General features: G+C 62.9%; 94 protein-coding genes and 1 pseudogene. 37 read left to right on the forward strand and 58 right to left on the reverse strand.

The annotated features are described in order from the left end of the window. Window positions 1–130: 130 nt before the first annotated feature. Window positions 131–568, reverse strand: coding sequence for a type II toxin-antitoxin system YafO family toxin (locus BVH03_RS08305; RefSeq protein WP_075960722.1), 438 nt, complete (start codon window positions 566–568; stop codon window positions 131–133). Continuing rightward, a complete protein-coding gene (locus BVH03_RS08310) occupies window positions 569–1096 on the reverse strand; it encodes a hypothetical protein (RefSeq protein WP_143485920.1) in 528 nt (175 codons plus the stop codon). Window positions 1097–1373: 277 nt separating this feature from the next. On the opposite strand from BVH03_RS08310, the gene BVH03_RS08315 reads away from it, so the two are divergent. Beyond that, window positions 1374–1955: a hypothetical protein gene (locus tag BVH03_RS08315; protein ID WP_075960724.1), complete on the forward strand. Its 582-nt coding sequence runs from the start codon at window positions 1374–1376 to the stop codon at window positions 1953–1955. Between the two features lie 400 nt (window positions 1956–2355). On the opposite strand, the gene BVH03_RS08320 is transcribed toward BVH03_RS08315, so the two are convergent. The 27 genes from BVH03_RS08320 to BVH03_RS08445 form a co-directional block, all read right to left on the reverse strand. Then, window positions 2356–3144: a hypothetical protein gene (locus BVH03_RS08320; protein WP_075960725.1), complete on the reverse strand. Its 789-nt coding sequence runs from the start codon at window positions 3142–3144 to the stop codon at window positions 2356–2358. 12 nt (window positions 3145–3156) lie between these two features. Further along, complete coding sequence (locus BVH03_RS08325) at window positions 3157–3336, reverse strand: hypothetical protein (RefSeq protein WP_075960726.1); 180 nt, start codon at window positions 3334–3336, stop codon at window positions 3157–3159. 23 nt (window positions 3337–3359) lie between these two features. Further along, window positions 3360–3794: a hypothetical protein gene (locus BVH03_RS08330; protein WP_075960727.1), complete on the reverse strand. Its 435-nt coding sequence runs from the start codon at window positions 3792–3794 to the stop codon at window positions 3360–3362. After that, entirely contained in the window at window positions 3791–4405 is a 615-nt protein-coding gene (locus BVH03_RS08335) for a hypothetical protein (protein WP_075960728.1), read from the reverse strand. Before BVH03_RS08335 ends, BVH03_RS08330 begins: the two co-directional genes overlap by 4 nt. Next, entirely contained in the window at window positions 4405–4953 is a 549-nt protein-coding gene (locus tag BVH03_RS08340) for a hypothetical protein (RefSeq protein ID WP_075960729.1), read from the reverse strand. The genes BVH03_RS08335 and BVH03_RS08340 overlap by 1 nt, the downstream gene beginning before the upstream one ends. Beyond that, complete coding sequence (locus tag BVH03_RS08345) at window positions 4950–5258, reverse strand: head-tail connector protein (protein ID WP_075960730.1); 309 nt, start codon at window positions 5256–5258, stop codon at window positions 4950–4952. Before BVH03_RS08345 ends, BVH03_RS08340 begins: the two co-directional genes overlap by 4 nt. An 11-nt stretch (window positions 5259–5269) precedes the next feature. Continuing rightward, window positions 5270–5671, reverse strand: a complete 402-nt coding sequence (locus tag BVH03_RS08350) for a hypothetical protein (RefSeq protein WP_075960731.1) — start codon at window positions 5669–5671, stop codon at window positions 5270–5272. Between the two features lie 60 nt (window positions 5672–5731). After that, the gene (locus tag BVH03_RS08355) at window positions 5732–6928 is read right to left on the reverse strand and encodes a phage major capsid protein (protein ID WP_075960732.1); all 1197 of its coding nucleotides are present in this window, start codon (window positions 6926–6928) and stop codon (window positions 5732–5734) included. Next, entirely contained in the window at window positions 6925–7788 is an 864-nt protein-coding gene (locus BVH03_RS08360; protein WP_075960733.1) for a head maturation protease, ClpP-related, read from the reverse strand. Before BVH03_RS08360 ends, BVH03_RS08355 begins: the two co-directional genes overlap by 4 nt. A gap of 3 nt (window positions 7789–7791) precedes the next feature. After that, window positions 7792–9093: a phage portal protein gene (locus tag BVH03_RS08365; protein WP_075960734.1), complete on the reverse strand. Its 1302-nt coding sequence runs from the start codon at window positions 9091–9093 to the stop codon at window positions 7792–7794. Further along, window positions 9086–9247: a hypothetical protein gene (locus BVH03_RS26330; RefSeq protein ID WP_168175605.1), complete on the reverse strand. Its 162-nt coding sequence runs from the start codon at window positions 9245–9247 to the stop codon at window positions 9086–9088. The genes BVH03_RS08365 and BVH03_RS26330 overlap by 8 nt, the downstream gene beginning before the upstream one ends. Further along, window positions 9244–10971 carry a terminase large subunit gene (locus BVH03_RS08370; RefSeq protein WP_075960735.1) on the reverse strand — a complete coding sequence of 576 codons (1728 nt, stop codon included), beginning with the start codon at window positions 10969–10971 and terminating at the stop codon, window positions 9244–9246. The genes BVH03_RS26330 and BVH03_RS08370 overlap by 4 nt, the downstream gene beginning before the upstream one ends. Before the next feature lie 12 nt (window positions 10972–10983). Further along, window positions 10984–11457, reverse strand: coding sequence for a phage terminase small subunit P27 family (locus BVH03_RS08375; RefSeq protein WP_075960736.1), 474 nt, complete (start codon window positions 11455–11457; stop codon window positions 10984–10986). Window positions 11458–11567: 110 nt separating this feature from the next. After that, window positions 11568–11969, reverse strand: coding sequence for an HNH endonuclease (locus BVH03_RS08380; protein WP_075960737.1), 402 nt, complete (start codon window positions 11967–11969; stop codon window positions 11568–11570). A gap of 3 nt (window positions 11970–11972) precedes the next feature. Continuing rightward, window positions 11973–12323 (reverse strand): hypothetical protein, encoded by a 351-nt coding sequence (locus tag BVH03_RS08385; RefSeq protein WP_075960738.1) that lies wholly within the window; start codon window positions 12321–12323, stop codon window positions 11973–11975. After that, a complete protein-coding gene (locus tag BVH03_RS08390; protein WP_075960739.1) occupies window positions 12320–12652 on the reverse strand; it encodes a hypothetical protein in 333 nt (110 codons plus the stop codon). Before BVH03_RS08390 ends, BVH03_RS08385 begins: the two co-directional genes overlap by 4 nt. Before the next feature lie 135 nt (window positions 12653–12787). Then, a complete protein-coding gene (locus tag BVH03_RS08395) occupies window positions 12788–13342 on the reverse strand; it encodes a hypothetical protein (RefSeq protein WP_075960740.1) in 555 nt (184 codons plus the stop codon). Beyond that, window positions 13339–13788, reverse strand: coding sequence for a VRR-NUC domain-containing protein (locus tag BVH03_RS08400; protein WP_075960741.1), 450 nt, complete (start codon window positions 13786–13788; stop codon window positions 13339–13341). The genes BVH03_RS08395 and BVH03_RS08400 overlap by 4 nt, the downstream gene beginning before the upstream one ends. 2 nt (window positions 13789–13790) lie before the next feature. Continuing rightward, window positions 13791–14084 carry a hypothetical protein gene (locus BVH03_RS08405; protein ID WP_143485921.1) on the reverse strand — a complete coding sequence of 98 codons (294 nt, stop codon included), beginning with the start codon at window positions 14082–14084 and terminating at the stop codon, window positions 13791–13793. Further along, a complete protein-coding gene (locus BVH03_RS08410) occupies window positions 14081–14500 on the reverse strand; it encodes a twin-arginine translocation signal domain-containing protein (RefSeq protein WP_075960743.1) in 420 nt (139 codons plus the stop codon). Before BVH03_RS08410 ends, BVH03_RS08405 begins: the two co-directional genes overlap by 4 nt. A gap of 3 nt (window positions 14501–14503) precedes the next feature. Further along, the gene (locus BVH03_RS08415; protein WP_075960744.1) at window positions 14504–15535 is read right to left on the reverse strand and encodes a site-specific integrase; all 1032 of its coding nucleotides are present in this window, start codon (window positions 15533–15535) and stop codon (window positions 14504–14506) included. After that, a complete protein-coding gene (locus BVH03_RS08420; RefSeq protein WP_075960745.1) occupies window positions 15535–15732 on the reverse strand; it encodes a hypothetical protein in 198 nt (65 codons plus the stop codon). Before BVH03_RS08420 ends, BVH03_RS08415 begins: the two co-directional genes overlap by 1 nt. Continuing rightward, a complete protein-coding gene (locus BVH03_RS08425) occupies window positions 15729–15938 on the reverse strand; it encodes a hypothetical protein (RefSeq protein ID WP_075960746.1) in 210 nt (69 codons plus the stop codon). Before BVH03_RS08425 ends, BVH03_RS08420 begins: the two co-directional genes overlap by 4 nt. Before the next feature lie 180 nt (window positions 15939–16118). Then, window positions 16119–16277: a hypothetical protein gene (locus BVH03_RS26335; protein WP_168175606.1), complete on the reverse strand. Its 159-nt coding sequence runs from the start codon at window positions 16275–16277 to the stop codon at window positions 16119–16121. Continuing rightward, a complete protein-coding gene (locus BVH03_RS08435; RefSeq protein ID WP_075960748.1) occupies window positions 16274–17089 on the reverse strand; it encodes an ATP-binding protein in 816 nt (271 codons plus the stop codon). The genes BVH03_RS26335 and BVH03_RS08435 overlap by 4 nt, the downstream gene beginning before the upstream one ends. Continuing rightward, on the reverse strand, window positions 17079–17843 hold the full coding sequence (locus BVH03_RS26615) for a hypothetical protein (RefSeq protein WP_218189538.1): 765 nt from the start codon (window positions 17841–17843) through the stop codon (window positions 17079–17081). The genes BVH03_RS08435 and BVH03_RS26615 overlap by 11 nt, the downstream gene beginning before the upstream one ends. Before the next feature lie 229 nt (window positions 17844–18072). After that, entirely contained in the window at window positions 18073–18312 is a 240-nt protein-coding gene (locus tag BVH03_RS08445; RefSeq protein WP_075960749.1) for a hypothetical protein, read from the reverse strand. A gap of 79 nt (window positions 18313–18391) precedes the next feature. Here BVH03_RS08445 and BVH03_RS08450 point away from each other — a divergent pair, with 79 nt between their 5' ends. Then, window positions 18392–19162, forward strand: coding sequence for a S24 family peptidase (locus BVH03_RS08450; RefSeq protein ID WP_075960750.1), 771 nt, complete (start codon window positions 18392–18394; stop codon window positions 19160–19162). A gap of 3 nt (window positions 19163–19165) precedes the next feature. Here the strand turns inward: BVH03_RS08450 and BVH03_RS08455 are convergent, their stop codons facing one another. After that, entirely contained in the window at window positions 19166–19714 is a 549-nt protein-coding gene (locus tag BVH03_RS08455; RefSeq protein WP_083640017.1) for a DUF4124 domain-containing protein, read from the reverse strand. Window positions 19715–20414: 700 nt separating this feature from the next. Between BVH03_RS08455 and BVH03_RS08460 the strand changes: the two genes are divergently transcribed. The 22 genes and pseudogenes from BVH03_RS08460 to BVH03_RS08560 all read left to right on the forward strand — a co-directional run bounded on the left by BVH03_RS08460 (window position 20415) and on the right by BVH03_RS08560 (window position 34160). Beyond that, window positions 20415–20762 (forward strand): hypothetical protein, encoded by a 348-nt coding sequence (locus tag BVH03_RS08460; RefSeq protein WP_075960752.1) that lies wholly within the window; start codon window positions 20415–20417, stop codon window positions 20760–20762. A gap of 105 nt (window positions 20763–20867) precedes the next feature. After that, window positions 20868–21242 (forward strand): helix-turn-helix transcriptional regulator, encoded by a 375-nt coding sequence (locus BVH03_RS08465; protein WP_075960753.1) that lies wholly within the window; start codon window positions 20868–20870, stop codon window positions 21240–21242. A 15-nt stretch (window positions 21243–21257) separates the two neighbouring features. After that, window positions 21258–21617 carry a hypothetical protein gene (locus BVH03_RS08470; protein ID WP_075960754.1) on the forward strand — a complete coding sequence of 120 codons (360 nt, stop codon included), beginning with the start codon at window positions 21258–21260 and terminating at the stop codon, window positions 21615–21617. After that, on the forward strand, window positions 21614–22225 hold the full coding sequence (locus BVH03_RS08475; protein WP_075960755.1) for a 3'-5' exonuclease: 612 nt from the start codon (window positions 21614–21616) through the stop codon (window positions 22223–22225). Before BVH03_RS08470 ends, BVH03_RS08475 begins: the two co-directional genes overlap by 4 nt. Next, a complete protein-coding gene (locus BVH03_RS08480; RefSeq protein WP_075960756.1) occupies window positions 22222–22476 on the forward strand; it encodes a hypothetical protein in 255 nt (84 codons plus the stop codon). The genes BVH03_RS08475 and BVH03_RS08480 overlap by 4 nt, the downstream gene beginning before the upstream one ends. A gap of 2 nt (window positions 22477–22478) precedes the next feature. Beyond that, window positions 22479–22871, forward strand: coding sequence for a hypothetical protein (locus BVH03_RS08485; protein WP_075960757.1), 393 nt, complete (start codon window positions 22479–22481; stop codon window positions 22869–22871). A gap of 34 nt (window positions 22872–22905) precedes the next feature. Continuing rightward, window positions 22906–23484 (forward strand): hypothetical protein, encoded by a 579-nt coding sequence (locus tag BVH03_RS08490; RefSeq protein ID WP_075960758.1) that lies wholly within the window; start codon window positions 22906–22908, stop codon window positions 23482–23484. Next, window positions 23484–23822 carry a hypothetical protein gene (locus BVH03_RS08495; RefSeq protein ID WP_075960759.1) on the forward strand — a complete coding sequence of 113 codons (339 nt, stop codon included), beginning with the start codon at window positions 23484–23486 and terminating at the stop codon, window positions 23820–23822. The genes BVH03_RS08490 and BVH03_RS08495 overlap by 1 nt, the downstream gene beginning before the upstream one ends. A 96-nt stretch (window positions 23823–23918) precedes the next feature. Beyond that, window positions 23919–24518, forward strand: coding sequence for a DUF1566 domain-containing protein (locus BVH03_RS08500; RefSeq protein ID WP_075960760.1), 600 nt, complete (start codon window positions 23919–23921; stop codon window positions 24516–24518). Between the two features lie 66 nt (window positions 24519–24584). Then, window positions 24585–25196, forward strand: a complete 612-nt coding sequence (locus BVH03_RS08505) for a DUF1566 domain-containing protein (protein ID WP_075960761.1) — start codon at window positions 24585–24587, stop codon at window positions 25194–25196. A 52-nt stretch (window positions 25197–25248) separates the two neighbouring features. After that, window positions 25249–25605, forward strand: a complete 357-nt coding sequence (locus BVH03_RS08510; protein ID WP_073267496.1) for a four helix bundle protein — start codon at window positions 25249–25251, stop codon at window positions 25603–25605. 203 nt (window positions 25606–25808) lie between these two features. Further along, window positions 25809–26966, forward strand: a pseudogene (locus BVH03_RS08515) (RNA-directed DNA polymerase); the annotation flags it as partial. Window positions 26967–26993: 27 nt separating this feature from the next. Continuing rightward, window positions 26994–27845: a DNA adenine methylase gene (locus tag BVH03_RS25630; RefSeq protein ID WP_083640020.1), complete on the forward strand. Its 852-nt coding sequence runs from the start codon at window positions 26994–26996 to the stop codon at window positions 27843–27845. A gap of 17 nt (window positions 27846–27862) precedes the next feature. Continuing rightward, window positions 27863–28315 carry a hypothetical protein gene (locus BVH03_RS08525; protein ID WP_075960762.1) on the forward strand — a complete coding sequence of 151 codons (453 nt, stop codon included), beginning with the start codon at window positions 27863–27865 and terminating at the stop codon, window positions 28313–28315. Between the two features lie 85 nt (window positions 28316–28400). Further along, window positions 28401–28685, forward strand: a complete 285-nt coding sequence (locus tag BVH03_RS08530) for an Arc family DNA-binding protein (protein WP_075960763.1) — start codon at window positions 28401–28403, stop codon at window positions 28683–28685. Between the two features lie 82 nt (window positions 28686–28767). Then, window positions 28768–29118: a hypothetical protein gene (locus tag BVH03_RS08535; protein ID WP_075960764.1), complete on the forward strand. Its 351-nt coding sequence runs from the start codon at window positions 28768–28770 to the stop codon at window positions 29116–29118. Window positions 29119–29181: 63 nt separating this feature from the next. After that, complete coding sequence (locus BVH03_RS26775) at window positions 29182–29697, forward strand: hypothetical protein (RefSeq protein WP_075960765.1); 516 nt, start codon at window positions 29182–29184, stop codon at window positions 29695–29697. Between the two features lie 296 nt (window positions 29698–29993). Beyond that, the gene (locus tag BVH03_RS08545) at window positions 29994–30386 is read left to right on the forward strand and encodes a DUF1937 family protein (RefSeq protein WP_083640018.1); all 393 of its coding nucleotides are present in this window, start codon (window positions 29994–29996) and stop codon (window positions 30384–30386) included. A 9-nt stretch (window positions 30387–30395) separates the two neighbouring features. Next, entirely contained in the window at window positions 30396–31145 is a 750-nt protein-coding gene (locus tag BVH03_RS08550; protein ID WP_075960767.1) for a hypothetical protein, read from the forward strand. A 36-nt stretch (window positions 31146–31181) separates the two neighbouring features. Continuing rightward, complete coding sequence (locus tag BVH03_RS26780; protein ID WP_256574659.1) at window positions 31182–31517, forward strand: hypothetical protein; 336 nt, start codon at window positions 31182–31184, stop codon at window positions 31515–31517. After that, window positions 31418–32539 (forward strand): tyrosine-type recombinase/integrase, encoded by a 1122-nt coding sequence (locus BVH03_RS08555; protein WP_256574660.1) that lies wholly within the window; start codon window positions 31418–31420, stop codon window positions 32537–32539. The genes BVH03_RS26780 and BVH03_RS08555 overlap by 100 nt, the downstream gene beginning before the upstream one ends. 34 nt (window positions 32540–32573) lie before the next feature. Further along, entirely contained in the window at window positions 32574–34160 is a 1587-nt protein-coding gene (locus BVH03_RS08560) for an ABC-F family ATPase (RefSeq protein ID WP_075960769.1), read from the forward strand. 549 nt (window positions 34161–34709) lie between these two features. Here the strand turns inward: BVH03_RS08560 and htpG are convergent. Then, a complete protein-coding gene (htpG, locus tag BVH03_RS08565; RefSeq protein ID WP_075960805.1) occupies window positions 34710–36614 on the reverse strand; it encodes a molecular chaperone HtpG in 1905 nt (634 codons plus the stop codon). An 80-nt stretch (window positions 36615–36694) separates the two neighbouring features. Beyond that, the gene (locus tag BVH03_RS08570) at window positions 36695–37936 is read right to left on the reverse strand and encodes an MFS transporter (RefSeq protein WP_075960770.1); all 1242 of its coding nucleotides are present in this window, start codon (window positions 37934–37936) and stop codon (window positions 36695–36697) included. 243 nt (window positions 37937–38179) lie between these two features. Here BVH03_RS08570 and BVH03_RS08575 point away from each other — a divergent pair, with 243 nt between their 5' ends. Beyond that, entirely contained in the window at window positions 38180–38473 is a 294-nt protein-coding gene (locus BVH03_RS08575) for a hypothetical protein (RefSeq protein ID WP_075960771.1), read from the forward strand. A gap of 72 nt (window positions 38474–38545) precedes the next feature. Here the strand turns inward: BVH03_RS08575 and BVH03_RS08580 are convergent, their stop codons facing one another. The 12 genes from BVH03_RS08580 to sdhC form a co-directional block, all read right to left on the reverse strand. Next, window positions 38546–38938 carry an MAPEG family protein gene (locus tag BVH03_RS08580; RefSeq protein WP_075960772.1) on the reverse strand — a complete coding sequence of 131 codons (393 nt, stop codon included), beginning with the start codon at window positions 38936–38938 and terminating at the stop codon, window positions 38546–38548. Beyond that, complete coding sequence (locus BVH03_RS08585) at window positions 38935–39669, reverse strand: DUF599 domain-containing protein (RefSeq protein ID WP_075930115.1); 735 nt, start codon at window positions 39667–39669, stop codon at window positions 38935–38937. Before BVH03_RS08585 ends, BVH03_RS08580 begins: the two co-directional genes overlap by 4 nt. A 145-nt stretch (window positions 39670–39814) precedes the next feature. Beyond that, window positions 39815–41128: a branched-chain amino acid transport system II carrier protein gene (gene brnQ, locus BVH03_RS08590; RefSeq protein ID WP_075960773.1), complete on the reverse strand. Its 1314-nt coding sequence runs from the start codon at window positions 41126–41128 to the stop codon at window positions 39815–39817. 274 nt (window positions 41129–41402) lie between these two features. Further along, window positions 41403–42290 (reverse strand): succinate--CoA ligase subunit alpha, encoded by an 888-nt coding sequence (gene sucD, locus BVH03_RS08595; RefSeq protein WP_070887729.1) that lies wholly within the window; start codon window positions 42288–42290, stop codon window positions 41403–41405. Continuing rightward, complete coding sequence (sucC, locus tag BVH03_RS08600) at window positions 42290–43456, reverse strand: ADP-forming succinate--CoA ligase subunit beta (protein ID WP_075960774.1); 1167 nt, start codon at window positions 43454–43456, stop codon at window positions 42290–42292. Before sucC ends, sucD begins: the two co-directional genes overlap by 1 nt. Window positions 43457–43644: 188 nt before the next feature. Then, window positions 43645–45081: a dihydrolipoyl dehydrogenase gene (gene lpdA / locus BVH03_RS08605; protein WP_075960775.1), complete on the reverse strand. Its 1437-nt coding sequence runs from the start codon at window positions 45079–45081 to the stop codon at window positions 43645–43647. A gap of 86 nt (window positions 45082–45167) precedes the next feature. Then, window positions 45168–46394 carry a 2-oxoglutarate dehydrogenase complex dihydrolipoyllysine-residue succinyltransferase gene (gene odhB / locus BVH03_RS08610; protein ID WP_075960776.1) on the reverse strand — a complete coding sequence of 409 codons (1227 nt, stop codon included), beginning with the start codon at window positions 46392–46394 and terminating at the stop codon, window positions 45168–45170. A gap of 70 nt (window positions 46395–46464) precedes the next feature. Further along, a complete protein-coding gene (locus BVH03_RS08615; RefSeq protein WP_075960777.1) occupies window positions 46465–49296 on the reverse strand; it encodes a 2-oxoglutarate dehydrogenase E1 component in 2832 nt (943 codons plus the stop codon). 248 nt (window positions 49297–49544) lie between these two features. Continuing rightward, window positions 49545–50264 carry a succinate dehydrogenase iron-sulfur subunit gene (locus tag BVH03_RS08620; RefSeq protein ID WP_075960778.1) on the reverse strand — a complete coding sequence of 240 codons (720 nt, stop codon included), beginning with the start codon at window positions 50262–50264 and terminating at the stop codon, window positions 49545–49547. 11 nt (window positions 50265–50275) lie between these two features. Further along, entirely contained in the window at window positions 50276–52048 is a 1773-nt protein-coding gene (sdhA, locus tag BVH03_RS08625; protein WP_070887734.1) for a succinate dehydrogenase flavoprotein subunit, read from the reverse strand. A gap of 3 nt (window positions 52049–52051) precedes the next feature. Beyond that, complete coding sequence (sdhD, locus tag BVH03_RS08630; RefSeq protein ID WP_075960779.1) at window positions 52052–52420, reverse strand: succinate dehydrogenase, hydrophobic membrane anchor protein; 369 nt, start codon at window positions 52418–52420, stop codon at window positions 52052–52054. Further along, window positions 52414–52788, reverse strand: a complete 375-nt coding sequence (gene sdhC / locus BVH03_RS08635; RefSeq protein ID WP_042553720.1) for a succinate dehydrogenase, cytochrome b556 subunit — start codon at window positions 52786–52788, stop codon at window positions 52414–52416. The genes sdhD and sdhC overlap by 7 nt, the downstream gene beginning before the upstream one ends. Before the next feature lie 363 nt (window positions 52789–53151). Here sdhC and gltA point away from each other — a divergent pair, with 363 nt between their 5' ends. From gltA to BVH03_RS08670, 7 genes are all read left to right on the forward strand, one after another. Continuing rightward, complete coding sequence (gltA, locus tag BVH03_RS08640) at window positions 53152–54423, forward strand: citrate synthase (protein ID WP_075960780.1); 1272 nt, start codon at window positions 53152–53154, stop codon at window positions 54421–54423. 120 nt (window positions 54424–54543) lie between these two features. Beyond that, window positions 54544–54936 (forward strand): sulfurtransferase complex subunit TusD, encoded by a 393-nt coding sequence (gene tusD / locus BVH03_RS08645; protein WP_075960781.1) that lies wholly within the window; start codon window positions 54544–54546, stop codon window positions 54934–54936. Between the two features lies 1 nt (window position 54937). Continuing rightward, window positions 54938–55291 carry a sulfurtransferase complex subunit TusC gene (tusC, locus tag BVH03_RS08650; RefSeq protein WP_075960782.1) on the forward strand — a complete coding sequence of 118 codons (354 nt, stop codon included), beginning with the start codon at window positions 54938–54940 and terminating at the stop codon, window positions 55289–55291. Continuing rightward, window positions 55288–55587 (forward strand): sulfurtransferase complex subunit TusB, encoded by a 300-nt coding sequence (gene tusB / locus BVH03_RS08655; RefSeq protein WP_075960783.1) that lies wholly within the window; start codon window positions 55288–55290, stop codon window positions 55585–55587. The genes tusC and tusB overlap by 4 nt, the downstream gene beginning before the upstream one ends. Continuing rightward, window positions 55584–55919 (forward strand): TusE/DsrC/DsvC family sulfur relay protein, encoded by a 336-nt coding sequence (locus tag BVH03_RS08660; protein ID WP_075960784.1) that lies wholly within the window; start codon window positions 55584–55586, stop codon window positions 55917–55919. Before tusB ends, BVH03_RS08660 begins: the two co-directional genes overlap by 4 nt. After that, on the forward strand, window positions 55916–56911 hold the full coding sequence (locus tag BVH03_RS08665) for a glycosyl transferase family protein (protein WP_075960785.1): 996 nt from the start codon (window positions 55916–55918) through the stop codon (window positions 56909–56911). Before BVH03_RS08660 ends, BVH03_RS08665 begins: the two co-directional genes overlap by 4 nt. A gap of 218 nt (window positions 56912–57129) precedes the next feature. Then, window positions 57130–58131, forward strand: a complete 1002-nt coding sequence (locus BVH03_RS08670) for a glutathione S-transferase family protein (protein ID WP_075960786.1) — start codon at window positions 57130–57132, stop codon at window positions 58129–58131. 145 nt (window positions 58132–58276) lie between these two features. Here the strand turns inward: BVH03_RS08670 and BVH03_RS08675 are convergent, their stop codons facing one another. From BVH03_RS08675 to chvE, 11 genes are all read right to left on the reverse strand, one after another. Beyond that, window positions 58277–59740, reverse strand: a complete 1464-nt coding sequence (locus BVH03_RS08675; RefSeq protein WP_075960787.1) for an efflux transporter outer membrane subunit — start codon at window positions 59738–59740, stop codon at window positions 58277–58279. Further along, window positions 59737–62838, reverse strand: coding sequence for an efflux RND transporter permease subunit (locus tag BVH03_RS08680; protein WP_075960788.1), 3102 nt, complete (start codon window positions 62836–62838; stop codon window positions 59737–59739). The genes BVH03_RS08675 and BVH03_RS08680 overlap by 4 nt, the downstream gene beginning before the upstream one ends. Before the next feature lie 100 nt (window positions 62839–62938). Then, window positions 62939–66031: an MdtB/MuxB family multidrug efflux RND transporter permease subunit gene (locus tag BVH03_RS08685; protein WP_075960789.1), complete on the reverse strand. Its 3093-nt coding sequence runs from the start codon at window positions 66029–66031 to the stop codon at window positions 62939–62941. Then, window positions 66028–67242 carry an MdtA/MuxA family multidrug efflux RND transporter periplasmic adaptor subunit gene (locus tag BVH03_RS08690; RefSeq protein ID WP_075960790.1) on the reverse strand — a complete coding sequence of 405 codons (1215 nt, stop codon included), beginning with the start codon at window positions 67240–67242 and terminating at the stop codon, window positions 66028–66030. The genes BVH03_RS08685 and BVH03_RS08690 overlap by 4 nt, the downstream gene beginning before the upstream one ends. A 406-nt stretch (window positions 67243–67648) precedes the next feature. Further along, a complete protein-coding gene (locus BVH03_RS08695; protein ID WP_075960791.1) occupies window positions 67649–68536 on the reverse strand; it encodes an SMP-30/gluconolactonase/LRE family protein in 888 nt (295 codons plus the stop codon). Between the two features lie 2 nt (window positions 68537–68538). Continuing rightward, a complete protein-coding gene (locus BVH03_RS08700) occupies window positions 68539–69444 on the reverse strand; it encodes a 2-dehydro-3-deoxygalactonokinase (protein WP_075960792.1) in 906 nt (301 codons plus the stop codon). Between the two features lie 19 nt (window positions 69445–69463). Next, window positions 69464–71209, reverse strand: coding sequence for an L-arabinonate dehydratase (araD, locus tag BVH03_RS08705; RefSeq protein WP_075960793.1), 1746 nt, complete (start codon window positions 71207–71209; stop codon window positions 69464–69466). After that, window positions 71206–71988: an SDR family NAD(P)-dependent oxidoreductase gene (locus BVH03_RS08710; RefSeq protein ID WP_075960794.1), complete on the reverse strand. Its 783-nt coding sequence runs from the start codon at window positions 71986–71988 to the stop codon at window positions 71206–71208. The genes araD and BVH03_RS08710 overlap by 4 nt, the downstream gene beginning before the upstream one ends. 80 nt (window positions 71989–72068) lie before the next feature. Next, window positions 72069–73274 carry a multiple monosaccharide ABC transporter permease gene (gene mmsB, locus BVH03_RS08715; RefSeq protein WP_075960806.1) on the reverse strand — a complete coding sequence of 402 codons (1206 nt, stop codon included), beginning with the start codon at window positions 73272–73274 and terminating at the stop codon, window positions 72069–72071. 14 nt (window positions 73275–73288) lie between these two features. Then, window positions 73289–74815, reverse strand: a complete 1527-nt coding sequence (mmsA, locus tag BVH03_RS08720) for a multiple monosaccharide ABC transporter ATP-binding protein (RefSeq protein ID WP_075960795.1) — start codon at window positions 74813–74815, stop codon at window positions 73289–73291. A 108-nt stretch (window positions 74816–74923) separates the two neighbouring features. Further along, window positions 74924–75988: a multiple monosaccharide ABC transporter substrate-binding protein gene (gene chvE / locus BVH03_RS08725; protein WP_075960796.1), complete on the reverse strand. Its 1065-nt coding sequence runs from the start codon at window positions 75986–75988 to the stop codon at window positions 74924–74926. A gap of 231 nt (window positions 75989–76219) precedes the next feature. On the opposite strand from chvE, the gene BVH03_RS08730 reads away from it, so the two are divergent. Then, entirely contained in the window at window positions 76220–77149 is a 930-nt protein-coding gene (locus BVH03_RS08730) for a LysR family transcriptional regulator (RefSeq protein ID WP_075960797.1), read from the forward strand. 57 nt (window positions 77150–77206) lie between these two features. On the opposite strand, the gene tpx is transcribed toward BVH03_RS08730, so the two are convergent. The 3 genes from tpx to BVH03_RS08745 all read right to left on the reverse strand — a co-directional run bounded on the left by tpx (window position 77207) and on the right by BVH03_RS08745 (window position 83179). After that, on the reverse strand, window positions 77207–77707 hold the full coding sequence (gene tpx / locus BVH03_RS08735; RefSeq protein ID WP_075960798.1) for a thiol peroxidase: 501 nt from the start codon (window positions 77705–77707) through the stop codon (window positions 77207–77209). A 109-nt stretch (window positions 77708–77816) separates the two neighbouring features. Then, window positions 77817–81488, reverse strand: a complete 3672-nt coding sequence (locus BVH03_RS08740; RefSeq protein ID WP_075960799.1) for a translocation/assembly module TamB domain-containing protein — start codon at window positions 81486–81488, stop codon at window positions 77817–77819. Continuing rightward, on the reverse strand, window positions 81485–83179 hold the full coding sequence (locus tag BVH03_RS08745) for an autotransporter assembly complex family protein (protein WP_143485923.1): 1695 nt from the start codon (window positions 83177–83179) through the stop codon (window positions 81485–81487). The genes BVH03_RS08740 and BVH03_RS08745 overlap by 4 nt, the downstream gene beginning before the upstream one ends. A gap of 176 nt (window positions 83180–83355) precedes the next feature. On the opposite strand from BVH03_RS08745, the gene xthA reads away from it, so the two are divergent. The 4 genes from xthA (at window position 83356) to BVH03_RS08765 (ending at window position 86958) form a co-directional block, all read left to right on the forward strand. Beyond that, the gene (xthA, locus tag BVH03_RS08750) at window positions 83356–84168 is read left to right on the forward strand and encodes an exodeoxyribonuclease III (RefSeq protein WP_075960801.1); all 813 of its coding nucleotides are present in this window, start codon (window positions 83356–83358) and stop codon (window positions 84166–84168) included. Window positions 84169–84244: 76 nt separating this feature from the next. Next, the gene (locus BVH03_RS08755; protein ID WP_075960802.1) at window positions 84245–85624 is read left to right on the forward strand and encodes a substrate-binding domain-containing protein; all 1380 of its coding nucleotides are present in this window, start codon (window positions 84245–84247) and stop codon (window positions 85622–85624) included. Window positions 85625–85777: 153 nt separating this feature from the next. Beyond that, window positions 85778–86770 carry a TerC family protein gene (locus BVH03_RS08760; protein ID WP_075960803.1) on the forward strand — a complete coding sequence of 331 codons (993 nt, stop codon included), beginning with the start codon at window positions 85778–85780 and terminating at the stop codon, window positions 86768–86770. Then, window positions 86767–86958: a hypothetical protein gene (locus BVH03_RS08765; RefSeq protein ID WP_075960804.1), complete on the forward strand. Its 192-nt coding sequence runs from the start codon at window positions 86767–86769 to the stop codon at window positions 86956–86958. Before BVH03_RS08760 ends, BVH03_RS08765 begins: the two co-directional genes overlap by 4 nt. Window positions 86959–87141: the final 183 nt, after the last annotated feature.

Below are 87141 nucleotides of genomic sequence, written 5' to 3' on the forward strand. Positions count from 1 at the left end.
ACTGCTTTGCCCGCGACCTTCGCCCTGGATATAACCCATAAACGACAATGCCCCTATCAACCGATAGAGGCATTGTCTTCAACTCACCCTCGGACTGCTAGGTTTTCACACAGTCTGAACTGCGGGGCTTTTAATTTAGGTCTCTGAACTCCTTCGCCAAGCGAGCAAGGTAGCGCATGACCTTTTCCTCTCTGGCTCTACTGTGTGCGTCGGGATACAGGACACCCAAAAGGCAATATTTGTCTTCATCCAACTCGCCGCCCACATAGACCAGGGCCGCATCCTTATTAGGCGCACCCTTCCTACATTTGCGATCAAACTGCGGCAGGTTCGGCGGAAAGAAGTCAGGAGGTAGGCAGAGGTGTATGTGCATCAACCTTGCGTTGTAGGCCAACTGTGGCTGGGTGTACGGCACGTCGCAGCCAAAATAGCTTGGCAACACACCGTCGCCTTTGTAACGAAGGAAGTCGCCTAACAGGTCTTGCGCGAGGGTCGGAAAAAGCGTCAACGGCTTCGCGAAGAATTCGTCATACGTGGCAATGTGGAAGCCAACGGTGACGTTACCCACTTAAGCTTTCGCCAACCCAACAACTGCAGCCGTCGTATGCTCGGCAAGCATTTTCAGTCCGTCAGCGCTGGCATGGCCCGGAATGATGCTAGGAACATTCACTGCCTGCAGGATGATCATGTGCAGCATCGCAGCACTTGAGCGAAACTTCGCCATAGCTCGGCGAGCATCCATGTGCTGAGCCGCGAACTGCTCTGGAACCTCATAGCCCTTCATTATCACTTCTAGGCTACGAATTTTGTGCAGATATTCAGTAAAGTCCACAACCTGATCTGGCTGCACCCTTTCTTGAATTTCAGAGGCTGACAGACCTGCAGCCACTTTGACTGCCGAAAGAAACTCTTGCTCCTCTGCCTTGCATTTTTTGATCAGAGCGTGAATAGCTTCAGAAACAGCAACGTCCTCTTGAGACTGCTGGTGCGGGACATTTGAAAGCAGACCCTCAACAGGCGAAACCGTGCTGTAGCTGGCCATAACCCCAACCGCAGCCGCCATGATGGCGTGGTTGAGATCTTTCATTAAGCTCATTGAGCTGCTCCGATCAGGTGTATTCATGGTGACCCCGCGCTGCAAAACCGACAGCCGTGAATCCGAACGGCGCTATAGCATTCGCTACCGTTGACCCATTTTTGATCAAATTCGTTCGTTTCGTCAATGAAACATGGCATTCAACCATCATCGAAACGGACAGAAACCTCGGCCAAATGTCCGTTTTGCAATTGATTGCAAAATCGCCCGGCGACCACACCCTAGCAATTTTCGCGAAATTCGTTGAAGCTCCGGCCCTCAAAATCATGGAGGGATTATGGAGTTCCTGTCATCGCCAAGCGCCTTCTGGGCCTGGCTAGTAGGCATCGGGGCGGCGGAGGTCGCAAAGGTATTTCTGTATGTGCTCGCATATGGAGCGCTGCGCAATTGGCGAGTCATCCGCCAAAAAGTTGCTACCTACCTTCAGAAGTGGCGCCAGCGGTCATCAGCAAATGCAAAGGCTGCCGCGCCGACCAAGAAAACCCTGACAGCCGCTCAGCGCCTCAAGCGGCGGGATGAACGTGGCCCGATCCGACGTGCACTCCGTCGATACAAGCTTCGCGATTGCGGATGGATACGACGGTATCGCTTTGATGAAACCTGGATAAACCGCGAGGCCAACCGTGGTCACACGTGCTTCCTGATCATGCTGATGTGGTTCGGCTTCTGGGTTACGGCCATCGGCCTGAAGGAGGTGTTTCTTCTCAAAGAAGGGCCTCTAGCTTCAGCACCGAGCACTGCATTCATGGCTGCAATGCCCATGTATCTGTTCGAGCTCGCGTGGCTGCGATTCTCCGGACGAGCCGGACGGCTGATCACCTATCGAAACAAGGTGCGGATCTGGCGGTGGTGGCACTGACTTCTTTCACCAACCCCTGAACGCGTTGATGAAGTCAGCCACAAAACTGAGGCTGAAACAGAAAGCCACGAAGATCACCGCCCAGAGCATTTTCTTGAGCGGCTTCGATTGCTCAATGACTTTGAGGCACATAGGGATTGTCCTATAATCCAAACACGTTCTCCTCATGCTTGCTCATGGGGTTGAATAAAAAACCCCCGAAGGTGCCAGCCTGTCGGGGGTTTTGCTTTTTGGGCTGGCTGAAATCATTCAGCCAGAGATCGCGGGGCGATTCACTTCAACTCGTGCGCTTTACTCAACGCGCGGTCGAGGGCCTACCAGTGAGGGGTTTTGTTTTCCTCCTGTAGATAGGTCAATTGCTCTCTCCACGATATGTGACTTTAAACGCGAGCTGCTTTGCTCACGCCGCCTCGTCGGTGTTCTGCACTTCCATTTCCCAGATCGCGGCCTCGCCGGCGTCGAAGATGTTCGGATCGGCCAGCAGGCGGATGGACACGGGAATCACGCCGAACTCGGCGGCCTGGTTCAGGGGCATGCCGCCGTTGAGGCTGATGCGCGCGTAGAAGCAGGTGATGCGGCGTTTCTCGCCGTCGCCGGCTTCGTTGATCTGCTCGAACATCACGCGGAAGAACTTGCGGCCCTGGGTGAACGGCTTGATCACGTCCACGGTCGGGTAGCTGTAGTTCACCTCGATCGGCAGGCGCTTGAGGCCGCCGTCCGCCGGGGCGACGGTGGCGTTGATGGCGTCGGCCAGGGCGCCGCCGATCAACACGCGGATACCGCCCGGGGTGACGGAGTAGTCCACGCCGCGCACATACGGCGTCCCGCCGCCGACGGGCGTCACACTGGTGACCACCAGCGGGATGTTGGCCAGGCGGATGGTGCGGTCGACGTAGGCGTCGTGCTGCTCTTCTTCAGCGGTGCCAGCCGGCACGCGCTCGACGGAGCCGTACAGGGCCACGGCGGCTGCGGCCGGGCTGAAGCTCACGGCCTCGCCGGTGATGTTGATCGCGGTCACGGAGTTGACGCCGTCCAGCTCGGGCAGGCCGATACGGGTCGGGTCCTGGATGACGATTTCGGTCTGCTCAGGCTCGGCGGTCACGTTCTGCAGCTTGAACAGCTCTTCGAACACGAACGACGGGTACGGCGCGACGCCGCATGGGCCGCGGAAAAGTTGGGTGTAAAGCATGCTGGCGGCTCCTTACTGGGCGGCTTCTGCCGAGGCCTTGGCTTTGGTGGTCTTGGTAGTAGTGGGGGTTTCTGGCTTGGTGCCGCCCTCCTCGATTCGCCGGGCGCCGTCGGCGTCAGTGGTCTCGAACTGTTTACCGGGCGGCACCAGGCGGCCCTCGACGTACTGGGGCGTGATCGCCTTCAGTTTCATGTGCTTCTCCTGGCCTGGGGCCGTCAGTTGTAGGTCTGCGCGTACTGCACGCCGACGGTGATGGTGATGCTGTGGGTGGTTTCGCCGTTGCTGGCCCAGCGCGGAATGGCTTCGTCTTCGCCTTCCAAGAGGCCCGGGAACTTGCGGTCGGGCTGGTCTTGGCCGATGCCCAGGCAACGCAGGATGTCGACGTGCACGGCGTCGAGCTCTTCCTCGTCGCAGGCCTTGCTGAAGAACACCTCGATCTCGAAGCTGCGCGCGCGCAGCGCCTGGGTCACTGCCAGGTCGGTGCGTACGTCGCTGGCCCAGCGCACCAGGGCGTAGGGCAGCGGCGGTTTTTCGCTGGGCTTGTCTTGGGGGCCGTACACGGCCTTGAGGTCGGTGTGATAGCCGTTGGCCGGGCGTATCAGCTCGAGCTGATCGCGCAGCGCCTTGGTAACCTGGGCGGCCTTGTTCATGAGCCAGTGCCTCCGCCGTATCGGGCGATCTCTCGCCGCACGCGGCGTTCGAATTCTTGCCGCAGGAAGGTGTTCGTCCAGCGGATGGTTTCAGCGCCCGTCAGCTGCTGGAACCAGTAGGCCATTGAAGGGCCCATGGCGGTCTGCAGCTTGAGGTTGCGCCGGTAGTTCTTATTGGCGGTGCGCTTGTCACCGCGCGTGGCCAGGGGCTTCTGCCCGACGCTGGCCGGGTTGACGAAGCCGGCGGCGAGCTTCTTCCCGCGCAGGCCCATCACGTACACCCGGGCACGAGTCGGGCTTACCCACTCGAAGAGCCAGCGCCGGTAATCATCGACCCGCACGCCGGAGCTGGACGGGATGATGCGGCTGTTCATCCGCCCCTTGCGGGCGCGCTTGATGGTCAGTTTGCCGCGCACATCCGAACCGCCCAGGCGGGCGCCGAGAATGGATGACTTGAACACGCCGCCCATGCGCTTCACGTAGCGCTCGGTGCGCGTCTTCGTGGCCGTGGTGTTCAGTGCACCGCGCAGCACCGGGTCGATGCTGCGGTTGATCTGGGCCAGCCTGGCCCGGGCAAGCTCCTTGCCGACGAGCCGAACGCCCATATCCATCAGAGCGGCTCCAGCCAGATGTTGCGGACGATGCCGTCGTCCATGTCGTTGGGCAGCGCGGTAACCAGGTAGGTGACGCCGCGGGCGGTAAGCCTGTCGTCGGTGTGCACCCTGCCCGCCTCGATCAGCGCCACTTCGGCGCGGGTGCGGTAGTCGATCACCTGCCCGTTCTCGTCACGCCAGGGGCTTTGCATGTCGAGGAAAACCCGAACGCAGCGTGGTGGTCGACCGTCCCGCACCAGCTGGGCTGGCTCACCGATGAACTCGGTGGCGGTGATGGCCAGCTCGGCGCGGTCGCCGCGGTAGTCGCGGGCGCTGTCGATGTGGAACAGGCGGTGCTCGGTTCGCAGGTATCGGCCCTGGCGCAGGCGCTCATCCCACCAGGCGCGAATGGCGACCTTGGCGGGGTTGCGCAGGCCGGTGGGGTACGGCGGCTCGGCGCTTTCCTTGGTATCGATGCCGCACCACATCCAGTCGAGCTCACAGGCCTGGATGTCGGCGTTAAGCTCCAGCAGCGTGGCCGGTGTGTTGAGGCGCCCTGCTCTCATATGCCCAGCCCCACTCGGTAAAAGTGCAGCATGTTCTCGGCCTTGGGGATGGACGTGTAGCTGGTGCCCACCACGGACTGTTCGCGGTTGGTGTACAGCTCGGCGGCGATGATGAGGATGCCCAGGCGGACACTGTTGGGAACGTCCACGGGCTCGCCGGCTTCGTCCGCCCAGGGGATCGGGCGGTTGATGAACTGGCTGGCGTTATCGATGGCCGCGTCCAGTTTCATCTGCAAATCGGCATCCTCATGCCCGTGCCGGATCCGCAGGTGGGTTTTGAGGTCCGCGAGGGTCGGCATGGGCATGGGATGGTTCCTTACTCGGTGCTGTCGGTTTTGGCCTTGGCAGGCTGCTCGTCAGTGGCCAGGCCACGGGCGATCAGTGCATCGGCGTGGCGCTTGGGCACGCTGTAGCTTTTGCCGCCCCGGCGCTTGATCTCGCCGGCGTCCTGGTAGGAGCGCAGCGGCCAGACTTCGATGGTTTGCGGGTTGGCGTTGGCCTTGCCTGCTGCGCCTGTATCGGCTTGCTCAGCGGTGCCAGCGTTCTTTTTGCCCTGCTTGCCGGCAGCCTTGCCGACAGCCGGCTTGGCCGGAGCTGCAGCTGCGGCTGGGGCGGTGGCTGGGGGGGTGGCTTGGCCAGTGGCTGCAGGCGCTGCGCCATTGGCGCCATCACCAGCGCCGGCGGCGGCCTGGGTGTTGCTGTTCTCGGTACCTTCCACGGGAATGCCCTCGTGTTCGGCGCCCGACTCGGGCGCCTTGGGTTATCGACGGGGTGAGGATCAGCCGCCGGCGGCGCCGGTCAGCGGGCCGGTGACGAAGGCTTCGTCGCGGTACACGGCGAAGGCCAGGCGCTCTTCGGCGCGGATGGTCACCATGTTGTTCTCGAAGTCCTTGTCGTTCTCGGTGGAGACCAGGATCTCAATATCCATGCGGTCGAAGATCTGCGCACCGAGGCGGAACGCACCGGTGAGGAACTCGTCTTGCTGCATGGCTTGTGTGGAAACCACAGGGCGGTTCCACAGGCGTGCCGCGGTGCCTTCCTGCGGCTGGCCGACGATGTAACGGCCTTCGCCATCCTTGGTCAGCTCGATGGCGGCCCAGTCGATCGGGTTGAGCACGATGCCGTCCGCCGGGAACTCGGACAGCTCAGCCTGCAGCAACGCCAGGCGCAGGCGATCGATGCGCTGCTCGCCGGTGACGTCAATGCCACCCGGCGCGGCGTAAGCCTGGGCCAGGGTCATCAGGCCCTGCAGGTTGGCACCGGTGCCGTTACCGTAGAGGAGCTGGGATTCTTCCACCATCAGCAGGCCGTAACGAGCGCGGGCATCGATGTAGCTCTGCAGCGCGGCGGCATCGTCGAGGATCTGGCGGCTTGCTTTGAACAGGTGAGCCAGCGTGCGGACCGGCGCATTCTCCAGCGCGAAGGTGATGTCCGAGTACGGCTTGGCGCCGCCCTCGGCTACCGCTGCCGCATTGTTGATGAAGCCGGTTTCACGCACATACTCAATGGAGTTGCTGGTGGTGGTGCCCGGGGCGATCAAGTCACGGATGGTCAGGCGCCGCTCCGGCGGCATGATGATTTCCTGGCGGCGATCAGCCGGCACCAGGGAGCCGCCAGAGCTGCCAACCGAGGTGATCGCCGCACGCGGCACCGAGACGCGGCGCGAGCCACGGAACGACGAGTTAACGCCTTGCATCGCTTCGGCGCTGGTGACCAGCTCGCCGGCGGACTGCTGACGCTCGCCCTGGCCGCGATCGCTGTTGGCATTCACCAGCTTCTGCTCGGCCTCCAGCAGGCGGGCCTGCAGCTCGCCCTGTTTGCACAGCATCTCGTCGACCTTGGCGCGGGTTTCGGCCAGCATCTCGCCGCTCTTGGCGATTTCCTTCTGGCTGTTTTCGGCCTGGGCTTTGATCTGATCGCCGATCTGCTTCAGGCTGGCGCTCAGCTCGTTGTATTGCTTTTCGAAGTCGCTCATCGCGATTCTCCTTTGAGGGAATTGAGGATTGCGGACGCCTCTGACAGGGAGGCGGAAAGGTCAGGGGCGACAGCGCTTCGCTTATCGGTCGAGACAGCGCGCAGCGTGTCCCCGCCGGCAGCGCGAGGCGTGCCGGACTTGATATTGGCGAACAGTTCGCGGCGCTCGGAGCGCGGCATCCCCGTTTTGGCCAGGGCGATGTCCATGGCCTTGAGGGCATTGTTCTGCTGGGTTTCGGTGGTGGTGCGCTCGGTCACCTCGTCGGCGGCCAGCAAGCCCGTGGCCAGGCCCAGCTCGACGGCTCGCTTGCCGCGGATGAACGTTTCGTCGTCCATCATCTCGGCCATGCTCTCGACGGTCTGGCCGCTGGTTTCGGCGTAGAGGTCGGCCATGGCGGCGTCGAACTCCTGCATGTCGTCGGCAACGTCGCGCAGGTAGTGGCGGTTGCCCGCGAGGATGGTCCAGCAATTGTGGATCATCAGGAACGCGCTGCTGGCCACCTGGCGCTCTTCGCCGGCCAGGTAGATCACCGAGGCGGCACTGGCGGCCATGCCGAGCACCTTGGTGCTGACCTTGTGGCTGTGCTCGCGCAGGCGGTTGTAGATGGCGATGCCTTCGAACATGTCGCCGCCCGGCGAGTTGATGTAGACGGTCACATCCCGCTCGCCGATGGCTCGCAGCGCGGCGTCGATGCGCTTGAGCGTCACGCCTTCGCCGTACCAGTCTTCACCGATCACGCCGTAGATGGTGATGGTGTCGGAGGTGCTTTCCACCGCCGCCTGGATCGCGGGGTTCCATTTCTCGAGCGCGCGCGGGCTCAGCTCGCTGCGCAGGCCGCGAGACTGGATCTTCAGCTTCATGGGTTATTCCTTTGGCGGTTCGGCGTTGAGCCAGTTCTGCAGGGCGGCGCGGGCGGCCTGGCCGTCGCTGGTCTGCCCCAGGGCGTCGAGTGGTGCGAGGTTGGTTTGGGAGGTTAGTACATCTGCGTTACCGCCGCGGCGCGGCAGGTTCTCGCGGACACGGCAATCGTCACGGGTGTAGATGCCGTTCTGTACCATGGTCGAGTAAAACGAAGCGCGGGCCGCGCTATCGGCCCGCAGAAGGCCTTCCAGGGCAAACTCGGCGTAATGCGTCAATCGCTCTTCAGGTCGCAGCAGTTGCTTGAGCACTGCCTTCTCGATACGGCGCAGCCAGGTGCTGAGCGAGAACGTCAGGAAGCCGATCACTTGCTGCTCAAGGCCGGAGCCCCAACTGGTGTTTTTCTCGGTGTGGCCCACCATCCAGGGCGGCACCCGGAAGAATCGGCACACTTCCTCGACGCTCCAGCCGCGTGTTTCAAGCAGCTGGGCGTCGGCAGGGTTGATGCCGATCGCCTCCGGCGTGATGCCATCTTCCAGAACCGGCGACTCGCCGGCGTGCATCGCGCCGCTGACGGTTTTCACGTACTTGCGGAAATCCTCGCGCTGCTCTGGCTTGAGAACACGATTCACCTTGAATGCCACGGTCGGCATCATGCCGTTCTTGAAGGTGGCATTTGCTGCGTCGTCAGCGCTCATCGCGCCACCGATGATGTCGGCGCCGTAGCTGATCGGCGACAGGCCAATACGACCATCGAGCGAGAACGCCGGGATATGCAGCACTTCGCTGGCGTCGAGCTCACGCTCACCATCGTCGAAACGGTAGTAGTAGCGGATTCGACCGTCTTTGCAGACCAGGCGCATTCGGTGCGGCAGCAGGAAGGTCAACGCAATGATGCGGTTTCCGGCGCGATGAATCTGGGCGAAGGCGTTACCGCGCAGCAACATGGCCGCCAGCATTGCCTCCCAGAACTGGACCGGGCTCATGTGTTCGTTGGGCGAAATCGCCAGCACCGAGTACAGCGGGTGGCTGGTGTCTATCTGTCGGCTTCCATCCGGAAGGCGCCGGTAAAGACCGAGCGGCAGCGTGGCGATCGTCTCAGCGATCAACCGAATACAGGCCCATACAGCTGAAACGCGCATGGCACGGTCTACACTTACAGTACGACCGGAGCTGGCCTGCGCGCCGTTGAACGCGCCCCAGAAGCCACCATCGGTGAGCCGGATGGTTTTGCCGAGCCAGTCGCTGAGCCCGGCCGATGGCTTGGTTGCGGAGCTAGCTAGCGCCTGCAGCAGGCTTTTACTCATCGCTCAGCCCTCTGCGGATGAACCACGCGATGCTGAACATCGACGCAGCACCAGCAATCAGCGCCCAGCCGGTGCCCGCCAATAGCCAAACGCCCGCACACAACAAGCCGAAACCGGCGGCGCTGACCAGCAGGAAGACAATGAAGGCGTTCATGCGATGATGGGTTTCCGTATGGCGTCGAACCAGTCGTCGTCGCTGTTATCGGTGGTGGCCTGGGCCATGACGCGCCCTACTGCCATGATCAGCGCCACGGCGCCGTCGATCTTGTTGTCGTTGCCCTGCTTGATCGGCCGCACGACGTCGTCGTTGCCGGGCAGGTTCTTGCCGATCACGTTGCCCATGCACCAGGTCATGATGGGGTTTCCGTCATGGTGGAAGCGGCCACTCAGAATGGCGGCCTCCAGCTCCTTCATGGGCGTGGACATGTTGGTGTAGTTCTGGGTGATGACGACGGGTGTCAGCCCTTCGTCCTCGAGCTCATGCGACAGGCCCGTGGCGCCGTGGGGGTCGATGGGGCATTCCTTCACTGCGCTCAGGCGGCCTGCGTCCTTGGCCTCTTCAAGAATCTCGCGGTAGTCCACCTCGGCGCCGGCCGTCTCGATCAGGTCACCGGTGTTGACCCAGGCCTGGTAGCGCTCGGACATGCGCTGGTTTTCCACGCTGCGCACGGTGTCTTCCGGTACCCAGAAGCGCGGCGCCACGCAGTAGTAGTGGATTCGGTCATCGATCACGCGCCAGAACAGGCGCGCCATGCTGTTCATGTCGAGCTTGCGGGCAAGGTCGAAGCCCAGCACGCAGTCCTGACCCTCGAACTGCTCCAGGGTCAGGCTGGCATCGGCGCTGTTGCGCCAGGCTTCCATGTTGTAGAAGCCGGCCTTTGCCGACACCCAGATGTTGAGGTGCTTGGTCTTGAAGGTGTTGGTGAACCGCGCGGTGCGGATGGCCCGCTGCTGCTGGCTCTCCAGGTACTCGCGGAACACCGAAATGCCGAAATTGGGGTTGGCCTTGGCCAGCACCTTGGGGTCGGTCCAGTCGTCGCCTTCGTCGATAGTCCAGATCCAGCCGAACAGCTCGTCGTCCGGCACGTCGCCGGCGAGCATCTCGATCACCTGGCGGCGCAGGTCGTAGCACGGGCCTTCGATGTCAGAACCGGCGGTGGTGATCACGAACATCAGCGGCTGGCGACGGGCGCCCATGCCGGTGAGCATGGTCTCGTACAGCGCGGCGCTCTGGTGCTCGTGGTATTCGTCGACGATCGCGCAGCTCGGCGAGGCGCCGTCGCCCGGGTTGCCGATCAGCGGCTCGAACCGGCTGCCGTCCAGCGGGCGGTTCATGTTCGAGGCGTTGACCTCGATGCCGGCCGCCTCCATCAGCATGGGCGAGCGCTTGACCATCAGCCGCGCCGGGCGAAACACCTCCCAGGCCTGTTTCTCTGTCGTGGCGCCGGCGTAGACCTCGGCACCGAACTCGTCGTCAGAGGTGAACATGCCAATGCCCACGCCGGCGGCGACCACGCTCTTGCCGTTCTTCCTGGGCACTTCCCAGTAGCTGACGCGGAACCGGCGAAAGCCGGTGTGCTTGCGCACCCAGCCAAACGTCATGGCGAAGCCGAAAAGCTGCCAGGGCTCGAGCGTCACCAGCTGCCGCTTGAATGCCCACTCACCCTTGGTGTGCGGGAGCATCTGCATCAGCCGCAGCTTCTTCTCGGCCTTGGCCGGGTCGAAGCGGTACGGGAACCGGGCGCCCCGGCTCTTGGCCAGGTCGCAGAAGTGCCGCTCAACCGCTTCGTGCACGTACTTGCAGCACGGCACCTTGCCGGCAATGACACGCTTCCCCCACCGAATCGCGGATTCGACGTTGGGGTACTTCGTTGCCATGTGAGCCTGCGGTCAGACGAGATCTGCGAATGGGTTTGCGGCTTTCGCCTTCTTGCCGCCGATCAGGCGTGACCGGCTCGACGGGTCGAGGCCCAGCATCGCGCCGAAGGTGACCATCTGGGACATGGCCTCCTTGGCAGCAGTGAGAGCCGGATTCTTCATCGGGCTGCCCATCGCCGACTCAACAATCGGGCCGTGCTGAACGACCAGTTCTTGAGCGGAACGCCAGTTGGCGTATGCGGTACAGAACGCCTCGACGTTGTGTAGATCGGTAATGCACACGATGTGCTGCGCGAGCAGCTCGGGCACGACGGTCTGCCACATCTGGATGGCCAGCGGCTGCATCCAATCGGGCGGGTCTACGTGCGTTATCTCGGTGAACTTGGGTTCAGCTCTATTGAGCGCCCGCTTACCAGGATTGCCCGCCAGAGCCTTCTTGGCCGTGGGTTTCGGGCGCCGGCCGGATCGCCCTGCAACACCAGGCATGGGCCGAACTCCTGAATTTCATTTTTCGCGGGTATGAAAATTTGGTTCCCCCCGTCGTTCGGGCGGTCTGCAGCTCCAGACTTTTGACCCACCCCCACCCTGCTGACCGCTCAGCCCGCTGCTCGGGCCGCGCTTTCACCCACCAGGCCGATACGCTCGCCAATGCTGTTGTGGCATTCCCGACACAGCGCACGCAGGTTGTCCCAGTCCAGGCCGAGCTCGGGGTGTGTCTTGTATGGTTTGATGTGGTCGGTGATGTCGCTTGCGGCGTTGTCGCAGTGCTCGCACACCGGATGTTTCTTTCGGTAGTAGGCGCTCAGCTTCTTCCAGCGCTCAGTCTTGTAGAACGCGTCCGATTCATCACGCCGCTCGTTGTAGCGCTTGTGCACCGTGCGCTTGGCTGTCTGCCGCTTCTCGGCAGCCAGAGGAGCGTGCCGCGCGCAGTAGTAGTCACCGCGCACCAGCGTGCTGCAGCCTGGCCAGGCGCAGGGCTTTAGGGGGCGGACTGGCATGCCTCAGCGCTCCGTTGGAGGCTGTGAAGCTTCAGCTGCCTTCTCTACGGCCTGCTCGGCCTTCACAGCGGCGCGCTCAGCAGTCTTGGCAGCACGCTCAACCTTAGGGCCAAGCTGATCGGTCAGCAGCTTGTTTTCCGCCAGGAGCTCTCGTATACGCTTCACCCGATCAGCATCTTGCCGCTCGTGCGATTCGATGATCGCTTTGAGCGTCTTCTCATCGCTGTAGGCCTGGAACTGGCCGCCAGCCATAAAGCAGCTGATACCGATCACTACCAGCAGCAACCAGCTGCCGTGGTGATCCCACAAGCGCCGGCCTTTACCCATCCGGCGCTTCAGTTCTTCGTCACTCATGATTGGTCACTCCGCTGCAGCTGCTGCCGCAGGGCCTCGATCTCTCTGGTGAGGTAACTGATCTTCAGCTCCATCTGGGCATTGGCTGCTTTGATGTCACTGAACTCCCGGATCAGGGCGTAGATTTGCTGATTGGCTTGCTCGAGCTGAGACTCGGCTTCCTTTCGAAGGGCTCGCTCTTCGGCAAGCGCATTCATCAGCCGGTCGTTCTCCCGGCTCTCGCCGCGGCGCTCGGCCCAGGCTTTCGGGAAGTAGACGACGGCAGTTACCAAGGCCATGGCGACCCACCCAAGCCAGCCCGAAATAGTGGTGGGCAAGGCTTCGAACATGGGCTTGTCCCGGGCTGGGTGCAGAAACGAAAAGCCCCGCTCATTGGCGGGGCTTCTGTGTGACGATCCTTCATACGTAAGATCGGCAGGATGTGAAAAATAGTGATGGAGCGCTGGCGTTGTGTCAACAGGTATTTATGCGGCCTGCTGGTGCAGCACTCCCTCGGCCAGCAGGATCTCTTCGGCAGCCTTCAGAGCCTCGCCAACCATCTCCTCCAGCACCTTGTGGATGTTGCGCCGCCACTCGCGCCGGGTCGACTCCGGGCGGCCGTCCAGGTCCCATGTGTTCATGTCGTAGAACTCGGCGGGCAGGACGATGATGTCGGCAGAGCGCTTGCCCTCCACGCCGCGAAGCTTGGGGATAGCCCATACCGTCACGGCCTTCGCCTTGAACAGCTGCTTGGATGGAGACGCCACCACCGGTACCAACGCACTGATCGCCTGCACCTTCCGCCCCTTGTGCGTGCTGAACTTCGCCACCAGCGCGTTCCAGTGGCGCGGGATCAGCTGGCTGTGCAGCCGGGCGAACACCCAGCAGTCGGCCTGCATGCGATTCGACCCGGACACGCCCGAACCCACGCGCACTGTGTCCAGGTCAATCAGCTTCTGCCAGGCCTGCTTACTCGTGTTGTCGATGCACTCGGCCGCCAACGCCGACACCACCGCGCTCTGTACGCTTGGATAGATCATCGCCCTTCCCCCTCAACCATCACCACTGTCGGCGCGCTCGCCAGATACGCCTTGATCACCTTCATTGCCTCGCCCATACCCCGGCACACCACGCCCTTGTAGCCCTGCTGCTGGACGTCTTGCAGGAAGTCCCGCTGCGACTGGCTAACCACGGCGCTGTGCGGCGCCGCGGCCTTGAACTCGATGTACAGACCGAAGAACCCGCCCCGAGCCATTGGCAGCACGATGTCGCTCACGCCCGCCTTCACGCCTTGGGCCTTCAGCTTGGCGGCCACGGCCTTAACCCGATGCCCGCCGTTCGGCACGTGGTACGCCAGCGCGGCGGCGACAGGGTGGCGAAGCTGCAGCCAGCGGAACAGGGCGGCCTGCTCCATGCCCTCGTAGTCCACCGATGGCCGCCGGGCGGCTGGCTTGGTGAGCTGCCAATTCTTGATCGGTGCGGCCATGTTCAATCTCCCGAGTAGTGCGAGCCACCCAGGCCGCGCGTGTTGGCTTGCTGGTAGTGCTCGGCATCGCCGGCAATGGTCTTTCGCGCTGGTCGTGGCGCACCGTGCTCGGCGGCGGTCAGGGCCTGGCGCAGGTAGGCGATCGCCTGCTCTGGGCTCATCGCCTCGCCGCCGGTCAGCACCACGCCGGCGCCGTTGCATGCCACGCAGCAGTTCCGATGGAACACGCCGCGGTACTCGCCGGAGCCCTGGCATATCTCGCAGCGCTGGTGGTGCTGCACAACGGATCTCATCAAGCCGCCCTCGATGACACGAAATTCAGATGCTTGATGGCCTCAGCCATGGATTCACCGAATCGCTGAATGCGGATATAGGTGTGCACATTCGGATATTTCTTGTTGGCCGGGTCGTGCCAGAACTTGTACGGCGCCTCTCGATCCATGTTCGCCAGATCTGCGTCGTAGTAACGCTTGAGCTTCGCGTTCACCCCATAGCAGTTCGGGCGCACGTCGACCGGGTAGCCAACACCATCCCACGGATGCACCTCGACAACAGCGCAGCCGCCAATGAAGCCACCAGGGTGATGGCCTATGTAGCCCACTATCTCACCCTTCACCACGTACGGATCGCGACCCAACTGGAGCGCCGGCACAACCGCGCTGGCGGCAGCAGCAATACCGATCAGCTTGAGAAATGAACGTCTGGTAAGCATTTTTCACCCTCCCCACGTAGAAATACCGGAAACGACGCTATCGCCCGCCGCTTCTGGCTTGCAGTCATTTTTAAGAAGTGCAGGAACGGCCACTTTTTGGCCGTGCGCATCGGCAAATCCGCACTCATCGAGGCGGGCATGCCAGCGTTCCAAGGCCTCGCGACGGCGGTCCATTGCGTCGCGGGTCAGGTAGGTCTCGGTGGTCACGCCCAGGGCATGGTTGATCAGCAACTCACCCACCATGTGATCGACGCCGATGTCCGCCAGGCTGGAGCGCATCAGCTTGCGCAGGTCATGGCTCGTCCACTGCCGGCCGCTCACCTCACGCATCAGGGCATGGCCGCTGGTCAGCGCCATGCCGGCGCCACCGCGCACCGGGAACATCCATCCCATCTTCAAGCGTGCAGCAGGCACCGCCTCGCGATACCGGCGAAGCAGGCCGACCACCTGGCTGGTCAGCGGCAGTACATGCTCGCGGCGGCTCTTCGTGTTCGCCTCCGGGATCACCCACACCCGTTCATCCAGCGACACATGGCCCCAGCGCGCGGCCAGCGTCTCGGCGATGCGCGTGCCGTGGGCCAACATCATCAGCGGCAGCATGCCCTTGGCCGGGTCCGCGTTGAACACGCCCACCAGGTGCTGCACCAGCTCGGCCAGGTCGACCCGCGACAACGCTGCCGGCTTCGGCCGCAGCTTGCCCTTGTAGAAATCACGGAAGGTCGTGCCGGCCAGCGGGTTGTTGTCTATGCGCTTCTGCGTCTCGGCCATAGCGAACGCCTGGCGCAGCCCCTGCAGCGCCTTCTGCACCGTGCGCGGCGCCAGCTCCTGGTGCATCGGGAAAACCAGCTGGTCGTCCAGCGTCACCCGGTCCACCTTACGCAGCGCCACCTTGCCCACGCGCGGCAGCACGTGTTTTCGCATCAGGCAGGCCATGCTTGCCCGGTATTTCTCGCTGCGCGTGCGGTCACCCTCGATGCGCGACAGCCACCACTCGACCACATCGCCGAGGGTGCGGAAGCCAGCTTTCTTGGCCATTAGCCGCGCCCCTTAAAACGCCGATCAGCCCAAGACATCGCTGCAGCGGCCGAAAATGCGACTGGCAACATCGCCAGCACGAACTCAACAATTACTGGCAGTCCCAGGCGATTGATCAGCATCCACCATTCAACTATGGCGGCACCACACGCCATCGGCACGAAGGAGATCATCACCAGCAACAGATACTTCCTCATGGCTTCACCCGCGCGGCACGATCCGTCTCGATGGCCTCGGTTGCGCCGAATGCGGTCAGGCAGTACACGAAAGGCACACTCTGGCCCGGGCGAATCACCGCCACCCGGGCATGCTGGTAGCGGCAGCTGAACAGCACGTAGCCATCGGGCGTGCGGTAGCAGTGCTGGCGGTGAGGGACGATGCGGATGCGCAGGAGTTCAGCCATTGATCACCTCGTCACACTTGCGTAGCGCCCTGTCATGGAAAACCAGCCCCATGCATTTGCTTTTCAACGCCAGCCGCCGCGAATTGCCGTATCTGCTACCTCGGAACTGTTCCCAGGTTACGTACCATTGCTTCAGCATCGAGATGCTCACCTCTACTGCGTATTGCATTCGCTGATCACTCATCGCCTAGCCCCCAAAGCCCGCTTCAACCCACCGTCCTGCCGCACCAGCCGGTAATCATTCCCGCGCTGCACCCTGATCACCCGCTTACCCATCTGCTCCACCCGAAAGCCCACCAGCAGCAACTGCTGCAGGGCCTGGGCCTCCGCGGCGGTCATGCCCCACCCCCGCGGGCGCTCGGCCACTTGAACAGCGCCAGGCGGCCGTCGCCCTCACGCAGCCGGTCGACGCAACGGTCGCCCAGGGCACGGTGCAGGCCGTCCAGGTCTAGGTTGGAAATCACCAGGGTGGGTTTCTGCTGCTCGTACCGGCCGTTGATCACCGTGAACAACGTGGCCAGCTCAAACTCGGTCGCCTTCGTCGCCCCGGCCTCGTCGATCACCAGCAGGTGCGGCGCCACCAGTGCCTGGAAGGCATCGGCCTCGCTGTAAGAGGCCGCGTGGTCGTAGCTGCCCTTCACATACTGCAGAATCCCGGTCACCGTGCGGTACACGCCTAGCATCCCGTGGCGGGTCACCACCTCGTGCAAGATGGCGTTCGCCAGGTGCGTCTTGCCCGTGCCCACCGTGCCGAGAAGCATCAGGCAGCGGCCATCTTCGTAGTGCTTCGGGAAGTGGTGCGCATAGCCCCTGCAAATTCGCAACGCGTCCTTCTGCTCAGGCGTCTCCGCGCGGTAAGCATCAAACCGCTTGCCCTGGAAGCGCTTGGGAATCATCGCCTCACCCAGCCGGCGCTCCATCCGCTCACGCACAGCACGGGCGCGCTGCTCGCCCTGCTCCGCTTCGTCGGCCACGCGCCGCGCCTCCTCGGCACAAACCGGGCAACCGCTCGGCGCCGACGACTTGCTGCTGGTGATCGAGGCGTACGCCCCATGGCCCGGCTTGTCACAGCGCGCCAGCTCCTTCGCCACCACACCCAGGGTGCGCTCGAGCGGCGCGATTTCGAGGTTCACAGGCTGGTCAGAACGCATAGCTACCATCCTCCCGCCGGCTAGCGCCCGCGGTGTAATCGAGATCATCGAAATTGGTGTGCTTGCTGGCCGGGTGCTGGTGCACGCTGGCACTGGTCACCTTGTCCGGGAACAGGCCCTGCCAGCCGCCGGCGATCGAGCGGCGAATCACCTCGTCAGGGTTCGGGTGACCAGCGAGCTGCTCAGCCTGGGCCGTGCAGGTGGTCACCTTCAGCGGCTTGCCCTGCTCCTTGCGGCAGGCCACCCACTGCGCCCATACCGCTGGCGTCACGTTCGCCGGGCATGCGCTGAGCGGGTCGAACTTCGCTGGCTTTGTTTCCGGCTTCGGCGCTTCAGGGGGTAAGGGGGTATTGCTTTTAACTCTTCTCTTCTCTTCTCTAGTCGGCTTTTTGTCCGCATCGGAAGCGGACGCAGTGCGGACTTCGCGCTTACGGTCAGCGTCCTGTGCCCGGCGCTTGGCAGACGCCCCGTTATGGGCCTCAAAGCGCGGCAGATCTAGGCTGGAGTCGGCTTGCACCAGCCATCCAACGGCCAGCATCGCTGCCGAAAAGCCAGGCCAGGCGGCCAAGTCATCGAGAGAATCGAGCGAGTAGCCTTCGAGCGATCCGTCCGCCGAGTGCGCATCGAACAGACTCCAAACGGACAGTAATCCGCCTACGATCCGAAACCTGTCCGCATTCAAAGCGGACGCCATGCGGACAACCTTAGGGCTCGTCAGCAGGTCGGTGCGCATCTTGATCCAGTCACCGGCCATGGCTATCACCACGCGCCACGAAACACGCAACGCCAAAACGTGGCGCGCCACGCCCTGTGTTGCGGTAGAAAAGGGAAATGCCCATAATCAGGCCTCTGTTGTTGTGTTGCATGGAGCCCGGTCTAGCCACCGGGCTTTTTATTGCCCGCGATCCGGGCACTGTATAAATCCCCATCCCTTCCAGCCGTCTGCCGCCCTGGGCGGTGCGGCGGTAGGATGCGAATCGTGGTCAGGCGGCCCGCGGCTTAGGCCGAGCGTTATCACGCAGCCATTCAACGGCGAAGCCCTCGCCGCGCTGCGCAGCGGCATTCGCCAGCACCTGGGCGTAGTTCGTTTCACCGGTGTAATCAGTGCGCGGCAGGAACTCATTGGCCAGCCACTTATCAACAGCCTGCCGGCTGATGCCGCAGGCTTTCGCAGCACTCACTGGGCCGCCGGCAGCCGCAACCGCATCAGCAATGGCACTCATAACAACGCCCTCAATATCAACTTGCGGTTGATCTTAACATCAAATGACTGTTTATCAACTCACGTGTCACCATCAACCTATGGTTGATATCGAAAACATCCGCGAACAATTCGCCGCGCGCCTCAATGAGGCCCTGAATGACCACCCCGACCTGACGCGGGAGTCGCACGGGCGAAATATTGATTTGAAGAAAGGTCTCGAAGGCGTTGGCCTGGTAACCACCACACAAGCCACCAGTAAGTGGCTGCGTGGCGAATCCATGCCCAAGAAAGACAACATGCTCACGCTCGCCGAGTGGCTTGGCGTGCGGGCTGAGTGGCTCGAATACGGCGTGCTGCCCAAACGCCAGCAAGACGCTTGGGTATTGCGCGAGCAGGCGCACACCTATGGCTCAGCAACGGCAATGGATAGCAATATTCAGGGCGAGCGCATCGAGGTCAGGACAAGGAGTGTCCCAGTGGTAGGCAAGGCAATGCTTGGAGTTGAGGGCTACTTCGAAGCGCTCGACTACCCGACCGGCCACGGTGAGGGCGTGCTGAACGTCACCAGCCGCGACGAAAACGCATACGGCTTGCGGGTTGTGGGCCACAGCATGGCGCCGCGCATCAAGCATAACGAGTTCGTATTGATCGAGCCCAATCACTCCTTCGGCCCTGGTGATGAGGTGCTGGTTAAGACAGTGGCTGGCCAATCCATGATCAAGGCGTATGCCTATCTCAAGGATGGCCAGTATCGCTTCGAAAGCATCAATGCCGAGTACGCACCTGTGATCCTGGATGAACAGCAGGTGGAATCAATCCAGTACGTAGGCGCGATCGTCAAGGGCTCGATGTTTCAGATGAGCGAATAACGCTCATCCACCGTAGCTGCCTTCCATCTGCCACACGCAGCCGCCGATGAAGTACACGTAGGCCACATTCGAGCGCCATCGGTATACCCATTGGATCGGGTCACCGGAGCCGTTTACTCGCGTTGGGGCGCCCCATGACCGCTGGACATCACCCATCGTCATGCCTGGCTCAACACCACGAGCAATCGTAATGCTCCGCATTGTCGTGCTGCTGTAGCTCTTGCAGTAGCTCGGCTCGCGATACGCAGGCATAGCAGGCACCTGTGCGGCTCGGCTCTGCTCTTGCTGTTGCCAGATACGCTGCTGCTCCTTCGAGACACCGAGCGTCCCGCCGATCTTGTTGGGCTTGATTTCGACCTTATCCGCCTCGTTGGCGAGCGCGCCGCCGCACGGAACCTTTGAGAACGAGACCCGGCCCGTCGAATCGGTGCATTTGTAAACGTCCGCCATCGCGCTCCCACTGAGCGCCAGCAGCACCAGAATCCATCGCATCGCAAACCCTCCCTGTGAACCGCCAAGGCTATATGCCTGTACGGCCACAATCAAAAACATCAACTATCGGTTGACATAACTCAACCTGTAGTTGATATTTGAGCCATCGAAGCAGCACACCGCTCCGAACCGCTCTTTAACAACCAGCGCCATGAACAGCTAGCCGGGCAACCGGCGAGGCAGCCCCGGCCATCACCTGTGGGGCGACAGAAAGTCAGGTGAGCAACACACCGCAGCGCGCGCCAGCGACCGGCGTATTGCAGCAGAGCCAACAGAGGGGCCGAGCCGCAAACGAGGTGCAGACCGAACCGCGCGAATGACCTGGCAGCGCTGCGCAGCAACACCCGATTTCACTGGCTGGCCTTGGCGACAGGGCCAGACGGGAAATCAACCAGGAGTAAGAGAAATGAAATGCCCGATATGCAATGGCGAGAAGCTGAACAATGAGCGCTGCTGGTGTGTTGACGAGCATCACCAGGAAGGATCGAAAGTTGACGTGCAGTTCCCTGATGGATGGCACTCAGGGTTTGTCGTAGACGGCCCGGTTGCAGCCAATGATCGTCAGTATCGCGTCCATGTTATTGCGCCAAATGGCGAGCGCATGCTTGACCTTGCGCCTGAATACGTCAGGCCTACTCAACGGTGAGTAGGTCGCAGGCCGACCTGCCCGAACGACCTGACAGCGCTGCGCAGCAACACCCGATTTCACTTTCTGGCCTTGGCGACAGGGCCAGACGGGAAGTCAACAAGGAGAACCGAAATGGCACTCGATCACGGAGTTTTGAATATTCCGCTGAGCAAGCGCGGCAACATCGACGCAGAGATTGACCGTTACAAGGCCACTGAGGCGGCCAACAAGAAGAAGGCGCACAAGGCATTCAAGGTTGAGCGTGACGAGCTTCGCGCCGCTGCAAAAGCTGCCGTTTCTGAGCTGCCAGACGACTGGTTTGCGTGGCACGCCAAACGCCTGGGAGTCACCAAGGCAAAACTGCGCAGCCACGTAAAGAGCGAGGCTCACTGGAACTCAGGCAACGCCCTCAAAATGATCCGCGGCGCCAGTGATCTCTATCGCGCTCACCTCGCCAAGGCCGACAAACCGGAAGCCTGAACCAACCGCAACCGCATAGGCCAGCCCCCAGGCCTGCGCTATTCAAGCAGGGTTTGGTCACCCGCGCTTGGCGCCTGGGCCAATGTGGTTACCCAAGGAAGAACCATGGAAAACACCATCACCGTACCGGGCTGGCGTGGCCGCCTGAATGCAGGCCTGCCACCGCGCCAGCTCGAAGCCGTGCTGCTGGCCGCCACGGACAAAACCGCCAAGGAAATCGCCCGCGCCATGACCATCAGCCCCGACGGCGCGCGCCAGCTGCTCGACGCCGCCCGCTTCAAGCTCGGCATGCAGCGCACCACCCGCGGCACGGTGCTCGAAGCCTGGAAGCGCGGAATCATCGCCCCGCTCGCCATCGCCCTGCTGCTGGGCAGCGGCCACCATCAACCCACCAACCCCATCCGCCGCCCCACCGCGCCGCGCAGCACCTACCAGGTGCGCGTGGCCCGCAAAGTGGACGAGCTGGCGTTCGTTTCCTGAGGCAAGGAGATGGTCATGAACCTGACCCCGAAACAGCAAGCGGTTATCGATGAGCTCCGCAAGATCGGGCGACACAACGCGCTCATGTACCGAGATAGTTGCCCGCACCTCTATCAGGAGAACCTGGCGTATCTGGCGAAAGGCGATCCGGCATGTGTGTTCCGCATGGGCGGCCTCACGTTCCAGATAGCAGTTCGTCTGAAAACGACCGCTGGCAGCGTGCTCGCCGTGTTCAAGTCCCTGGAGAAAAAGGGGCTAGTCATTCGAGAGACGCGTGATCCTTGGTACAAGCGGCCTCTGTACTGGTGGCCGGTCGGCTTCGCTGAACAACTTCACTCCGAGCTGAACGATCAAGACGGTGGAGAGCAACCATGACCCCAACCCTGCACCCCATCGCCCAAGCCCTCGAATCCCTCCACCCCCTCCTACGCGCCACCCACTACGTCCTCGACCTCGAAACCCTCGGCAAAGGCCCCAACGCCGCCATCGCCACCATCGGCTGCGTGCGCATCGAGAACGGCGTGATCGGCGACGACCTCTACATCCGCGTCGACGTAGACAGCGCCATCGGCTTCGGCGGCGAAACCGACGCCAGCACCATCGACTTCTGGCTCAGGCAGAGCGAAGAAGCGCAGCGCGAGATCAACCACGGCTTCAACCGCGTAAAGATCAACAACGCGCTCATCCAGCTGGCCGACTTCATCGACAGGCCCGCCGCCATCTACGGCGAATCCTACGTGTGGGGCAACGGCGCCACCTTCGACAACGTCATCATCAGCACCGCATTCCGGCGCGCCCACGTGCGGCGCCCTTGGCAGAACCGGAACGACCGCGACCTGCGCACCATCACCGACCTCTACCCCGAGGCCAAGAAAAGCGTGCCGTTCGTGGGCCTCAAGCACCACGCCCTCGACGACGCCCTGCACGAAGCCCGCATCCTCGTCGCCGCCCTCAAGCTGCACATCGCAAGGAGCCCAGAATGAACGCATTCGAACGCGCCCGCGCCACCCTCGACGCCATCCCCGCTCTCCTGCGCCGCAGCGCCGAGGCCCGCAAGCAGACGCAGCAGCGCATCGCTATCAAGCCCCGCGCCACCCAGCTGATCGCCACCGGCAGCGGCATGGTGCGCGTCGTCGACGCCGACACCGGCCGCGTGCTCGGCTTCCGCGAAACCATCAAGGAAGCCCGCTGGCTGCAGCAGCAGCTCGAAGGCTCCCAACCCCTGGAGGCCTGACCATGATCGACGCACCCAACCTGCAGCCCCGCTCCCAACAAAGCGCCGAGCTCGCCGCCCTCATGGCCACCTACGAGCGCCAGCACGGCCCCGTGCAAACGCTGCCCATCGTCACCGCCGGCAACAAGCAACTGCCCTTCGTCATCACCAGCCCCGGCAAGCCCAAGGCCAAACCCAGCCGCGCCCTGCGCCAGCGGGATCACAAGCACGCCGAGCTCAACACCGCCAAGAAGCGCAAGGCCGCCGAACGGCTGGAAATCCTGCACCGCATGGCACCCGCCGGCGCCAGCATCAACGAGATGTGCGACGCCACCGGCCTGAGCGCCAAGACCGTGATGGACCGCCTGCGCGACCACCGCATCAAGCGCGGGCCGAAGATGGACCTGAGCGCGTAGCCCACTCCCACGCCCCGCCGGCAAGGAAATCGCCATGATTGAACCAACCGAGAAACAGCTGTGGCTGCTTTGGCACACCCTGGGCCTGAGCCCGAACTGCCGAACCAGCAACCGCAACTACTTCGTCACCAGCCCAGGCTACGACGACGCCGATAACTTCGACCTTCTGGTTGATGCCGGCTTCGCCACTCGCTCCAAGGCGCCGGCCTTCTGTGACGCGAACGACGTGGTTTACCGCGCCACGGCCGAAGGCAAACAGCTCGCCCTGGCCAAGCTTCCGGCTCCGCCGCCACCGGCAAAGCGCACCAACTTCGATGCCTATCTTGATGAGTGCGAGTGCTATGAAGGCTTCGCCCACTTCCTGGGCATCAACATGCCGCGGTACCAGCAGCGCGGAGATTGGGGTGCACGGGAATACCGCATGGTTCGATACCCGCGCGGCAGCTCGTACCGCGGGTACAGCCGCGACTACAACTTCGCGCAGTGGTCGCCATATGAAACGCTTGAAGTCGCCGGCGAATGGGCGCCGACCATGAAGGAAGCCAAGGCCAGCTACAAGCAGGCGCTGGCCGAGTATCGCGCCAGAGGCCGAGAGAACCGGGAGGCAGCGTAATGCCCCAATCACAACAGGAACGAGACGCCAAGGCCGAAGCCAAGCGCAAAAAGTGGGACGAGAAAGAGCTGCGCCACCGCGTGCGCGCCGGCCTCAACGCCAAGCTCGCCGAGCTCATGGCCTGGCACGGCATCACCGAACAGGCCGAAGCCGTGCAACTGCTCATCCTCAACGCCCACGCCCTGGGCCCGGAAGCATCCGCCACCGCCATCGCCCTGCCGCGCCACGAAGTCCACATTACGGAAAACGTGGCGCGCAACTTCCACCAGAAGTCCATCGCCCAGATCCAGCGCCAGCCCATCGAGGAAGGCGACCAGATCATCGCGCCAACCCACTGATCACCTGCAGGCGAATCCGGGGCCAGGAATGGCCAGGCCAGATGCGTGCTGGGAAGCGCCAGCCGCCTGCACCCTAATCACCACCGAGGAAACAGCATGAAACCTGAAATGGTCACCGTGAAGGTCGGCGAGATCACCCTCAGCGCGCCCTCACAGCTTGTCATCGCCGCCCTGATGGCCGCAGCCATGGGCAATGTCGAAGCCCCAACCGTCAGCCCGCCGCAGGTAACCGCGAAAGTGCCGGCAATCGGCGAATACTGGCCTGACCAGGGCGGCTACAACGCCGGGCTGATCGCAGCCACCAACGAAGTGCCAGCGCACTACCTAATCGTCGCCACCAAGGATATCGGCGACCACGCCTGGGGCGGCCGCGGCAAAGAGTCAGCCGCCACCAGCAAGCTGGACGGCCTGGCGAACACCGAGGCGCTGGTGAAGGCTGGCGAGCATGATGCGGCCAGCGCCGCAGCGAGTCATGAGGCCGACGGCTTCAGCGACTTCTACCTGCCAGCCGCCGGCGAGCTTTACCACTGCTGGCTGCACGTGGCCGAGCTGTTCAACAAGGACTGCGCCTACTGGTCAAGCACGCAGCGCTCCGCCATCAACGCGTTCTACATGGGCTTCGGTGCTGGCGATCAGAGCTTCACCGGCAAGGACAACCAGCTCCGCGTCCGCCCCGTCCGCAGATTCTTCATTTAATCCTTCATTCATTCGACCCAAGGGCGCGTCAGCGCCTTTTTTGTTGCCTTCAGAAAGGAGCAGCACATGAACGCAGTTCAGAACGTGGCAACCCTCCCGGCAATCGGCCAGCCATACGGCGGCGGCTTCGTTACCGGCATCACTCGTGACCCGGAGACCGGCAAGCGCTACCTCAACATCACCGCCGGCGCCGAGCATGAGTTGGTCGGAGCCTGGGGCGAATACGGCCAGAAGGTCGAAGGCGCCAGCAGCTTCACCAACAGCCGCGCCAACACCGAAGCGATGGCAGCCGCAGGCAGCGACCTGGCGCAACGTGTGCTGGCACTGAGCATCGGCGGCTTCAATGGCTGGGCGATCCCGGCGCGCGATGTGCAGGAGCTGCAGTACCGCCACTTCAAGCCGACCACCGAAGAGAACTGGCAGTACAACCGATCAGGCGACAACCCCAACAGCGAGCCAGTCGGCCAGCTGTACAGCGAAGAAGATCCAGCGCAGACCGTGCACCAGGATTTCCGCGAAGGTGAGGCCGAGGCCTTTCAAGACCGGGCGTACTGGTCCAGCACGCAGCGCTCCGCCTACCTCGCATTCTTCATGGGCTTCGATGATGGCATTCAGCTCGACCTCGTCAAGTACATCCAGCTCCGCGTCCGCCCCGTCCGCAGCGAATTAATTGATTAATTCGTTTATTTAATTCCGGCCGCTTGCGGCCGGCGCCTCAAGGAAGAAGCCGATGGCAATGCACACCGCCCTACCCATCCACAAAGTGGCCTTTGATCTGCTGAGCCTGTCGACGGACATCACGCGCAACATCCCGCGTGACCTGAAGGCAGGGCTCGGCGCCAAGGTTCGAGACGAATGCATCGAAGTCATGGTGCTGATCGCCCGGGCCAACGCAGCCCGGGAAAAACGTCAGCACCTGGGCGAGATGGTCGAGCGTGTGCAGGTGATCGAGTTCCTGCTCCGGCTCTTCAAGGAGAAGCGCTTCATCAGCGTGCCACAGCACGCGGCCGCCATCGAGCTGACAGCCTCCATTGGCAAACAGGCCAACGCCTGGAAACGCAGCACAGCATCCGCGCCCGCTTCCTGAAGGCTATGGCCCTCAGGACTGTGCGACTTGAATCTGGTCGTGCCGCTGGCCAGCTGGCCACCGCCATGCGCAGCAGAGATACCGCCGGTCTAAAGCGTCCGCGTAGGTCTCGCGCAGTTACCAGGCTGAGCAATCGGCCTGGCGACGTATATAGCACGATTGGTCGCAGCGCTCCGCCAACAACGCATTCAACATGAACTTCGATGATGGCAATCAGAACAACAACGACAAGAACAACCAGCTCCGCGTCCGCCCCGTCCGCAGATTCGAATGGTGCTCCCTACCCCTTCAGCGCCCTGGTACAGGCCTACTACGATTGCCGGCGCTCCAAGCGCAACAGCGCCAGCGCGCTGGCATTCGAGCAGAACCTGGAACGGAACCTGATGCAACTCCACCGCGACCTGCTCACTGGCCGATACCAGCCAGGCCGCTCCATCTGCTTCGTCGTCACCCGGCCCAAGCACCGCGAGGTGTGGGCCGCCGAGTTTCGCGACCGCATCGTGCACCACCTGCTCTACAACCACATCGGCCCAAGCATAGAGCGCAGCTTCATCGCCGACAGCTGCGCCTGCATCCCCGGTCGCGGAACGCTGTACGCAGGCCGGCGGCTCGAGGCGAAGGTGCGCAGCGCCAGCCAGAACTGGGCGAAGCCCTGCTGGTACCTCAAATGCGACCTGGCCAACTTCTTCGTCGCCATCGACAAGCACGTGCTGTGGCAGCAACTGGCACCGCGCATCACCGAACCCTGGTGGCGAGCACTCGCCCACCAGGTGCTGATGCACGACCCGCGCGAGAACTACGAAACACGCAGCCCGGCGCACCTCTTCAACAAGGTGCCCCAGTACAAGCGGCTGGCGGTGCAGCCAGCCCGCAAAGGCCTGCCGATCGGCAATCTGTCGTCGCAGTTCTTCGCCAATGTCTACCTGGATGCGCTCGACCAGTTCTGCAAGCACACGTTGGGCGTCAAGCACTACATCCGTTACGTCGACGACTTCGTGCTGCTTCACGAGTCACCGCAACAGCTCAACGAATGGCTGGAGCAGATCAACGCCTTCCTGCCCGCACTGGGCGCAAGGTTGAACCCCAATAAGACGATCCTGCAGCCAGTAGACCGGGGTATCGACTTCGTCGGCCACGTCATCAAGCCCTGGCGTCGCACCACCCGCAAGCGCTCCGTCGCCCAGGCCCTTAAGCGCACCGCACAGGCGCCCGGCGAACAACTGCGCGAAACCGCCAACAGCTACTTCGGCCTGCTCACCCAGGCCAGCCATAGCCACAAAGATCGGGCAGCGCTCGCCAACCTAATTCTCAAGCGCGGCCATGCCGTCAACGGCGCGCTGACAAAGAGCTATCCGAAGAAGTATACCGACCAATGCAGGGAGCACCCCATGCCCATCACCGCACCCGTGATCCGTTACCACGGCTCCAAATTTCGCTTGGCGCCCTGGGTAATCGAACACCTGCCGCAACACACCTGCTACGTCGAGCCATTCGGCGGCGCTGGTGGCGTGCTCATGCAGAAGTCCCGCGCATACGCCGAGGTGTACAATGACCTCGACGGGGACATCGTCAACCTCTTCCGCGTGCTGCAGGGCGAAGCAACGCGAGCGGCATTGTTCCAAGCGCTAACGCTGACACCCTACGCCCGCGCGGAATTCGAGCTCGCATGGGAAGCAGTTGAAGAGCCAGTCGAACGTGCACGCCGCACGATCATCCGAGCGCAGATGGGCTTCGGCTCCGCCGGCGCCACCAAGGGCAAGACCGGTTTCCGCATCGACACCAAGCGTGAATACGGAACAGCCCAAGCGCTATGGGCGGATTACCCCGATTCGATCGCCGAGATTGGCCAGAGGCTCAGTGGCGTGCTGATCGAGAACAGGCCCGCGATCGAAGTGATTCGCGCCCACGATGCCCGGAACACGCTTCACTACGTCGACCCACCCTACATGCACGACACGCGATACCTGGGTGCTAAGCACGGCCGCTATTACCGGCACGAGATGACAGACGCGCAGCACGCCGAGCTGCTTGCCGCGCTGCTCGAGCTGGAAGGAATGGTGGTCATATCCGGCTACCCGTGCGAGCTGTACGACAGCATGCTGGCGGGCTGGGACCGGCGCGAAACATCGGCCCGCATCTCTGCCGGCCGAGGAACCGCGACTCGCACCGAATGCATCTGGCTGAGCCCCGCATGCCAACTCCGTAGCAGCCAGCTTGGCCTGTTCAGCGCCAGCGCCTGACAAATGGAGGACACCCCATGAAACGCAAACCCAACAACCCGCGCGCCCGGGTTGAGCGCGCCATGCGCGGCCTGCTGCGCATGCACCGGGCCTGCATCGTCGACGCCAGCGTGCCCGAGGTGCAGGTCATGCTGCATTACAAGACCTGCCGCCAGATCATCAGCAAGCCGGTGGCCGATGCCCTCTGCGACATCGCTCACCACTGGACGGTGTACATGTCCGCCATCTGCCAGGACGGCGGCCGGCAGTGGGCCAAGTCGGTCGAGTACGAGCTCGACGGCATCCACATCATCACCCGGCTGACCGACCTGTTCGAGCAGCCCATCGCCGACCTCATCGCTTCCTGCAACCCAAAGCACGTCATCGGCCACGCATGGATAGCCATACCTGACAGCGTGGCGTTGACCGAGGAGCAGGCCGACCGAATATATGAGTCCGGCGGCGCGTGGCGCCAGCAGGCGGCGGCGTAACCGCGAACTGTGATACCGCTCAGCGCCTGCGCCGAACGAAAGCTACAGAATGTGTCAGATAGCTGTCACCCTAAGGAAAGCCACCATGTCGAACCCCGGATTCAACTCACGCACCGCCGACAAATTCGTCGTCCGCCTGCCCGACGGCATGCGCAAGGCCATCGAAGACCTGGCCGGCCGTAACTTCAGCAGCATGAACACCGAAATCATCCGCGCCATCGAGTCCCACCTCGAAGGCCAGGCCCGCCAGAAGATCCTGCTCGACGCCCTGCAGGCCCAGCTGCCTGCCGGCCAGGTGCCAGCCCGACAGCAGCCCCAGCAGCAGTCCGAGGTCGACTACCTCGACGGCCTGAAAACCGGCACCCGCTGAGCGCCAGACGAACAGCCCTCGACGCCCTGCCGAAACCGAACCTAGAATACTGTTCATCCATACAGTTATTTATGGTTCGGCCATGCAATACGAAGTGCTCCCCCTCTTCGAGCGCGGTAAGCGCAAACCCAAGAAGGCTTTCAGCAGCGAGCCGCGCATCAGCGCCTGCGTGCAGATGAACAAATCGCTGCAAACGCCTCTGGGCCGGGAATCCAGAGTTGCCCACGCCTACACAGGCCCGGGCGTCTCCGAACTGCCAGAACTCTACGAAGCGCACGTCGACGGCATCGCCGTGCTCGCCTTCACCATCGAAGGCGTCGAGTTCATAGACGGCCAGATGTACCAGCAGGCCTGGCACTGCCGCCTGCCGGAACACAAGATCCAGGTGCCCTGGCATCTCTGCCCCCGCGGCCCGCTGGACGAGTTGCTGTAACCGCTAACGCCCCTCCCAAACCATTCCACCCAATCACTGCCGCACCGGCGGCGAGGTGAACCTATGCCTGCAAAAAACCCGAGCCACCTGGCGCAGCTGATCGCCAACGACGGCCACGCCGCCAGCTTCCAGAGCCTGGGGCAGTATCGATCGGCGCTGCTGAAGGAGATCTCCCAGGCCAGCGCCGCGCCTGAGCAGGATGCAGTGGCGTGGGCTATCTGCCACCGCCCTGGCAAGGTAGATGAACTGAGCGCCACCTATGCAAACAGGCGCGCAGCGCAGGCGCATGTGGATGGGTATCGGGGCGATGGTTCGCCTGAGCTTCACATCACGGATTTGTATACGCACCCCAGCGCCGAGATTGAGCAGCTGCGGGCTGAAAATTCCAGGCTTCGCGACGCTTTGAAGTTCTATGCCGACAGCGAGCACTACCACTTCGAAAGTGACAACTGGGATTCGGTGAGCGGAGAGCCATCGAACATCCTTTGGCACAGCGAAGACCCTGACTTCGTCGAAGACGGTGAGGTTGCACGCGCCGCACTATCCGCCCAGCCTTCCGAGGATCAGAGCGGTGAGTAAGTACCGGATAATCCACATAAAGACGGATGGTATCGATCCCTGCTGCTGGCAGGCCCAAGAACGTATTTGGCTGTTCTTCTGGCGGAATATGTGTGGGGCAACCGCAAGCGCGACTACGCAGGGAGACCACATCCTGTTGCACATCATGAAGAGAGCGAGATGACCCGCCCCACCTACTGCCGCGGCACCGGCCTCAAAGTTGCCGAGTTCCCCTGCCTACGCTGCACCCCTCCCGCCAAGCCCTGACCCAATGCCAACCAACCGACTGCCGGCAACGCCGGCGGTGAGGATTCGTCATGCCTATGCACCTGATCTACATCGCCGGACCGTACCGCGGGCCGGACCGGGTAGCCATTACCAGCAACATCGCCAACGCCCGGGCCGTCGCCGTTCAGGCCGCAGCCCAAGGCTGGTTCCCGGTGTGCCCGCACCTCAACACCGCCCACATGGAAGAACAGCTCGACCACGCCGACGACTTCTGGCTGGCCGGCACCATGCTCCTCATGGAGAAATGCGCCGCCGTCGTCCTGGTGCCCGGCTGGCAGAACAGCACAGGCACCCTCGCCGAAGTCGCCCGCGCCAAGCAACTCGGCATCCCCGTCTTCACCAACCACAAATTCCTGCCCGACGCGGACGAGTTCCGCGCGCCAGCAGCCACCAACCAACCAGCCATGGCAGCCCAGGCCTGAGGAGTCGCTATGTCAGCAATCAAGGAAAGACCCATCCTGTTCAGCGGCCCCATGGTTCGCGCCATCCTCGATGGCCGGAAGACGGTCACGCGGCGAGCGGTGAAGGGCCTGCAGATACCGAAGGAAGATCCTTCAATGGGCGAGACCCGGCACCGCTGGAGCGCTGTAGGTCAACGTGACCCGCGCTATGGATTCTGCGTATTTGGCGAGACCGAAGAGGCTTGCGCAATGGAGCTCGGCGAGTTCGGTGCTTGCCCATATGGGCATCGCGGCGACCGGCTGTGGGTGCGGGAGGCTTGGTCAGACGTGAACATGTGTGGTGCGCCTGCTCTGGCCTATCGCGCTGATGAAGATGTCCGTGACCTCATGGGGGAAGAGCTCTTTCTCGATGATGATGGTGCTTTCAACTACCAGGATAAGCGCTGGAACAAGTACCCCTTCTGCGACTGGTATGCCGACCTACATTTGGTTCGCTGGCGCCCCAGCATCCACATGCCTCGCTGGGCCTGCCGCATCCTGCTGGAGATTACCAGCGTCCGCGTCGAGCGCCTGCAGGACATCAGCGGCGACCAAGCCGAAGCCGAGGGCGTTGATTCGGCCATGTGCAGGCAGTTCCTCGAAACCTCGCCCAGCAGGCATGAATGCAAGGAGGCCGTAATCCACGGCTTCGCCGGGCTATGGGCGTCCCTCAACGGCGATGACTCGTGGCACGCAAACCCATGGGTCTGGGTCGTCGAGTTCAAACGCATCGAACAATAACCCCACTCCCCGGCAACGGCCGGGATCGAGGTGAACATGTCCGCCGTCCAGATATCGGAGCCGCTCGACAAGCTCTCCGAAAAGCAAATGGCCGAGTACCTCGGCACCACCCCGCGCGCGCTCGAGGCGAAGCGCGCCCGCAAGCAGATCCCGGAGGGGGTCTGGAAGAAGATCGGCAGCCGTATTTTCTACAGCATCAGGAGGTACAACGAATGGCAAGAAAGCCTGTGGCACTGCCCGCCGGAGTTGAAATTAGGAGCGGCGCCATCCGCATCCGCTTCAGCTGGAACGGTAAGCGCTGCTCAGAAACCCTCACGTACCCCGCCACGCAAACGGGCGTCAGCGCTGCATCCCGTCTTCGCGATCAAGTAATCCAGCTGATCAAGCTCGGCATGTTCGACGAACTGAAATACGCCGAGCTCTTCCCCAACTCCGCAAACGCAATCGCCAGCGTAAGCCGCGGATTCGGCCAGTACGCGCAGATCTGGCTCGACAGCCGCACCCTCGCTGAAGGAACCCGAGACAACTACAAGTCGATACTCAACGTGTGGTGGATGCCCTACCTCGCCACCACGCCGCTGGCCAGCCTGACGCCAGCGCTCATGCGCGAACTGCTGGTACAGATGCCATGGACCAGCAACGGTGTCAAAGCCAACGCCATGACCAAGATCAGCACGATACTCGACGCGGCGGTCGCCGACAGGCTGATCAGCATCAATCCGATGCTCGAGCTGGAAAAGCCTGAGCGTGAAAGCAAGAAGATCGATCCTTTCTCCCAGGCAGAAGCAGACCAGATCATCGCCGCCCTCTACGCGGTCGAGCACTGGCCGTCGAGGATATTCGGCGCTTTCTTCGAGTTCGCGTATTACACCGGCATGCGGCTTGGTGAGATCGCCGCGCTACGCTGGAGTGAGGTCGACATGCAGAAGCGTGTCGCGCTGGTCTGCCGGGTGGTGGCCAAGAAGAAGATCGTCGAGCGAACCAAGACCAAGAACGATCGCTATGTGCTTCTCAACGACCGAGCCATCCATGCGCTCGAGTACGCCCAGGGCTACATCGAGCGCCGGCTTCAGGGCGATGGGCGGATCGAGGAATTCCCGTTCTGCTTCCCGCCCAGCAAGGGCCAGGTGTACATCCATCAGACGAGTGACCTGCATCATCAGTGGCGGCCCACCTTGAAAGCGCTGGGTATTCGCTACCGTCCTCCGTACAATGCGCGCCACACGTACGCAACCATGTGCCTGATGGCGGGAATGGCCCCGGCCTTCATATCCAAGCAATTGGGCAACTCGGTGCAGATTCTGCTTTCTCGCTATGCTAGATGGATCGATGGCGAAGGTGATTGGGCAGAGATGAGCAAACTAAAGCTTGCCCCAAATCTGCCCCAATCCTAAATCCACACCTTTGAAATACGCGAGATAGAGCACTTTGATTTCCACCGCTAACATCACCATGCAGTTCGGCGCCAAACCGCTGTTCGAGAACGTTTCCGTCAAGTTCAACAACGGCAACCGCTATGGCCTGATCGGCGCCAACGGCTGCGGCAAGTCGACCTTCATGAAGATTCTCGGTGGCGACCTCGAGCCATCCGGCGGCCAGGTGATGCTCGAGCCGAACGTGCGCCTGGGCAAGCTGCGCCAGGATCAGTTCGCCTACGAAGAATTCAACGTGATCGACACGGTCATCATGGGCCACGAGGAGCTGTGGAAGGTCAAGGCCGAGCGCGACCGCATCTACTCGCTGCCGGAAATGAGCGAAGAAGACGGCATGAAAGTCGGCGAGCTCGAGGGCGAGTTCGCCGAGATGGACGGCTACACCGCCGAATCCCGTGCTGGCGAGCTGTTGCTCGGCCTGGGTATTCCGCTGGAACAACATTTCGGCCCGATGAGCGAAGTCTCACCCGGCTGGAAGCTGCGCGTATTGCTGGCCCAGGCGCTGTTCTCCGATCCGGACGTATTACTGCTCGACGAGCCGACCAACCACCTCGACATCAATACCATCCGCTGGCTGGAAACGATCCTCACGGCGCGTAACAGCACCATGATCATCATTTCCCACGACCGTCACTTCCTGAACTCGGTCTGCACCCACATGGCCGACCTGGATTACGGTGAGCTGCGTCTGTTCCCGGGCAACTACGACGAGTACATGACCGCCGCGACCCAGTCGCGCGAGCAACTGCTGGCCGACAACGCCAAGAAGAAGGCGCAGATCTCCGAGCTGCAGAGCTTCGTCAGCCGCTTCTCGGCGAACGCCTCGAAAGCCAAGCAGGCGACCAGCCGCGCCAAGCAGATCGACAAGATCCAGCTGGCCGAGGTCAAGCCGTCGAGCCGCGTCAGCCCGTTCATTCGCTTCGAGCAGACCAAGAAGCTGCACCGCCAGGCCGTGACCATCGAGAAGCTCAGCAAGGCATTCGATGACAAGGTGCTGTTCAAGAACTTCAGTTTCACCGTCGAAGCTGGCGAGCGCGTGGCGATCATCGGCCCCAACGGGATCGGCAAGACCACCCTGCTGCGCACCCTGGTTGGCGAGATGAAACCGGATGCCGGTGCGGTGAAATGGACCGAGAGCGCCGAGGTCGGCTACTACGCCCAGGATCACGCCCACGACTTCGAGGACGACGTGAGCCTGTTCGACTGGATGGGCCAATGGACCACCGGTGAGCAGGTCATCCGTGGCACCCTGGGCCGCATGCTGTTCTCCAACGACGAGATTCTCAAGTCGGTGAAGGTCATCTCCGGGGGTGAACAGGGGCGCATGCTGTTCGGCAAGCTGATCCTGCAGAAACCCAATGTACTGGTGATGGACGAACCAACCAACCACCTGGACATGGAATCCATCGAAGCGCTCAACCTGGCGCTGGAAAACTACCCGGGCACGTTGATCTTCGTCAGCCACGACCGCGAGTTCGTCGGTTCCCTGGCCACGCGCATCATCGAACTGTCGGACAACGGTGTGACTGACTTCAGCGGCACCTACGACGACTACCTGCGCAGCCAGGGCATCATCGTCTGATCGGCTGAGCCGGCATCACCCAAAGCCCCGCCATCCACTGGATGGCGGGGCTTTTTGTATGGGCTGGTATCAGCTTCGTAGGTTGCAGCCTGCGGATCCGCTAGTGATAGCCGATATCAGGTGTCCGCCCGTGATTTTTCGCGCGCATGGCGCGCTCCCACATTCGTAATCTTTCATTGGCTTCGCGAAGCCGTGCGCTTTTAGAGGGCTGACCGCGAATTGTAGTGGACCGGCTGACTGCTCGCGGGCGCTCGTTCCGGTCCGCCCTACGGGAAGCTAGGGTACGTGAGAGCGGCTTCAGCCGCGATGCTATCGGCGGTCGCAAACTGATCGGAAGCCGCTCGCACATGTTTGCATCGTGCCTCACGGCATGTCCTGCGCACTCATATGGCATCGCGCCTGACGGCATAGCCTGGGTTGAGCATCGTGATACCCAGGGATCTTCCCGGATGTCGCTGCGTTCGACCCAGGCTACCGAATCGAAAGAACCGGACTGCAGATACAAGAACGCCGCTCAATAGAGCGGCGTTCTGCGTAGCAGCTAGCGGATCAAGCAGAGAGCTCGACCAGCAGCTTGTTCAGGCGCTGCACATAGGCGGCCGGATCTTTCAGGCTGTCGCCTGCCGCCAGGGCGGCCTGGTCGAAGAGGATGTGCGACAAGTCGCCAAAACGATCCTCATCCGGCTCGGCGTCCAGCTTCTCGATCAGCGGATGGCCCGGGTTGAATTCGAAGATCGGCTTCGAATCCGGCACCTTCTGCCCGCTGGCTTCGAGGATCTGGCGCATCTGCAGGCCCAGGTCCTGTTCGCCGATGGCCAGGATGGCCGGCGAATCGGTCAGGCGATGGGAGACGCGAACCTCGGCGACCTGCTCGCCCAGGGCGGCTTTCAGGCGCTCGACCAGGCCTTCCTTGCTCTTGGCGACTTCTTCCTGGGCCTTCTTGTCCTCTTCCGAGTCCAGCGAGCCCAGGTCCAGGTCACCGCGCGCGACGTCGATGAACGACTTGCCGTCGAACTCGGTGAGGTAGCTCATCAGCCACTCGTCGATGCGATCGGTGAGTAGCAGCACTTCGATGCCTTTCTTGCGGAAGACCTCCAGGTGCGGGCTATTCTTGACCTGCGCATAGGATTCGCCAGTGAGGAAGTAGATCTTGTCCTGGCCTTCTTTCAGGCGGCTGACGTAGTCGCCCAGGGAAACCACCTGCTCGCCCTCGCCTTCGCCGGTCGAGGCGAAACGCAGCAGGCCAGCGATCTTTTCCTTGTTGGCGAAATCTTCCGCCGGGCCTTCCTTGAGCACCTGACCGAAGTTCTTCCAGAAGGTCTTGTACTGCTCGGGCTCGCTCTTGGCGAGTTTCTCCAGCATGTCGAGCACACGCTTGGTCAGCGCCGACTTCATGGAGTCGATCACCGGATCCTTTTGCAGGATTTCGCGCGAAACGTTCAGCGACAGATCGTTGGAATCGACCACGCCCTTGATGAAGCGCAGGTAGAGCGGCAGGAACTCGTCGGCCTGGTCCATGATGAACACGCGCTGCACGTACAGCTTCAGGCCGCGCGGCGCTTCACGCTGGTACAGGTCGAACGGTGCACGGCCCGGCACGTACAGCAGCGAGGTGTACTCCAACTTGCCTTCGACCTTGTTGTGGCTCCAGCTCAGCGGGTTGTCATAGTCATGGGAGACGTGCTTGTAGAACTCCTGGTACTGCTCGTCGGTGACCTCGGTACGCGGGCGCGTCCACAGCGCACTGGCGCGGTTGACCACTTCCCACTCCGGCTCGGCGGGCTTGTCCTTTTCTTCGCCGTGGAACTCCTTCGGCAGCTCGATCGGCAAGCCGATGTGGTCGGAGTATTTCTTGATGACGTTGCGCAGACGCCAGCCATCGGCGAACTCTTCTTCACCGCTCTTCAGGTGCAGAACGATACGGGTGCCGCGCTCGGCTTTCTCGACGGTGGCGATCTCGAAGTCGCCTTCGCCTTTCGAAGCCCAGTGCACGCCTTCGCCGGCGGCCAGGCCTGCGCGACGGGTGAACACTTCGACCTTGTCAGCAACGATGAAGGCCGAATAGAAGCCCACGCCAAACTGGCCGATCAGGCTCGAATCCTTCTTCTGATCACCGGAGAGGTTCTTCAGAAAATCGGCGGTGCCGGACTTGGCAATGGTGCCCAGGTGCGCGATGGCCTCTTCGCGGCTCATGCCGATGCCGTTGTCTTCGAGGGTGACGGTCTTGGCGTCCTTGTCGAAGCTCACACGGATTTTCAGCTCCGAACCGCCCTCGAGCAGCTCGGGCTTGGCCAGCGCTTCGAAACGCAGCTTGTCGACGGCGTCCGATGCGTTGGAGATCAACTCGCGCAGGAAAATTTCCTTGTTGGAATACAGCGAGTGAATCATGAGGTGCAGCAGCTGCTTCACCTCTGTCTGGAAGCCCAGGGTTTCTTTTTGAGTTTCCACACTCATGGTCATCTAACTCCACATTGATGGCTAAGCCGCGATACGGCGGATGACCATCAGGTGGGGGCGGCGTGGAAAATTTCAAGTCACTCGTCGACGCGCTCCACGTGTACCACATCGGTCGGCAACAGGGTGAAACGTGCTTCGCCCGATCCATTCAGGCGTTGGCGCAGCACCAGCTGGCCCTGTTCGTCGATGCCAGCGAACTGACCCTGCACCGCCGTACCCTTCTCGCTGAACAGGCGCATCGGCTGGTTGACGTAGTGCTGCGGCTCGGCGAGCAGCCGCGCCAGCGTCAGCTCCTGGCGAGAGTCCGGCGGCGCCGATGGTGCGCTAACCGCAGGCTTGGACGCGACGGCGGGCGGCGCGGGCTCGGAAACCTCTGGCAATTCCGGGAAGCGGTCATCGTCGATTCGCCAGCCAAGCTGCGGATGCTTGCTCAAGCGCACCGGAACGCGCTGTTCCTGGCCACCCACGCGCGCCGGTACGTCGAGCGCCAGATTGCCGGTAGTCACATCCTGCAGCGGCAACGGCGCGAGCTGTACGTCGCGGGTGGCGAAGCGCCGCTGCAGGTAATCGGTTATCAGGTAAACCAGAGTGTCGCGTGAGTCCACCGTGCGATCGACCTTGCCCTGCTGGTAGCGCAAGCCGTTGCGAAACAGCTCGACCTTGCCGGTCAGGGTGGTCTGGAAGTGCGCCGGCAGTACCAGATGAAATTCACCTGCCAGGCGGTTCGGTTCCTCGGGGTGCAGGTTCAGATGCAGCGTGTAGCCGCCCTTGAGTTGACGAGCCTCGGGCAGGTCCTGATCGGGCAACAACCAGCTCAACTCGATTTCCGGCAGTTGCCCGGGATCATCGGGCAGCACATCCAGGCGCAAACCATCGACGCCGACCGGCAGGCCGCGAATGCTCAACTCGCGACGCGCGAAGAAATCCTGGCCTTCACGCAGGCTGAGCACGCCGTCGACGAGTTCGCCTTCCTGGGGCGCAAAAGGCTCGCCATTGAGCTGACCGTGCAGTTGTATGTTCAATTCACCGGCTGCCGGCTGCTCGGGCTTGAGCCACTGCAGGCCAATGATCGCTTCCAGACGTTGCGGATCCTGCCCAGCCATCACCGCCAGCCCGACGACCAGCGGAATCATGCCCAAAGCGCAGCAACCCAGTGCGTGCTTGGCGCGACGCCAGTGCCGCACGATGAACAGCAGTGTCAACGGCGGCAACAGGCAGGCCCACCCCCACAACAGGCTAGTGGCGAAACCGCGCATCACCAACAGCACCAGGCCGATGAGGATCAGCAGCAGGCCGCCCAGGATCAACAACGCATCCATTCGAATTCCTTAGATCAGTAACCGACGTCGATCGACCGCGCGAAGAGCGCAACGATAATGATCGCCGCACTTGGGTTCCACCGACGCGTCGAGCCTTTTCACTTTTTGTGACGAGCCATGAATTGGTTCCTTCACTGGAATGGGTGAAGCAAAAAGGCGCATCGACGCAAAGTCAGTGAACTTATCGCGCCCTCGACGCCTCGAAAAACGGTAATGGTCTTTACCCAAAGGAGAAACACCACCATGCAAAAATCAGTCGCTTACGCCTTCATGCTGGCTGCCACGCTGGGCCTTGCGGCCTGTGACAAGCCGTCCGAAAACAAAGCTCAAGATGCTCAGGAAGCCCGTACCGAAGCTCAAGAGTCGATGAACGACGCTGCTAAAGAAAGCAACGAAGCTGCACAGAAAGAAGCAGAGGCCGCTCAAGAAGCCGCCAAAGAGCAACAGGAAGAAGCTCAGACTCCACCAGCCACTACCCCGGCCGAGCCCGCAGCACCTGCAGAGCCAGCCGCGACTGACGCACCAAAGCAGCAGTAAGCTGACAGTTCTACGTTACCCGCAGTGCGCTGCGGGTAACGCCCCTCTCCTCTCCCTCCATTCCCTCCCGGTTCAACGCATCGCTGGTGTCAGCATCAGCAACAGCGTACATCCCATGCCTATCGCCCATACCAGGCTGCGCTGCCAGTGCAGGTCGGCCCAGTAGAAAATCAGATACAGCATCCGTGCGACCACGAAGATCACCGCCAGCCAGTCGACCAGCCAGCCACTGCTCTGGGTGACGTGCGCCATCAGCACGCCCACTGCGAACAGCGGAAAGGCTTCGAAGCTGTTCTGATGCGCCGCCAATGCCCGCGCACCGAAGCCGGTCAAACGCGCCTGCTGAGCCCGCGGATGATGATTGTCGTAGGTGCCGCCTTCCTGCTTCATCGCCCTGGCTAACGGCGCCTTGGCGATGAAAATCAGCAAGGCGCTGATGAAGATGCACCAGAATGGAATGCTCACTCGCTCTTCTCCTTGGCCGGCTCGAAGGTCGGCGTTTGTGTGTACACCATGACTTCCAGTACATCCGAATGAAATTCGCGGCGGTACAGCACCACCACGACCCCTGCGCTCACCATCATGAAGAACCAGGGGTTGATGAACCACGCCAGCGTGGCCATGCCGAAATAATAGGCGCGCAGGCCATAGTTGAACTGGTTGGCCGCCATCGAGATGACGCGCGCGGTGCGTTCGGCGAACGCCTTGCGCTCCTGCTCGGTGACGTGGCGCTCACCGATCATCGGTGCCGAGCCGACCAGCACCGCGGCAAAGTTGTACTGGCGCATGCACCAGCTGAACGTGAAGAAGGCGTACACGAACACCACACCCAGGCACAGCAGCTTGACCTCGGAGATGCCGCGGCTGGCCGACTGTACGAATGGCAGGTCGGCGAGCAGCGATACCGCGCGATCCGAGGCGCCGAGTACGGTGAGGATACCGGCCAGAATAATGAGCGTACTGGATGCGAAGAACGAGGCGTTGCGTTCCAGGTTGCCAATCACGTTGGCATCAGCGATGCGGTTCTCGCGCAGCAGCATGCGGCGCATCCAGTCTTCACGATACAGGTGCAGCACGCTGGCCAGGCACGGCGTGGTACGACCCTTGGCATGGGCGTAACGGGTGTAGCCCGCCCAGCACAGAACGAACCAGCAGGCGGCAATCAAGTGGTGGAGATAGTCTTCGCTGATGGACATGCAAATTCCTTGTAGGGCGAGGGCCTGCCGGTGATCGCGCCCTCCTCTTCGAGCGACAAGGAGACGGCGGCAGACCCGCGAATTATAGCCACGCAAGACAGCAAAAAGCCGCTCCAGAGAGCGGCTTTCGTTCACACCTTACGGCCTAAGCCACGACTTGCTGGGGCTTGCCGCGTAACCAGTCGTAGGCGCTGGCGAGCGCGAGCATCAGCGCAGACGGCAACAGCCACGCCAGGCCCTGTTCGGCCAATGGCAGGCTGGTCAGCCAAGCTGGCAGCCAGCCGTCCAGGCCCGCCGCTTTCAAGCCATCGACGATGCCGAACAACGTCGCTACCAGCATCACCGGGCCGACCACCCGCGCGGCCGCGTTCCACAGCGCCCAGCAGAAGCTCAGCGCGATCAGCACGATGCACGGCGGGTAGATCGCCGTGAGCACCGGCACGGAAATCTGGATCAGCTTGGTCAGCCCCAGGTTCGATACCAGCAGCGAGAACGCTGCCAGGATGATCACCAGGCTGCGATAGGACAGCGGCACCAGACGGCTGAAATACTCTGCACAGGCGCAGGTCAGGCCGACCGCGGTGACCAGGCATGCCAGCGATATCAGCACTGCCAGGAAGCCGCTGCCCAGGCTGCCGAACGTGTGCTGCACATAGGCATGCAGCACCGCCGCACCGTTGGTAGCGCCTTCGGCAATGGCATGGCTGCCGGCACCGAGACGGAACAGGCTGATGTACACCAGCGCCAGACCGACACCGGCAATCAGCCCGGCGATGATCGCGTAACGGGTGATCAGTTGCGGCGACTCGACACCGCGCGAGCGGATGGCGTTGACGATCACGATGCCGAACACCAACGCGCCCAGCGTATCCATGGTCAGGTAACCATTGATGAAACCCTGGGAGAACGGCGCGGCCTGGTAGGCCGCCGTCGCCGAACCCACGCCATCAGGCGTCAGCACGAACGCCGTGCCGCCAAGGATCAACAGCGCGAGAATCTTCATCGGCCCAAGCACGCGGCCGACCGTATCCAGCAGCCGACCGGGATAGAGCGACACACCCAACACGATGGCGAAGTACACCAGGCTGTAGATCAACAGGGCCAGCGGGCTCTCACCGGTCAGCGGCGCCAGGCCTACTTCGAACGACACCGTGGCGGTGCGCGGTGTGGCGAACAGCGGGCCAACCGCCAGGTAGCAGACCACGCCGAGCAGTACGCCAGCAGTACGCCCGATGGGCGTGCTGAGGGCATCCATGGCGCCGCCGACCTTGGCCAACGCGACCAGGGTAATGACCGGCAGTCCCACGGCGGTGATCAGGAAGCCCAGCGCAGCCAGCCAGACATGCGACCCGGCCTGCAGGCCGACGATAGGCGGAAAAATGATGTTGCCGGCCCCGACAAACAGGGCGAACGTCATGAACCCCAGGGCGAGCACATCCTGGCTTTTCAAGGAAGTCATCTAAGGAAATACCACATCACTGAAACGGAGTTGAGAGAGGGAGTCCCGATGGATAGAGGGAAACGTCGTTCGCCCTTGTGGCGCGAACCTTGTTGCAGGCTCATTTCGGATAGAAACAAAACCCATTAGTTGCAAGGCTAACGATTTTGCCGCAAACGCCCCACCCATTCCAGCCCGGCTGACGGCTGGCTGTAATGTGCTGTCGCCTGGACAACAATTTCCGGGCATAAAAAAGGCCACCCGGGGGTGGCCTTCTTCGTCAGGTCAGAATAGCTTACGCCTTCTTCACTTCCCAACCGGTCAGCTCGGCGAGGGCCTTGCCGATGTCAGCCAGGGAACGCACGGTTTTCACACCGGCGTCCTGCAGCGCAGCGAATTTCTCGTCTGCAGTGCCTTTGCCGCCGGAGATGATGGCGCCAGCGTGGCCCATGCGCTTGCCGGGCGGAGCGGTCACACCTGCGATGTAGGAAACGACAGGCTTGGTGACGTTGGCCTTGATGTAGGCAGCCGCTTCTTCTTCAGCCGAACCGCCGATCTCGCCGATCATGACGATCGCTTCGGTCTTCGGGTCTTCCTGGAACAGCTTCAGGATGTCGATGAAGTTGGAGCCCGGGATGGGGTCGCCACCGATGCCCACGCAGGTGGACTGGCCGAAACCGGCGTCGGTGGTCTGCTTGACGGCTTCATAGGTCAGGGTGCCGGAACGCGACACGATGCCTACCTTGCCTGGCAGATGGATGTGACCCGGCATGATGCCGATCTTGCACTCACCGGGCGTGATCACGCCCGGGCAGTTCGGGCCGATCAGGCGAACGCCCAGCTCGTCACACTTGACCTTGGCGTCGAGCATGTCGAGGGTCGGGATGCCTTCGGTGATGCAGACGATCAGCTTGATACCGCCGAAAGCCGCCTCCAGGATCGAGTCCTTGCAGAAAGGAGCCGGAACGTAGATGACCGAAGCGTCGGCGCCAGTGGCTTCAACGGCTTCTTTCACGGTGTTGAACACCGGCAGGCCCAGGTGAGTGGTGCCGCCCTTGCCCGGCGTCACGCCGCCAACCATCTGGGTGCCGTAGGCGATGGCTTGTTCAGAGTGGAAGGTACCTTGCGAGCCAGTGAAACCCTGGCAGATGACCTTGGTGTCTTTATTGATCAGGACGCTCATTACTTGCCCTCCGCAGCTTTGACGACTTGCTGAGCAGCGTCGGTCAGGCTGGTTGCCGCGATGATGTTCAGGCCGCTGTCGGCCAGTACCTTGGCACCCAGTTCAGCGTTGTTGCCTTCCAGACGGACGACAACCGGAACTTTCACGCCAACTTCTTTCACTGCACCGATGATGCCTTCGGCAATCATGTCGCAACGAACGATACCGCCGAAGATGTTCACCAGAACGGCAGCGACGTTGCTGTCGGACAGGATGATCTTGAATGCTTCGGTCACGCGCTCTTTGGTCGCGCCGCCGCCGACGTCCAGGAAGTTGGCCGGCTTGCCGCCGTGCAGGTTGACGATGTCCATGGTGCCCATGGCCAGGCCAGCACCGTTGACCATGCAGCCGATGTTGCCTTCCAGCGCGACGTAGTTCAGTTCGAACTTGGCAGCGTGGGCTTCACGGGCATCGTCCTGCGACGGGTCGTGGAAAGTCTTCAGCTTGGGCTGACGGTACATAGCGTTGGCGTCGATGTTGATCTTCGCGTCGAGGCAGTGCAGATCGCCGTCGGCCTTGATGACCAGCGGGTTGACTTCCAGCAGCGCCAGGTCGTGATCTTTGAACAACTTGGCCAGACCTACGAAGATCTTGGCGAACTGAGCGACTTGCTTGCCTTCCAGGCCCAGCTGGAAAGCCAACTCGCGGCCCTGGAACGGCTGAGCGCCGACCAGCGGATCGATGGTTGCCTTGAGGATCTTCTCGGGGGCTTCGTGAGCGATCTTCTCGATGTCCACGCCACCTTCGGTGGAAGCCATGAACACGATACGGCGACTGGAGCGGTCAACGACTGCGCCCAGGTACAGTTCCTTGGCGATGTCGGTGCAGGACTCGACCAGGATCTTGGTGACAGGCTGGCCATTGGCGTCAGTCTGATAGGTCACCAGGCGCTTGCCCAGCCAGTTGGCAGCGAAAGCCTTGGCGTCTTCCTTGCTCTTGACCAGTTTCACACCGCCCGCTTTACCGCGGCCACCAGCGTGTACCTGAGCCTTGACGACCCACTCGGTACCACCGATTTTTTCGCAGGCCTCAGCGGCCTCTTCCGGGGTGTCTACGGCGAAGCCCTTGGATACGGGCAGGCCGTACTCAGCGAACAGCTGCTTACCCTGATACTCGTGAAGATTCATGCTTGTCTACCGTCTTCGTTTAGGTATTGCGCATCGGCGCCGCACTCACGTGCCGCACCACCTGTGACCGCCATTGGGCAGTCCGGCGCGCATTCCGTGTCGAGCTGAGCCCGACCCGGGCAACGCGCCGTGGTTCTATGCCAGAGAACGCCTGAAAAACGCCGGCCCGAAGGCCGGCATGCGACGTCTTAGCGCTTCTTGCGGTTGGCGATGTGAATCGCGCCACCGTTGACTGCCAGCGCGGCTTCGTGCAGCGCCTCGGACAGGGTCGGGTGCGAGAACACCATCATGCCCAGGTCTTCGGCACTGGTGCCGAATTCCATGCCGATGGCACCCTGCTGTACCAACTCGGCCGCGCTTGGGCCGATGACGTGAACGCCCAGCACGCGGTCGGTGTTGGCGTCAGCGATGACCTTGACGAACCCGCCGGTATCGTTGGCGGCCATGGCGCGGCCACTGGCGGCGAACGGGAAGGTACCGACGTTGACGGCAACACCTTCGCTCTTGAGCTGCTGCTCGGTTTTGCCGACCCACGCGATTTCCGGGTGGGTGTAAATGACCGACGGGATCAAGTCGTAGTTCATCTGGGCCTTGTGACCGGCGATACGCTCGGCGACCATCACGCCCTCTTCCGAGGCCTTGTGGGCGAGCATCATGCCGCGCACCACGTCACCGATGGCGTAGACGCCCGGCACGCTGGTGGCGCACTGGTCATCGACGAAGATGTAGCCACGCTCGTCCAGATCCACGCCGCTGTCCGAAGCCAGCAGGTCAGTGGTCACCGGGCGACGGCCAACCGCGACGATCAGCTTGTCGAAGACGATTTTCTGTTCGCCGGCCGAGTCGGTGTAGCTGACGGTGACTTGCTTCTTCTTGACTTCGGAGCCGGTGACGCGCGCGCCCAGCTTGATGTCCAGCCCCTGCTTGGTCAGGGTCTTGAAGGCTTCCTTGGCGACGGCTTCGTCGGCTGCCAGCAGGAACTTGTCCAGCGCTTCGAGAACGGTCACTTCAGCGCCCAGGCGAGCCCACACGGAGCCCAGTTCCAGACCGATGACGCCAGCGCCGATAACGCCCAGCTTCTTCGGCACGGTCTGGAACTCCAGGGCGCCGGTGGAATCGACGATGACGTCCTGATCGACAGGAGCTGGCGCGATGTCGATCGGACGCGAGCCGGAGGCCAGAATCACGTTCTCGGCTTCGACGACAGAGGTCTTGCCATCCTTGTCGGTGACTTCGACTTTCTTGCCGGCCAGCAGTTTGCCGTGGCCTTCGAGCAGGGTCACGCCGTTGGCCTTGAACAGGCCGGCAACGCCGCCAGTCAGGTTCTTGATGATGGTGTTCTTGCGACCGACCATGGCCGGTACGTCGATGCTCACGCCCTTGGCGCTGATGCCGTGAACGGCGAAACCGTCCTGGGCTTCATGGAATTTCCAGGAGCTGTCCAGCAGCGCCTTGGATGGAATGCAACCGACGTTCAGGCAAGTGCCGCCCAATGCGATCTTACCGTCCTTGTCCTGGTACTTCTCGATGCACGCGGTCTTGAGACCGAGTTGAGCGGCCTTGATGGCGGCAACATAGCCGCCAGGGCCGGCACCAATGACTACCACGTCGAATTTCTGGCTCATAAAAGATTCCTTTTAGCGTAAAGCTTCGAGCTCGAGCCGCGGACGAAGGCCCTGTAGGGCGCAGCATCCACGACCCGCAGCTGCGTTTAGATGTCCAGCAGCAGACGCGCTGGGTCTTCCAGCAGGTTCTTGATGGTCACCAGGAAGGTCACGGCTTCTTTGCCATCGATCAAGCGATGATCATAGGACAGCGCCAGGTACATCATCGGGCGAATGACCACTTGGCCGTTCACGGCAACCGGACGCTGGATGATGTTGTGCATGCCCAGGATCGCGGCCTGCGGCGGGTTGACGATCGGCGTCGACATCATCGAACCGAAGGTACCACCGTTGGTGATGGTGAAGGTACCACCGGTCATTTCCTCGATGGACAGCTTACCGTCGCGGGCTTTCTTGCCGTAGGCAGCGATGCCGGCTTCGATGTCGGCTAGGCCCATCAGTTCGGCGTTACGCAGAACCGGAACCACCAGGCCACGGTCGCTGGAAACGGCCACGCCGATGTCCTGATAACCGTGGTAGACGATGTCGTTGCCATCGATCGAGGCATTGACCGCCGGCAGGCGCTTCAGCGCCTCGGTGGCAGCCTTGACGAAGAAGGACATGAAGCCCAGGCGAGTGCCGTTATGGGCTTTCTCGAACTGATCCTTGTACTTCGAACGCAGCGCCATGATCTCGGACATGTCGACTTCGTTGAAGGTGGTCAGCATCGCCATGTTCGACTGGGCTTCGACCAGGCGACGGGCAACGGTGGCGCGAACGCGAGTCATCGGCACGCGCTTCTCGGTACGGTCGCCAGCACCGCTTACCACCGGAGCAGAAGCAGCGGCGGCTGCAGCAGGCTTGGCAGCCGGAGCGTTCTTCTTGGCTTCAGCGGCGGCAACCACGTCTTCCTTGGTCACACGGCCGCCCTTGCCCGAACCGCTGATGCTGTTCGGGTCGATGCCATTCTCTTCGGCCAGCTTGCGAGCGGCTGGCGAGAGGATCTGGTCATCACCGCCAGCAGCGGCCGGTGCAGCGGCAGCCTGGGCAGGCGCAGCAGCGGCTTGAGCAGGCGCAGCGGCCGGAGCGGCAGCGCCACCTTCGGTCAGCTTGCCCAGTACCTCGTTGGAGAGGACGGTGTCGCCTTCGTTCTTGACGATCTCGGCAACCACGCCATCGGCCTCGGCCAGCACTTCGATCACGACCTTGTCGGTTTCGATGTCGACGATCAGCTCATCGCGCTTTACCGCTTCGCCCGGCTTCTTGTGCCAGGTAGCCACGGTGCCGTCAGCGACCGATTCGGGGAATGTAGGGGCTTTGATCTCGATAGCCATTGTGTTCTTTTCCTTAAATTCGGTGGTTTCGAGGAAGCGGCCTCAACGGGCCGCCTCCTTCGCGATGGCATTAAACGGTGAAGGCATCCTGCAGCAGTTTTTCCTGCTGTTCGGCGTGCATGGACGCATAACCACAGGCCGGAGCGGCCGAGGCATCACGCCCCGCGTACTCGAGCACCAGCGACTTCTTGTGCGCCAGAGCGGCACGACGCATGTGGTGCTGGCTGCAGTACCAGGCGCCCTGGTTCATCGGCTCTTCCTGACACCAGACGATGTGCTTGAGGTTCTTGTACGGAGCGAGAACTTCGGCCAAGTCGTCTTCCGGGAACGGATACAGCTGCTCGATACGCACGATGGCGATATCCTCGCGGCCTTCGGCGCGGCGTTTTTCCAGCAGGTCGTAGTAGACCTTGCCGCTGCACAGCACCAGACGCTCGACCTTTTTCGGCTCGATGGCGTCGATTTCCGGGATGACGGTCTGGAACGAACCTTCGGCCAGATCTTCCAGAGTCGATACGGCCAGCTTGTGGCGCAGCAGCGACTTGGGCGTCAGCACCACCAGCGGCTTGCGCAGCGGGCGAATGACCTGACGACGCAGCAGATGGTAGATCTGCGCTGGCGTGGTCGGTACCGCGACCTGGATGTTCTGCTCGGCGCACAGTTGCAGGTATCGCTCCAGGCGTGCCGAGGAGTGCTCCGGGCCCTGCCCTTCATAACCGTGCGGCAGCAGCATGGTCAGGCCGCACAGACGACCCCACTTGGTTTCGCCGCTGGAGATGAACTGGTCGAACACCACCTGGGCACCGTTGGCGAAGTCGCCGAACTGGGCTTCCCAGATCACCAGCGCATTCGGCGTGGTGGTGGCGTAACCGTATTCGAATGCCAGCACCGCTTCTTCCGACAGGAAGGAATCGTAGAGGTCGAAGCGCGGCTGACCTTCATACAGGTTTTGCAGTGGCAGGTAGGCCGAGCCGTCCTTCTGGTTGTGCAGTTGTGCATGGCGGTGCGAGAAGGTACCGCGCCCCACGTCCTGACCGGTGATACGGATCGGATGACCTTCGACCAGCAGGGTCGCGTAGGCCATGGTCTCGGCGTAGCCCCAGTTCAGCGGCAGGCCGCCGGCGCCCATCTTGCCGCGGTCCTCGTAGATCTTGCCGACCTGGCGCTGAACCACGAAACCGTCAGGCGTTTCCAGCAGCTTGCTGGACAGCTCCTGCAGGGTCTTGAGGTCGAAGCGGGTGTCGTGACGCGCGGTCCAGGCGTGGCCCAGGTACGGACGCCAGTCGACGAACAGCTCCTTGTTCGGCTCCTTGACCAGGCTCTTGACCACGTGCTGACCGTTGTCGAGCGCCGTGCGGTACTCGTCGACCGGAGCCTGCACCGCTTCGGCGGTCAGGCGGCCACCGCCGGTCAGGGCGTCGGCGTATAGCTCGCGGGTGGTGCGCTGCTTGGCGATCTGCTGGTACATCAGCGGCTGGGTGCCGCTCGGCTCGTCGGCCTCGTTGTGGCCGCGACGACGGTAGCAGACCAGGTCGATGACCACGTCACGCTTGTACTGCATGCGGTAATCGACGGCCAGTTGGGTGACGAACAGCACGGCTTCCGGATCATCGCCATTCACATGGAAGATCGGCGCCTGAATCATCTTGGCGACGTCGGTGGCGTACTCGGTGGAGCGCGCATCGTCGGCTCGGTTGGTGGTGAAGCCAACCTGGTTGTTGATCACGATGTGGATGGTACCACCCGTCTTGTAGGCACGGGTCTGCGACATCTGGAAGGTTTCCATGACCACGCCCTGACCGGCGAATGCCGCGTCACCGTGGATGGAGATCGGCACAACCTTGTCCCCGGTCGCATCGGTACGACGATCCTGGCGAGCACGTACCGAACCCTCGACCACCGGAGACACGATCTCCAGGTGCGACGGGTTGAACGCCAGCGCCAGGTGCACTTCGCCACCCGAGGTCATCACGTTCGAGGAGAAGCCCTGGTGGTACTTCACGTCACCGGAGCTCAGGCCTTCGACCTTCTTGCCTTCGAACTCGTCGAACAGGTCGCGCGGGTTCTTGCCGAAGGTGTTGACCAGCACGTTCAGACGGCCACGGTGGGCCATGCCGATGACGATTTCCTTGGTGCCGTAGGAGCCGGAGCGCTGGATGATCTCGTCCAGCATCGGAATCAGGCTCTCGCCACCTTCCAGACCGAAGCGCTTGGTGCCCGGGTACTTGGTGCCCAGGTACTTTTCCAGGCCTTCCGCAGCGGTCAGGCGCTCGAGCAGGTGGCTCTGCGCCTCGGCGGAGATCTGCGGGCGACCACGAACGCTTTCCAGACGCTGCTGGAACCAGCTGCGCTGGTCGGAATCGACGATGTGGGTGAACTCGGAGCCGATGGTGCGACAATATGTCTGATGCAAAGCGTCGCGGATTTCCCGCAAAGTTGCTTCTTCTTTGCCGATTGCCAGACCACCCGTGCGGAAGGTGGTATCCAGATCCGCGTCGGTAAGGCTGTAATGGCTGATCGACAGATCAGCAGGAACAGGACGCTGCCACAGCCCAAGCGGATCGAGCTGAGCCGCCTGGTGGCCACGCATGCGGAATGCCTGAATCAACCGCAACACTTCGACCTGCTTCTTCTCGTGTTCGCTGCTCACGGTCCCGGCAGAAGCCGGCTGAGCGCGACGCTGGTTCTTGGCCAGCAACACGAAATGATCACGAATCGTCGAGTGCGATACGTCATTGGCGGTACTGCCTTCGGACGGCAACTTATCGAAATAAGTGCGCCATTCTTCCGGCACGGCGTTGGGATCGTGCAGGTAGAGCTCATAGAGCTCCTCCACGTAGGCAGCGTTACCACCGGATAGGTGGGCACTGTCCCACATGCGCTGCATCACGCTTTCTTGCATGCTTGGTCACCCTCGGTAAGGGGACACCACCGGCGAGGACACCGACTGGCTCTCGAAGTCATGTTGCAGCGACTTCAACAAGCCACCAAGAATCCCGCAGATAGTCCGGGCACCAGCCCGAATGCCCCTGCTGGTCGTCATATTTTTCGTATGAGGGCGTCGGCGGCTAGGCCGACGCCCTGGCGATACTGCAACACCGACATTACGTCGGTGCGGCAGGTGTTACGGTAAAGCTAAAGAACGGTGAATCAGGTACCGCTTTGCAGCAGCATGTTGCGTACGTGACCGATGGCCTTGGTCGGGTTAAGACCCTTGGGGCACACATTCACGCAGTTCATGATCCCGCGGCAGCGGAACACACTGAATGGATCATCGAGCGATGCCAATCGTTCCGCGGTCTTGGTATCACGGCTGTCGGCCAGGAAGCGATAGGCCTGCAGCAGTGCAGCCGGGCCCAGGAACTTGTCCGGGTTCCACCAGAACGACGGGCAGCTGGTCGAGCAGCACGCACACAGGATGCACTCGTACAGACCGTCGAGCTTCTCGCGCTCTTCCGGCGACTGCAGGCGCTCGATGGCCGGAGCCGGTGTCTCGTTCTGCAGGAACGGCTGCACCTTCTCGTACTGCTTGTAGAAGATGCTCATATCGACGACCAGGTCACGAATGACCGGCAGGCCAGGCAGCGGGCGGATCACCAGCTTGTTGCCCTTGACCACGCTGGAGATCGGCGTGATACAGGCCAGGCCGTTCTTGCCGCTGATGTTCATGCCGTCGGAGCCGCAAACGCCTTCACGGCAGGAGCGGCGGTAGGAGAAACCCTCGTCCTGCTCTTTGATGAGCGCCAGGATGTCCAGCACCATCAGGTCTTTGCCGTCGATGGTGATGTCGAAATCCTGCATGAACGGCGCTTTGTCGGCTTCCGGGTTGTAGCGATAAACGCTGACTTTCAAGCTTTTGCCAAGAGACATGGTAGCCACCCTTAATAAGTACGAACTTTGGGTTCAAACGCCGGTACGGTCTTCGGCGAGAAGTTGACATCGCGTTTGGCGACACGTTTCTCACCCGGGAAGTACAGGCTGTGGCACAACCAGTTGGTGTCGTCACGGTCTTCGAAATCTTCACGGGCGTGAGCGCCGCGGGACTCGGTACGGGTGTCAGCTGCGATGGCAGTGGCTTCGGCGACTTCCAGCAGGTTCTGCAGCTCCAGCGCTTCGATACGCGCGGTGTTGAAGGCCTGGCTCTTGTCGTTGATCTTGACCTTGGCGATGCGCTCGCGCAGGTCGGACAACTGAGCGATGCCCTTCTTCATGTATTCGCCGGTACGGAATACGCCAAAGTAGTTCTGCATGCACGACTGCAGTTCGCGCTTGAGCGTGGCAACATCTTCGCCGCTGCTACGCTCGTTGACGCCAGCCAGACGACCCAGCGACAGCTCGATGTCGGTTTCGCTGGCACCACGGACTTCCACGCCTTCTTTCAGCGCTTTTTCCAGGTGCAGGCCAGCGGCACGGCCGAACACCACCAGGTCGAGCAGCGAGTTGCCGCCCAGACGGTTGGCACCGTGAACCGATACGCAAGCCACTTCGCCCACGGCGAACAGACCTTCGATGATCCTGTCGTTGCCGTTGGCATCCTGGGTGATGGCCTGGCCATGAATGTTGGTGGCAACGCCGCCCATCATGTAGTGGCAGGTCGGGATGACCGGAACGGGCGCGACGACCGGGTCGACATGGGCAAAAGTCTTCGACAGTTCGCAAATGCCTGGCAGGCGGCTGTGCAGCACTTCCTCGCCGAGGTGATCGAGCTTGAGCAGTACGTGGTCCTTGTTGGGGCCACAGCCGTTGCCGGCGATGACTTCCTTGACCATGGAACGGGCCACCACGTCACGACCGGCGAGGTCCTTGGCGTTGGGCGCATAACGCTCCATGAAGCGCTCACCATGGGCGTTGATCAGGTAACCACCCTCACCGCGGCAGCCTTCGGTAACCAGTACACCGGCGCCGGCGATACCGGTTGGGTGGAACTGCCACATTTCGATGTCCTGCACCGGCACGCCGGCACGCAGGGCCATGCCCACACCGTCACCGGTGTTGATCAGGGCGTTGGTGGTGGAGGCGTAGATACGGCCAGCACCGCCGGTGGCCAGAACCACGGCCTTGGAACGGATGTACACGGTTTCGCCGGTCTCGATGCAGATGGCGATGACGCCGACGATGGCACCGTCCTGGTTCTTCACCAGATCGACCGCATACCATTCGTTGAGGAACGAGGTGCCAGCCTTCAGGTTGGCCTGGTACAGGGTGTGCAGCAGCGCGTGACCGGTACGGTCGGCAGCGGCACAGGTACGAGCGGCCTGAGTCGGATTGTCCGGCCCCTTGGACTGACCACCGAACGGACGCTGATAGATGCGGCCCTGCTCGGTACGGGAGAACGGCAGCCCCATGTGCTCGAGCTCGAACACGGCTTCCGGACCGACGGAACACATGTATTCGATCGCGTCCTGGTCACCGATGTAGTCGGAACCCTTGACGGTGTCGTACATGTGCCAGCGCCAGTCATCGTTCGGATCGTTCGAGGCGATGGCGCAGGTGATGCCGCCCTGGGCAGAAACGGTGTGAGAACGGGTCGGGAAGACCTTGGTGACCACTGCTGTCTTGTGACCGCCTTGCGCCAACTGCAGAGCAGCGCGCATACCGGCACCGCCACCACCGACGATGATGGCGTCATAGGAAAGAGTACGAATGCTAGTCATGAATCAGAAACCCCAAAGAATCTGCACGCCCCAGACGAAGAACACGAACATGGCGATGCCACACGCGGCCTGGAACAGAAAACGCACAACGGTTGCCCACTTGCCCAGCGCGGTCGGCGTCAGGTAGTCGGTGGAGATGGTCCACATGCCGACCCAGGCGTGAACGCCGAGCGCCACGAGAGTCAGCAGGCTGAAGATGCGCATTGCATTATTGGAGAACAGACCATGCCATTCGGCGTAGCCCATGCCTGGATTCAGGACGATGTAGCCCAGCAGAAACAGGACATAAGCCGCGAGCACGCCCGCAGAAACGCGTTGAGCCATCCAGTCGTAGAGGCCCGAACGCGAGAAATTCGTGACGTTAGTTACCATATCCATACCCCCAGCAGCACGATCAGGATCGCCGATACGACGAGAACGATTTTGGAACCCAGTTTGCCGCCTTCCAGCGTCTCACCGACTCCAGCATCCATGATCAGGTGGCGCACACCGGCCACCAGGTGGTACAGCAGAGCGGACAACAGTCCCCAGATCACGAACTTGGCCAGCGGACTGGTCAAGCATTCTTTCACCTGCGCGAAGCCCTCTTCCGAAGACAGCGACTTGTCGAGCCCGAACAGCAGCACGGCAATGCCGAGGAAAAGGATCACGCCAGATATACGGTGAAGAATGGACGTGTAAGCAGTGACTGGGAGTTTTATCGTCCGAAGGTCTAAGTTTACAGGTCGTTGGCTATTCACGGCTTTATTATCACACTGAGAGCCCCAGCTATCAGGGCTGAGTTGTCGGGAAGCGCACTGGTCAGGTACCCATCACCCAAGAAGTGACAACCACCAGAAACCGGGCTCAAGGCCCTTGGCAGTCGGGCGCAGAGTATAGACAGTTAGGTCGCTAATGACAACGCGGATACCTCGACCTAATAGCGATTGCGTCAAGCCCGGAAATGGCGTAATAGGGCGCGCCCTTTTGTCGCAGGCAGGGCACTCAAGCCCTTCTATTGCCTGGGTTTTCGCAAATTGACTTTCAGATTCATAACACTATAGTGATGCGGGCCCTGCGTGGGGGGCCGACTGATGATTCCAAGCATAACTAGGAGGCCACACATGGCTGACAAAAAAGCGCAGTTGATCATCGAGGGCGCAGCCCCCGTCGAGCTGCCCGTTTTATCCGGCACCGTTGGCCCAGATGTGATCGACGTGCGGAGCCTGACTGCCACGGGCAACTTCACCTTCGACCCCGGCTTCATGTCGACCGCCTCATGCGAGTCGAAGATCACCTACATTGATGGTGACAAGGGCGTACTGCTGCACCGCGGCTACCCCATCGAGCAACTGGCCGAGAAAGCCGACTACCTGGAGACCTGCTACCTGCTGCTCAACGGCGAACTGCCGGACGAAGAGCAGAAGGCCCAGTTCGTCAGCACCATCAAGAACCACACCATGGTTCACGAACAACTGAAGACCTTCTTCAACGGTTTTCGTCGTGACGCCCACCCGATGGCCATCATGTGTGGCGTGGTCGGCGCCCTCTCCGCCTTCTACCACGATTCCCTGGACATCAAGAACCCACAGCACCGCGACATTTCCGCGATGCGCCTGGTCGCCAAGATGCCGACCATCGCTGCCATGGTGTACAAGTACTCCAAGGGCGAGCCGATGATGTACCCGCGTAACGACCTGAACTACGCGGAAAACTTCCTACACATGATGTTCAACACCCCGTGCGAGACCAAGCCGATCAGCCCCGTGCTGGCCAAGGCCATGGACCGCATCTTCATCCTGCACGCCGACCACGAGCAGAACGCCTCCACTTCCACGGTGCGCCTGGCGGGCTCCTCGGGCGCCAACCCGTTCGCCTGTATCGCTGCCGGTATCGCCGCACTCTGGGGCCCGGCCCACGGCGGTGCGAACGAAGCCGTACTGGCCATGCTGGACGAAATCGGCGACGTGTCGAACATCGACACCTTCATCGCCAAGGCCAAGGACAAGGACGATCCGTTCAAGCTCATGGGCTTCGGTCACCGCGTCTACAAGAACTTCGATCCACGCGCCCAGGTCATGAAGCAGACCTGCGACGAAGTGCTGGCCGAGCTGGGCATCAACGACCCGCAGCTGGAACTGGCCATGAAGCTCGACGAGATCGCCCGTAACGATCCGTACTTCAAAGAGCGCAACCTGTATCCGAACGTCGACTTCTACTCGGGGATCATCCTCAAGGCGATCGGCATTCCAACCAGCATGTTCACCGTGATCTTCGCCCTGGCGCGTACCGTCGGTTGGATCTCGCATTGGAAGGAAATGCTCTCCGGCCCGTACAAGATCGGCCGCCCGCGTCAGCTGTACACCGGCCCGACCCAGCGCGACATCAAGAAGTAAGCTTCTTGCCCTGAGCCCGCTGTGACAAGAAAGCCCATATCCACGGATATGGGCTTTTTCGTTTCTGTCCCTGCCGCTCAGGCTTTATCATGGCGCCCTGTATCCACAGCCGGGCCGTTCATGAAATTCGCCATCGCCCTGTTTTCACCGCCTTCGGCGCCCTCTTCCCGCCGTGCCCTGCGCTTTGCAGAAGCGGCGCTGAACGGTGGCCACCAGATCGTGCGCCTGTTCTTCTACGCCGATGGCGTGCACAGCGCCTCGGGCACTGTCGTCAGCCCTCAGGATGAAACCGACGTCGCCCGTCAGTGGCGCGAATTCGTTGTCAGCAACGGGCTCGACGGCGTGGTGTGCATCGCCGCCGCCCTGCGTCGTGGCGTGCTCGACGCCCAGGAAGCGCGCCGCTACGAGCGCGAGGCGGCCAACCTGCCCGCACCCTGGGTACTGTCCGGTTTGGGCCAGCTGCACGAAGCGGCTCAAGAAGCTGACCGGCTGATCTACTTTGGAGGTGACTGAGATGAGTCAATCCCTGCTGATCATCAGCCGCCAGGCGCCCTGGAACGGCACTGGCGCCCGCGAAGCCCTGGATATCGCCCTGGCCGGTGGCGCCTTCGACCTGCCCATCGGCCTGCTGTTTCTCGATGACGGCGTGCTGCAGCTGGCCACCAGGCAAGCGCCCCAGGCCGTACAGCAGAAAGACCTCACCGCCAACCTGCAGGCCCTGCCGATGTTCGGCGTCGAAGCACTGTATGCCTGCGCCCACAGCCTGGCACAGCGCGGCCTGAGCGACACCTCGCTGGCCGTCGAACGCCTGGACACCGACGGCCTGCGTGCCCTTATCGACCGCTACGACCAGGTGATCACGCTGTGACGAAGACCCTGCACGTACTCTCCAGCTCGCCGTTCAGCAATGACCGGCTGAGCAGCTGCCTGCGCCTGCTCGGTAGCGGTGACGGCCTGTTGCTGTGTGGCGACGCCACTTACGCGGCACAGCCCGGCACCCCGCACGGCGAAGCGCTGGTAGCGCTGCAAGGCGTCGCGCTGTATGCCCTGGCCGAAGACATCCAGGCCCGCGGCCTGCAGCCTGGTGCCGGCATCGAACAGATCGACTATCCGGGTTTCGTCGCTCTCGCCTGCCGTTTCAGCAAGGTGAACACCTGGTTATGAGCAATCTGATCATCAGCGAGCACGCCATCGCACTGGACAAGGACGGCTACCTGCTCGATCTGCAGGACTGGTCCGCCGAGGTCGCCGCCGCGCTGGCCATGCGTGAGGGCCTGGCGTTGAGCGCCGAGCACTGGGAAATCCTCCACCTGCTGCGCGCCTTCCATGACGAATTCCAGCTGTCGCCGGCCAACCGCCCGCTGATCAAGTACGTCGCCCTCAAGCTGGGGCCGGACAAGGGCAACAGCCTGCACCTCAATCGCCTGTTCAATGGCGCACCCGCCAAACTCGCCGCCAAGCTGGCGGGCCTGCCCAAGCCGACCAATTGCCTATGAACCTGATCACCCCCGAAGAACACCCGTTCGCCGCCTTCGTGCGCATGCTCGGCAAGGGCAAGCGCGGTGCGCGCAACCTGACCCGCGAAGAAGCCCGCGATGCCATGGGCATGATCCTCGACGGCAAGGTCGAGGACGCCCAGCTCGGCGCCTTTCTGATGCTGCTGCGCCACAAGGAAGAAAGCGCCGAGGAAATGGCCGGTTTCACCGAAGCGGTGCGTGCCCGCCTGGCTGCACCCGCCATCCAGGTCGACTTCGACTGGCCGACCTACGCCGGCAAGAAGCGTCACCTGCCCTGGTTCCTGCTCGCGGCAAAGGCGCTGGCGAGTAGCGGTCTGCGCATCTTCATGCACGGCGGCGGTGCGCACACCGCCGGGCGCCTGTACAGCGAGCAATTGCTCGGTGACCTGGATGTTGCGCTGTGCCGCAATTGGGACGAGGTTTCGCGCAATCTGGACAACAGTAATCTAGCCTTCATGCCGCTGGGCGACTGGATGCCCGCCCTGCAACGCATGATCGACCTGCGTAACGTGCTGGGCCTGCGCTCACCGATCCACTCGCTGGCGCGCATTCTCAACCCGCTGGCGGCGCGTTGCGGCCTGCAGAGCATCTTCCACCCCGGTTATCAGGCCGTGCACCGCGAGGCCAGCCAGTTGCTCGGCGACCACGCCATCGTGGTCAAGGGTGACGGCGGCGAGATCGAGTTGAACCCGGATGCCGTCTGCCATCTGTATGGCACCGAGCACGGCGAGAACTGGGATGAAGACTGGCCGATGCTTTCCGAGCGCCGCCACGTCAAACCCGAGCGTCTCGACCCGGCTCACCTGCAAGCCGTGTGGCGCGGCGAAGCCGCAGATGCCTACGGCCAGTTGGCGATCATCGCCACCATGGCGCTGGCCCTGCGCGGACTGGGCCTGAGCCGAGAAGCCGCGTTCGCCGAGGCGGAAAAACGCTGGCAGGCGCGTCATCTATCGAAACAGCCGATTCGTTGAACCCGGTTTTTACGGCCTGGGTCGATAGCTGACTGGGTAGACTCCAGGCATCGGACAGACCGTTGAAAGACGTAGCCGAGGCAGCCGATGCGAGGCGAAAACAGGCGAAAAAGCGGAGCTTACTGCTGTAAATGAGCATTTTTAGCCTGTTTTCAACGAAGCAGCGGCAACGCAGGTAGTTTTTCAACAGTCTGTTAGCTGACAAGGGAGTAAAGAACATGGGCTTGTTGATCGAAGGCCAATGGCACGACCAGTGGTACGACACCGGCGCGGGCGGGCGCTTCAAGCGCGAGAATGCCCAGCGCCGCAACTGGATTACCGCAGACGGCGCGGCCGGACCATCCGGCGAAGGTGGCTTTGCCGCCGACGCCGGCCGCTATCATCTCTATGTATCGCTGGCCTGCCCCTGGGCGCACCGCACCCTGATTCTGCGTACCCTCAAGGGCCTCGAGCCGCTGATCGAGGTTTCGGTGGTCAGTTGGCTGATGCGCGAGAACGGCTGGACCTTCGACCCGGAACACGGCTCCAGCGGCGACGCCCTGGACGGTTTCGCCTTCCTGCACCAGCGCTACACGGAGGACGATGCGCAATACACCGGTCGGGTCACCGTGCCGCTGCTGTGGGACAAGCAACAGCGGCGCATCGTCAGCAACGAGTCGGCGGAAATCATCCGTATGTTCAACTCGGCGTTCGACGGCATCACCGGCAACCGCCTGGACTTCTACCCCGAGCCTCTGCGCGGCGAAATCGATGCGCTCAATGGGCGTATCTACCCGGCAGTGAACAATGGCGTTTATCGCGCCGGTTTCGCCACCACCCAGGCGGCTTACGAAGAAGCCTTCGACGAACTGTTCGCGGAGCTGTCGGTGCTGGAAACCCGCCTGGGGCAATCGCGCTATCTGACTGGCGAGTACCTGACCGAAGCCGACTGGCGACTGTTCACCACCCTGGTGCGCTTCGACGCTGTCTATCACGGCCACTTCAAGTGCAACCTGCGGCGCATCGCCGATTACCCGAACCTCAGCAACTGGCTGCGCGAGCTCTATCAGTGGCCGGGCGTGGCGGCGACCGTTGACATGTGGCACATCCAGCACCACTACTACGCCAGTCACCAGACCATCAACCCTACCGGCATCGTGCCCAAGGGCCCGGCGCTGGACTTCGACACGGCCCACGATCGTCAGCGCCTAGCGGGCAAAGGCGTGTATCGTCACACTTGAGCGAAGACGTAGCCCGGGTCGAGCGAAGCAACACCCGGGAGCGGTGGACCCAAAAAACGTCGGCTACGCGCCCCGTTCCACCCTACGAGTTACGCACCAATGATCCCGGGTTACGCGTGCGGCTAACCCGGGCTACGAATCGTGGTTATTCGTCGCCGTCTTCAAGCTGCTGCACATCCCAACCACCGCCCAGAGCGGCGATCAGCTGCACGCTGGCGGTCAGGCGACTGCCCAGCAGCGTCAGGGCGCTACGCTCGTTGCTCAGGGCGGTGGCCTGTACGTTGACCACGCTGTTGTAGTCCACGGTGCCGGCACGGTACTGGTTCTCGATCAAACGCAGCGACTCGCGCGCCGCCTCCAGCGCCTGATCCTGCACCTCGGCCTCGCGGCCCAGCTCACGTTGCTGGACCAGGTAATCCTCGACCTCGCGGAAGCTGTCCAACACCGCCTGGCGGTACTGGGCGACGGTCTGGTCATAGGCCGCCTCGACTCGCTCGCTTTCAGCGCTGCGCCGGCCACCGTCGAACAGGGTCAGGGCCAGTTGCGGGCCCACCGACCAGAAGCGATTGGGCAGGTTGATCCAGTCTGCGAAGCTGCTACCGCGATAGCCGCCGGTAGCGGACAGGGTCAGGTCAGGAAACCAGGCGGCCTTGGCCACGCCGATTTCGGCGTTGGCGGCGATCACCCGGCGCTCGGCAGCCGCGACATCAGGGCGGCGCTCGAGCAACTGCGAGGGCACGCTGGCCGGCACGTCAGGCAGGCCTGGCAGGGTTTCACGGCGGGCGATGCTGACCTCGCTGGGCGGCACACCGATCAGTACGGCGATGGCGTGTTCGAGTTGCGCGCGCTGCCACTGCAGGTCGATGGCCTGGGCTTCGGTACTACGCAGCTGAGTCAGCGCCTGGGCGACGTCGGAACGCGGCACGATGCCGGCGCGGTATTGGTTCTCGGTCAGGCGCAACGAACGTTGATAGGCCGTCACGGTGGCGTCGAGCAGGCGCTGCTGCTCATCCAGCACGCGCAATTGCAGATAGCTCTGCACCAGTTCGGACTGCAGGCTCAGGCGTACGGCGGCCAGGTCGGCGGCGCTGGCTTCGAACGCCGCGCGACTGGACTCCAGGCTGCGGCGCAGCTTGCCCCACACATCCAGCTCCCAGCTGGCGTTGAGGCTCAGGTCATAACTCTTGCTGATGCTCGACGAGTTGCCACCGCCAATGGCGATGCCATCGGCCGTGCGCAATGTGCTGTCGCCACCGCCCTGCCCGGCGCGGGTCATGCCGGCACTGCTCGACAGGGTCGGAAAGAATGCCGCACGGCCGCTGCGCAGCAAGGCGCGGGCCTGCCGGTACTGGGCCTCCGAGGCGGCCAGGTTCTGGTTGGAAACGTTGAGGCGACCGACCAGGGCATTGAGCTCGCCGTCGCTGTACAGCTCCCACCAGGCACCGCGTGCCAGGGCGTCGGCCGGCACGGCGGCCTTCCAACCTTCGGCCTGCTTGAAGGCCACTGGCGTGTTGGTCTCCGGGCGCTGGTAATCAGGGCCGATGGCACAACCGGCCAGGGCGATGCTGAGCGCCAGCAGACAGAGGGTTCGACGGGGAGCGACAGTCATAGAGGCGTTTCCAGAGCGGCATCGGTACGCACGCCACGCCAGCGGTTGACCCGGTGGCGCAGGCGGTCGAGATAGAGGTAGACCACCGGAGTGGTGTAAAGCGTGAGGATCTGGCTGAGAATCAGCCCGCCGACGATGGTGATACCCAGCGGCTGGCGCATCTCCGAGCCTTCGGCACTACCGAGCATCAGCGGCAAGGCGCCGAGCAGCGCCGCCAGAGTGGTCATCATGATCGGCCGGAAGCGCAGCAGGCAGGCGCGACGAATCGACTCGGCCGGGCTCAGGTGCTCGTTGCGCTCGAGCTGCAGGGCCAGGTCGATCATCAGAATGGCGTTTTTCTTCACCACCCCGATCAACAGGAACAGCCCCAACAGCGAAATCAGGCTGAACTCGGTGTTGAGCAGTTGCAGTGCCAGCAGCGCGCCAACACCCGCCGACGGCAGCGTGGAGAGGATGGTCAGCGGGTGCACGTAGCTCTCGTAGAGCACGCCGAGCACGATATACACCACCACCAGCGACATCAGGATCATCCACGGCTGGTTGTCCTGGGTCTTCTGGAACGCTGCGCCAGTACCGCCCAGGGTACCCTGCACCTCGGTGGGCAGCGCGATGCGCGCCACGGCCAGGTTGATGGCCCGGGTCGCCTGGTCGAGGCTGACGCCTTCGGCCAGGGAGAAGCCAATGTTCTCCACGGCGAATTGGCCCTGGTGGCTGATGCGGTCATCCTCCAGGCTGTTCTCCCAATGGGCAATGGCCGATAGCGGCACCCGCGCGCCATCGGCGGTGATCAGCTGGATTTGCCGCAGCGCTTCGGGGCTCTGGGCATAGCGCGGGTTGATTTCCATGACCACGCTGTACTGGTTGAGGCTGTCGTAGATGGTGGAGATCTGCCGCTGGCTGAACGCGTTGTTGAGCACGCCGGTCACCAGGCTCATGTCCACGCCGAGGCGCTTGGCCTCGTCACGGTCGACCACCAGGCGAATCTGCGGTGCGCCGCCGTCTTCGGTGGCGTCGATATCAGTCAGTTCGGGGAGCGCGCGCAGCGCTTCACGCACCTTAGGTAGCCATTCGCGCAGGGCGTCCAGGTCACCGGACATCAGCATGTACTCGTTTTCCGAGCTGCGCCCCTGGCGGCCGCCGACCTGCAGATCCTGGTCAGGCATCAGGAACATCCGCCCACCGGGAATCTTCGGCACGTCCTTGCGCAGGCGGTCGATCACCTGCTGGGCCGACATGTCACGCTCGGCGATGGGCTTGAGACGCACGATGACGATGGCGTTGTTGATGCCACTGCTGCCGCCAATGAAGCCCGCCACGCTCTCCACCGCCGGGTCGGCGAGGATCGCCCGCCGGTAGGCTTCCATCTTCGGCTGCATGACCTGGAACGACAGACCGTTGTCACCGCGAATGAAGCCCATCAATTGGCCGGTGTCCTGCTGGGGCATGAAGGTCTTGGGAACGATGACGAACAGGAACACGTTCAGGGCGATGGTGGCGAACAGGCTGATCAGCATCAGCAGCGAGTGGCGCAGTGCCCAGTCCAGGCTACGTTCATAGCCGCGCACGATGTGTGCGCCAATACGCTCCAGGCGTCCTGGCTCGCGGTCCTGCTCCTTGGGCTCGGGTTTGAGCCAGCGGGCGCAGAGCATCGGCGTGAGGGTCAGCGATACCAGCAGGGAAATGACGATGGCCACCGCCAGGGTGATGGAGAACTCGCGGAACAAGCGCTCCACCAGCCCGCCCATGAACAAGATGGAAAGAAACACCGCCACCAGCGAGACGTTCATCGACAGCAGCGTGAAGCCCACCTCGCGGGCGCCCTTGAAGGCGGCAGCCATCGGCGTTTCACCGGCCTCGATATGCCGGGAAATGTTCTCCAGCACCACGATGGCGTCGTCCACCACCAGGCCGGTGGCGATGATCAGCGCCATCAGTGACAGGTTGTTCAGCGAAAAGCCCAGCAGGTACATGGCGGCGAACGAACCGACCAGCGATACCGGCACCGCCAGGGCGGGAATCAGCGCCGCGCGCCAGCGACGCAGAAAGGCGAACACCACCAGAATCACCAGGCCCACGGCGATCAGCAGGGTGTGCTCGGCCTCCTTGAGGGTGGCGCGAATCACCGGCGAGCGGTCCATGGCCACTTCCAGGTTGGCACTGGCCGGGATCACCCCACGCAGCTCGGGCAGCAACGCGCGGATGCCGGCGACGGTCTCGATGATGTTCGCCCCGCTCTGCCGGTTAACCACCACCAGCACCGCCTGCCTGTCGTTGTAGAAGCCGCTGTTGTAGCGGTCCTGCACGCCATCGGTGACCTGGGCGACATCGCCCAGGCGAATCGCCGCGCCGTTCTGGTAGCGGATGATCATCGGCACGTAGTCGGCGGCGCGTTCCAGCTGATCGCTGGCCTGTACCTGCCAATGACGCTCGGCGTCCTCGACCGCGCCCTTGGGGCGCTTGGCGTTGGCGGCGGCGATGGTCGCACGCACGTCGTCCAGCGCCAGGCCGTACTGATCGAGCAGGCGCGGCTCCAGGGCCACGCGCACGGCCGGCAGCGAACTGCCACCGATCTGCACTTCACCGACGCCGGTGACCTGGGACAGTTTCTGGCCGACGATGGTCGAGGCCACGTCGTACAGCTGGCCCTTGTCGAGCACGCTGGAGGTCAACGACAGCACCATGATCGGTGCCTGGGACGGGTTGATCTTGCGGTACGTCGGCATGCTGCGCATGCCACTGGGCAGCAGCTCGCGCGACGCGTTGATGGCCGCCTGCACCTCGCGCGCCGCGGCATTGATGTCACGGTCCAGATCGAACTCGATCATGATCCGCGTGCTGCCCTGGCTGCTGTTGCTGTTCATCTGGCTGACGCCGGCGATGGCGCCCAGCGAGCGCTCCAGCGGCGTGGCCACGGTGGCGGCCATCACCTGGGGGCTGGCCCCGGGCAGGCTGGCCTGCACGGTGATCACTGGGAAATCCATGTTCGGCAATGGCGCCACCGGCAGCAGGCCGAAGCTGACGCCACCGAGCAGCATGATCGCCAGGCTCAGCAGCAGCGTGGCGACCGGGCGCCGGATGAAGGGTGCCGAAAGGTTCACGGCTGCGCTCCACGCAGTGGCTTCAGGCCCCAGGCCTCGAGCTGCAAGTTTGAGGCACCATCGCGTTTCGGCCTGCGGTCTACAGCCTGCAGTTTGCCGCTCATACAGCTACATCCGCCGCGCTGCGGCCACTGAAACGCCGCGCCAGGCGGTCGAAGTACAGGTAGATCACCGGCGTAGTGAACAGCGTGAGGATCTGGCTGAGCAGCAGCCCACCGACCATCACCAGGCCCAGGGGCTGACGCAGTTCGGCGCCGGAGCCCGAGGCGAGCATCAGCGGGATGGCGCCGAACAACGCCGCCAGGGTGGTCATCAGGATCGGCCGGAAGCGCAGCAGCGCCGCCTGGTAGATGGCGTCGTGGGGTGTCATGCCCTGGTGGCGCTCGGCGTCGAGGGCGAAGTCGATCATCATGATGGCGTTCTTCTTGACGATGCCGATCAACAGGATGATGCCGATGATCGCGATCAGCCCCAGGTCGTTGCCGGTCAGCAGCAGCGCCAGCAAGGCACCGACGCCGGCCGACGGCAGGGTCGAGAGGATGGTGATCGGGTGGATGTAGCTCTCGTAGAGCACACCGAGCACGATGTACATGGTCACGATGGCGGCCAGGATCAGCAGCAGCGTCGACGACAGCGAGGCGCGGAACGCCTCGGCGGCGCCCTGGAAATTGACCTGCACGCTGACCGGCATGTCGATTTCCTGCTGCACCCGCTCGATCACCGCCACCGCATCGCCCAGGGCTACGCCGGGGCTGAGGTTGAACGACAGCGTGGCCGCCGGGAACTGGCCGATATGGTTGATCAACAGGCTCGCCGCGCGCTCCTCGACCTGGGCCAGGGACGACAGCGGCACCTGATCACCATCAGCGGTGGCGACATGGATCTGGCGCAGCGCGGCCGGGCCGATGCTGCCGCCGTTGGCGCTCTCGAGCACCACGCGGTATTGGCTGGCCTGGGTGTAGATGGTGGAAATCTGCCGCTGGCCAAAGGCGTCGTACAGCGCATCGTCGATGTTGGCCACGCTCACGCCCAGGCGCCCGGCCATGTCGCGGTCGATGTTCAGGTACACCTGCAGGCCGCGGCTTTGCAGATCGCTGGTCACGTCGCTGAGCTCGGGTTGCTGGCGCAGTGCATCGACCAGCTTGTTCGACCAGGTTTCCAGCATCTCGGGATCGGGGGACTCTACGCTGAACTGGAACTGGGTACGGCTGACCCGATCTTCGATGGAAAGATCCTGCACCGGCTGCAGGAACAGCTCGATACCGGGCAGCTTGGCGAGCTCCGGCCGCAGCCGCTCGATCACTTCGCTGGCGCTGACGTCGCGCTCGGCATGGGGTTTGAGGTTGATCAGCATGCGCCCGCTGTTTAGCGTCGGGTTGTCGCCGTCCACGCCGATGTAGGACGACAGGCTGTCCACTGCCGGGTCCTTGAGGATCACGTCGGCCAGGCGCTGCTGGCGCTCGCTCATGGCGCTGAAGGAAATCGACTGCGGCGCCTCGGAAATGCCCTGGATCACCCCGGTGTCCTGCACCGGGAAAAAACCCTTGGGCACCGCCAGGTACAGCACCACGGTCAGCGCCATGGTGCCGACGGCCACCAGCAGGGTCAGCGGCTGGTGCCGCAGCACCCAGCGCAGGCCCACCGAATAACGCTCGATCATGCCGTCGATGACTGCGCCGGCACCGCGGTAGAACCGCCCCTGCTCGGCTTCCGGCTCGTGCCTGAGCAGGCGCGCGCACATCATCGGCGTGAGGGTCAGGGAAATCACCAGGGAAATCAGGATGGCCACCGCCAGGGTGATGGCGAACTCGCGGAACAGCCTTCCGACCACATCGGCCATGAACAGCAGCGGAATCAAGACGGCGATCAGCGACAGGGTCAGCGACACCAGGGTGAAGCCGATCTGCCTGGCGCCCTTGAGCGCGGCGTTGAGCGGCGTTTCGCCGTCCTCCAGATGGCGGGCGATGTTCTCCAGCATGACGATGGCATCGTCGACCACGAAACCGGTGGCGATGGTCAGCGCCATCAGCGTCAGGTTGTTGACCGTGAAGCCGGCCAGGTACATGACGCCAAAGGTGCCGATCAGCGACAGCGGCAACACCACCGACGGAATCAGCGTGGCCGAGACCTTGCGCAGGAACAGGAAGGTGACCATCACCACCAGGGCGATGGCCAGCATCAGCTCGTGCTGTACGTCACGCACGGCGGCGCGGATGGTCTGGGTGCGGTCGGTTAGCACTGTCACCTCGACGCTGGCCGGCAGGCCCTGGGTCAGGTTGGGCAACAGGGTCTGGATGCGGTCGACCACGTCGATGACGTTGGCGCCCGGCTGGCGCTGCACGTTGACCAGCACCGCGGTGTTCTGGTTGGCCCAGGCGGCCAGGCGCTGGTTCTCGGCGCCGTCGACGATGTCCGCCACGTCGCGCAGACGCAGGGTCGCACCATTGGCGTAGGTGAGGATCAGGTCGCGGTATTCGTCGGCCGAACGCAACTGGTCGTTGGCATCGAGTTGGGCCACCCGCGTCGGGCCGTCGAAGTTGCCCTTGGGCTGGTTGACGTTGCTGGCGTTGATCAGCGTGCGCACGTCGGAGAGGTTCAGGCCGTAGGCCGCCAGCGCCTCGGGATTGACGCGGATGCGCACGGCCGGGCGCTGACCGCCGGCCAGCGACACCAGGCCGACCCCGGTGGTTTGCGCCAGCTTCTGGGCCAGGCGGGTGTCGACTAGGTCGTTGACCTGGGGCAGCGGCAACTCCTTGGAGGTCACCGCCAGGGTCAGCACCGGCGTGTCCGCCGGGTTGACCTTGCTGTACACCGGCGGCGCCGGCAGGTCGTTGGGCAGCAGGTTGGTGGCGCCATTGATCGCCGCCTGCACTTCCTGCTCGGCGACGTCCAGCTGCACTTCGAGGTTGAAGCGCAGCGTGATCACCGAAGCACCGCCCGAGCTGGTCGACGACATCTGCTGCAGGCCGGCCATCTGCCCGAACTGGCGCTCCAGCGGCGCGGTAACGGCGCTGGTCATCACATCGGGGCTGGCGCCCGGGTACAGGGTCATCACTCGGATCGTTGGATAATCCACTTCGGGCAGCGCCGACACCGGTAACAGCCGGTAGGCGATCACGCCACTGAGGAAGATCGCCAGCATGATCAGCGTGGTGGCGACCGGTCGCAGGATGAACAGGCGTGAGACGTTCATGAAGCGCTACGCACCCGCGGGGCGGCTTCACCGGTGGCGGGCGGCTCGCTGGTGCCCTCGCCGATCACTTCGACCTTGTTGCCTTCGCGCAAGCGGTCGGTGCCCTCGACCACGACGCGCTCGTCAGCCGCGACGCCATCCTCGATCACCGTGAACTCGCCATCGCTGGGGCCGACCTTGACCGGACGAACCCGCACCTTGTCCTTGCCATCGATGACGTAAACGAAGGTGCCGCTGGCGCCGAACTGCAGGGCAGCCACGGGCACCAGCAAGGCATCGTCGCGCACCGAGACCTGCAGGCGGGTATTGACGAACTGATTGGGGAACAGCATCTCGTCGGCGTTCTCGAAGCGTGCCTTGAGCTTGACCGTGCCGGTGGCGGTGTCGATCTGGTTGTCGAGGCTTTCCAGCACGCCTTCGGCCAGTTGCTGCTTTTCGTTGCGATCCCAGGCCTGCACCACCAGCTTGCGGTCGCCACGAACCTGTTTCAGCACGCCGGGCAACTCGCCCTCGGGCAGGGTGAACACCACCGAGATCGGTAGCGTCTGGGTGATCACCACAATGGGGTCGGTATCGCCGGAGGCGACCAGATTACCCAGGTCGACCTGGCGGATACCCAGGCGGCCATCGATGGGCGCGCGCACCTTGGTGAAGTCCAGGTTCAGCTTGGCTTCGGCAACGGCGCCCTGGTTGTTCTGCAGCGTGCCGCGGTACTGGTTGACCAGCGCTTCCTGGGTGTCCAGGGTCTGGCGCGCGATGGAGTCTTCCTTGAGCAGGCCGCGATACAACGCCAGATCCTTTTCGGCTGCGCGCAGCTGCGCCTGGTTTTCGGCCAGGGTGCCCTGGGCCTGCTGCAGAGCGATCTCGTAAGGGCGCGGGTCGATCTGCACCAGCACGTCACCGGCTTTGACCGGCTGGCCGTCCTTGAACAGCACCTCCGTCAGCTGACCATCGACGCGGGCGCGCACGTTGGCGGTGTTATAGGCGGTGACCGTACCCAGTGCCTTGAGCACGATGGGGAAGTCGCGGGATTCGACCTGGGCGATGCGCACCGGCACATTGTTGAAACCCCAGCCAGAATCGCCCGCGGGCTCGGGCTTGGTTGGCCAGAACAACCAGATCAGTACGATGATCAACGCCAGCAAGAACAGACCGATGAACCATTGACGTTTGGAAGATGGGGTGCTGGACGTTGTGTTTACTTCGGACATGAGCCAATCGCTTCCTGTGAGGAGCGTGAACGATAAGCACTCCTCGGCATGAAGCAAAGCCTCTTTACCGGCTATTTACCTCCAGAGGCGGTTCAAAGCGAAAAAACATCACGACGTACACCATCTGCACCTCCATTGCGGGCATGCCAGGCAGCTGCGCATGGGGTGCCTGGTAATGATTGGGGCTTGGAACCTTTCACGATCTTTTTGCGTATTGAAGCGGCAACTACAAGGCACAAGCGGACTTCGATACAGTACCTGTGGGAGCGGGCGGGGACGCCTAGTACATGCCCGCGATTTTTCGCGCGCATGGCGCGCTCCCACAGTGGATCGGGGAACGGCCGCTATCCGCCTCACTTAGCTGCGAAAATCGACGAACCTGGGTTCAAAGATCATGAACAGCTTCTCAGAGAATCACCTGGTGCTCGGCCTGCCCCTGGGCTGGCACATCCACGGCGAACAGCTTGCCGGCGTGGGGTTCGGCAGCGAGCTGATCACCCTCCAGGCCCTCGCGGGCGGAGGTGGCGAACAGCGTCGACAGGTCCGGCCCCGCGAATGCCGGGCAGGCTATCTGCGAGGCGGGAAAGGCCACGGCCTGCACGAACTGGCCGTTGCTGTCGTAGCAGGCGACCCGTGAAGCGCCCCACTGCGCATTCCACAGTCGCCCCTGGCTGTCGACCACGGCGCCATCGGGATTCAGGCCGGCCACACGGCCATCGATGAACGGCTGCGCTTCGCCGCTCGGCCAGCCATGCTGTTCGTCCAGCGCCTGGCGCCAGATGCGCTGGCGTTCGGTATCGGCGAAGTAGGCGAAGCGTCGATCCGGCGAGAAGCAGATGGCGTTGCTGATGGTGATATCGGCGAACAGGCGGCGCAGCTCGCCCCGGTAATAGCGATAGATGGCACCCGCCTGGGGCTGCGCTTGCAGGCCCATGGTGCCGATCCAGAAACCACCCCAGGGGTCGGCGCGGCCGTCGTTGGAGCGGGTCAGCGGATTGTCCGCCTCCAGAGCGCAGATCCGCTCGCGGGCGCCGCTGCGCAGGTCGAAGATCGACAGCGCGGTTTCGCTGGCCATCAGCAGGCGATCCTCGTCGATCCAGCCTGCCGCCGAGGCGCGCTCATCGAAGGCCCACTCCAGCGGCTGGCCGTCGCGCTGGCTGAGCAGGCGGCGGCCAAGGATGTCGAACCAGAACAGCTGCTCGCGCCGCGGATGCCAGAATACGCCCTCGCCCAAGATGCATGTCCGCGAGTCGACGATGCGGGCGGCAGTACTGCCGGGGGGGTGTACAGCCATGCCTAGAAACCTCCGCTGATGTGCTGATGGGCAGCTGCCAGACCGGCCAGAGTAACCTGTTCGGCACCCAGGGTTTGCGCGGCGATGCCCAGGGTCGTCAGGGCATGACGATAGCGCTCGGCCACCTCGCCATCACCAATTATACAGACCGGCAAGCCCTGCCAGTGTTCAGACAACCCGGCCAGCTCCTGGCCGATCAGCAGACCGGACAGGCGCGAGCGCGCCGCAGCCGGTGCCAGGCCTTCGAGGAGGCTTTCGGCACGCAGGCCGAACAGCGCGCCGAGCAGCGGGCGCTCGGTGGCGGCGCACAGGCCCGCGTCGAACGCCGGCAGATCCAGGGGGTGATCGCCCTGCATGCCATGGCGCAGCACCGATTGGCCGCTGAGCAGCGCAAACAGCTCGCCGGTCATGAAGGTCTGGAAGCCGGTCACCTGGCCAGCCCGAACTTCAGCCCACTTGCTGTGGGTGCCGGGCAGGCAGACCAGGCCGTGATAGTCCGGCCATTCGGCCAACAGGCCGGCGATCTGGGTTTCCTCGCCACGCAGCACGTCGGCCGGCGCGCGCTGGCACAGCCCGGCAATGATCGACACGCGCAGGCGTGCATCGCTTACTTCGGGCCTGATCACCTGCGCCATCGCCTGAGGCGCGCAAGGCACCTCGGCATAGGGTGCTTCGCGCCAGCCCTGGCGTGCGCCAACCATGCCGCAGGCAACCACCTCGGTGACGCGATCGGCCCGCAGCCAGCCGTCGATCAGCTCGAGCAACGCCGCCTCGAACTGATCCACCGCCAGACTGCCCATGCCGCTCGCCGACGCGGCGCGATGCAGCACATTGCCGTTGGCGGCCAGTGCCCAGGCGCGCAACTGCGTGGTGCCCCAGTCGACGGCAATCCAGCTGACCTCGCTCATGTGCGCCGCCCTCTCCTGCTCAATGACTGTCTTTGGGAATGCCGGCACCGCGGCAACCCTTGAGGAAGTCGAAGTCCGCGCCGCTGTCGGCGCCCTGCACGTGGTCGTGGAACAGCTTGATGTAGCCGCTGGTCGGTGCCTCGACGCTGGGCTGCCACTCGGCCAGGCGCTGGCGCAGTTCTTCATCGGGAATATCCAGGTGGATGCGTCGCGCTTCCACGTCGAGTTCGATCATGTCGCCATCGCGCACTACCGCCAGCGGGCCGCCCGCCGCGGCTTCCGGCGTGGTGTGCAGCACCACGGTGCCATAGGCGGTGCCGGACATGCGCGCATCGGAAATGCGCACCATGTCGGTGATACCCTTGCGCAGCACCTTGGGCGGCAGGCCCATATTGCCCACCTCGGCCATGCCTGGATAACCGCGCGGGCCACAGTTCTTCAGCACCATGACACAGTGTTCGTCGATATCCAGGTTCTCGTCGTTGATCTTCGCCTTGTAGTCGTCGATGTCCTCGAACACCACGGCGCGGCCACGGTGCTGCATCAGGTGCTTTGAAGCAGCCGAGGGTTTGAGCACCGCACCACGAGGTGCCAGGTTGCCGCGCAGCACGGCGATGCCACCCTTGGCGGTGAGGGCTTTGTCCACCGGGCGGATGACGTCTTCGTTCCAGTTGCGAACGCCCTTGACCTCCTCCCAGAGGGTTTCCCCGGAAACGGTCAGCGCGCCCTTGTGCAGCTTGCCGCCCTCGCCGAGCATGCGGATCACCACCGGCAGGCCGCCGGCGTAGAAGAACTCCTCCATCAGGTATTTGCCCGACGGCATCAGGTTGACGATGGTCGGGATGTCCTGGCCCAGGCGATCCCAGTCGTCCAGCGTCAGGTCGACGCCGACGCGCCCGGCGATGGCCAAGAGATGGATCACCGCATTGGTCGAACCGCCGATGCTGCCGTTGACCCGGATGGCGTTCTCGAACGCCTGACGGGTCATGATGTCGGAGGGTTTCAGGTCGTCCTTGACCATCTGCACGATACGCCGCCCGGTCAGGTGCGCCATCACCCGGCGGCGGCTGTCCACGGCTGGAATCGCCGCATTGCCGGACAGTGCCATGCCCAGCGCCTCGGCCATGCTGGCCATGGTGCTGGCGGTGCCCATGGTGTTGCAGGAACCCGGCGAGCGCGACATCGACTGCTCGGCCTCGAGAAAATCCTCGCGGCTCATCTTGCCGGCCTTGATGTCTTCGGACATCTGCCACAGCGCGGTGCCCGAGCCCACCCGCTCACCGCGGAACCAGCCGTTGAGCATCGGCCCGCCGGACACCACGATGGCCGGAATGTCGACGCTGGCCGCGCCCATCAGCAGCGCAGGCGTGGTCTTGTCGCAACCGGCGAGCAGTACCACGCCGTCCAGCGGATTGGCACGCAGCGCCTCTTCGACGTCCATTGCCGCCATGTTGCGGTACATCATCGCCGTCGGGCGCAGCGAGCTTTCCCCGGCGGAGAACACCGGAAACTCCAGCGGCAGGCCGCCGGCCTCGTAGATACCGTGCTTGACCCGCTCGGCCAGGTCGCGCAGGTGCGCGTTGCACGGCGTGAGCTGCGACCAGGTGTTGCAGATGCCGATCACCGGGCGACCATCGAACAGGTCGGCCGGCAGGCCCTGGTTCTTCATCCAGCTGCGGTGGTAAATGTGGTCACGCGAGTTGCCGCCGAACCATTCGGTGGAACGCAGCTTGCGCGGCCAGACTGCCGGTTTGAAGGTGCTCATACCCAACCTCCATCAACGATGAAATTCTGCGCGGTGCACATCGCCGCGGCATCGGATGCCAGAAACAGCGCCATGTCGGCGATGTGCTCGGGCAGCAACTGGCCGGGCATGCACTGGTTCTGGCGAATCTGCTCCTTGGCCGTTTCATCGACCCACATGGCCAGTTGCTTGTCGGTCATCACCCAACCGGGCACCAGGGTGTTGACGCGAATCCGCTCCTTGCCCAGATCCCGTGCCAGGCCGCGGGTCAGACCATGGGTGGCGGCCTTGCTGGCGGCATAGACCGGGTAGCCGGCCGAGGCCATCATCCAACCCACCGAGCCGAAATTGATGATCGAGCCGCCGCCGGCCTGGCGCATCATCGGCACCACTGCCTGGGTGGCGAAGGTGGCGTGGCGCAGGTTGACCGCGATCAGGTCGTCGAAGCGTTCGGTGCTGATCGAATCCAGGGCATGGCGCACGTCGTTGGCGGCGTTGTTGAGCAACGCGGTGATCGGCCCGAACTGCTCGGCGATCTTGTGGATGGCCGCCTGGTAGGCCTTGACGTCGGTGATGTCGCAACGCAGGAACAGCACCTGGTGCCCCGCCTCGCTCAGCTCGCTGGCCAGGGCCTTGCCGTGCTTGTCATCGATGTCGACGAAGGCGGTGCGCGCGCCCTGCCTGGCGAACGCCGTGACCAGCGCGCGACCGATGCCGGTGGCGCCACCGGAAATCAGCACGGTGCGCCCGGCCAGGTCGGCGTACAGCGCCTTGCCTGAAGGTTGATTGCGGCTGTTCATGACCTGTTACCTCATGTTCATCCCGCGGCGCCCAGCTGTGCCCGGCGCCCGCGGTACTGCGGAAATAGGTGGGTGGCGCCTCAGCGCGATTTGCTTTTGTTGACCACGTCGAATATCACCGCGGCCAGCAGCACCAGGCCCTTGATCACCTGCTGCCATTCGATGCCAATGCCGAGGATCGACATGCCGTTGTTCATAACGCCCATGATCAGGGCGCCGATCACCGCGCCGATGATCTTGCCGACGCCGCCGGACATCGACGCACCGCCGATGAACACCGCGGCGATCACGTCCAGTTCGAACGACACGCCAGCCTTGGGCGTGGCGGTGTTGAGCCGCGCGGCGAAAATCAAACCGGCCAGGGCGGCGAGCATGCCCATGTTGACGAAGGCGAAGAAGGTCAGCCGCTCGGTGTTGATGCCCGACAGTTTGGCCGCCTTGACGTTGCCGCCAATGGCGTAGATGCGCCGGCCCAGCGTGGTGCGATTGGTCAGGAAGGTGTAGGCGCTGATCAGCATGGCCATGATGATCAGCACGTTGGGCAGGCCGCGGTAGGTGGCCAGGAGATAGGCGATATAGACGATGGCGCCGGCGATCAGCAGGTTCTTGACCGCGAAGAACAGCCCTGGCTCGTCGACGATACCGTAGCGCTTGGCGCGGCGACGGGCGCGCAGCGCCAGGTAGATGATCAGCGCAGCGGCGAACACGCCAAGCACGATGGCCGTCACGTTAGGTCGTTTGACCCCGAAGATGTCCGGGATGAAACCGTTGCTCATCAGCTGGAAGCTGCTGGAGAACGGGCCGATCGACTGGCCATCGAGCACCGCCAAGGTCAGGCCGCGGAACACCAGCATGCCGGCCAGCGTCACGATGAATGACGGGATCTGCCAGTAGGCGATCCAGTAGCCCTGGGCCGCACCGATCAGGCAACCCATCAAGAGGCATACCGGCACCACCAGCGAGGTCGACCAGCCCCACTGCACCATCATCACCGCCGCGGCGGCGCCGACGAAGCCGACCACCGAGCCCACCGACAGGTCGATGTGCCCGGAGACGATCACCAACAGCATGCCCAGGGCCATGATGATGATGTAGCTGTTCTGCAGCAGCAGGTTGGTGAGGTTGACCGGGCGCATCAGCGTGCCGTCGGTGAGCACCTCGAACAGCGCCATGATGACCACCAGGGTCAGCAGCATGCCGTAGTCGCGGATATGGCTCTTCATGTGCCCCAGCAGCGAAGGTCGCGCCACCTGCTGTGTTTGGGCGGGTTGGTTGTTGGTATCCATCGCGTTGTCCTCGTTCACGCCTTGACGATCATCGACATGATCTTTTCCTGGCTCGCCTCTTCACGCGCCAGTTCGCCCAGGAAGGCGCCTTCGTTCATTACGTAGATGCGGTCGCACATGCCCAGCAGCTCGGGCATCTCCGACGAAATGATGATCACGCCCTTGCCGTCGGCAGCGAGCCCGTTGATCAGGCTGTAGATCTCGAACTTGGCACCGACGTCGATGCCGCGGGTGGGCTCGTCGAGAATCAGCACCTCGGGTTTGGCGAACAGCCATTTGCTGAGCACCACTTTCTGCTGGTTGCCGCCGGACAGGTTGAGCACCTTCTGGAACACCCCCGGCGTGCGAATGTGCAGTGCCTCGCGATAGTGTTCGGCGATGCGCCGCTCCTCGTGCTCGTCGATCACACCGTGCTTTGACACGCCCGGCAGGTTGGCCAGGGTGGTGTTGCACAGGATGCTTTCGTCGAGCACCAGGCCCAGGGCCTTGCGATCCTCGGTGACGTAGGCGATGCCGTTGTCCACGGCGCGGCGTACCGTGGACACATCGATCGGCTGGCCACGCAAGAACACGGAGCCGGAAATGTTGCGCCCATAGCTCTTGCCGAACACGCTCATGGCCAATTCGGTGCGCCCTGCCCCCATCAGCCCGGCGATGCCGACCACTTCGCCGGCGGACACGCGCAGGTTGACGTTGCGAATCATCTGCCGCGAGGTCGACTCCGGGTGCCAGACGTTCCAGTCGCGGATCTCCAGCAGCGTCTCGCCGATCTGCGGCGTACGATCCGGGTAGCGATTCTCCATGTCGCGGCCGACCATGCCGCGAATGATGGTTTCCTCGCTGACCGTTTCGCTGTGGCAATCCATGCTGCTCACCGAAGCGCCATCGCGCAGGACCGTGATGCTGTCGGCGACGCGGCTGACTTCGTTGAGCTTGTGGGAAATCAAAATCGAAGAAATCCCCTGGGCGCGAAACTCCAGCAACAGGTCGAGCAGCTTCTGGCTGTCGTTTTCCTGCAGCGCCGCGGTGGGCTCGTCGAGGATCAACAGCTTGACGTCCTTGGCCAGCGCTTTGGCGATTTCCACCAGTTGCTGCTTGCCGACGCCGAGCTTTTCGACCGGTGTGGTGGCCACCTCCTCGAGGCCGACCTTTTTCAGCAGCGTTTCGGTGCGCCGGTACACTTCCGGCCAGTCGATCACCCCGCTGCTGGCGATCTCGTTGCCGAGAAACAGGTTCTCGGCGATGGACAGCAGCGGCACCAGCGCCAGCTCCTGGTGAATGATGATGATGCCTTCGCGCTCGCTGTCGCGAATGCCGCCGAAGGCCAGCGGTTTGCCTTCGTAGACGATCTCGCCGTCGTAGCTGCCGTGCGGGTAGACACCGCTGAGCACCTTCATCAGGGTCGATTTGCCGGCGCCATTCTCGCCGCACAGGGCGTGGATCTCGCCACGGCGCACCTTCAGGTTGACGTCGTTGAGCGCCTTCACGCCCGGGAACGTCTTGGTGATGCCGCGCATTTCCAGAATGATGTCTTGCTGCATGGCTTTATCCGTCGGCAAGGCACGCGCCAACCGCAGCGGGCGCGCCATGCTCAGGTAAACGAAAAGGTAAAGGGCCGGCAGCGGGCCGTGCTGCCGGCGCAGTCGTGCTTACTGGACCTGGTTCTTGGTGTAGTAACCGCTGTCGATCAGCACCTTTTCCCAGTCGCTCTTGTCGACCGTGACCGGTTGCAGCAGATAGGCCGGCACGACCTTCTTGCCGTTGTCGTAGGTCTTGGTGTCGTTGATCTGCGGCTCGCTGCCTTCGAGCAGCGCCTTGACCATGCCGACGGTCACTTCGGCGAGCTGGCGAGTGTCCTTGAAGATCGACGAATACTGCTCGCCAGCGAGGATCGACTTCACCGAGGGCACTTCCGAATCCTGGCCGGTGACGATCGGCATCGGCATGTCGCCGGAGCCGTAACCGACGCCCTTCAGCGACGACAGCACACCGATGGAAATGCCGTCATAGGGCGACAGCACGCCGTCGAGGCGCTCCTTGGTGTAATTGGCGGACAGCAGGTTGTCCATGCGCGCCTGGGCCGTGGCGCCGTCCCAGCGCAGGGTGCCAACCTTGCCCATACCGGTCTGCCCGGAAAGGATCTTGATCTCGCCCTTGTCGATCAGCGGCTGCAGTACCGACATCGCGCCGTTGTAGAAGAAGTAGGCGTTGTTGTCGTCAGGCGAGCCGCCGAACAGCTCGACGTTGTAGGGGCCCTTGCCGCGCGCCTGCATGCCCTTGACCAGGGATTCGGCCTGCAGCACACCGACCTTGGTGTTGTCGAAGGTGGCGTAGTAGTCGACGTATTCGCTGTCGCGGATCAGGCGGTCGTAGGCGATCACCTTGATGTCCGCCGCATTGGCGTTTTCCAGAGCGTTGGTCAGCGTGGTGCCATCGATGGCGGCGATGACCAGGACGTTGACGCCCTTGACCATCATGTTCTCGATCTGCGAAACCTGGGTGGGAATGTCATCTTCGGCGTACTGCAGGTCGGCCTTGTAGCCGGCTTTCTCCAGCTGCTTGACCATGTTGTTGCCGTCGTCGATCCAGCGCGCGGACGACTTGGTCGGCATGGCGATACCGACGAAGCCCTTTTCGGCCGCGCCGGCGGATGCCGCACCGACCAGGGTGGCGCCCATGGCCATGGCGGCCACGAGTTTACGGACTGTGTTCATTCAGCTTCTCCTGGCGACGTCTGGCGCGCTCAGGGACGCGCGACATCGCGATTATTGTTGTTCGGTCAACGAAGAGCTCAAAGCAGCCCTGACGATAGAAGCGCACCTCATATCAAGCAAATTCATATTTCGCGCAAGTGCATACCAATGATGATATGCAGCGGATCGACAGCACCGATTCCGGGGCGCACACTCGGTCACGCCCTCATAACCACAATAACGAGCGACACCATGGACATCGGCATCGCCCGCCACCTCAAGATCCCCCAACTCCGCCTGATCGCCGCCATCGCCGAGCATGGCCAGCTCGGCCTCGCGGCGGACGAGCTGACCGTCACCCAGCCGGCCGCCTCACGCATGCTCGCCGACATCGAACACACCCTTGGCGCGCGCCTGTTCGAGCGCCACGCCAAGGGCATGCTGCCGACGCTGATCGGCCGCGCCCTGGCCCGCCGCGCGCACAACATGCTGGTAGAGCTGCGTGACCTGGCCCAGGACGTCGAGGAGCTCAAGCGCGGCGAGGGCGGCATGACCACGGTCGGCGCCGTTACGGGGGCGGCGGTGGGTTTCGTGATTCCCGCCATTCGCCAGCTCAAGGCCATCTCTCCGCGCGCCGACGTACACGTCAACGTGGCCGCCAGCGACGAACTGGTACACGACCTTGCCGCCGGCAAGAACGATTTCGTGCTGGCCCGTCTGCCCCGCGGCGTCAACCCGGCAGGCTTCGAGATCTACCCCGCGCGTACCGAAACCCTGAAGCTGATCGTGCGCCAGGATCATCCGCTGGCCAACGTCGACCAGGTGACGCTGCGCGACCTGTCACCTTACGAATGGGTGATGCAGAGCCACCGCGCACCGATCCGCGAGGCGGTGGAAACCGCCTTTCTCAGCGCCGGCGCCCCGCTACCGACCAACATCACCAACACCACTTCACTCCTGGCGATGATCGCCATCCTGGTGTCGTCCTCGGCCATCGCGCCGCTGGCCAGCGAAGTGCCGGACCTGCTGCTCGGCGATCAGGTCGGTGCCAAGCTCAAGGTGCTGCCGCTGAACGTGACCATCGAGATGTCGCCCTACTACTTGCTGCTGGTCAAGGGCCGCGAATTGTCGCCAGTGGCCAACCGCCTGCGCCGGCTGGTCAGCGCGGCACTGAACACATGAGCTGCAGAAACGAAAACGGCCTGCACAAGGCAGGCCGTTTCGGGTAGCGCGGGTGGCTTACTTGAGCGCAGCCAGGGCCGCGTCGTAGTTCGGCTCGTCAGCGATTTCGCCGACCAGCTCGCTGTGCAGCACCTTGTCGTTCTCGTCCAGCACCACCACGGCGCGGGCGGCCACACCGGCCAGCGGGCCGGTGCTCAGGGCCACGCCGTAGTCCTTGAGGAACTCGGCGCCGCGCATGGTCGACAGGTTCTGCACGTTTTCCAGACCTTCGGCGCCGCAGAAGCGCGCCTGAGCGAATGGCAGGTCAGCGGAGATGCACAGCACCACGGTGTTGGTCAGCTTGCTGGCTTCGGCGTTGAACTTGCGCACCGAGGTAGCGCAGGTCGGCGTGTCGACGCTCGGGAAAATATTCAGCACTTTGCGCTTGCCCGCCAGGCTGCTCAGGCTGACATCCGCCAGGCCAGCGCCAACCAGGGTGAACGCCGGCGCTTGCTGACCGGCTTGCGGCAGTTGGCCAGCGACGTCAACCGGGTTACCGCGCAGGGTTACTTGTGCCATGAAACGATCCTTCTCTTGATGGGTGGAAACACGCAGGGAACGTCATCCTACGCCAGTAACGGCGGCCCGCAAACGCTTATCTTGGCGCCGCGAGCCGCCGGCTACCGGCCTAGAAATCCCGCTTGTAGAACAGGTCCAGGGAGCTGGCCAGGCCGCTGGCCGCCTCCAGATACAGGCGGCGCGTCAGGGCGTAACGCAGGGCCACGGTGTTGACCGGCTCGAACACGCCGACGCCATAACGCAGGCTCAGGCGCTCGGACAAGTTGCCACTGGCCACCACGCTGGTGCTGCGGCCGCTGCCATCGGTGTCCAGCTGGAAATCCTGGATGCCCAGGCTTTCGGCGACCGAGCCGGTGACCCCGGAGCTGCCGGCCACGCCGAGGGCCAGCGCCGCCTGGGCAAGCATGTTGTTGTCCTCGTTGCCGGTGGACAGCGGGCGCCCCAGCACCAGATAGGACAGCGCCTGCTCCTGGCTCATGGCCGGTTCGGAAAACACCTCGGTACGTGGCTGCTCGGCGCTGCCGGTCACGCGCAGACCGGCCACCACGTTGTCGACCTTGCGGATCGCCTCGATATCCAGAAACGGCTGGTCGATCGGCCCGGCGAACATCAGACGCGCCCGGCGAATGGTCAGGCGCTGGCCGTAGCCACGAAAGTTGCCCTTGTTGAGGTTCAGCTCGCCGCGGGTGTCCAGGTCGTCACCGATGTGCACCCTTCCGGCCAGTTCGGCGTTGAGTCCGAAGCCGCTGAAGGTCAGCTTGTCGCTGCCAACGTCGACGTCGATATCCATGTTGATCGCCACCGGCTGCTTTTCGCGAGCCTCGGCGCCGACGATCACCGCATCGTCGGAGACCTTGACCGTCGACGGGGGCAGCTCGCGCACCACGATCTTGCCGCGGGGAATCGACACCTTGCCACTGACCGACAGCCGATCGTCGGCCAGGCGCACCTGCATGTCCGGCTCGACCTCCAGGTTCGCGTAGGGCTCGACGGTTACCGGCAGGCGATTGCCCTGCACGTTGAGGCTGCCTTCGAGCGCTCCGCCCCAGGCCAACGCGCCACTCAGCGTGCCCTGCCCTTGCTCACCGCTGCGCCATCCCCCATTGAGCTGCAGGCTTTCACCGGCGATCAGCACGCGAAGCTGCAAATCTTCGAAACTGGTGGGCAGTTCGCCGCCGGAAACTTCGCCGCCGCTCAGCGCCAGCTGGCCATTGACCAGCGGTTTGAGCAGGTCGCCGGACAGCGTGCCACTGCCATTCAACTGCCCGGCCAGGCGCTCGACCATGGGCACGAATGGGCGCGCGATGGCCAGATCCAGGCCGTTGAGGCGGAACTGGCCGGATAACGGTTTGTTCGCCGGGCGCGGGTCGAGCTGAGCCTGCACCGACAATTCGCCGATACGCGGCCCCCGCAAGCTCAGCTCGCTGTCGATGCGCTGAGGCCGCAGCTCGCTGCTCAGGCGCAGGCTGTCGTAGGTGAAATCGATCCACTGTTCGTTGTCACGCACGCGCCAGGTTCCGCTGCCGGCATCCACCACCACGCGGCCACTGGGCCCCGCTGCCGGCAGATCCAGACGCACGTCGGCATCGAGGCTACCCTGCCAGGCGAAATCCTTCGGAAACCAAGGCGAGAGGCTGTCGAGCGGAAAATTGGCCAGGCGATAACGGATCTTCGGCTCCGGCAGCAGGCGCTGGTTCTCGCCGCACAGGCTGGCCCCACCGGAACGCAGGCAATGGGCACCAAGGTCGATCTCGCCACTGGCCAGCCGCACCAGGGAGGCCGGTGCCTGCAAGCGCCAGTCCTGCCCGCCGGCCTGTATCTCGACGCGGCTCAGGCGTCCTCGCCAGTTGCCTTGGTCCAGGGTGCCGTCCAGTGCCAGGCTGGTTTGCAACTGCGGCCCGTCCAGACTCAGGTCCATCCGTTGCTGACGCTGATCACCTGTGCCATTGACCGTCAGGTTGCCGAACTGGCTGTCACCGCTGGCGATTCCCTGCCCACGCAGCTGCAGCCTGGCCTGCCCGTTGCCTTCCAACGTGGCGTCCAGCCCCAGCTGGCGCAGGCGGGTTTCCTCGAATGCCAGGCCCTGACCGTTCAGCGTGAAGGTGCCTTGTGGCGCCTGCAAGCTACCAGCCAGATCCAGTCGTCCGGTGGCCTGGCCCTGCAAGCCCGGCCACAGCTGGCCAAGCCGATTGAGGGCAATCCGCAGCTGCCCTTGCAAGCGCTGCTCCAGCTGGCCGCTGCCGTCGATACGGTTGTCGCCCAGGCGCACGCTGAGCGCGCTTACGTCCCAGCGTTCGCCAGCGCCGGCGACGCGGGTTTGCAATTGCGCCGGCTGGCCACGAAGGCGGCCTTGCAGGTCGAGATCACCGGTCAGTTCCAGGCGGCCGTCGCGCAGCTGGCCCTCGCTGCGAATCGGCCCGGCAATTCGCCCAGGCAGCTCGGCAACCCAATAGGCGGGGTCGAAATCGCTGACCTGCAACTGGGCGTCCCAGCGGATCGCCTCGGCAAAACCCACGGTGAGCTGGCCATCGATCTTGCCCTGGCCGGCGCGCACCTGCAGCTGCGGCAAATGAATCTGCTGCAGATCGCCGCTCAGCGGCGTCTGCACACTGAACGCCCCAGCGGGGCCATCCAGTTCTGCGGACAGATTGCCCAGGTAGTTGCCATCCTCATAAGCGAGGTCGCCGGTGAGCTTGTTCAGGGTCACCGGCGGCGCCTCGTCCATTGGATACAGGCGCTGCCAGGGGAAATCCCGCCAATCGACGTGGGTGTCGGCGCTGAAACCTTGCTGCCAATCCAGGCGTCCATTGACGGCCAGATACTGGTTCTCGGCGGCTGCCAAACGCAGCGTTGCGACATCGGCGCCGGTTGCATCGACGCGCCCGCGCAGTGCCAGGGCAACCGGGCCATCCTCCGCAGGCAACGTGGCGACGCCGTCAATGCCATAACCGTCCTGGAGATTGCCCGCAGCCTTTAGCGTGACGCCGTTCAGGCGCAAGGTGTCGGGCAGCGAATCGTCCGCCTTGAAACCATCGGCGCTCAGCGTGAGCGTTGCCGGAACATGCTCGACCAGCGGCTGCACCTCGCCGCTCAGACGGCCCGCCAGGTAACCGGAGCTGTCGACCACCAGCGCCAGGCTCTGGCGCAGGTTACCTTCCACCTGTAGCGCCAGGTTCCAGCGCGTCTCACCGGGGGACGGTAGCGTCACGCTGCCCTGCAGCGACAGCGGCCATTGTTCACTGGGCTGCACGCGCCCCTGCAGATCGATGACCAGGTCATCTCGCTGCACGTGCAGGCGGCTGATGTTCAGGCCCTCGCGGGCCCAATCCGCGGCGAGTTCGAGCCCTTGCAACTGATCGTCGCCGTTGAACTGCAGGCTGCCGATCCACACCTCGCCGACCTCCAGAGCCACCGGCAGATCCAACTGCGGCAGGCTGAAGGGCTCGTCACTTGGCGGTTCGTCGCTTGGCGCGAATTTCAGCTCGATGCGCTCGCTGCGCAACGTGTCGATGCACAGCGTCAAACGCAGCAGGCACGCCGGCGACCAGTCGAATTGTGGTTGCAACACCAGCACTTGGTCGTCGCCCTGTCGCCAGCGCAGCTGCTCGGCCGTCCAGTGCCCGCCCAGGCGCCCTTCGAACCCATCGACCTGCAGCCCGGGCACCAGGCCAAGCGTCCAGCGACTGCCAGACGACGTAGCGAGCATCCAGGCCAACAGCACGATCAGCAGCGCCAACAGGCCGGCCAGGCTCAGGCCGACATACTTGAGTGCGCGCCTCATAGTTCCGGCCCCATGGAGAAGTGCAGCCGCACCCCGCCCTCGTCATCCAACGGATGCGCCAGGTCCAGGCGCAATGGCCCTACCGGTGACACCCAGCGAACGCCCACACCTACCGCACTTTTCAGTGACGGCATCTGCAGGGAATTGAACGCATTGCCGGTATCGTAGAACGTGGCCACCCGCCACTTGTCGGCGACGCTGTACTGATACTCGGCGCTGGCCGCGACCATATAGCGCCCACCAATCTTGTCGCCCTTGTTGTTCAGTGGCGACAGGCTCTGATAGTCGTAGCCGCGCACGCTCTGATCGCCACCGGCGAAGAAGCGCAAGGACGGCGGCACGGATGAGTTGAAACCCTTGGACTCGGTGCCGCCGAACTGGGCGCGACCCAGAAAGCGGTGGTTCTGCCAGAGCGTGGTCAGGCCCTTGGCCAGCACGTTGCCGTGTACTACATCGGAGTCGGACAGCAACCCATCCTTGGCCACCGAGGCATCGAACTGCAGTCGATAGCCGTTGTTGGGGTCTATGCGGCTGTCACTGTGCAGATAGGAGTAGCTGATGCCCGGCATCAACAGAGTGCTGAGCCCCGAATCGTCGCCGAGGCGATACTCCTCGCGCTGCCACTTCAGGGAAATCACCCGCTGCCAGCCGCTGTCGAGCTTGCTGTGCCATTCCGGGCCGACGGTCAACAGGCGGCTGAGGCTGTCGGTGTTGGCTAGTTCCTCGTACTGATAACCACCGGCAATACGCAGCTTGTCGGTCATCGGTGGGTTGCCAGGAATGTCGTACCACAGGCCGACGTTCTGCCGCGGCGCCGACAGTTCCATTTCCGCGCCATAGCTGTGACCCTGGGGGTTGGCCCAGTGGCGCTCCCACTGGATGCGACCGCGAGGGCCAACGTCGGTGGAAAATCCCAGGCCCAAGCCCATGGTGCGTGGCAGGCGGGTCTGCAGATGCACGCTGACGGGAATCACCTGCTGCTCGGCCACCGCCGGGCTGGCATCGACCCGTACCGACTCAAAGTAGCCGCTGGCACGCAGGGCCTGGTAAAGCTCGGCGATACGCTCGGAGTCGTAGGGGGTATCCGCCGGGAACGGCACCATGCGCTGCAGCAGTTCGTCATCGAAAGGCATGTCGCCTTCGAAACTGACGTGGCCGAGGCTGTAGCGCGGGCCACTGTCGTAGACCAGTTCGATATCGGCCAGGCCGGCCTGAGGATCGATACGCAAGCTTTGCTTGGTGAAGCGGCCGCGAAAGAAGCCATAACGCGACGCCTGATTCTGAATGTGCCGTTTGGCCGCCTCGTAGCGGCCATGATTGAGCCGCGCGCCCTGAGTCAGCTGGGCGTCTCTGGGTAGCTGGAAGGCCCGCATCTGCGAGGCCGGGCCTTCGACCCTGACGGTGACGTTGCCGAGGCGCACCGGCTCGCCGGGAATGATCCGCACATCGAGCCGCGGCGGCGTCTGCTCGACCACTTCGCTGCTGATCTGCGCGTGGTAATAGCCCAACGCCTGGGCGGCTTTCTCGGCCTGGCCCTCGACCACGCGGCGCAAGCGCTGCAAGGCCTCGACGTCACGCTCGCCAAGATTGCCGATATAGCCCTCGACATTGCTCTTCAAGGCATTATTGGCCGGCTGCACGCTGACCACCAGGCGAGCATCCTCGGCCAACAGCGTGGCACTGAACAGCATGAGCGCGCATCCCGCGCCGAGTGTCGAAAATAGTCTCATGGCGGCGATGCTATCACGGCGAAAGCCCTGATCCAGCGCACTTACGTATCGAAACGATTTCCCGCCGCGCTGGCCGCCCGCCGACCGGATCGGCTAGCATCGCGGTTTTACCACCCGCTACGCTCAGGATCACCGACATGAAACTCGTTTCCTTCAACATCAACGGCTTGCGCGCCCGCCCGCACCAACTCGCAGCACTGATCGAGAAGCACCAGCCGGACGTGATCGGCCTGCAGGAAACCAAGGTCAGTGACGACCAGTTCCCCGAAGCGGAGATCCGCGACCTGGGCTATCACGTGCACTACCACGGTCAGAAAGGTCACTACGGTGTAGCGCTGCTGTCGCGCCAAGCACCCTTGGCGGTGTTCAAGGGTTTCCCGGAGGACAGCGAAGAATCTCAACGGCGTTTCATCTATGGCACCTATGCCGACGCCAACGGCAACCCCGTGACGGTCATGAACGGCTACTTCCCCCAGGGCGAAAGCCGCGACCATCCCACCAAGTTCCCTGCCAAGCAGCGCTTCTATGCGGATCTGCAGACGCTGCTGAGTAGCCGTTTCGCCCACGACCAGCCGCTGATCGTCATGGGTGACATCAATATCTCTCCCGAGGACTGCGACATCGGCATCGGCGAGGTCAACCGCAAGCGCTGGCTGAAGACCGGCAAATGCAGTTTCCTGCCCGAGGAACGCGAGTGGCTGGCCACGCTGAAGGGCTGGGGCCTGGTCGACAGCTTCCGCCAGCTGCACCCCGAGGTCGATGATCGCTTCAGCTGGTTCGACTACCGTAGCCGCGGCTTCGAGGACGAACCCAAGCGCGGCCTGCGCATCGATGTGATTCTGGCGTCGCGCGCCCTGCAGGATCGCCTCAAGGACGCGGGTATCGACTATGACCTGCGCGGTATGGAGAAACCATCTGATCACGCGCCAATCTGGCTGCAACTCGCCTGATCGACCGTCATCGTGTAGTCATTTTTCTGTCTTATCGTCGCAGCACTTCCGCCATCCCTTGCAAGGTGATTGCCGCATGCTGCGCGCCTCAATCCGCTGTAACCACGAGACCTGGAGCCGAACGGCGACCTTTCTGCTGCTCGGCTTCGTCCTCTACCTGAGCCCCTGGACGGCGTTCGCCGCGCTGCCCCTCCCGGCTGACGACCGACCGGTGCTGCGCATCCAGGGCTCGAACACCATCGGCGCCCAGCTCGGCCCAGCCCTGGTCAAGGGCCTGATGCAGGAGCAAGGGCTCAACGACATACGCACCCGCGTTACCCAGGAAAACGAACAGGCCGTCAGCGCACTGAATGGCGCGGGCCGCAAGATCACCGTGACCATCGCCGCCCATGGTTCGGGAACCGGCTTCAGCGCCATCGGCCAGGGCAGCGCCGAGCTGGCCGCCTCCTCACGGCCCATCAAGGATGCCGAAAGCGCCAGCCTGTCCTCGTTCGGCAACATGAAGAGCCGGGACGCCGAACAGGTCATCGCCATCGATGGCCTGGCGATCGTGCTGCATCCCAGCAACCCCATCAGTGCCCTGAGCACGCTGCAACTGGCGCAGATATTTTCCGGGGAAATCAGCGACTGGGCACAACTGGGCGGTCGCCCCGGCGCCATCGCCCTGTACGCCCGTGACGACAATTCCGGCACCTTCGATACCTTCAAGGAACTGGTACTGAGCGCCAACGGCAAGCAACTGTCCAGCAAGGCCAAGCGTTTCGAATCCAGCGAACAGCTGTCCGACTCGGTAGCTGATGATACCAACGGCATCGGTTTCATCGGCCTGCCCTACGTGCGCAAGGCCAAGGCGGTGGCCATCGCCGCCGGTGACTCGCAGCCCATGGCGCCGAGCGTGACGCTGATCGCCACCGAGGATTACCCGCTGTCTCGTCGCCTGTTCCTGTATGGGCCGCCGAAGAATGCCAATCCCTGGGCGCACGCCCTGCTGCAATTCGCGCAGAGCCCCCGCGGCCAGGCCATCGTGGCGAGTAACGGGTTCATCGCGCAAACCGTCGAAGCGGTGAAAGTCGAGGCGACCGCGGACATGCCGCCAACCTATCAGGCGCTGGCCCGCGATGCCCAGCGTCTGTCGGTGAACTTCCGTTTCCAGGAAGGCAGCGCCAACCTGGACAACAAGGCGCAGCAGGACCTGCGCCGCGTGCTCGATTACCTGCGTCAGCACGACAAGCTGCAGAACAAGGTGGTGCTGGTCGGCTTTGGCGACCCCAAGGCGGTGTCCGCACGTGCCGAGCTGCTTTCCAAATTGCGCGCCATGGCGGTACGCCGTGAACTGGCTCGCGAAGGCGTGATGATGCGCGAGGTCACCGGCCTGGGTGACGACCTGCCGGTCGCCGACAACGAAGGTGACAGCGGCAGGATCAAGAATCGCCGCGTGGAAGTCTGGGTTTACTGATTTCTCCAGGCACGCCCGGCACTTGCCGAACCGCATGTTTCATCCTAGCCTTATGGACACGTGACGCCGGGCCCCTCTGGCGATGAGCCCACCTCATCGTGATGTCGGAGTCACTAAGTTGAATCTCAACTTAGGCATCGACAGGGAGGGCCCATGACAGCTCTACATGCCTTTATGCTCACGCCGTTTCTCGGCACCCCGTACTACTTCTGGCTGGCATTCATCATCATCGTCATCGCGCTGCTGGTCTTCGACCTCGGCGTGCTGCACCGCGACCAACGCGAAATCGAAATGCGCGAGAGCCTGCTGCTCTACTCAGGCTATTTCAGCGTGGGCGTCGCCTTTGGCGGCTGGGTCTGGTGGGAACTCGGCGCCACCAAGGCACTGGAGTTCTACACGGGCTTTCTGGTCGAACAGTCGCTATCGATGGACAACGTGTTCGTCATGGCGATGATCCTCGGCTTCTTCGGCATTCCACGCAAATACCAGCACCGCGTGCTGTTCTGGGGGATCATCGGTGTGGTCGTGCTGCGCGCGATCATGATCGGCCTGGGAACCGCTCTGGTGCAGGAATTCGACTGGATTCTCTACGTGTTCGGCGCCTTCCTGCTGTTCACCGGGGTCAAGATGCTGTTCAGCAAAGACCATGACGAACATCCGGATCTGTCCCAGAACAAACTGCTGATCTTCCTGCGCAAGCGCATCCGCGTCACTGATGACCTGCACGGCGGCAAATTCCTGGTGCGCCAGAAGGATCCGGCCAGCGGCAAGATGTTGCTGTTCGCCACACCGCTGCTGCTGGCACTGGTGCTGATCGAGCTGGCGGATCTGGTATTTGCGGTGGACAGCGTGCCGGCGGTGTTCGCCATCACTCAGGATCCGTTCATCGTCTACACCTCGAACATCTTCGCGATCCTTGGCTTGCGCGCGCTGTACTTCGCCTTGGCCGCGCTGATGCATCGCTTCGTGTACCTCAAGTACGCGCTCGCCATTGTGCTGATGTTCATCGGCTGCAAGATTTTCCTGCACGGTTTCATCAAGGTTCCCGCCTTGCTCTCGCTCGGCGTTACCATGGGCGTACTGGCCGGCGGCGTGATCCTGTCGTTGCTGAAAACCCGTGACAAGAAACCTGCCGAGACGACGTGACCGAACAAGCTGTGCAGCTCGAGCGAATCGACAAACCCGATGGCGTACGCTGGTGCGTGCGCCTGGGCAAACGCACGCTGACGTTCGACGACGAAGGTGTCGCTCGCGCCTGCGCAGCCCAGCTTCATATGCGCCTTCAAGGCGAGAAGCTGAGCCTGGTGCCCGGCCCTTCGGGTGGAGCCGCTTAGGTTGCGCGGGAAATGGCCTCCACTGTCGTTGCAGGACTTGGCAAGGGAAAACGCGGACGGCTAGTTGTGATCTCTCAGTAGGTTGTTCATCCGGGGCGTTCCCGGAATTCTGGAAGCGCAACCAACACAGCCTTCCAGGAGCCCCGGATGAACTTGCATAAACATGCCCGTCTTACCCCTCGA

This window comes from Pseudomonas sp. PA15(2017) (genome assembly GCF_001945395.1).
In the GTDB taxonomy this organism is placed as follows: domain Bacteria; phylum Pseudomonadota; class Gammaproteobacteria; order Pseudomonadales; family Pseudomonadaceae; genus Aquipseudomonas.

Coding starts and splice junctions, on each gene's coding strand:
- BVH03_RS08345 (WP_075960730.1), bottom strand. CDS start 5,258: ATGCCCATGCCGACCCTCGCGGACCTCAAAACCCACCTGCGGATCCGG.
- BVH03_RS08465 (WP_075960753.1), top strand. CDS start 20,868: ATGGAAAACACCATCACCGTACCGGGCTGGCGTGGCCGCCTGAATGCA.
- BVH03_RS08585 (WP_075930115.1), bottom strand. CDS start 39,669: ATGTCCATCAGCGAAGACTATCTCCACCACTTGATTGCCGCCTGCTGG.
- BVH03_RS26780 (WP_256574659.1), top strand. CDS start 31,182: ATGTCCGCCGTCCAGATATCGGAGCCGCTCGACAAGCTCTCCGAAAAG.
- BVH03_RS08570 (WP_075960770.1), bottom strand. CDS start 37,936: ATGGATGCGTTGTTGATCCTGGGCGGCCTGCTGCTGATCCTCATCGGC.
- lpdA (WP_075960775.1), bottom strand. CDS start 45,081: ATGAGCCAGAAATTCGACGTGGTAGTCATTGGTGCCGGCCCTGGCGGC.
- BVH03_RS08425 (WP_075960746.1), bottom strand. CDS start 15,938: ATGGCTGAACTCCTGCGCATCCGCATCGTCCCTCACCGCCAGCACTGC.
- BVH03_RS08505 (WP_075960761.1), top strand. CDS start 24,585: ATGAACGCAGTTCAGAACGTGGCAACCCTCCCGGCAATCGGCCAGCCA.
- sdhA (WP_070887734.1), bottom strand. CDS start 52,048: ATGACTAGCATTCGTACTCTTTCCTATGACGCCATCATCGTCGGTGGT.
- sucC (WP_075960774.1), bottom strand. CDS start 43,456: ATGAATCTTCACGAGTATCAGGGTAAGCAGCTGTTCGCTGAGTACGGC.
- BVH03_RS08670 (WP_075960786.1), top strand. CDS start 57,130: ATGGGCTTGTTGATCGAAGGCCAATGGCACGACCAGTGGTACGACACC.
- BVH03_RS08320 (WP_075960725.1), bottom strand. CDS start 3,144: ATGCTTTACACCCAACTTTTCCGCGGCCCATGCGGCGTCGCGCCGTAC.
- BVH03_RS26335 (WP_168175606.1), bottom strand. CDS start 16,277: ATGACCGCCGCGGAGGCCCAGGCCCTGCAGCAGTTGCTGCTGGTGGGC.
- BVH03_RS08660 (WP_075960784.1), top strand. CDS start 55,584: ATGAGCAATCTGATCATCAGCGAGCACGCCATCGCACTGGACAAGGAC.
- htpG (WP_075960805.1), bottom strand. CDS start 36,614: ATGAGTGTGGAAACTCAAAAAGAAACCCTGGGCTTCCAGACAGAGGTG.
- BVH03_RS08445 (WP_075960749.1), bottom strand. CDS start 18,312: ATGAGTGCCATTGCTGATGCGGTTGCGGCTGCCGGCGGCCCAGTGAGT.
- odhB (WP_075960776.1), bottom strand. CDS start 46,394: ATGGCTATCGAGATCAAAGCCCCTACATTCCCCGAATCGGTCGCTGAC.
- sucD (WP_070887729.1), bottom strand. CDS start 42,290: ATGAGCGTCCTGATCAATAAAGACACCAAGGTCATCTGCCAGGGTTTC.
- BVH03_RS08495 (WP_075960759.1), top strand. CDS start 23,484: ATGCCCCAATCACAACAGGAACGAGACGCCAAGGCCGAAGCCAAGCGC.
- BVH03_RS08500 (WP_075960760.1), top strand. CDS start 23,919: ATGAAACCTGAAATGGTCACCGTGAAGGTCGGCGAGATCACCCTCAGC.
- BVH03_RS08695 (WP_075960791.1), bottom strand. CDS start 68,536: ATGGCTGTACACCCCCCCGGCAGTACTGCCGCCCGCATCGTCGACTCG.
- mmsA (WP_075960795.1), bottom strand. CDS start 74,815: ATGCAGCAAGACATCATTCTGGAAATGCGCGGCATCACCAAGACGTTC.
- BVH03_RS08355 (WP_075960732.1), bottom strand. CDS start 6,928: ATGAGCGACTTCGAAAAGCAATACAACGAGCTGAGCGCCAGCCTGAAG.
- BVH03_RS08315 (WP_075960724.1), top strand. CDS start 1,374: ATGGAGTTCCTGTCATCGCCAAGCGCCTTCTGGGCCTGGCTAGTAGGC.
- BVH03_RS08550 (WP_075960767.1), top strand. CDS start 30,396: ATGTCAGCAATCAAGGAAAGACCCATCCTGTTCAGCGGCCCCATGGTT.
- BVH03_RS08510 (WP_073267496.1), top strand. CDS start 25,249: ATGGCAATGCACACCGCCCTACCCATCCACAAAGTGGCCTTTGATCTG.
- BVH03_RS08530 (WP_075960763.1), top strand. CDS start 28,401: ATGTCGAACCCCGGATTCAACTCACGCACCGCCGACAAATTCGTCGTC.
- BVH03_RS08455 (WP_083640017.1), bottom strand. CDS start 19,714: ATGTTTTTGATTGTGGCCGTACAGGCATATAGCCTTGGCGGTTCACAG.
- BVH03_RS08685 (WP_075960789.1), bottom strand. CDS start 66,031: ATGAACGTCTCACGCCTGTTCATCCTGCGACCGGTCGCCACCACGCTG.
- BVH03_RS26615 (WP_218189538.1), bottom strand. CDS start 17,843: ATGGCCGGTGACTGGATCAAGATGCGCACCGACCTGCTGACGAGCCCT.
- sdhD (WP_075960779.1), bottom strand. CDS start 52,420: ATGGTAACTAACGTCACGAATTTCTCGCGTTCGGGCCTCTACGACTGG.
- BVH03_RS08545 (WP_083640018.1), top strand. CDS start 29,994: ATGCCTATGCACCTGATCTACATCGCCGGACCGTACCGCGGGCCGGAC.
- BVH03_RS25630 (WP_083640020.1), top strand. CDS start 26,994: ATGCCCATCACCGCACCCGTGATCCGTTACCACGGCTCCAAATTTCGC.
- BVH03_RS08755 (WP_075960802.1), top strand. CDS start 84,245: ATGCTGCGCGCCTCAATCCGCTGTAACCACGAGACCTGGAGCCGAACG.
- BVH03_RS08460 (WP_075960752.1), top strand. CDS start 20,415: ATGGCACTCGATCACGGAGTTTTGAATATTCCGCTGAGCAAGCGCGGC.
- BVH03_RS08400 (WP_075960741.1), bottom strand. CDS start 13,788: ATGGCCGCACCGATCAAGAATTGGCAGCTCACCAAGCCAGCCGCCCGG.
- tpx (WP_075960798.1), bottom strand. CDS start 77,707: ATGGCACAAGTAACCCTGCGCGGTAACCCGGTTGACGTCGCTGGCCAA.
- BVH03_RS08330 (WP_075960727.1), bottom strand. CDS start 3,794: ATGAACAAGGCCGCCCAGGTTACCAAGGCGCTGCGCGATCAGCTCGAG.
- BVH03_RS08340 (WP_075960729.1), bottom strand. CDS start 4,953: ATGAGAGCAGGGCGCCTCAACACACCGGCCACGCTGCTGGAGCTTAAC.
- BVH03_RS08365 (WP_075960734.1), bottom strand. CDS start 9,093: ATGAGTAAAAGCCTGCTGCAGGCGCTAGCTAGCTCCGCAACCAAGCCA.
- BVH03_RS08390 (WP_075960739.1), bottom strand. CDS start 12,652: ATGTTCGAAGCCTTGCCCACCACTATTTCGGGCTGGCTTGGGTGGGTC.
- BVH03_RS26775 (WP_075960765.1), top strand. CDS start 29,182: ATGCCTGCAAAAAACCCGAGCCACCTGGCGCAGCTGATCGCCAACGAC.
- BVH03_RS08485 (WP_075960757.1), top strand. CDS start 22,479: ATGATCGACGCACCCAACCTGCAGCCCCGCTCCCAACAAAGCGCCGAG.
- BVH03_RS08420 (WP_075960745.1), bottom strand. CDS start 15,732: ATGAGGAAGTATCTGTTGCTGGTGATGATCTCCTTCGTGCCGATGGCG.
- BVH03_RS08480 (WP_075960756.1), top strand. CDS start 22,222: ATGAACGCATTCGAACGCGCCCGCGCCACCCTCGACGCCATCCCCGCT.
- BVH03_RS08310 (WP_143485920.1), bottom strand. CDS start 1,096: ATGAGCTTAATGAAAGATCTCAACCACGCCATCATGGCGGCTGCGGTT.
- chvE (WP_075960796.1), bottom strand. CDS start 75,988: ATGAACACAGTCCGTAAACTCGTGGCCGCCATGGCCATGGGCGCCACC.
- BVH03_RS08690 (WP_075960790.1), bottom strand. CDS start 67,242: ATGTCCGAAGTAAACACAACGTCCAGCACCCCATCTTCCAAACGTCAA.
- BVH03_RS08535 (WP_075960764.1), top strand. CDS start 28,768: ATGCAATACGAAGTGCTCCCCCTCTTCGAGCGCGGTAAGCGCAAACCC.
- araD (WP_075960793.1), bottom strand. CDS start 71,209: ATGAGCACCTTCAAACCGGCAGTCTGGCCGCGCAAGCTGCGTTCCACC.
- BVH03_RS08615 (WP_075960777.1), bottom strand. CDS start 49,296: ATGCAAGAAAGCGTGATGCAGCGCATGTGGGACAGTGCCCACCTATCC.
- tusD (WP_075960781.1), top strand. CDS start 54,544: ATGAAATTCGCCATCGCCCTGTTTTCACCGCCTTCGGCGCCCTCTTCC.
- BVH03_RS08575 (WP_075960771.1), top strand. CDS start 38,180: ATGCAAAAATCAGTCGCTTACGCCTTCATGCTGGCTGCCACGCTGGGC.
- BVH03_RS08730 (WP_075960797.1), top strand. CDS start 76,220: ATGGACATCGGCATCGCCCGCCACCTCAAGATCCCCCAACTCCGCCTG.
- BVH03_RS08370 (WP_075960735.1), bottom strand. CDS start 10,971: ATGGCAACGAAGTACCCCAACGTCGAATCCGCGATTCGGTGGGGGAAG.
- BVH03_RS08475 (WP_075960755.1), top strand. CDS start 21,614: ATGACCCCAACCCTGCACCCCATCGCCCAAGCCCTCGAATCCCTCCAC.
- BVH03_RS08450 (WP_075960750.1), top strand. CDS start 18,392: ATGGTTGATATCGAAAACATCCGCGAACAATTCGCCGCGCGCCTCAAT.
- BVH03_RS08710 (WP_075960794.1), bottom strand. CDS start 71,988: ATGAACAGCCGCAATCAACCTTCAGGCAAGGCGCTGTACGCCGACCTG.
- BVH03_RS08620 (WP_075960778.1), bottom strand. CDS start 50,264: ATGTCTCTTGGCAAAAGCTTGAAAGTCAGCGTTTATCGCTACAACCCG.
- brnQ (WP_075960773.1), bottom strand. CDS start 41,128: ATGACTTCCTTGAAAAGCCAGGATGTGCTCGCCCTGGGGTTCATGACG.
- BVH03_RS08435 (WP_075960748.1), bottom strand. CDS start 17,089: ATGCGTTCTGACCAGCCTGTGAACCTCGAAATCGCGCCGCTCGAGCGC.
- BVH03_RS08325 (WP_075960726.1), bottom strand. CDS start 3,336: ATGAAACTGAAGGCGATCACGCCCCAGTACGTCGAGGGCCGCCTGGTG.
- BVH03_RS08470 (WP_075960754.1), top strand. CDS start 21,258: ATGAACCTGACCCCGAAACAGCAAGCGGTTATCGATGAGCTCCGCAAG.
- BVH03_RS08380 (WP_075960737.1), bottom strand. CDS start 11,969: ATGCCAGTCCGCCCCCTAAAGCCCTGCGCCTGGCCAGGCTGCAGCACG.
- BVH03_RS08415 (WP_075960744.1), bottom strand. CDS start 15,535: ATGGCCAAGAAAGCTGGCTTCCGCACCCTCGGCGATGTGGTCGAGTGG.
- mmsB (WP_075960806.1), bottom strand. CDS start 73,274: ATGGATACCAACAACCAACCCGCCCAAACACAGCAGGTGGCGCGACCT.
- gltA (WP_075960780.1), top strand. CDS start 53,152: ATGGCTGACAAAAAAGCGCAGTTGATCATCGAGGGCGCAGCCCCCGTC.
- BVH03_RS08385 (WP_075960738.1), bottom strand. CDS start 12,323: ATGAGTGACGAAGAACTGAAGCGCCGGATGGGTAAAGGCCGGCGCTTG.
- BVH03_RS08335 (WP_075960728.1), bottom strand. CDS start 4,405: ATGGATATGGGCGTTCGGCTCGTCGGCAAGGAGCTTGCCCGGGCCAGG.
- BVH03_RS08740 (WP_075960799.1), bottom strand. CDS start 81,488: ATGAGGCGCGCACTCAAGTATGTCGGCCTGAGCCTGGCCGGCCTGTTG.
- BVH03_RS08745 (WP_143485923.1), bottom strand. CDS start 83,179: ATGCTGTTCAGTGCCACGCTGTTGGCCGAGGATGCTCGCCTGGTGGTC.
- xthA (WP_075960801.1), top strand. CDS start 83,356: ATGAAACTCGTTTCCTTCAACATCAACGGCTTGCGCGCCCGCCCGCAC.
- BVH03_RS08490 (WP_075960758.1), top strand. CDS start 22,906: ATGATTGAACCAACCGAGAAACAGCTGTGGCTGCTTTGGCACACCCTG.
- BVH03_RS08410 (WP_075960743.1), bottom strand. CDS start 14,500: ATGCTTACCAGACGTTCATTTCTCAAGCTGATCGGTATTGCTGCTGCC.
- BVH03_RS08760 (WP_075960803.1), top strand. CDS start 85,778: ATGACAGCTCTACATGCCTTTATGCTCACGCCGTTTCTCGGCACCCCG.
- BVH03_RS08665 (WP_075960785.1), top strand. CDS start 55,916: ATGAACCTGATCACCCCCGAAGAACACCCGTTCGCCGCCTTCGTGCGC.
- BVH03_RS08525 (WP_075960762.1), top strand. CDS start 27,863: ATGAAACGCAAACCCAACAACCCGCGCGCCCGGGTTGAGCGCGCCATG.
- BVH03_RS26330 (WP_168175605.1), bottom strand. CDS start 9,247: ATGAACGCCTTCATTGTCTTCCTGCTGGTCAGCGCCGCCGGTTTCGGC.
- tusC (WP_075960782.1), top strand. CDS start 54,938: ATGAGTCAATCCCTGCTGATCATCAGCCGCCAGGCGCCCTGGAACGGC.
- BVH03_RS08700 (WP_075960792.1), bottom strand. CDS start 69,444: ATGAGCGAGGTCAGCTGGATTGCCGTCGACTGGGGCACCACGCAGTTG.
- BVH03_RS08375 (WP_075960736.1), bottom strand. CDS start 11,457: ATGCCTGGTGTTGCAGGGCGATCCGGCCGGCGCCCGAAACCCACGGCC.
- BVH03_RS08360 (WP_075960733.1), bottom strand. CDS start 7,788: ATGAAGCTGAAGATCCAGTCTCGCGGCCTGCGCAGCGAGCTGAGCCCG.
- BVH03_RS08395 (WP_075960740.1), bottom strand. CDS start 13,342: ATGATCTATCCAAGCGTACAGAGCGCGGTGGTGTCGGCGTTGGCGGCC.
- BVH03_RS08675 (WP_075960787.1), bottom strand. CDS start 59,740: ATGACTGTCGCTCCCCGTCGAACCCTCTGTCTGCTGGCGCTCAGCATC.